This window comes from Xenorhabdus griffiniae, from assembly GCF_037265215.1.
Lineage (GTDB): Bacteria > Pseudomonadota > Gammaproteobacteria > Enterobacterales > Enterobacteriaceae > Xenorhabdus > Xenorhabdus griffiniae.
The window spans coordinates 1094123-1209465 of record NZ_CP147737.1; the positions used below are offsets into that span (position 1 = coordinate 1094123).

115 protein-coding genes and 1 pseudogene (2 of these 116 running past the window's edge) are annotated in these 115343 nt (G+C 45.9%); 32 read left to right on the top strand and 84 right to left on the bottom strand.

Annotated features, from left to right (window positions below):
* The 4 genes from WDV75_RS04865 to WDV75_RS04880 form a co-directional block, all read left to right on the top strand.
* Positions 1–151, top strand: the 3' portion of a protein-coding gene (locus WDV75_RS04865) for a hypothetical protein (RefSeq protein WP_273571968.1). Its footprint begins 65 nt before the window's first position; the window shows 151 of its 216 coding nt (coding positions 66–216); its start codon lies off the left edge, out of view; it ends in the stop codon at positions 149–151.
* 12 nt (positions 152–163) lie between these two features.
* The gene (locus WDV75_RS04870) at positions 164–556 is read left to right on the top strand and encodes a hypothetical protein (RefSeq protein ID WP_273571970.1); all 393 of its coding nucleotides are present in this window, start codon (positions 164–166) and stop codon (positions 554–556) included.
* A 13-nt stretch (positions 557–569) separates the two neighbouring features.
* On the top strand, positions 570–920 hold the full coding sequence (locus WDV75_RS04875) for a hypothetical protein (RefSeq protein ID WP_273571972.1): 351 nt from the start codon (positions 570–572) through the stop codon (positions 918–920).
* Between the two features lie 75 nt (positions 921–995).
* Positions 996–1238 (top strand): hypothetical protein, encoded by a 243-nt coding sequence (locus WDV75_RS04880; protein WP_273571973.1) that lies wholly within the window; start codon positions 996–998, stop codon positions 1236–1238.
* 248 nt (positions 1239–1486) lie between these two features.
* Here WDV75_RS04880 and WDV75_RS04885 read toward each other — a convergent pair whose 3' ends face one another.
* The 8 genes from WDV75_RS04885 to WDV75_RS04920 are packed head-to-tail and all read right to left on the bottom strand — an operon-like array spanning position 1487 to position 8146.
* Complete coding sequence (locus tag WDV75_RS04885; RefSeq protein ID WP_273571974.1) at positions 1487–2251, bottom strand: TIGR03747 family integrating conjugative element membrane protein; 765 nt, start codon at positions 2249–2251, stop codon at positions 1487–1489.
* The gene (gene traD / locus WDV75_RS04890) at positions 2223–4382 is read right to left on the bottom strand and encodes a type IV conjugative transfer system coupling protein TraD (RefSeq protein WP_273571975.1); all 2160 of its coding nucleotides are present in this window, start codon (positions 4380–4382) and stop codon (positions 2223–2225) included. The genes WDV75_RS04885 and traD (WDV75_RS04890) overlap by 29 nt, the downstream gene beginning before the upstream one ends.
* Positions 4379–4960 (bottom strand): restriction endonuclease, encoded by a 582-nt coding sequence (locus WDV75_RS04895; RefSeq protein WP_273571977.1) that lies wholly within the window; start codon positions 4958–4960, stop codon positions 4379–4381. The genes traD (WDV75_RS04890) and WDV75_RS04895 overlap by 4 nt, the downstream gene beginning before the upstream one ends.
* The gene (locus WDV75_RS04900; protein ID WP_273571979.1) at positions 4960–5478 is read right to left on the bottom strand and encodes an integrating conjugative element protein; all 519 of its coding nucleotides are present in this window, start codon (positions 5476–5478) and stop codon (positions 4960–4962) included. Before WDV75_RS04900 ends, WDV75_RS04895 begins: the two co-directional genes overlap by 1 nt.
* Positions 5475–6062, bottom strand: a complete 588-nt coding sequence (locus WDV75_RS04905; RefSeq protein ID WP_273571981.1) for a transglycosylase SLT domain-containing protein — start codon at positions 6060–6062, stop codon at positions 5475–5477. Before WDV75_RS04905 ends, WDV75_RS04900 begins: the two co-directional genes overlap by 4 nt.
* A 12-nt stretch (positions 6063–6074) precedes the next feature.
* Positions 6075–6797: a TIGR03759 family integrating conjugative element protein gene (locus tag WDV75_RS04910; protein ID WP_273571982.1), complete on the bottom strand. Its 723-nt coding sequence runs from the start codon at positions 6795–6797 to the stop codon at positions 6075–6077.
* A 9-nt stretch (positions 6798–6806) separates the two neighbouring features.
* Entirely contained in the window at positions 6807–7499 is a 693-nt protein-coding gene (locus WDV75_RS04915) for a hypothetical protein (protein WP_273571983.1), read from the bottom strand.
* Positions 7496–8146 carry a PilL N-terminal domain-containing protein gene (locus WDV75_RS04920; RefSeq protein WP_273571985.1) on the bottom strand — a complete coding sequence of 217 codons (651 nt, stop codon included), beginning with the start codon at positions 8144–8146 and terminating at the stop codon, positions 7496–7498. The genes WDV75_RS04915 and WDV75_RS04920 overlap by 4 nt, the downstream gene beginning before the upstream one ends.
* Positions 8147–8517: 371 nt before the next feature.
* On the opposite strand from WDV75_RS04920, the gene WDV75_RS04925 reads away from it, so the two are divergent.
* The gene (locus WDV75_RS04925; protein WP_273571986.1) at positions 8518–8859 is read left to right on the top strand and encodes a hypothetical protein; all 342 of its coding nucleotides are present in this window, start codon (positions 8518–8520) and stop codon (positions 8857–8859) included.
* Positions 8860–8969: 110 nt separating this feature from the next.
* Here the strand turns inward: WDV75_RS04925 and WDV75_RS04930 are convergent, their stop codons facing one another.
* The 36 genes from WDV75_RS04930 to WDV75_RS05100 form a co-directional block, all read right to left on the bottom strand.
* Entirely contained in the window at positions 8970–9185 is a 216-nt protein-coding gene (locus tag WDV75_RS04930; protein WP_338860769.1) for a hypothetical protein, read from the bottom strand.
* Positions 9186–9222: 37 nt separating this feature from the next.
* Complete coding sequence (locus tag WDV75_RS04935) at positions 9223–10260, bottom strand: IS630 family transposase (protein WP_338860671.1); 1038 nt, start codon at positions 10258–10260, stop codon at positions 9223–9225.
* An 89-nt stretch (positions 10261–10349) separates the two neighbouring features.
* Positions 10350–10676 (bottom strand): hypothetical protein, encoded by a 327-nt coding sequence (locus tag WDV75_RS04940; RefSeq protein ID WP_273571792.1) that lies wholly within the window; start codon positions 10674–10676, stop codon positions 10350–10352.
* Entirely contained in the window at positions 10673–11143 is a 471-nt protein-coding gene (locus WDV75_RS04945; protein ID WP_273571791.1) for a hypothetical protein, read from the bottom strand. Before WDV75_RS04945 ends, WDV75_RS04940 begins: the two co-directional genes overlap by 4 nt.
* A gap of 97 nt (positions 11144–11240) precedes the next feature.
* Positions 11241–12311, bottom strand: coding sequence for a DGQHR domain-containing protein (locus WDV75_RS04950; protein WP_273571790.1), 1071 nt, complete (start codon positions 12309–12311; stop codon positions 11241–11243).
* Positions 12312–12401: 90 nt separating this feature from the next.
* Entirely contained in the window at positions 12402–12698 is a 297-nt protein-coding gene (locus tag WDV75_RS04955) for a hypothetical protein (protein ID WP_273571789.1), read from the bottom strand.
* A gap of 230 nt (positions 12699–12928) precedes the next feature.
* Positions 12929–13417 carry a single-stranded DNA-binding protein gene (locus tag WDV75_RS04960; protein ID WP_273571796.1) on the bottom strand — a complete coding sequence of 163 codons (489 nt, stop codon included), beginning with the start codon at positions 13415–13417 and terminating at the stop codon, positions 12929–12931.
* A gap of 11 nt (positions 13418–13428) precedes the next feature.
* Positions 13429–13629, bottom strand: a complete 201-nt coding sequence (locus tag WDV75_RS04965) for a hypothetical protein (RefSeq protein ID WP_273571795.1) — start codon at positions 13627–13629, stop codon at positions 13429–13431.
* Positions 13630–13713: 84 nt separating this feature from the next.
* A complete protein-coding gene (locus WDV75_RS04970) occupies positions 13714–14169 on the bottom strand; it encodes an STY4534 family ICE replication protein (protein WP_273571794.1) in 456 nt (151 codons plus the stop codon).
* Positions 14170–14594: 425 nt separating this feature from the next.
* Positions 14595–14903, bottom strand: a complete 309-nt coding sequence (locus tag WDV75_RS04975) for a hypothetical protein (protein WP_273571788.1) — start codon at positions 14901–14903, stop codon at positions 14595–14597.
* 94 nt (positions 14904–14997) lie between these two features.
* Positions 14998–15318, bottom strand: a complete 321-nt coding sequence (locus WDV75_RS04980; protein WP_273571787.1) for a hypothetical protein — start codon at positions 15316–15318, stop codon at positions 14998–15000.
* 638 nt (positions 15319–15956) lie between these two features.
* Positions 15957–17990 carry a DNA topoisomerase III gene (locus WDV75_RS04985; protein WP_273571786.1) on the bottom strand — a complete coding sequence of 678 codons (2034 nt, stop codon included), beginning with the start codon at positions 17988–17990 and terminating at the stop codon, positions 15957–15959.
* 24 nt (positions 17991–18014) lie between these two features.
* The gene (locus tag WDV75_RS04990; RefSeq protein ID WP_273571785.1) at positions 18015–18566 is read right to left on the bottom strand and encodes a hypothetical protein; all 552 of its coding nucleotides are present in this window, start codon (positions 18564–18566) and stop codon (positions 18015–18017) included.
* Between the two features lie 37 nt (positions 18567–18603).
* A complete protein-coding gene (locus WDV75_RS04995; protein WP_273571784.1) occupies positions 18604–19299 on the bottom strand; it encodes a PFL_4669 family integrating conjugative element protein in 696 nt (231 codons plus the stop codon).
* A gap of 99 nt (positions 19300–19398) precedes the next feature.
* On the bottom strand, positions 19399–20649 hold the full coding sequence (locus WDV75_RS05000; protein ID WP_273571783.1) for an STY4528 family pathogenicity island replication protein: 1251 nt from the start codon (positions 20647–20649) through the stop codon (positions 19399–19401).
* Between the two features lie 88 nt (positions 20650–20737).
* Entirely contained in the window at positions 20738–20983 is a 246-nt protein-coding gene (locus WDV75_RS22090; protein WP_273571793.1) for a hypothetical protein, read from the bottom strand.
* A 2-nt stretch (positions 20984–20985) separates the two neighbouring features.
* A complete protein-coding gene (locus WDV75_RS05005) occupies positions 20986–21588 on the bottom strand; it encodes a DUF2857 domain-containing protein (protein WP_273571782.1) in 603 nt (200 codons plus the stop codon).
* A complete protein-coding gene (locus tag WDV75_RS05010; protein ID WP_273571781.1) occupies positions 21560–22198 on the bottom strand; it encodes a DUF7168 domain-containing protein in 639 nt (212 codons plus the stop codon). The genes WDV75_RS05005 and WDV75_RS05010 overlap by 29 nt, the downstream gene beginning before the upstream one ends.
* Positions 22188–23825 (bottom strand): ParB family protein, encoded by a 1638-nt coding sequence (locus tag WDV75_RS05015; RefSeq protein WP_273571780.1) that lies wholly within the window; start codon positions 23823–23825, stop codon positions 22188–22190. Before WDV75_RS05015 ends, WDV75_RS05010 begins: the two co-directional genes overlap by 11 nt.
* Positions 23826–23828: 3 nt before the next feature.
* The gene (dnaB-PI, locus tag WDV75_RS05020; protein ID WP_273571779.1) at positions 23829–25205 is read right to left on the bottom strand and encodes an SPI-7-type island replicative DNA helicase; all 1377 of its coding nucleotides are present in this window, start codon (positions 25203–25205) and stop codon (positions 23829–23831) included.
* Positions 25205–26128, bottom strand: coding sequence for a ParA family protein (locus tag WDV75_RS05025; RefSeq protein WP_273571778.1), 924 nt, complete (start codon positions 26126–26128; stop codon positions 25205–25207). The genes dnaB-PI (WDV75_RS05020) and WDV75_RS05025 overlap by 1 nt, the downstream gene beginning before the upstream one ends.
* A 467-nt stretch (positions 26129–26595) precedes the next feature.
* Positions 26596–27624, bottom strand: coding sequence for a site-specific integrase (locus WDV75_RS05030; RefSeq protein ID WP_338861198.1), 1029 nt, complete (start codon positions 27622–27624; stop codon positions 26596–26598).
* Positions 27625–27703: 79 nt separating this feature from the next.
* Entirely contained in the window at positions 27704–28717 is a 1014-nt protein-coding gene (locus WDV75_RS05035) for a TraI domain-containing protein (RefSeq protein WP_273571797.1), read from the bottom strand.
* Positions 28718–28954: 237 nt separating this feature from the next.
* Positions 28955–29644 carry an N-6 DNA methylase gene (locus WDV75_RS05040; protein ID WP_273571798.1) on the bottom strand — a complete coding sequence of 230 codons (690 nt, stop codon included), beginning with the start codon at positions 29642–29644 and terminating at the stop codon, positions 28955–28957.
* 114 nt (positions 29645–29758) lie between these two features.
* Positions 29759–30682 (bottom strand): DUF1281 domain-containing protein, encoded by a 924-nt coding sequence (locus WDV75_RS05045; RefSeq protein ID WP_273571799.1) that lies wholly within the window; start codon positions 30680–30682, stop codon positions 29759–29761.
* 89 nt (positions 30683–30771) lie between these two features.
* On the bottom strand, positions 30772–31080 hold the full coding sequence (locus WDV75_RS05050; protein ID WP_273571800.1) for a TA system toxin CbtA family protein: 309 nt from the start codon (positions 31078–31080) through the stop codon (positions 30772–30774).
* 16 nt (positions 31081–31096) lie between these two features.
* Complete coding sequence (locus WDV75_RS05055; protein ID WP_273571801.1) at positions 31097–31639, bottom strand: hypothetical protein; 543 nt, start codon at positions 31637–31639, stop codon at positions 31097–31099.
* Between the two features lie 124 nt (positions 31640–31763).
* Positions 31764–32390, bottom strand: a complete 627-nt coding sequence (locus WDV75_RS05060; protein WP_273571802.1) for an antirestriction protein — start codon at positions 32388–32390, stop codon at positions 31764–31766.
* Positions 32391–32543: 153 nt separating this feature from the next.
* Positions 32544–33461 carry an integrase domain-containing protein gene (locus WDV75_RS05065; RefSeq protein ID WP_273571803.1) on the bottom strand — a complete coding sequence of 306 codons (918 nt, stop codon included), beginning with the start codon at positions 33459–33461 and terminating at the stop codon, positions 32544–32546.
* A 192-nt stretch (positions 33462–33653) separates the two neighbouring features.
* Positions 33654–33905, bottom strand: coding sequence for a hypothetical protein (locus tag WDV75_RS05070; RefSeq protein WP_273571804.1), 252 nt, complete (start codon positions 33903–33905; stop codon positions 33654–33656).
* 28 nt (positions 33906–33933) lie between these two features.
* Positions 33934–34122, bottom strand: a complete 189-nt coding sequence (locus tag WDV75_RS05075) for a hypothetical protein (protein WP_273571805.1) — start codon at positions 34120–34122, stop codon at positions 33934–33936.
* Between the two features lie 315 nt (positions 34123–34437).
* Positions 34438–35967, bottom strand: a complete 1530-nt coding sequence (locus WDV75_RS05080; RefSeq protein ID WP_273571806.1) for an MFS transporter — start codon at positions 35965–35967, stop codon at positions 34438–34440.
* A 141-nt stretch (positions 35968–36108) separates the two neighbouring features.
* A complete protein-coding gene (locus tag WDV75_RS05085; RefSeq protein ID WP_273571807.1) occupies positions 36109–37137 on the bottom strand; it encodes a Gfo/Idh/MocA family protein in 1029 nt (342 codons plus the stop codon).
* A 270-nt stretch (positions 37138–37407) separates the two neighbouring features.
* A complete protein-coding gene (locus WDV75_RS05090) occupies positions 37408–37605 on the bottom strand; it encodes a hypothetical protein (RefSeq protein ID WP_273571808.1) in 198 nt (65 codons plus the stop codon).
* Between the two features lie 690 nt (positions 37606–38295).
* Entirely contained in the window at positions 38296–39387 is a 1092-nt protein-coding gene (locus WDV75_RS05095) for an inositol-3-phosphate synthase (RefSeq protein ID WP_273571809.1), read from the bottom strand.
* Between the two features lie 201 nt (positions 39388–39588).
* Positions 39589–40437: an NAD-dependent epimerase/dehydratase family protein gene (locus WDV75_RS05100; RefSeq protein ID WP_273571810.1), complete on the bottom strand. Its 849-nt coding sequence runs from the start codon at positions 40435–40437 to the stop codon at positions 39589–39591.
* A 656-nt stretch (positions 40438–41093) separates the two neighbouring features.
* Here WDV75_RS05100 and WDV75_RS05105 point away from each other — a divergent pair.
* From WDV75_RS05105 to WDV75_RS05160, 12 genes and pseudogenes are all read left to right on the top strand, one after another.
* Positions 41094–41993, top strand: coding sequence for an IS982 family transposase (locus WDV75_RS05105; RefSeq protein WP_273571811.1), 900 nt, complete (start codon positions 41094–41096; stop codon positions 41991–41993).
* Positions 41994–42280: 287 nt separating this feature from the next.
* On the top strand, positions 42281–43429 hold the full coding sequence (locus WDV75_RS05110; protein ID WP_273571812.1) for a Gfo/Idh/MocA family protein: 1149 nt from the start codon (positions 42281–42283) through the stop codon (positions 43427–43429).
* 152 nt (positions 43430–43581) lie between these two features.
* Positions 43582–44601, top strand: coding sequence for an IS110 family transposase (locus tag WDV75_RS05115; RefSeq protein WP_273572382.1), 1020 nt, complete (start codon positions 43582–43584; stop codon positions 44599–44601).
* A 186-nt stretch (positions 44602–44787) separates the two neighbouring features.
* The gene (locus WDV75_RS05120; RefSeq protein ID WP_338860782.1) at positions 44788–46224 is read left to right on the top strand and encodes an aspartate aminotransferase family protein; all 1437 of its coding nucleotides are present in this window, start codon (positions 44788–44790) and stop codon (positions 46222–46224) included.
* 5 nt (positions 46225–46229) lie between these two features.
* The gene (locus WDV75_RS05125; protein ID WP_273571887.1) at positions 46230–47000 is read left to right on the top strand and encodes a TIM barrel protein; all 771 of its coding nucleotides are present in this window, start codon (positions 46230–46232) and stop codon (positions 46998–47000) included.
* The gene (locus WDV75_RS05130) at positions 46997–48175 is read left to right on the top strand and encodes an ABC transporter substrate-binding protein (RefSeq protein WP_273571889.1); all 1179 of its coding nucleotides are present in this window, start codon (positions 46997–46999) and stop codon (positions 48173–48175) included. The genes WDV75_RS05125 and WDV75_RS05130 overlap by 4 nt, the downstream gene beginning before the upstream one ends.
* 15 nt (positions 48176–48190) lie before the next feature.
* Positions 48191–49468 (top strand): DegT/DnrJ/EryC1/StrS family aminotransferase, encoded by a 1278-nt coding sequence (locus tag WDV75_RS05135; RefSeq protein WP_273571891.1) that lies wholly within the window; start codon positions 48191–48193, stop codon positions 49466–49468.
* Complete coding sequence (locus WDV75_RS05140) at positions 49468–50373, top strand: radical SAM protein (RefSeq protein WP_273571893.1); 906 nt, start codon at positions 49468–49470, stop codon at positions 50371–50373. Before WDV75_RS05135 ends, WDV75_RS05140 begins: the two co-directional genes overlap by 1 nt.
* A 3-nt stretch (positions 50374–50376) precedes the next feature.
* Positions 50377–51168, top strand: a complete 792-nt coding sequence (locus tag WDV75_RS05145) for a glycosyltransferase family 2 protein (RefSeq protein WP_273571894.1) — start codon at positions 50377–50379, stop codon at positions 51166–51168.
* 25 nt (positions 51169–51193) lie between these two features.
* Positions 51194–51973 carry a DNA-methyltransferase gene (locus WDV75_RS05150; protein ID WP_273571895.1) on the top strand — a complete coding sequence of 260 codons (780 nt, stop codon included), beginning with the start codon at positions 51194–51196 and terminating at the stop codon, positions 51971–51973.
* Between the two features lie 331 nt (positions 51974–52304).
* The gene (locus WDV75_RS05155; protein ID WP_273571896.1) at positions 52305–53084 is read left to right on the top strand and encodes an inositol monophosphatase family protein; all 780 of its coding nucleotides are present in this window, start codon (positions 52305–52307) and stop codon (positions 53082–53084) included.
* Between the two features lie 354 nt (positions 53085–53438).
* Positions 53439–54209 (top strand): annotated as a pseudogene (locus tag WDV75_RS05160) (IS110 family transposase); the annotation flags it as partial.
* A gap of 265 nt (positions 54210–54474) precedes the next feature.
* Here WDV75_RS05160 and WDV75_RS05165 read toward each other — a convergent pair.
* From WDV75_RS05165 to WDV75_RS05185, 5 genes are read right to left on the bottom strand one after another with little or no spacing between them, the layout of a single operon-like run.
* Positions 54475–55989, bottom strand: coding sequence for a conjugal transfer protein TraG N-terminal domain-containing protein (locus WDV75_RS05165; RefSeq protein WP_273571897.1), 1515 nt, complete (start codon positions 55987–55989; stop codon positions 54475–54477).
* Positions 55986–56312, bottom strand: coding sequence for a hypothetical protein (locus tag WDV75_RS05170; protein WP_338860788.1), 327 nt, complete (start codon positions 56310–56312; stop codon positions 55986–55988). Before WDV75_RS05170 ends, WDV75_RS05165 begins: the two co-directional genes overlap by 4 nt.
* A 15-nt stretch (positions 56313–56327) precedes the next feature.
* Complete coding sequence (locus WDV75_RS05175; protein WP_420497564.1) at positions 56328–57767, bottom strand: integrating conjugative element protein; 1440 nt, start codon at positions 57765–57767, stop codon at positions 56328–56330.
* A 12-nt stretch (positions 57768–57779) separates the two neighbouring features.
* The gene (locus WDV75_RS05180) at positions 57780–58748 is read right to left on the bottom strand and encodes a TIGR03756 family integrating conjugative element protein (RefSeq protein ID WP_273571900.1); all 969 of its coding nucleotides are present in this window, start codon (positions 58746–58748) and stop codon (positions 57780–57782) included.
* Positions 58745–59143, bottom strand: coding sequence for a TIGR03757 family integrating conjugative element protein (locus WDV75_RS05185; protein ID WP_273571901.1), 399 nt, complete (start codon positions 59141–59143; stop codon positions 58745–58747). Before WDV75_RS05185 ends, WDV75_RS05180 begins: the two co-directional genes overlap by 4 nt.
* Positions 59144–59564: 421 nt before the next feature.
* On the opposite strand from WDV75_RS05185, the gene WDV75_RS05190 reads away from it, so the two are divergent.
* From WDV75_RS05190 to WDV75_RS05210, 5 genes are read left to right on the top strand one after another with little or no spacing between them, the layout of a single operon-like run.
* Entirely contained in the window at positions 59565–61301 is a 1737-nt protein-coding gene (locus WDV75_RS05190; RefSeq protein ID WP_338860790.1) for a type VI secretion system baseplate subunit TssF, read from the top strand.
* 18 nt (positions 61302–61319) lie between these two features.
* A complete protein-coding gene (gene tssI, locus WDV75_RS05195) occupies positions 61320–63491 on the top strand; it encodes a type VI secretion system Vgr family protein (protein ID WP_338860792.1) in 2172 nt (723 codons plus the stop codon).
* A 2-nt stretch (positions 63492–63493) separates the two neighbouring features.
* Positions 63494–65017, top strand: a complete 1524-nt coding sequence (locus tag WDV75_RS05200) for a VRR-NUC domain-containing protein (protein ID WP_273571724.1) — start codon at positions 63494–63496, stop codon at positions 65015–65017.
* Positions 65018–65031: 14 nt separating this feature from the next.
* Positions 65032–66222, top strand: coding sequence for a type VI immunity family protein (locus WDV75_RS05205; RefSeq protein ID WP_273571725.1), 1191 nt, complete (start codon positions 65032–65034; stop codon positions 66220–66222).
* Positions 66206–66475: a PAAR domain-containing protein gene (locus WDV75_RS05210; protein WP_187650394.1), complete on the top strand. Its 270-nt coding sequence runs from the start codon at positions 66206–66208 to the stop codon at positions 66473–66475. The genes WDV75_RS05205 and WDV75_RS05210 overlap by 17 nt, the downstream gene beginning before the upstream one ends.
* A gap of 101 nt (positions 66476–66576) precedes the next feature.
* Here WDV75_RS05210 and WDV75_RS05215 read toward each other — a convergent pair whose 3' ends face one another.
* The 12 genes from WDV75_RS05215 to WDV75_RS05270 form a co-directional block, all read right to left on the bottom strand.
* Positions 66577–69822, bottom strand: a complete 3246-nt coding sequence (locus WDV75_RS05215; protein ID WP_273571726.1) for an Ig-like domain-containing protein — start codon at positions 69820–69822, stop codon at positions 66577–66579.
* Positions 69823–69923: 101 nt separating this feature from the next.
* Complete coding sequence (locus WDV75_RS05220; protein WP_273571727.1) at positions 69924–70397, bottom strand: hypothetical protein; 474 nt, start codon at positions 70395–70397, stop codon at positions 69924–69926.
* Between the two features lie 73 nt (positions 70398–70470).
* Positions 70471–73218, bottom strand: a complete 2748-nt coding sequence (locus tag WDV75_RS05225; RefSeq protein WP_273571728.1) for a conjugative transfer ATPase — start codon at positions 73216–73218, stop codon at positions 70471–70473.
* Positions 73218–73619, bottom strand: a complete 402-nt coding sequence (locus WDV75_RS05230; protein WP_273571729.1) for a TIGR03751 family conjugal transfer lipoprotein — start codon at positions 73617–73619, stop codon at positions 73218–73220. The genes WDV75_RS05225 and WDV75_RS05230 overlap by 1 nt, the downstream gene beginning before the upstream one ends.
* Complete coding sequence (locus WDV75_RS05235; protein ID WP_273571730.1) at positions 73607–73963, bottom strand: hypothetical protein; 357 nt, start codon at positions 73961–73963, stop codon at positions 73607–73609. The genes WDV75_RS05230 and WDV75_RS05235 overlap by 13 nt, the downstream gene beginning before the upstream one ends.
* Positions 73963–75363 carry a TIGR03752 family integrating conjugative element protein gene (locus tag WDV75_RS05240; RefSeq protein ID WP_273571731.1) on the bottom strand — a complete coding sequence of 467 codons (1401 nt, stop codon included), beginning with the start codon at positions 75361–75363 and terminating at the stop codon, positions 73963–73965. The genes WDV75_RS05235 and WDV75_RS05240 overlap by 1 nt, the downstream gene beginning before the upstream one ends.
* Positions 75353–76096, bottom strand: a complete 744-nt coding sequence (locus WDV75_RS05245) for a TIGR03749 family integrating conjugative element protein (protein ID WP_420497556.1) — start codon at positions 76094–76096, stop codon at positions 75353–75355. The genes WDV75_RS05240 and WDV75_RS05245 overlap by 11 nt, the downstream gene beginning before the upstream one ends.
* An 86-nt stretch (positions 76097–76182) precedes the next feature.
* The gene (locus tag WDV75_RS05250) at positions 76183–76839 is read right to left on the bottom strand and encodes a PFL_4703 family integrating conjugative element protein (RefSeq protein ID WP_273571733.1); all 657 of its coding nucleotides are present in this window, start codon (positions 76837–76839) and stop codon (positions 76183–76185) included.
* Positions 76836–77192, bottom strand: a complete 357-nt coding sequence (locus WDV75_RS05255; RefSeq protein ID WP_273571734.1) for a TIGR03750 family conjugal transfer protein — start codon at positions 77190–77192, stop codon at positions 76836–76838. The genes WDV75_RS05250 and WDV75_RS05255 overlap by 4 nt, the downstream gene beginning before the upstream one ends.
* 10 nt (positions 77193–77202) lie before the next feature.
* Positions 77203–77535, bottom strand: coding sequence for a TIGR03745 family integrating conjugative element membrane protein (locus tag WDV75_RS05260; RefSeq protein WP_273571740.1), 333 nt, complete (start codon positions 77533–77535; stop codon positions 77203–77205).
* Between the two features lie 79 nt (positions 77536–77614).
* Positions 77615–77851: a TIGR03758 family integrating conjugative element protein gene (locus WDV75_RS05265; protein WP_273571735.1), complete on the bottom strand. Its 237-nt coding sequence runs from the start codon at positions 77849–77851 to the stop codon at positions 77615–77617.
* Complete coding sequence (locus WDV75_RS05270; protein ID WP_273571736.1) at positions 77848–78177, bottom strand: RAQPRD family integrative conjugative element protein; 330 nt, start codon at positions 78175–78177, stop codon at positions 77848–77850. Before WDV75_RS05270 ends, WDV75_RS05265 begins: the two co-directional genes overlap by 4 nt.
* A gap of 149 nt (positions 78178–78326) precedes the next feature.
* Here WDV75_RS05270 and WDV75_RS05275 point away from each other — a divergent pair, with 149 nt between their 5' ends.
* Positions 78327–79019, top strand: coding sequence for a DUF5710 domain-containing protein (locus WDV75_RS05275; protein WP_273571737.1), 693 nt, complete (start codon positions 78327–78329; stop codon positions 79017–79019).
* Positions 79020–79108: 89 nt separating this feature from the next.
* Here WDV75_RS05275 and WDV75_RS05280 read toward each other — a convergent pair whose 3' ends face one another.
* The 6 genes from WDV75_RS05280 to WDV75_RS05305 form a co-directional block, all read right to left on the bottom strand.
* Positions 79109–79867, bottom strand: a complete 759-nt coding sequence (locus WDV75_RS05280) for a TIGR03747 family integrating conjugative element membrane protein (protein WP_273571738.1) — start codon at positions 79865–79867, stop codon at positions 79109–79111.
* A 9-nt stretch (positions 79868–79876) separates the two neighbouring features.
* Positions 79877–81940: a type IV conjugative transfer system coupling protein TraD gene (gene traD / locus WDV75_RS05285; protein WP_338860806.1), complete on the bottom strand. Its 2064-nt coding sequence runs from the start codon at positions 81938–81940 to the stop codon at positions 79877–79879.
* An 8-nt stretch (positions 81941–81948) separates the two neighbouring features.
* A complete protein-coding gene (locus tag WDV75_RS05290; RefSeq protein WP_273572397.1) occupies positions 81949–82476 on the bottom strand; it encodes an integrating conjugative element protein in 528 nt (175 codons plus the stop codon).
* Positions 82452–83150 (bottom strand): TIGR03759 family integrating conjugative element protein, encoded by a 699-nt coding sequence (locus tag WDV75_RS05295; protein WP_338860808.1) that lies wholly within the window; start codon positions 83148–83150, stop codon positions 82452–82454. Before WDV75_RS05295 ends, WDV75_RS05290 begins: the two co-directional genes overlap by 25 nt.
* The gene (locus tag WDV75_RS05300) at positions 83150–83692 is read right to left on the bottom strand and encodes a PilL N-terminal domain-containing protein (RefSeq protein WP_273572289.1); all 543 of its coding nucleotides are present in this window, start codon (positions 83690–83692) and stop codon (positions 83150–83152) included. Before WDV75_RS05300 ends, WDV75_RS05295 begins: the two co-directional genes overlap by 1 nt.
* Before the next feature lie 175 nt (positions 83693–83867).
* Positions 83868–84131, bottom strand: a complete 264-nt coding sequence (locus WDV75_RS05305; RefSeq protein ID WP_273572291.1) for a helix-turn-helix domain-containing protein — start codon at positions 84129–84131, stop codon at positions 83868–83870.
* Positions 84132–84652: 521 nt separating this feature from the next.
* Between WDV75_RS05305 and WDV75_RS05310 the strand changes: the two genes are divergently transcribed.
* Positions 84653–85759, top strand: a complete 1107-nt coding sequence (locus WDV75_RS05310; protein WP_273572293.1) for an AAA family ATPase — start codon at positions 84653–84655, stop codon at positions 85757–85759.
* A complete protein-coding gene (locus tag WDV75_RS05315) occupies positions 85752–86432 on the top strand; it encodes a DUF4276 family protein (RefSeq protein WP_273572295.1) in 681 nt (226 codons plus the stop codon). The genes WDV75_RS05310 and WDV75_RS05315 overlap by 8 nt, the downstream gene beginning before the upstream one ends.
* Positions 86433–86612: 180 nt before the next feature.
* On the opposite strand, the gene ltrA is transcribed toward WDV75_RS05315, so the two are convergent.
* From ltrA to WDV75_RS05400, 17 genes are all read right to left on the bottom strand, one after another.
* Entirely contained in the window at positions 86613–87950 is a 1338-nt protein-coding gene (gene ltrA / locus WDV75_RS05320) for a group II intron reverse transcriptase/maturase (RefSeq protein ID WP_338803455.1), read from the bottom strand.
* Between the two features lie 561 nt (positions 87951–88511).
* Entirely contained in the window at positions 88512–89027 is a 516-nt protein-coding gene (ssb, locus tag WDV75_RS05325; protein ID WP_338860811.1) for a single-stranded DNA-binding protein, read from the bottom strand.
* Positions 89028–89044: 17 nt separating this feature from the next.
* Positions 89045–89254, bottom strand: coding sequence for a hypothetical protein (locus WDV75_RS05330; protein WP_273572250.1), 210 nt, complete (start codon positions 89252–89254; stop codon positions 89045–89047).
* A gap of 75 nt (positions 89255–89329) precedes the next feature.
* A complete protein-coding gene (locus WDV75_RS05335; protein WP_074025449.1) occupies positions 89330–89794 on the bottom strand; it encodes an STY4534 family ICE replication protein in 465 nt (154 codons plus the stop codon).
* Positions 89795–90108: 314 nt separating this feature from the next.
* Entirely contained in the window at positions 90109–92115 is a 2007-nt protein-coding gene (locus tag WDV75_RS05340) for a DNA topoisomerase III (protein ID WP_273572247.1), read from the bottom strand.
* A 12-nt stretch (positions 92116–92127) separates the two neighbouring features.
* Positions 92128–92841 carry a PFL_4669 family integrating conjugative element protein gene (locus tag WDV75_RS05345; RefSeq protein WP_273572245.1) on the bottom strand — a complete coding sequence of 238 codons (714 nt, stop codon included), beginning with the start codon at positions 92839–92841 and terminating at the stop codon, positions 92128–92130.
* A 172-nt stretch (positions 92842–93013) separates the two neighbouring features.
* Entirely contained in the window at positions 93014–93211 is a 198-nt protein-coding gene (locus WDV75_RS05350; protein WP_338860813.1) for a hypothetical protein, read from the bottom strand.
* On the bottom strand, positions 93211–93387 hold the full coding sequence (locus WDV75_RS05355; protein ID WP_338860814.1) for a hypothetical protein: 177 nt from the start codon (positions 93385–93387) through the stop codon (positions 93211–93213). Before WDV75_RS05355 ends, WDV75_RS05350 begins: the two co-directional genes overlap by 1 nt.
* Positions 93384–93560 carry a hypothetical protein gene (locus WDV75_RS05360; RefSeq protein ID WP_338860816.1) on the bottom strand — a complete coding sequence of 59 codons (177 nt, stop codon included), beginning with the start codon at positions 93558–93560 and terminating at the stop codon, positions 93384–93386. Before WDV75_RS05360 ends, WDV75_RS05355 begins: the two co-directional genes overlap by 4 nt.
* Positions 93557–93733: a hypothetical protein gene (locus tag WDV75_RS05365; RefSeq protein ID WP_338860818.1), complete on the bottom strand. Its 177-nt coding sequence runs from the start codon at positions 93731–93733 to the stop codon at positions 93557–93559. Before WDV75_RS05365 ends, WDV75_RS05360 begins: the two co-directional genes overlap by 4 nt.
* Positions 93734–93877: 144 nt before the next feature.
* On the bottom strand, positions 93878–95101 hold the full coding sequence (locus WDV75_RS05370; protein WP_273571082.1) for an STY4528 family pathogenicity island replication protein: 1224 nt from the start codon (positions 95099–95101) through the stop codon (positions 93878–93880).
* 91 nt (positions 95102–95192) lie between these two features.
* Entirely contained in the window at positions 95193–95450 is a 258-nt protein-coding gene (locus tag WDV75_RS05375; RefSeq protein WP_273571081.1) for a hypothetical protein, read from the bottom strand.
* Between the two features lie 20 nt (positions 95451–95470).
* Positions 95471–96046, bottom strand: coding sequence for a DUF2857 domain-containing protein (locus tag WDV75_RS05380; protein ID WP_273571080.1), 576 nt, complete (start codon positions 96044–96046; stop codon positions 95471–95473).
* A 79-nt stretch (positions 96047–96125) separates the two neighbouring features.
* Entirely contained in the window at positions 96126–97718 is a 1593-nt protein-coding gene (locus tag WDV75_RS05385; RefSeq protein WP_273571079.1) for a ParB family protein, read from the bottom strand.
* Positions 97719–97721: 3 nt separating this feature from the next.
* A complete protein-coding gene (dnaB-PI, locus tag WDV75_RS05390; protein WP_273571078.1) occupies positions 97722–99086 on the bottom strand; it encodes an SPI-7-type island replicative DNA helicase in 1365 nt (454 codons plus the stop codon).
* Positions 99070–99465: a hypothetical protein gene (locus tag WDV75_RS05395; RefSeq protein WP_273571077.1), complete on the bottom strand. Its 396-nt coding sequence runs from the start codon at positions 99463–99465 to the stop codon at positions 99070–99072. The genes dnaB-PI (WDV75_RS05390) and WDV75_RS05395 overlap by 17 nt, the downstream gene beginning before the upstream one ends.
* Positions 99462–100349, bottom strand: a complete 888-nt coding sequence (locus WDV75_RS05400) for a ParA family protein (RefSeq protein ID WP_273571076.1) — start codon at positions 100347–100349, stop codon at positions 99462–99464. The genes WDV75_RS05395 and WDV75_RS05400 overlap by 4 nt, the downstream gene beginning before the upstream one ends.
* A gap of 289 nt (positions 100350–100638) precedes the next feature.
* Here WDV75_RS05400 and WDV75_RS05405 point away from each other — a divergent pair, with 289 nt between their 5' ends.
* The 7 genes from WDV75_RS05405 to WDV75_RS05435 all read left to right on the top strand — a co-directional run.
* Positions 100639–101910 (top strand): tyrosine-type recombinase/integrase, encoded by a 1272-nt coding sequence (locus WDV75_RS05405; RefSeq protein ID WP_273571075.1) that lies wholly within the window; start codon positions 100639–100641, stop codon positions 101908–101910.
* Positions 101911–102049: 139 nt separating this feature from the next.
* A complete protein-coding gene (locus WDV75_RS05410; RefSeq protein WP_273571074.1) occupies positions 102050–102256 on the top strand; it encodes a helix-turn-helix transcriptional regulator in 207 nt (68 codons plus the stop codon).
* A gap of 109 nt (positions 102257–102365) precedes the next feature.
* On the top strand, positions 102366–104471 hold the full coding sequence (locus WDV75_RS05415; protein WP_273571073.1) for an AAA family ATPase: 2106 nt from the start codon (positions 102366–102368) through the stop codon (positions 104469–104471).
* A gap of 793 nt (positions 104472–105264) precedes the next feature.
* Positions 105265–107400, top strand: coding sequence for a type I secretion system permease/ATPase (locus WDV75_RS05420; protein WP_273571072.1), 2136 nt, complete (start codon positions 105265–105267; stop codon positions 107398–107400).
* Positions 107401–107489: 89 nt separating this feature from the next.
* Positions 107490–108905 (top strand): HlyD family type I secretion periplasmic adaptor subunit, encoded by a 1416-nt coding sequence (locus WDV75_RS05425; RefSeq protein ID WP_273571071.1) that lies wholly within the window; start codon positions 107490–107492, stop codon positions 108903–108905.
* A gap of 275 nt (positions 108906–109180) precedes the next feature.
* Positions 109181–109765 (top strand): DUF5625 family protein, encoded by a 585-nt coding sequence (locus tag WDV75_RS05430; protein WP_047683964.1) that lies wholly within the window; start codon positions 109181–109183, stop codon positions 109763–109765.
* A 51-nt stretch (positions 109766–109816) separates the two neighbouring features.
* On the top strand, positions 109817–115343 hold the 5' portion of the coding sequence (locus WDV75_RS05435) for a S8 family serine peptidase (RefSeq protein ID WP_273571070.1). Its footprint extends 917 nt past the window's final position; only the first 5527 of its 6444 coding nucleotides appear in the window; its start codon is at positions 109817–109819; the stop codon falls past the right edge of the window.

The window sequence follows — 115343 nt, forward strand, 5'->3', positions numbered from 1 at the left end:
GGTAAAAATAATTCGACACTCATCAGACCATTTTAATTTTGATGGAGAATATTTAGATAACACTAAGACTTGGGACACCATTAAAACAACTCAAGAGAAGATAGCATATTGTAACCAATGTAATTACAAAATAGGTGTAGCTAGAACTTAATAAGAGGTAAAAATGAATACTAAAGAACCCCAAAAGGAATACACTAATATATATGAGTTGCTTAAATTTTCGCGTGAAATGAAGCAGCGTTTAACGACTATAGTTGAGGAAACTATAAAGTCTGAGTATAACAATTCAAATGAATATGATCTCAGGTCGGCATGGAAAGAAATTAATTCAATGCTATCGATATGTAGGTTAATAGAAATCTGCAATGCCATAGAAAATTTAGCTGAACTTCAAAAAACCAAACCTATAGCTTACATGGTATTTGATGAAACATACAACGAAGTTATTACATATAAAGGAAATGAACAGTTAGCAAATAAAGTAGCTGAAAATTATAATTCATCATCAGAATATTGCTGCAAAGTTATCCCATTATATAGCCATCCAGAAAAATAAATAGGACAAAAAAATGATGAACGCCACATTTAATATGAATAAAAACAAAGTTGAAGAATACCTTAGAGTAAAACCCGGATTTTTTAATATTGAACAATTAAACGATTGGGTAACAGATATTGTTGTATTAAATTTTCAAAAAGTTAATTTCCCAGAAGCAGAGATTACAGTAAACATCACTGAACAGTGTCGAAATCAAAATGAAATTGATGTAACCAGAGAAGAAGCCGAAAAATACCTAGAAATAAAACCTAATTTTTTTAGCGTTGAACAACTAAAAGATTGGGTAACAGATAGCATCGTATTAGTTCTTCAAAAGGTAAAATTTCCAGAATCAGAAATTACAGTAAACATCATTGAGTAATACTTAGGAAAATAAACGGCGGGGAAGCCCCCCCGCCGTAATGACAAAGCCATATTTTGTTATGGAGACTAAAAAATGCCACATAGTTATTATGTCAACAAAAAAGCATATCACCAACAACCAACTAGTATAAATAATCCGCGGTTATCTGATTTACCATTATTAAGTGTTGAGCAATACGAGGAAATCATTTTTAAAAGGCCAACGATGATTGATGGTATAGCCAAGATGATGAATCTAGCCATGGTACACCAAAAATGCAATGACCATTTTATCATCAGTGATGATTTTGTTTCGGGGGGAAACACGAGGTTATAAAAAGGAAATATTCAAAATTAGTGATTATTTACATTCATAAACATAAATAAGTTAAGGAAATAGTAGTATGGCAAAAGAAATCTCGAATTTCTAATGTTAGCCAAGGGGAATTGATCCAATGGCTAACGGAATGGCAACCAAAAATCTATCAATACTACTGATTAAAAGCACTGACGCGCCTAACGGCTTGTCTGCTGACTCAGGCAGGCAAAAGCAAGTTTTACCTGCCTGAGTCCAGCCTGATCTAACTACAAATACTTTTTAAATGATGCCATCATCACTGTAACAGCCGCCCCTAACAAAATTGCGGCTGGTAACAACAATAAGTTGGGATATACCGCAGAAGGCCACGACAAATAAACCATACATGGCACATAAAAAGCAGGTTTCACAAAACGTTTAGCGTGGTGATAAACAAAACTGGATTCATAGCCTGCTCCATATCTTCGCAGATCTCGTCGCCCTAATCCTTCAACCATAGCAACTAAAAGCACCAGAACAAACAGAGGAATAGACAAAACTAAGATGGTGACTCTAATCAGAAAAGTGACAGTAACAAAAATTGATGCAAGGAGATAAGATTTAAGTACTTCAAATATCTTTTGGCTCCAATCAGTTAGCTCCCTAACTACTACATTATTGCTTGTCGCTTGTTCCTGATAAACGCTTTGGAACCAAGTCATAATCCCACTATCTACAAATAGCCATGTATAAACAGACTCAATACCGTAACTAAGAGTCTGCGAAGGGGAAGACATAAATAAACTACGAGTGAATTCTGATGATAAATACCCGCCTTCAGTCAACATAACTTGTCGACTATGTTCAGCGCCTTGTTCTGACCAAAAAAAAGCGATCCCGATCCATTCAATAATGCAACTAAAGAGTAGTGATGCTAGTAACATGCCAATCAGATTCAGAGGGAAATGCCATAGCATTTTAGCAAATACACCAGGTTCCTTTACTGGACGGGAAGATTCTGAACTACTCCTTACCTGTTGATGTTGAGCCATTACCCTCTCCTGCATCTTCTTCTGATAACTGAATGGTTATTTCTTCCTGCATATCCATATCATTAGATATTTCACTTGCAGACCACCAAGAATCACCTGTGCGATAATTCTTACGCATATACTCTTCTATCTTTTTCAGGTTTTCCGGCATCAATACATCATCTTTACCATCAGGAAGAGGCATTCTAATTTTCCATAATTTTCCCCCTTCTAATAACGCAAATGCTTGCCCTTTCGGTAACTTGATAATATCGGCTGGAGTTAATACGGGTTTAGCTACCATGCTCACTCTATCTTGCGTATTAGATGTAAAATCGCTTCCTTGCCCTGGATTAGAAATATCAGTAATACCTGACACCAATGTCTTAGTGTATACATCAACTTCTGATAACTGCTCAGTAAGCAATTCAGCCGTTGCCTTTTCCCTGACTCTCAACATGATTAGCGTATTAAAGTTCCCAGTTACCTGAGCTGATTTTGCTGCATTCCCAAGGCGAGCTTCTATATCAGACCATGTTTGTGTATATGCTGTAACCTCAATACCAGCACCACCGCTTTTATTCAATAATGGGATAAACTCATCGCCCATTAATTCGTTGAATTCGTCACAATGTAAGCTAATAGGTAATTTTTTTATCTTATCGCCGTCGGGTAAACCGTCATGTACCCCAAATTTATATATATGCCCAGCATATGAGACAAGATCCGCAAACATTGAATTGCCTACTGCTGCCGCTACTTCAGCATCAGACAAAGCATCAAGCCCGATATAAACGATCCCTTGTTTTCTGATAACCTGTTGCCAATCAAACATTGGACGAGGATCATTCATATCATCATAATCTGGTGATAAAAGTGCAGCAATTTTTCCCGTTGTTAGCTTTTCTAACAACGGCAAAAGAGAAGCTACAATTTTATCAAAATAGGTGCGGTCATAGCGTATAGCACTGCGTAAACCATCCAGAATGGGATCATATAATTTTTTTCCCTCTTCTGAAGTTAAGGCCAATTCAATAGCCCAGATAGCTACACCATTTGGATCACTCTGCATGTGACGAGGAACATCATTTTCTGTTAATACATTCTTCGCATTTCCTATCTGTGCAAACAAAGCAGGCAATCTTTCTTCAATGATTTTTAATGAATAAGTTTGATAGAGTTCGCCAATGTTAGTAACGTAGCGCAAAATCAGTCCGTAATCAGGACGTTGCCCCAATGCAACCACTGCCCTGGCGACAATATTTACAAATCTCCATGCAAACGCACGAAATGCTGCACTATTACCTTCCCCTGATAACTGCCCTGCAACCCTACTTGCTACCTCTGAAACACGCCCAAAACGCCCTACAGCATTGTAACGAGCGCTTATATCAGGCCAGCCCAGATGAAAAATATAGAGTTCTTCACTACGCCCCGCTCTGTGCGCTTCAGCCCATACACGTTTTAAAAGATCTGCATCTCCTTTTGGATCGAATACAATAGTAATATTGCCGCGCCTAATATCTTGTGTAATCAACAACTCTGCTAATCTTGTTTTACCAACACGAGTCGTCCCCAATACCAAGGCATGACCTACACGTTCGCGTAAATCCATAGAAACATTAGTTTCATCTGGTTCTATACCGTGTAAAGCCGAATTACCACCAACTGGCGGTAGTGGGCGAACAGGGTTAAGTATGCTATCCGATTGTAATAAGCGGCAAATACGCGGATAACGGAATTCGAAACGTTGTTCAAATTTTCGTGCTAATTGGTAATGTTTCGGCGGTTGAATATAATGTTCAACTTCAGAGCGTTGTGTTTCCAATAGCCTCTGTGTATGTTTTTGTAGCCATAAAAAGCCCTTACCTAAAAACAACCTTTGATTACTAATTGGAATTTGGTTTGATGACATAATATATAGCGGTAATTTTCGTAAGTTACGCCTATAGCGTAAAACTCGCCACCCTTGATGGGCACGGATAGTAGCAAAACAGGCAAATGCTCCTGCTGCTACATAACTAACTGACGGAGCCAGTGCTACAGCCCAAGGAGCAACTATACAAACATAAGCGGCCCCCGCCGCTGTAATAGCTGAATTAAATTCGACGGCCGGACGTAATAGTGCCTCAATAACATAGCGATCACTCATCCCTTTTCTCCTTTAAAAATGAAATCCCCATACAGTAAATTTAACAACCGCTTTCCACTGATAATATAGATTGGATAATTAATGCTGTAATAAATACTTTTTCCTCCAGTTCTTCCTGTATGAATAAATAAGCCTTCACAGTTCATTTGTTGCAAAATTTCGCCGAACTCTTCAATGTGTTTAGGATTAATCGCCTGACTATATCTTTTAGCTTGAATAAGAAAGCACTTGCCTTTTATCCAAACTTTCCCATCTATTTCTCCATCTCCGCTATAGCATTTATTACGCTTAATTTTAAAACCCTGCTTCTTAAATGCCAGTAATAACAACTCTTCAAATACATAAGGATTAATTTGTCGTAAATACTTTAATCGACTTCCGTCATTTCTAAGACTTGGTAGCTTTTTAAAAACCTTCTCTGCTGTTTTATAATAGCTACGATGTCTGGTTGATTTTTTAGAAAAAAAATGTTCAGTAACATGGTTAATAACCAAAACAACACAAATAAATAAAATACCCAATAATAAGAAAAACAACGAGTTTTCAGCCACCGCCGCATGTAAAGGAGTAGGAGTCATTATGGAACCTGCTGAGTTAGCCCCGTTTCAGTGATCAATACAGGGTAATGTGTTAGTTGCAATCGAATGGCTAAATCACTACCGGATATAGGGGAAATTACGCCTTCTTTATAAAGGTGTTTTAACTTATAAAAAGAATCAGCGTCATCAACGTTGACTACCATTCCCACCGCATTTAACGCCTTTAATTTATCAGCATTCTGGCTCAACCAAGTTAAGGATAATTCATCATCACCAACCAGAAATAATGCTCCTATTCCTGGTAAGTTTAAAAGCTGATTTTGTACTATTCCAGGAACCATTTCAGGTGTTTTTATTGGCAAAACCATCTCAAAGGACAGCAATTCTGGAGCAGCTTTACCAAGAGGTGACTCGCTCCATTCATTTGGTTCGTTATTTATTGCATCAAAATAATAAGAAGTGCTTTCCCCCCCAAAATCAGCAACTATTTCTAACTCTGCTAAGGTTGCAAAACTGATTACGTACAGCGATAAGGCAGAAATTAATTTCAGTTTCATTGTGTTTTTACCTTTGGTTCGATCCACATCACTTCGGTCATTGCTTTAGAAACTCCTGCAACCGGAGCTAATGAAGCTAATTTTTTCTTTACCACAGATTTATACCTATCAGCAGGGGCGCCACCTTTAGGGTTGTGATAACAACCAGCCGCTGCTATCCAGCTTCCTGGGTTAAGTTCATAGCAAAAACGTAATATACGGGCTGCTACATGGAGGTTAATATAAGGATCAAATGCTTCCCATGTAGAAGAAAAATAATGACCATTCCAACCCAAATTGACTTGTGCAATTCCAATATCAATTCGTTTCATAGGGTATGTTTTAGAAAAGACTTGTAGTGCTTGCCATGCTGCTAAACGGGTTTCATAGCGATATCCCTTACCTGCTACGTTAATCGTCCATGGCCATGGCCTGATTCCTTGAGGTAATTTATACTGCGACTCAGCTAAAGCCAGTGAATACAACATTTCAGGCGGTACTCCTTCAGCCTGGGCTACTTGATGATAGCCCAGAGGTACTTCCTGCTGATTTGCCATGCAGCACGAGGATACAAACAACACCCCATAGAACCATAGGTGTTTCATAATATTCCCTCACTAAAATGCTGCAACTTGCCAGCCACCATTAAAATTTTGTTGCAAGACAATCGGCATTCGCATTTCACCGTATTTCAGCCAGCGCCCTTCATCATGGTTCAATGTGATTTCTTTTGTTTTCACTCGTTCAATAGGAATTTTTTTTGCGTTCGCCCATTCTCGAATGCGGCTATCGTCACCTCTGCTATCAACAACGTAGATATCAACAGGGCGCTTCTCTGCTAAAATCGCAGCTAACCGAGCATCACATTGTGTGCAATCATCTATCCGGACAAATAACGCTAATCTCCCTTGTGTATCATTCGCAATACCCGCAGGGTTTCCTAAATTAACAGGAAGAGTGTTAGGGTATAAACGCTTCCAAGCAGCATCCACCTCATGTTGAAAGCGCAGTTCCTTTTCAACACGCAAATATTCTTGCTGGACCCACAATTCAGCTAAACGCTTACGTTCTACATCGCTTTGGGTTTCAATGCCTAAAACAGTTATCGGATCTAACCCTGGTGATTGAATTCCTCTACGGCCCTTCATTATTTCCTGATAACGAGTGTAATCTTCTATGCTGAGTCCCCAATCTTTTCCGACGTTCTGTAATTTTGATTGACCCAGCACACCTTTCTGGACGTTCTCCGTAAGCGTTGATACAGGATCATTTTTCTCTGCCACTGCATAAGGAACAACCCCTAATAGAAAAACCGTTAGTGCAATATTTTTCATTTTCATGTGGTTACCTTATTTAACAGATAGTGTTAGTGAGCGCCCTTTCGAAGTAAACTTCGCGCTTCCACCAGACATATGAGTCAATTTCCAGCCTTGAACTTCTTCACCAACATCAATTAACTGAAGTTGTGACAGGGACGTGACATTATTAGGAACAACAACAGCAAATGCTTTTCCACCTCTGTACTCAATACCGGAAAAGGTAAATGGCACCTGTAACTGAGGTGACTGAGATAATTGGCGGGGTTTATCATTGGTATTTTTATAAACTGGTCTTAGTGTTTTTTTGGTTTCTGAAATACCAGATAATTTCGCCTTCAAAACCTCTAATTGTTTTTCATGTTGTTTCTGGCTACTCTCCAATAAAGACAGAAAATTTTCCAGCCCCTGAAAACGAGCCTCCCAATTTTTAGATTGAGAATTAACCTTTTCTATTTTTTCGCTTAAAAATGAGAGTGTTTCGCCTTGTTTATTAATACCTTGCTCCAAAATTGAAAGTTGATTCCCCCACTGTTTCTTAAACTGAGAAAACTCATCTTCATTGATCAATTGCTGCTGATTCGTCTCTAAAGATTTAAGGCGAACATCAACTTCAGACATTTTTCCATTCATATTTGAGTCTTTTTTAACAAACATCAACACAATAAAAGCAACGAATAAAACCAACACCAAACATAAAATGGCTTTCTTTATTGGAATACTCATTTTTCTAACCACCTTCCTTTATTTTCTTTATTTTCAAGAGTTGGTTTCATCTCAGTTAAAGGAATAGAAACAGATTTAGGTTTTACAGGTAATTTTTTCGATTGAAATTTATTGTTCTCATTAGATGGGGAAATATCGGTTGCTTTATACCATTGGTATTCGGGTCTTAAATTGTGGCATACAACACGCTGAACATCATCCACTTCTAATTTCCAAGCAGATCCAGCCAACAGTTGCAATGCTACATTTAATTGCACTGGCCCCAATTGGTAATGGGGAGCTGGCAGAGGTTGTTGATAAAGAGTGTTAACTTGCCCACTTACACTACACAAACGATACCCTGATTGCCGTAGCGCATAACGCATCGCCTCACCAACAGTCGGTTTTAGTGAGTTTGGCATTTTCAATTGAATCACTTGTTTTAGTGGGTAACGTTGTGCTATTTCTGGGGAGGTATCAACTAACAAGTAGCGATCATAGCGAACTACTTCAACTACTTCGGGAGAGGATTGGTAAATATCAGGAAATTCAGAGGATACGTTATCTAAGGAAGTAGCCGGAGGTGCCACGGCCACGGTAGCAGTTTGTTGCTTTACACAAGCCGTCAGAGTAAACGGAATTAATAACATTAGGTATAGTTTTTTCATGATCCTTTATCCTGTTCCTATATAAAATATGCCTAACTTTGCTTAGGAATGGGATTAAATTCAACAAACAACTCTATCTGAAAAAAATAAAAAAAATCACACAAAAAAAATTAATTTCAAATTGTTCGCCAGAACCTTCCAATAAAATATTTAGCTCATACTCCATTTTTGCTAGCATCATTGTTAATCTATTTCTTTGTGAATATTGCTACCATAACAGGACATGATAGAAATATTTGGTACTGATTGCTCACTTTTAAAGTTTTGCCATGTGTCCAGATCCTCGTTTTTGTCCGTTCTAACCAGTACAACGGAAGCTGTTTTTTGTTGTAACATCATTGCTTAATTTATTTTTAATAGGGTCATAGTTCATGAGCAAAGTACCAGGATATTTTTATGGATATCGAAGATTTGCCGTAGACAGAGACTGGTTGCGTGAGCAGGAAGAACTGCGTTATCAGAAACGTCAGCAACGGTTTGAAGCATGGTCAAAAAAATGGATCACTATCACCCGACTTAAACAAGATCGTTTGTGGACTGACGGCGCGATTAAGCGTTGGCTGGGTCAGCCTCAAAAACAGGGTAAATACAAGGTGTTCTCGGTTGAGGCGGTGATAGCAGCAGAGAAATTAAAAGAATTTCAGGAATGGCGACAGCCTCGGATTGAAAAGATGATCGCCCGTTTCAACCACTACATGATCCCGTTTATGTAAGATTCGGCGCACCTCAATACTACTGGGGACATCGTTGTCAATCCGCCGATCCCCCCTTCACCCTTCACCTTGCTAAGCCGTCTTTTAGCAGGCTGTCTTCTATTTTTTTACTATTCTGTTTTGTCACCTCTATAAACAAAATAAAGAAATTTTTGCAAAATATCACAAAGCTTACTATGGTCATCAAAATGTGTTTGTGTTTGTGAGCATAGTTTAAACGCAATTTTATTCCATAGAGTAAATATTCCTGTAGCTATGAGATAATGCTCTTCGGCAGATTTTTTATTAGCTTTAGCTTTGGCTTTTGTAAATTGTTCCTTTAACAATTGCTCAGTGATTATTGTAAAATTAGTATATACCAATCTAACTTGAAGATGCAGGTTTTAAAGTCTGAAAATTATCAGTCAGTCGAGTCGTGAGCTCTTTCGCTTTTTCTGGCAAAGTGACATGAAAAAAGTGACGAAGGGTTTCACGGAAGGTCTTCGCATCCGGAAAATAGATATTGTTACGCACTTGCTCATTCATATACTTCCACAATCGCTCTATCGGATTGAGGTTTGGGCTGTAAGGCGGGAGATAATGCAATTCAATATTCAGGACATATGCAATATCTTTCACCAACTCGGCTCGGTGGTAACCCGCTCCATCCAGAATGAGGTGGATTTTTTGCGACAGCGGGTAAGTTTCTCGGAGCGCACCGAAGAAATAGGCGATATTTTCAGCATTAATGCTTGGATATTCACGGATCACGGTGTCTTCAATCCGTTGTAAATTCAGCGCACCCAGAATATTGAGACGGGTACGACTGCCGGTGGTTTCAACCTCTTTTACCTGATTTTTCCCTGCTTTCATCCAGCCATAACTGAGCTTTGTGGACTGTGAAGGATGCACCGCATCAATAAATAGGATCGGCTCATTCTGAGCCGCCCTGTCTTTCAGCATCTTGTAGTCATCAATAAATTGTTGCTGTTTATCCGCATCGAATTTATGAGGCACTCCCTTTGGCTTTTTATAGCTGAAACCCTGGCGGTGAAGCCATTTCGTCATCCCCCCCACGCTGAAAGACACCTGCCAACGTGCTTGGACATAGGCCACAATTTGGGTCGTGGTATGCATCAAATTGGCGGTCAAATATTCAATCAGGTCAGCGGCTTGTTCGGCAGAGAGATGGCTTTCAGAGCCCCCATTTTCCGGCGTCAGCTTTTCCTGAGCGATGAAGTCTTTTAGGTGACGGCTGACCGTACTTTCATGAATACGCAAGGCCTGGGCTATCATCTGAGCTGTCCAGCCTTCGGAGGCCAAAAGCACGGCCTTGATGCGATCACAGACTCGACTGTCACGCGTGGTATCATGCATCAATTCGAGGGCACGTTTTTGTTCTGGTGTCAGATGAATTTTCATGGTTGCAAGCATGATCTGATTTGGATAAGAAATCAAGCATCTTCAATGGCGATTGGTATAATCAGATTCTTTCATATTCATTCACCTATTCAATATCTTTTAAACAAAAGGAGAACATCTTCCGATAATTGATAATTTGATTTGGTATTTAAACGGCTTTTTCTCTCATGATATATAGTTCCATCCGGCGTTATATGCTTAGTCATTAAAATACCAACTTTACTTAAACGACTACATAAACTTGACAAGTTTTCCTTTGTAACTTTAGTTGCATTGGCTAATTCATCAATGCTAACCAAGTTCACACCACCATCATCATCACATTTATCAAGCATATAAAAAAGTACCGCTATAGCAGTTCCCTTTCTGCCCGTGTGGGAAAAAATTTCACCAATCTCTGAAAAACTAAATCTCATGCAAACTTACCTAATTTCTTCTCATACCATTTGACAACGTTAAAACGTTCCATTTCCTCAATTGCAGCACATAACCACCCTGTAACCGCAACATGAGAAGCAAGACGCTGAGGCAGCAGCATAAGTAAGTCTGCTAGCTGTGTTGATTTATTCATTGTTAAAAATAGAGTTGCGAAACCTGCCCATTCTTCATCGTTTGAAGGCATCCATTCGGACTCAAGTAACATTGACAATGCTGCTTTAGCCGCCCATAATGGAGTTTCGACTTTTCCTATATTCCATGATGTTAGAGTTGTACCCAATACTGATTTATCACGTCTGATAAAACCATTTGTAACAGCAACTTCAGTTAATCGCATAGCTCCCTGGGCAGCAGATAAGTCCGTCCCCATAATCCAAATTTTAACAACCTTAGCCCGAAACGATCTGGACATTGTAATTAGTGGAGTTTGAGTTTGATTTATCATAATTCAACCTTGTTTTTTAACTGTCGACTAGTCTTCTTACCCAGGTTCTGACTGGTAGGCACATTTACGTTCCTGCCAGTCATATGAACTTAGTTAATCAGCAACCAATATTGCAATTGATAAAACTTAATAAATGACTCCCCGCTGCACGTTGCGACTTTAGATCAGCTCTGATTGTTCCACGCTCAGGGTCAACACAAATACCTTTCCAATTTTCAATACGAAAGAATGCATCACGTTTAGTCTCATTCATTATACATGCGACCTCATTGATTTTAACAATAACATCTTCAATACACTTCTCCTCCTTCAACAGCTCACATACAGCAAAGGAAAACGCATTAACTAATACACCATGAAATGTTATGTGTCCTTTTCGGTAATCTAAGCTGTGAATTTTACTATGTCCTTCAGTCAAACCAGTCAGGTAGGCCCAAGAACTCCATATTGCAACAGCTTGAGTTTTAGTAGTTTCTGATAAAATGTCTTCAGTAAGTGCACCAAATATACGTTTAGTAGCATCATATAATGCTTTGAAGCTAACTAGCATATTGCTTTTGCTAGGAATAACGTTATGTTCATAATCAACCCACTCAGAAACAGTTTTAATTTCTTTTATCCAATATCGGGTTAAATGGCTGCAATCCTCACGATTATTATACGCAAGATTAATTGCAGCTGAAGGTTTTGACGCATTACTATTAATATCTGAAAAAAATTGTTGTCGTGTTTCAAGATCTAAATTTTCAGTAAGTGTTATTGAAATATAATCATTAACATCTCTCTGTTTGCAAAACTCAATAATTCCATACGCCCTATGTTGCCCATCAAATAGAGTAATATCGGCATCCATTGGAATTTTTAAAATCCCAATACGTGTATCACTTCCCACTTCGTCAAATTCAATATCACTATCAATATTACCAACAAGAGGAGGAATAATATAAGAGATTTTATTATCAAAAGATTCAATCAAATACTGAGATATTTTTTTAGCTCGATTTTTATTTAATTCTCTTTGAGAACGTGACATTACGTGCTGACTATTATCAAAAGCAAGCAAACGTTTTAGTTGCCTCATAGGAATAACTAATGAATATTGTATTTCACCAGCCTGAAATGAACGAATGGCAGGAATATTCCAAGTATATTTTTTATTTTCCAACATAATATGTTTCTCCTGTGAGAAGTGCTGACGCGAAATATGTTGCAGTGGCCTTCCACTGCAACAAGACGTTATCAAAATTACTTAATTTTTTTATGACCACTCATTATATACTACTTTGAAATCTATACAGTTTGGCGTTAATTGCAAAATCTGCTGAACACTAACAACATTATGGCAGAAATAGTTTGCACTCATAATATCCTCAATGGCCCTAAAAAGATCACAGTGACCAACCGCCCTAAACAGATCCATAGGATTAGCGCTATAACTACCTACAGGAACCCATAAGTCGCTATTAGCTCCACTTAACACAGAATGATTACAGAAATGGATTGAAGGTATCTCATTTTGTACAGCCAAATTAACTATAATAGATTTACGGGACATAATTTACTCCTATGAGAATGGCTTTTGCCAGGTGATCAAAAACGGCCTTCCGTTCTTGATTGTTTAAGTATACAACAACATGAATTAACAAATCAATATTGATTATATAAAACAATAATAAAAAATGCATAAAAATTTCCCCCGAATTAACAGGGGAAATTATTATTCTATCGTGAGTCCGCAAGTAACAATAGCGCACCCACAGTCCACTGAGCAGCTTAGCGAACCGCTCAAAATGGAATATCATCATCGAAATCCATTGGCGGCTCATTGTTCTGTGGCATAGGTGATTGAGCCGAACGAGATGGAACACTACCACTGAATTGCTGAGAAACTTGTGGCTGCCCCCAACTCTCCTGTGCCCCACTACGATTGCCCAACATCTGCATCTTACCACCATTACTTACCACAATTTCGGTAGTGTAACGATCTTGACCGCTTTGATCTTGCCATTTTCGTGTTTGCAAAGACCCTTCTATATAAACTTGTGAACCTTTTCTGAGATACTCACCTGCAACTTCAGCCAGCTTTCCAAAGATCACCACACGGTGCCATTCCGTTTTCTCTCTCATTTCACCAGATTGTTTATCTCGCCAACTTTCAGATGTCGCCAGAGTAATGTTTGCCACTGCTCCGTTATTATTTGGCATATAACGGATTTCTGGATTTGCCCCCAGATTTCCTACCAAAATAACTTTGTTAACGCCTCTTGAAGCCATCATATTTCTCCTCAGAAGTATTCGCGTTGCGTCCAATTGCCTTGTTTTAGAGCCTTAGATGCAATCTTATCCGATTTGAAATATTCGACGGACTCACGAGATACAGGCCCTTCTTCATTCACCGTTCCAATATAATAACCAACACGGCTATATAGAACCTGTAACGGTAAACTTTGCCCTGCAAGTTTTGCAGCAAGTACACCAGTCTTCATCATAGTATGTTCCTTTATTGATAAGGCAGAAACATACTTCCCTGAAAAAAATATGTTTCTCCCAGGGAAGTAAAATTATGTGATTTAGAATGAGTCTTCCGCGTACTGTTTTGCAGGAGCCTTTTCTTCACTAGGTGGTGCTAATTGAGATTTTTCGGCTTTATATACCATCTCTTTTCCAACTTTGATCCAGTCAATATTAATTAACCGAGCGCGCAGGCTAACACGCTGTTCTCCGGCATGTTCCCCACTATTGAGTGTAAAAATCTCAGTAGAAGGATTACTTAAGACGAATCCAATCAACACTTTTTGATCTTCATCCACGGCTTTCTGACAGCGGTTTATAAGCTTAATAGCGCTCTCTCCAGCAACAGTAGTATCAAAACGAACATATGCCGGACTATCAGTAGGACCACTTAAAGCGTTAATCACAACCGACAAGAAGCGTCCATTGGATCCGTTTATATGGCGAATATTGCTTAAATACCCGATGCCATTGATATGAAGATTGAAGTATCTGTTTTCATTTTTGCTATTCATCATGATGTTTCTCCTAGGAAATAAGGTAGAAAAATGAGAAACATCACCCCCAATGGGATAATTGTTTCCCATTGGGAAGTCAGCCATCAGACTGACTTAATATCGCGATATGATATATGTGAGAAGTTTCTTAATCGCTTTAGCGATCCCCGTTTTCAAAGAATAAACGGGTTTACCCAGAGTATTTACTGTCTGCCTTTTCAGGTATAGCAGATGGCGCAGTCACCCGAAGGCACTTCTTTCAGACTACTGAAGCATTGGTAGGTTGCTAAGCAACATAAAATCTTCTATATAATTAAACCAATACAAAACAAAGTCAAGAGATTAATATTACTCTTTAACAGATTATATTATTAAAGCGAGAGCATGATTAACACTTCATGCTCTAGTTTAAAACTAAACATAGGAATAATACCAAAATGCTATTATTTTACCCATTTACCATTATATTCGGCAGCATAATATGTTCTACCGCCTTTTGGCAGATCAGCCGTGAGTTGGCATTCCAAAATTATTCCTGTAAAATTCCATTTTCTATCAAACTTTACAAATGAATTAGAAAAAACTCTTTCTGAATGAACAACCCACATACTAAGATACTTCCCAGGGAGCTGATCATAGACAGTGGTGTAAGCACCCCCGCAATTGTATTCTGTTCCCCACGCCAGTGCCGTTCCAATCCCTCCAAATAATGTTACGACTAATGTTCCAACTGTTAATAATTTTCTGAACATACCCCCCCCCCTCTTATAATAATAATATTTATACCAAATTCATTACATTTAAGTTTTCCAGTACATTTAAAATCATTGCCAAATAATGAAACTATCAATGAGGTTTATTTACCCACTCACCTTTGTACTCGGCAGCGTAATATTTTGGCCCCCAATCTTTATTATCATAGCCACGATCGAGGTAACATTCCCAAATTTCTCCTGTGAAATACCATTTTCTATCAAATTTCACAAATGAACTCGAAAAAATCCTTTCTGGATGAACAACCCACATCTGAAGACCTTTCCCCGGAGCCTGATCCCTAACACGATTCTCCCCTGGACAAAAATATTGTGATCCCCATGCAGATGCAGTTCCAATTCCTCCGATTAATGTTACTGCTACTATCCCAACTGTTAATAATTTCCTGAACACAGGCATTCTCCTATAATAACTTTAACTTTTAAATGAATCTTAAATTTAAATTAAAATCATATAGTGCTACAATTTTAAAATTTATAAACCCTCTATATATTTAATTATAATTTAAAAATGTTCCATCTATTATTATTCATGATAAATAACCACACCTGACATTATTTACACAAATAAAATAATTGTTTTAATTTTCAATCTAACAATATAATTCATCGTAACGACATAGGATAAAAATAATTTCTTGACATTCCATATACCATATTTATTGTTTATTGTTTATTGTTTATAAGAATTTAATATATGCGATAATATACACAAACATCTTAAAATTAATTTACTACAGATATAGCTGCTGAATGTCGGGTTACATCATAAAAATTAGAGGCGTTACCTTTGGTAACGCCTCTAGCAGTTGTACCAATTCTGCGAGGTCAGAATGAAACTCCGAGGCCATTCAACAAACCCGGCGTGTTTTTCACGGAGTTGGATACGCCTTGAAAATCTACTGTGTCGAAGCAGTAATTTTCTGAACTGTTAGGGTTAAGACGCTTTTCAGCGTTTCCCCTCCGCAGCTACGGGGTACTATTTCCTAACTGGAAAACATTACCAATAACGTAGGTAACTGTAAACCTAAGTTACGAAAAAAGTGTTTTCAATGTATTACTTTTTTTCTTCTTACCAGGTTGGAGTTTAGCACCTTTCGCCTTATTCAGTGTATCCAAAACAACAATACCATTACATTCAGGGTAACGCTGGCAGCTCCAAAAACGCCCTTTTTTGCCTTCACGTAATACCATTTTCCCCTGGCATTTTGGGCAAGAGGGCATAGTAGGTAGGTTCAGCTTTAATGGTATATTTTGCGCCTTCTCCAACAAATGGCGAACCCAAGCTTCTTGCTTTTGCATGAACGAAGCCAAGGACATTTTACCCTCAGCAACTTCTTCCAGAGCCTGTTCCCATAATGCTGTCATGCCTGGGTCAGTTACCACAAATGGTAGTGCATCAATAAGCTGAGAACCAATATCCGTAGCTAACAGAAACTTCTTCTGACGAGACAAAAAGTTTCTTTCCTCCAATTTAGCAATAATTCCAGCTCGTGTAGCCTCCGTTCCTAACCCTGCATTATCTTTTAAGACTTTCTTTAAAGCTGGATCAGTGATAAATGCAGAAGCATTTTTCATGGCAGCAATTAATGTACCATCAGTGTAGTGTTGGGGAGGTTTAGTTTCCAATTGCTTAAGCTCCCCGCTTTTAACTTCGCACATTTCACCTTGAGATAAAGCGGGGAGCTTTTCTGTGGGTTCTGTATCATCTTCATTCTCTTCTTCTGAGTTTGAGAATAACAGTTTCCACCCTTTAATAACTTCAACGTTGCCTTTAGAAATAAACAACTGGCCCCCTATGTCAAAAAAAAGAGTCGTTACATCAATTTCTTGTGCAGGTAAAAATTGAGCCAAATAGTGAGTACGAATCAATTCATACAACTTTCTTTCTACTGCATTCATATCTGACAACACTGGAGGATGTTTAGTTGGGATAATCCCGTGGTGCGCCGTTATTTTCTTATCATTCCAAACACGTGAAACTAATTTGATATCCAGTTTATTTAATAATGGAGATATCGAGGGATCACTTACTGCTAGTGCCTTTAAGACTTCAGGAATTTCCGATTGCATGGAGGTAGGCAAATAGCCACAATCAGTTCTTGGATAAGTGGTAGCTTTGTGTTTTTCATATAAGTTCTGAGCTATTTCTAGTACCTGGTTAGCACTGAACCCCCAACGTTTTGATGCAACTTGCTGTAACGTCCCTAAATCAAAAGTAAGAGGTGGTGAATGTTTTGCACGCTGTTGTTGAGCCTCACATACTCGCGCCTGCTTATTTTGATTACATAACTGAGTTACAGCTTTCGCTATTGGTAATTGATTACAACGTTTTTCATCATCACAGTATTGCTCAGCCGCTACCCACCTAGCCGTAAAGAGTATCCCTTGGTGTTGTAATAACGCATTCACTTGCCAGTATGGTTTAGGTGTAAATTGGGCTATCTCACGATCTCTTTTTACTAGCAACGCTAATGTAGGTGTCTGAACCCGCCCAATTGAGAACAAGCCCCCATACCCGTGTTCTCGTGCCGATACCGTAAAAAAACGAGTCATATTCATACCAATCAACCAATCTGCGCGAGAGCGTCCTAGTCCCGCCTGATAAAGCGGTTCTGTTTTTTCACCTGGCAGCATTGAGCGGAGCGCTTGCCTAATACTTGCATCATCCAATGCAGATAACCAAAGCCGTTGAATGGGGCCTGTATAGCGGCACATATCCAATATTTCTCTCGCAATGACTTCCCCTTCTCTATCAGCATCAGTGGCAATGACTACTTCAGAAGCATGTTTCAGTAACTGTGAAATAGTTTTAAACATTGATGATACGTCTTTTTTTACAACCATTTTCCATTGGGATGGAATGATAGGTAAGACTTCTTTACGCCAAGGCATACCAAATCGTTCATCATAAGCATCAGGGGAAGCATTTTCTAATAAATGCCCTCTGGCCCATGTAACAACCAGATCTTTCCCTTCATAAAAACCATCTTTTTTGGTACTGGCCCCTAAAACCTTTGCAATATCTTTACCTTGAGATGGTTTTTCACATAAAAAAAGACGCATAGTCATTCCTTGTTGTGATTAAAATTATTGAACTTTACCTACTGACACGTCATTAATTTGTTTAAATAAACGTTTTAGATAGTTATCAGTTAGATGTGCCGGGTTAGCTGAACTATAAGTAATAAACATCAGCGTACCTTTACCTTTTTTCTGCAATTTAATATTCAAATGATCGTTATCGTTCCAATTTTTTCCCATACTATAATAACTGCCTGGGCTTGCTCCCCATGTGTATCCGGCAGCTTTTATAGCACTTACTGTCCATTCATCTTGTTTATTACCACTATTCTTCAATGAATCTATTTCGTCTTTAGATACAAACTTATAGAAACGTCTGACTCTTGCTGCTGCTGTATCTACATCAACCGAAACAGTTACTTCCTGCTGGCGACTATTGCGCTTTTTTCCTACATCAGCATTTAGTCTAGGCATTCCATCATCAGCGTCAGAAACCGGACCTTTTGTTATAGATAACCCAAAATCACTAATTTTTTTATTAATTTCAGAAAGTTCTGTTCCAACACAACCCGAAAGCAGCACAAAAAAGAAAGGAACAGTAAATTTATAAAAAGACATAAGTACTCCTCATATAGTTAACAACTGTTAAGTGCTACTACTTTAAGGAAGCTAATGGCGGAGAAAAAGACGAACGCTTCTTTCCAGTTAAAATATCGTGATCCAAATCACCCATTAGTTTTACGGCAGCTTGATACTCTTCACTTTCTTTAACCAAATTTGCTCGTGAAATGGGCAGCCTACGGTAAAGATTCACGATCCCAAAGGCCCTACGAACTTGATGACCAGCAATAGCAAGTACATCGGTCTTTTTTTTTCTGGAAATTAATCCATAGTGATATGCTTGATATGTACGCATAGCTAATTGGTCAACTCCCACCAATAACCAAACACATTTATAACCCAAAGGGGTTCGACTAAAGACTCCCAGATCTAGCGGTTCAGAAGATGCAACTTCAGATATATGTATTTGTGCAGGAATTTGCGTTAACCACTTCCCAGCTTTATCTAACTCAGATTGCAACAACTCAATACTTTCATCCAATGATTCTTCTATACGATACAAAAACATATCAGCAAATGGATTATTCTCCAGTGCGTCATAATGAATTCGCGTTACTCTTCCGATGAAAACGGGCATACTAATGATGTCCCACCTTTCTTTCTTATTAACATCATTTCTATGCCGACCTTCCCATATTTTCATAGCAAAATGTGTATGAAGTTCAAATGAAAATTCAGATCTCAATGCTCCCGCTGTTTTCTTTTCAGCACTTACATCTTTAGCAGTCATAAAAAATCACTCCATTATTGAGCATATTTAAACAATAGTAACTAAATACATTCCTCATCAATGAAAAACTCTTATTTAGGAAAAAGTAATTTCTAAAAACTAATTATGTTTCGGGGGGAAACACAATTTTTTTCGAATATCATAAATATGTTCTTTAATTTGCTTGGTGTTGGCAGCTGGGTGCTTTTTCCTTTCGATTTTTTTTCCTTTTTCTATTATTTGTTTTTTATTTCCTTCCAAGTTTGCGCTTTCTGTTACTTTATGGTTCTTATAATTAGCGTTATGTGAATAACGTCCCTCTCTAGCTGATTTCAACAGCGTCAGAGCATATCCTACTGGATTCCTAACAGAACCAGATTCAAAACCAGACTCTAGCTGATTTAAGATTAACTTAGCTTGTTCAGTAGGTAAATCACACAACTGTTCTAACAGCATATTACTGTCCTGTTTACCCAACCGTTCTTTCAGTTTATCCGAAAAAATTAATATTGATGTTTCAGATACGTACGTTTCTTTTACACCATGTGTAAAATTACGTACGTAGTGGTTCGAATTTCGAACTCCATTGTAACCATCTGATTTTACGCTTAGTTCGATTTTCGAACTTGGTTCCAATGTAGGCTGTGATTGGCTTAGTTCGATTTCCGAACTAAGTGATTTTGACTGTTTTGACTGAGTTCGATTTTTATTTTTTGGTGAAATATTACTACCTAGTATAGCCTCTTGCTCCGCTGCCACCTGTTGTGGTGTCTGTGCTGTTCCTAAACGATTTTCGATTATTTTTATTCTAGAATGTTGATGTTTCATAAGAGGATCATCTTTTACTTCCTGTAAAATAGCCCTAGCTGTAAAACGGACACTCTTATTTTCATGGGAACAGCTTTTTTCTAATATATCTAACCAACGAGGATCTAGTATTTCAGCATCCAATGCGCTAATCGGCTCGTCATGTTGCATATAAATATTGCCACGTATACACCCAGAATTATCCCGAACCCGTCTACACAAACTTAACCATCCGGTAACTCGTAACACTAATAACGCCCTGCTTATTGTTTCTCTTGATGCTTTTTTATTGTTAGGAGAAGCTAATTGTAATTGCAATTCATCATACGTAGGAAAAGTCGCACCATCATTTTGTTGTGCATATAAACGTATCATCATCCATGTTAGTTTATCGAAAGGTGAAAGACGGTTATCCAGTAGTAGCTGGCGAGGTATAGAGTCATGGATATTTCCAGCATAAATTAAACCACTACGTATCGTTCCCGTAGGTTCTGATATGCACGCTAATTTTTGCTGCATTTTTTCTAATGTAAAACTAATTAGACTCTCTTTTGAAATAGCCATATGTCATCCATACTACTTTATGATTCATAAATTAAATCGTTTTTTTACTGCGCCCAGTGAGCAGGCGCAGAGAAAAACGACTCACTCACTATTTGAGTATTTCCTTGTTATAACGTTCGTGCGTCATTAGTTCCCAGTTTCTTCCGTTGTCTCGACTTAACAAACGCCAAAATGTACCTACATTAATTTTCAATATCCCTCCCTGTTTCCCCGCACATTTCATTTTTATAGAAATTCGCTCCCCCTGCTTAAAACGAATTAGTTGTTTTGTAGCTTTATTGATAATTTTTTCAGGAATCCTGGTTCGATACATTAATCTGTGGTGCTCACTCATCTTCACACTAGGTTCCTTATTTTACGTTTAAGACTCCTTTTTTTAGTATTTACAGGTGAAACTTCTAGCAAATCTTGAAGATTATTCCAAACAGCCGTTAGTGATAATGCTAATTCTTCTGCCAGCAACATCATCATTTCAAATCCTTCTGCACTGTTTATATTTTGAATATCGGATTTTTTCCAACGACTCCAAAGAGCTTCTCTAGCTTGCTCACTCAAATTAGAAGAACGTCCAACAGATACTCTTAAATTCGCTAATCGTCTGCGAGTGCTGACGTCTACAGGAGAGAGTCCAAAATAGTGATGCATCATTTCTATAGATGCACCTAATGCTAATGCCCTATCAATACACTCGTTTCTTTTTTGTTCTAACCGCGATTGCTCTAAAATTAAGTATAGGTTTTCATGATGTATATGATATGTAATAACAGACACTTGACTTTTGGAAAGATAATATAAATCCTCAAGTGTCAGATTATTCAACATCCGAATTTCGTCTGGACTTAATCCTAATGAATCACAACGCCTTAAGTTGCCAGACTTAATTTCCATAATAAGATTAGTTAATAAATTATTACCTGACATTGATAATTGCTTTGTCATTGTTTTGATCCCCAATATGAAAACCAACAACAGAATGACCATAAAATTCAACTTTCCAATCATTCATATGATGGATTTCATTGCAATGTAGCTTTAAAGGTGACATTTCAATCCACAATTGCCCAACCCACTGCACACAAAATTTATGCTTCATTTGTTTCCTAAGCAGAGAAAAAGGCGTTGATTGACAACGTTCAACTTCTAAATTTTTTCTTAAATAACGATATGTTGCCAACCTCAGCCTATCTTTCAACTCAATAAACAATATCTTAGCTATTTCAGAACGGTGACCTAATCCATAAAAAATAACATCAAATGACCGTTCAGATAATTCACTTTTTTGAAGCAAAACACCCGAACCTGTAACTTCTGAGCAGAGCATTAACAAAAGATTCCAATCTATTTCATGTTTAGCCAATTCCACTAATTGAGTTGAAAAAATTTCTTTTTGTGTATTTTTCATAGCAACAGTCTGAAATTCACGTATCAGAAAGATAAGTTTTTTCAACTCTTTTTCATCATGATCTTTTTTATGCCGCCCTGTATTGAAAAAGGGAGGCATAGTATTAATTAGACGTTTGAGATATTGTAAATTATCTTCACACATCATTAAGATTCGTGACTCCATCTAGCAAATATATTGATTGCAATTCACGTAACCTTCTTAGCAAACGCACGATTTTTATGAACTGTAAAATCGATTCATCATCAAAATCTGGACTTTTTATTTTATCAGCAGTACATGAGCCAACTAACACTTCACAAAGATAACCATGATTAAGTACCTCTCCATCATGACCAGATAACAATTTCAATAAAGTTAGAACAGGTGCATTACCTTCATTAACTCTAAACCCAGAGGATCTCATTTCAGAATTATCTTGGCTAATAAACTCAGACATACCTAATCCATCAACAAGAGAAAAAACAGAGCGGAATATTTCTACTTGTAGATGTTCAATATCGTCCTGCAATGGCGAAATAGGGTATAATGCGCTTAACGTTACCGGTTGACTTTCTTTACCTTGACTTGGCAAACTTTCAAAATATGGTGATATTAATGTCTCTATTGGTTCGTTTTCTGATTCACCATTAGGAGTATTATTTTTTTTCGTGCTATAAAATTCCTCCTCACTTGAGTTATTAACGTCAACAAAATCAACTTGCTCATCTTCAATTGTTGCTTTTATCTGTTTTACGTTTGCCGCAACTTTTGATTCTGATGACTCATTGTCTGGAAAAGATATATCGTCATGATGTTCTTTAGTTGTAGATTTATCTTTTACTTCACCTTCAGCATTATTTTTCGTTTGGTTTGCATCTACATTATCAAAAATTCCTTTAGATTGCGTTTTAGGATTTAATTCAAATAACCATCTATCATAATTTAATAATGAATGAGGGCAATTTTTAATTAACTCTCCAATTAGCTCATCTCGAAATACATCTAATGAAAATAATTCTGGGGAATCAAGATGAGCGCAAACATTAGAAAAAACATCAACAGGTAAGTTTTTGTCATCGCTATCTGAAAGAAATTCTTTTCCCACACGTTTAGCATTAGAACGCAGTAAAAGTAGTGATTCAATTTGACCTCTACCCATACCGTTTTCTAATAAGGTCGGCATATATGGGTACAAATAATTTAATGCATCTTCCATTTTACTGATACTGGAATAATGGACAGGAAACCCTTCTTTATCTAGTAACTTAGAAAGTTCACGTAATGTTACTTTTTTACTCAATTTATCTTCAAACAATGTCCTGGCTTTATGAACTCCTTGCGCTTTTTCTATGAAGGTTAAATCGCCACGCATATCATTTTCTGCCAAATGGCCTATTATACAATGTAAACGACCAGGCCACGGTTTGAATAAACAGTGAATTCGAAAAAAACGCTCATCACCTGTTTCTTGCCATAGTTCTGAAAGAATTTGATAGCGGGTATTACCACCATCACTAAATATATATGTATCGTCACCATCAGGATCTCGAGTCACTTTAGGTACTGTATCCAGTCCACGGGCTTTGATCGATGCCTTAATATCATCATAACGGGGATTCCTCACCTTTCTAGGGTTATCTGGGTTTGGGTTAAGCTGATCTAGCGTTAATACCATAGGCATTTCACTCACTGGTATAACTAGATTTTCAGGAACATTAGAAATATTCGCATTCGGTGAAAAGCTTCCAAGTAATAAAGCATCACCTAATTTTTTATTTTTTTGCTTTTTCATATATTACCCCCTCATCCCAAAATCATATCCTTGTGGAAAATCAGAAAAACGAGTGTATCTTCCATCAAACTGAACTTTAATTACTCCTAGCGGCCCTTGTCGTTGCTTACTAATAATAATTTCTGCTATTCCTTTATCTAAAGAATTGGGGTCGTAAAGCTCATCACGATACAAAAACAATATAAGATCCGCGTCTTGCTCAAGGGAACCAGAATCACGAAGATCACCATTAACAGGATGTTTATCTTTACGTTGTTCTAGTTGACGATTTAATTGAGATAAAGCAAGCACAGGGCAACGTAATTCTTTTGCTAATGCCTTCAAGCTACGGGAAATTTCACCAATTTCTAGCGTACGATTTTCTTGATCTGGACTACGCATAAGTTGCAAGTAGTCAATGACAATAAGATTAGGTTTACCAAATTTACGCGCATTACGACGAGCGCGAGCACGTAGTAGAGCAGGTGTCATATTACTACTATCATCAATGACTAATCTGTCTTTCCAATCTGATATCACCTTTAAGGCTTCGGTGATTTTATCCCAATCTCTATCATCTAAATTTCCACTGCGTATTTCCTCAAGTGGCACTGAAGCTAATTCGCTAACCAATCTCTGAATTAACTGTTCCGCTGGCATTTCGATGCTATAAAACTGCACAACCCCTTCTGTACCATTAAGGGAACCTTGAGACATTGCCATTGCTAGTGCGGTTTTTCCCATAGATGGGCGCGCACCCAATAAGATTAAATCCCCAGGCTGAAACCCACAGGTTTTTTTATCGAGATCAGCAAACCCTGTTGGAGTTCCTGTTATTCCATTGCTCTGAATAGCGTTTTCAAGATAATCGATAACATTCGATACGACATCCATTAGTGAGTGTTGTTCAGCAACTGCCCCTTTTTCCGATAAAAGGAATAGTTGCTTTTCAGCCTGTTCGCAAAGCTGAAGTGCATCTGTCCTAAGATCTGCGCTCTGAATTACCAATGTTTTTCCAAGGTTCATTAGTCCTTTTGCACGACTTCGTTTAGACACTATTTCAGCGTAATGAACTATATTAGCTGCACTTGGTGTATATTTTGATATCGTAGCTAAATACGCAAAACCTCCTGCGTGTTCAAGTTGACCAGATTTTTCCAGCGCATCCTGTAGTGTTATTAAATCAATGGGAAAATTAGCGTGGCATAACTCAGCCATTTTTTGCCAGATAATACGGTGCGCATGTGAAAAAAAGTCTTCAGGTTGCAATAGTGGAGCCACTTCGTCCCAGCGATCATTTTCTAACATTAAACCGCCTAATACAGACTGCTCAGCTTCTTCGGCATAAAACGCCAATGGGTCTATATTTTTAGGTATTCCTAATATTTCTAAATTATCCATCACGCGTCCCCCATTCCCACTGGTTGTTCAATCAAAACGGTTTTAAATTTACTTGTCCATTCGGGGAACAATTCACATGCGAGACTATACATAGTTTGGGCAGCCGCAGGACTTTTTCGGGTAGTTTTATATTCAAGGCGGTGAACAGGCTGAGCGCGGACATGACCCAGTTTGTAGATATCCAGCAGGTCGATACGGGTGTTCAGCAACTGATAAACCTTTCTGCCACCCAACGCTGACTTATCGTAGCGTTGCTGTTCGATAATATCGGTCAGTTCATTAAGCGTGTCGCGGTCCAAATTCGTGCCTTCAATTCCATTGACCAATATCTGGATCAATGGAAGTTGAATACCGTAATTTTCAAAGGATTGCAGTCGGGTCAACATTCGCAACGTGCCACGCAGGAACTCCCGCACATCCGGTAGTATCGGTTTAATTATCCCCAGCACATTGTGCGTGGCGGCCAACACCACCAGTTCCGTCATCACTCCCGCCGCGCCTTTGGAGTCAATAATAATGACATCGTATTGATGAAAAATAGGATGTTGAAAAATATTGCGCAAGCGAAGACGCCCGTCAGGTGCGTGCAGCATCGCGGTCGGCAGGAGTTCGTCGGGATCATTGGAGATAATGATATCGAGATTATTGATCGCAGAACGGGAAATAAACTGATCTGGCTGATTTAGATCCACCGTTTGCATTAACAGCTCATACAGCCCTGCGGGCGCTTCATATTTCAGATGAAAAATACTGCTGGACGTGGGTTGCGAATAATCGCCGTCAAACAGGAGGGTGCATAAACCGGCATCGGCCAAAAATCCGGCCAAATTAGCCGCTTTTGTTGACTTACCTTCACCACCTTTGGGGGAAACAATAGGAAGAACTATAGGCCTTTTAGAAAGGGCAGAGAAAACTTGTTCCATTTTGCACGCTCGACATATAAAAATTCTAGCGCGCAACTAGCCAACGAAGAAAGTGATTTACTTCACACTAATAAACAACAGGATGAAAATCCCCGTGTCGGTGGTTCGATTCCGCCTCCGGGCACCAAGTTTCCATGCGGGTTTGTCCTAGGTTGTTAAATTTCCTGACAAAAGCGCGAAAAAGAATCAATCGTTAATTAAATGTTAAGGCCTAATCAGTTCAGTTTGTACTGTTTAGTTGATAAGAACATTTAAGACAAGATGACAGGGTGGCTGTTTTATCAGTTACCCTTTTCTTGTTTAAGGTAATGATTTCAGTAATTGATTCTGATGTCAAGTCAGGTATAAACTTCACGGGATGCCGGAACGGTATCAATTATCTTTTCATACCCACCATTATTGATGCAGGGCGGTTCAATCAATCCCCTCCTCCTGACTGAAACCCGCCCTGTTCTTTTTAATCCGTTTTATTCTTTCTCACCGGCAGGCTCATCAGAACGATCGGTATACAACCCCAGCTCCCGCGCCAGTGTTTTCCCCGTCACTTCCATATCGAGATCAATGTATTCCATCGTGGTCGCGACATTACGATGCCCCAGTAATCTTTTCACCAACGGCAGGTTCCGATCCGGCGCTTTCATCAGCGTCGTTGCCACGGTATGGCGAAAACGGTGAGGCGAGACAGCAAAATCACACTCCCTGGACAGCCGACGAAAGAAAGAACGGAGCTGTTGTTTTTCCCGATTGATATCATATTGGTAACGGGAAAGCCGGCTGGGGTGCGGCACACTTAACCGGCTGAGATCGAAAATCGGATCGTTACCTTCCGCACCGGCAGCCATCGCCCTTGCCACGAGTTGTGCCAGCCGGGGTTTGAGTTGCGGAATAATCGGTATCTCCCATTCGCTGTGGTTTTTACTGCCTTCCAGCCCCAGTTCAATATAATTGCTTTCCAGGTTAATATCCCGCAGCCGCAGGTGCAGTAACTGGTTCTGGCGCATCCCCGTAAAGCGCAATGTCGCCAGCACGGTTGACCAATACCAGGTTGGGTACAGGGCACACCGCCCTCCCCGTGGCATCACGTCGGTTCTTTCTTCTTCCGCAAACTTCCCCATCAACAGGTTAATACGGGTTATCTGCGGCTGACTCAAAATCTTCTTCTTTTTCTTCTCTTTTTTAACCACGGCGTGGTTAAACGGGTTTTCGGTGTGGGGCAGCAGTTTTTGCGCCATACCGAAATTAAAAATCGCCCGCAGGTGGGCCACCTTATTGTTCCAGGTATGGCTCGACTGCTTTTTTTCCACCAGAAGATGGCGCCGCCACCGCAACACATCCCGATGAGTGATCTGCGCCGGTGATACCGCTTCCCCCATAAACCGGATAAAACCCCGTGCGACCTTACGATAACTCCATTCGGTATCCGGTCTCAGGATATGTGAAAAAAAGTACTCTTCTAATAGCGCTTCCCAACTGAAGGTTTCTGCTGTGTGCAACATATTATTTTTTCCTCGGTTCATCCTGCCGTTTCCTGTCCAAAAACAATTCGCGGCAATAAAATAAAAATAACTGTTTGAATTATTTATCTTTAAATGATGAATGAAGGTGACTGTCAGGGGCAATACTTTCTTTCTCCCGTTTTGACCGTTTGGTCAGTTTCGAGGCGGGGTGGTGACTTTTCCCCTGATTTTGCGGCGAAGACCCATCAGGTGACTGAAATAAGGATAATAACGTCAGGGTATCATCAGACACGGATAGCGGTGGGGTTGTGATTTCACTGACGGGAGGCGGGGATGCGGTTTCCGGCACCGGAGTGCCTTCGGCAGAGGATGTCACCTCCTTCACCGGTTTTACCTGCAAAGGGGAATGAACCTGCCCGGCAGCGTCCTGAAGCAATGTATCTATCAGCGGAACAGTAGAGGGACGCCCATTGAGGTGCTGCATCAGACAATGCCAGACTTCCGGTACGCTCACCAGCCACATCATGGCTTTTTCTGGTAACAGACAGGCAGCCAGCAACACTTCCTGCGGAACCGACGGTATGTTCTCCGGCGCGCGAAAACGGAAACGAAACGGTTTATCGGGGATACCCATGCCCGGTTGCCAGACATGCCCGTCCTCCAGTTCCCCTTCCAGTTGTCGCAATAACGGCAGGTGGTAAAACAACGCCGCCCAGAATACCACCGCCTGCCACAACAGGCTCTGTGCCGCCTGCGTTTCGGGTGCCGCCCCCGGTGGTAACAGATGACCCTTCGCCAGCCGCACGGCACAGGTGGTAAATTGCAGCGTCAGGTCGGCAAATCCCCCAGCCCCTGACCAGTCACCTTCCGGTGTGGCGGGTACTTGCTGGACACTGCCCAGTAATTGCTTCACCGGTGCAAGATAGAAACGCTGATACAGCCCTTCCGGCAAGGCACTGTTTTGCCATAATTGCTGAAGACACTGACGGCGCAGGGGCGTTGCCAGTAACTCATCAGCCGATTGCGGCCGAAAATAGCCCCGGCTGTCACGAATGGCGGCCGGTTGTTGCTCGGGGGATTTTTGCGGTGTGGCAGACTGGCGGGCAAAATGCGATTTAAAACGCGCAAACATGGTCTTTCCTCTTTCGGTTCAAATTGGGCTCAGTGTCGGTGAATCCCAGTCGGAAACAAGGAGAAACTCTTTTTGCAGAAATGAAAATTAAACTGACCCGATTTATCCATGGATTCACTTATCGGCTCACCTTAATTTTTACTATAAATCAATGCATTAATACTACTCAAAAATAAGAAAGCGCCCCGAAAGGCGCATGAGAGTAATAGAATATATAGAATAGATGCTGAAAAAAATTCAGGCTGCCTGTGGCTGTTGATGCTCCCGTAAACGGTTCGGCCAGTTACCCAGATAATGTGCGGGTGTATAGCGGGTTCGCTGACTGCCGCCATTATGCAGGGCATTGCCAATGGTGACCGCGGCCGGGATGCCGGTCAGGGCAAGCTGGATGTAGGCCATCACCGCGGCCAGCGGATCAATATCAATCGCTGATACCCACAAACTGCATAACGGATCATGCCCCTGCGCTCTCAGGACGTCGGCAGCGGCCAGCGTCATACAACCCGCCCCACAAGCCGGCTCGTACAGGGTGACAAAGGGTTTCTCCTGCAAGCGTGCAGAGACATCCTGCAACTGCATCTCTGCCATCATTCTGGCCACGCACCAGGGAGTAAAAAACTGATTAAGTTCTTTATTACCTAAATCAAGCGCCATAAACACACTGCCCAGAAAATCACCGGGTTCCTGCGCCAGCCCCAGCACGGTACAGGAAAAAAGTTCTACAATCCGGTCAACATCCTCCCGTTCGTATTTGTTGATGGTTTTCAGGTAATACTGCTCCAGTTCCTCACAATAATGGTATTTATTGTGAATGGCGGCCATCGCACAATTGCAAAAATCCTGAAAAACCTGATAACGACGGTGGTCACGTGCCGTCTGGTTAAACAGTGCGATAAATGCTTTTTGGTGATTCAGTTGTGATGACATCACGTGTTTTCCTTGCAAAAAATAACGGGAAAACACATCCCGAAAAGGGAAAATGTTTCCCCTTTCGGTTGAAGTGAAGATAAAAAATAAATTAATGATGGGTTAAATAACGCGTTACTGCCCAACGGCAATGGCCGGCACAGGCAGGTTCACCGCCCGTTTGTCATCGTTGACCCGATAAAGCGCCGGCCGGCTCTCCCGTCCTGACGGCCCGTTGCCGCTGTCCACATGCTCGCCCTGGTCATAGCAATCATAGCCTTTGAGGCTTCCTGACGGTTCGCTGTACCCGTGGCGGATTTCACAGTCAAACACCGAGGACAGCTCGCCCATCAGTTCGGCCGACGGGGGTGCCCAGGGGGAATCAAAGCGCACGGTCAGGCTGCTGACATGCCGGCGCTCCCAGCGGACATGGTGACCCAACGGCCATTCCATACCGTATTGCGCATCGTAAAACTGCGCCGGCGTCGCGATGCCTTTGAGCAAGCCACTGTTGCCATTAATCTCGGTGGCAAGGCGGGTCGGCATTATCATCAGCATATCGCAGGGCTGCGCCGATTCCGGATAGACACTCAGTTTATCCCAGCACGCGCCGATATCGATAGTTTCAGACCAGCCCACCATGCCAAACCAGTCGGTATACTGGCGGGTCAGGAGACGGGTGATAATGTCACGCGCCGATGCCGGTACGCTTTCCCAACGCAACAGGCTGAGACAGGACTGGCGGTACAGGTTATCGGTCCGTTTAATGTTGTCGCTGTTTAACGGCACATTATCCTGCAACAACTTAAGCCACTGTTCAAAAGCCAGGTTCTGTGCCGTCGGCGCCGCCGTGCCGTACACCAGTGCCGGGTAAGGCGCATAGGTTTGCGGTTTAGTCGGTTTCAGTATCCCCGCACAGCCGGCCAGAAACAGCCGCAGGCTTTGCTGCACCGCCTGGCGGTAACGGGGAGGTTCTTCCCCGCAGACCCATTGTTGCATTACGTCAATACACACCGACTTACCGGTGATGTCCAGTTGATTAGTATACCATTCTGCCATGGTCAGGTTCCTCATTGGATGAATCAGCATAAACCGGAGGAACCGCGCCATCAGGGCACCGCTCCCCCGATGGGTGATTGAAAAATAGGTTATTCGGACGGTGACCCGGTGTCCTGACTGAGCAGCGTTTCGGTAATACCGCTGTCGAAAATCACCCTCAGTTCATCATGAATACCCAGATACGGTGTACTGCTCTGGATACCCTGGGCATTCAGCCGGGTTAAATCGTATTTATCCACCAACGCATTGATGGCTTCAAAGGGCGGGACGCCACTGGCCATCAGTTCAGCCACGGTGTCAGCATCACACAGGGCCGTATCATTCAGGTTCAGGCCAAAATGCCGTTTCAGCAGCGTGCCGGCAATCACCTGCCAGACGGTTAAACGTAAAGGTGCCATGGTGATACCTCACACATTAAACGCTGACTGTCGTGCTGTGCCGGAGAATATCCTGCACTTCACGGCACGCGTGATAACGGGGTGAAATCCCATGCAACGACAGTAAATGCGCCTCATGCCACAAGACCCGGGCGGCCGGGATATTCTGCCAGCCCTGCTCAAGTACCGCCAGCTGACACAACTGCTGCTGTCGCTTTTCCAGTGACAGGCACTCTGAGGCCAGCGTCACCGGCTGCGCCCAGACAATCTCGTCATAAAACCGGCCACCGAGCACTTTTCTGTCCCCGGCGTCATAAATCATGACGGTTAACGGAAAAAACACACACACCGCCTGACCGGATGGCGTCTCCGGCACCGGCCAGTCCCCCAGCAAATGGATAACTTTCAGCCGCTGCACCACTTCCATAACCGAGAAAGCTTCGCACACCGTCAGGGTTTCTTCCCGCAGAGACGGGGGCATTTGTGGGGGTTGCATCAGGCCGGTGACCTGGGCAGTAAAAATATCTTCACGTAAGGCCGGGTTGGTTTCAGCCGGCACGGGTAAAAAAATCGGGTTCATCGGTATTTCCTTGATGGAAGGTCAAATAAAGAAAACACCCGCCCGATGCCGGGCAGGTGTTTTCGGCTCCCTGGTCAGGCGCTTAAGAAAAGAGCAGGGTTAACAGCAACATAGGCTGATAACCTCAATGATGATGATGATGATGATTTTGATTTTCGATTAATGACGGGCTGATAAAGTCCTCGTGGCGTCTCAATGTCATGACTGACTCTATCAGGCCGTTTTCCGGATGTTGCTTCGCATATTCCCGCAATTCGCGAAACCGACAGGCATCCGCATTCAGCTCATTCAGCGCGGCGATACGGGCAAGCACGATTGACGTCACCGCCAGCCCGAAGGCATCGGCAGAAAGCGTGATGGTTAACGCACTGTCCGGCAAATAAACAGAATACGTGGCGGTGGATGTCGGCACCAGATAAGTCAGCTGTTCAGAGACATCCCGCTTATCCCAATATTCATACTGATATTCACCACATAACTGTGAGGCGGTATTGGCAATCAGAAATCCCAGAAACAACCGTTCCAGTGGTTTTTTGCCGGGAAACGCCGCAGACAGCGCGGGACTGTCCAGCATGATGAGTTCACTTTTTTGCATCATGTTCTCCTGTAAAAATAGAAAAGACGGAGAACCTCTGCCCGACGGGAAGACATTCCCCGCCCGGGTGACTGGCATCGTGCCAGGGTGGATTAAATAACCTTCATCATCGATAACGATGATATCTGCTTCCAAAGGTGGGCAGATGTACCACACAGTGTGTACTCCCTTGCAGGCTACGGGAGTGTGGGGGTCGCTGCCCGAAGGTGATCCTCACAAGCGACCGGATCATATGTAAGCCTTATCACGCTAATAAACGGAAGTCATAAGGTCAATGCGTAATTCATTTTCTCTCGGCGGAAAATAACGCTATTCCGTTTCCCCGTTCTGATAATAGATCTGTTTGATATAACGCCCGCGCCCGTCACCGTGCCCCAAATCCATCGCGACCAGCGCCAGCACCTCTCGAGTGCTGAATCCCTGCGCTTTGTAATGTTCGCCGGATTGCTGGGCAAAATGGTAGCGCATACTGTGTGGCGCTTTATTGCCCGTCAGCCCGGCACTGCGGACAACGTACCGGTAACGATCTATAGCCTGCGTGATCGTCGGTTTATCAATCAGTTTGCCGCTGCGTGGATGCATTTCGCGCTCAGCGTAGGCAATGGCGTGTTGCAGTGCTGCCCGATCCAGTATCACCGTTGGCCTCGGATGCCCACCTTTGGTGCCAAACACCACTCGTACAGACTCATGACCATTTGCCAGCACTTTTTTCCAGGTGGCTAAGGACTTATAGGCTTCCACCGCTTCTTTGGTCCGCAGTCCTAGCACATAGGCCAGTTGCATCACCGCCGCCACGCTCCGATCTTTTTGTTCGACCTGCTGAAAGATTTCTCTGAATTCTACCGGAGTCAGTGCTATTTTCGTTCCCTTACGGCTGCTACCCGCAATGCTTAGCGCCCGGTTATTCAGACGCGCATTGTCGGTGGAGGCCAGCTTGTGTTTTCCGGCCTGCACTAGAATCATGCGCAGTGCCGACATCTCATTTTGCAAAGTTCGGTGACTGATATGACGGGTTTTACGTTCAGCAATATAGCGCTCAATATGCTGAGTTTTCAGGCTGTCCATCTGCCGGAGCCTGATGCCATTGTCTTTCAGAAAGCCAAGAAACTGTCGGGCAATCCGCTCACGATCGGCCACCGTGGCAAAACTCCCGCCCGCTTTCCGGGCGTGGGTAATAAATTCTTTTCTGAACCGTTCAATTTTCGAACGTGCTGATTTCTGCGCCATGCCCGCCTCTCCTGCTAATTTGCCTTGTTTTTATTCATTTTTTAAACAAATCCCTGCGTGTCGGTTCAGGTTCACCGTTCCGTGGTGCGTCAGACAATGTGTAGCAGAGCGAGGGTTATGTTAAGTTTTTGCAGGAGTTCGCTACGTGCTCAGCACGGCGGTGGAATACTCCCCGTTCAGTGCCTGATTCACTCAGGATGAACGCCTCATTATCTTGACGTGTGTCATATCTCCTTTTTTTATTGCATCAGCCTGTTGCCAGGCAGCGGGTTGAAAAACAGACCTGACGATCGTTGGCAAATCAAACAAAATGGCGGTTAATGGTCTGTTTTGCGTGGTTTCACTGAGTAATGCGGGGTTCAAATCGGCCGTAAAGTCAGGCTCTACGTGCTCTGGACGTTGGCCGCTTCGCGGCGTCACTTGGTAAACGCTGCGCTTTAACACAAGTGACGCCGCGCCGTTTTCGGGACGTTTATTGTGATAAATGCAAAATGCAGGTGAATGTTGTACCGGTTAAAACGATCTCATTCAGCGTAAGACAGGGTTCGTTTAGCCCCGCTGTGTGAATAGCCGGTGAACAACACCGGGAAACTTTCACCGTCAGATCGTGGGTTATTGGTCTGATGGTATCTGCTTCCAAAAGTGCGCAGATGTACCGCATGGTATGCACTCCCTTGCAGGCTACGGGAGTTTTAATGTCGCCGCTTCACGCTGATCCTTGCAGGCGGTGGATCTTGAATAATTACAGTTAAACACTGTATCGGTTGAGTTGAAAAGAGTCAAATTTGTATTTAATTCACCGTGTGAGGAGAACCATTGCCATGGTAAATGGTTTTCCTCCTTATATTAACCCTGCGACAATAAACGTCATCAGTCATGGTTCCAGCTCTCAACTAATCCAGAGTTAATACCATTAATAATCTTGTGAGGTGTTAAAAGTTCTTGTACCGCAATACCTTTCGATTTGGAGACTAACTTAAGCCGTCTTTCGAAGAAAAATAAAAGATACTATGGATAAAAATATAGCAAGTATTACAGTAGAGCCCGCGACTACGGCAAGGCCCGATGCAAAGGCATCACTTGCTTGTTCTCTGAGATATGCTCCTTTAACTCCACCCAACGAGGAGGCTTCTGCTATAGCAATAGAAAATGAATTCGCAGCATGTTCTACAATAGAACTATTAATATCTCCACTAGCAAGACCTCCAGTCAAAATTCGTTGGTAAACAGCTGTCCCTAGTGTACCGAAAAGGGCTATACCTAGTCCCATACCAAGTTCAGTTGCTGTCTCCGCAGCTGCGCCTGCTGAAGCACTCTTACCTTCGGGAGCTGAGGAAATTACAATATCAGTACCTAGTGCATCGAAAGGACCAGACCCTAAATACACCACAACAATACCTGCTACCACCCACATAGGACCTAATTGAACTCCAAACGCTATAGTAACAAGACCTACTGACATCACGAGAAATCCTGTCCCAATAACTGCTCCACTGCTTTTCATTTTCCTTGAAAGAGTGGGAGATATAAGCGCACCTATAAGCAGTCCAAGTGATGCAGGTGCAATTAACGCGCCTGCAACAACAGGGCTTAATCCGTAAGCAAGCTGGAGGTATTGAGGTACAAAAAGGGTTAAACCTCCTATTATAGAAGGCCCCAATAAAAGTATCATCAAGGCAGTCGCTAGCCCAGCATTGGATAGAATCATTTTAAGATCCAAAAGAGGATTGCTGACTTTAAATTGACGAATGACAAATACTCCTCCGGCAACAAATCCCCACGTTAAAATCAAAGTAGTACTTAGCTTTGTTTCAGTACTGACAAGTTCTTTAAGCCCATAAACAAGCGGAAGTATAGTGGCAAGAAAAAGTATACTACTAATCCAATCGTATTGTTTTTGGTTTTCACTCTTAAATCCTTTAGGAAAAATTATAGGACCAGCTATTAGCAAGGGGAGTATTACAGGAACGGCTAAGAGAAAAATCGCTTCCCATCCAAAAAATTCCAATAAAGCTCCACCTATTATTGGTCCAAGAGCAAATCCAGCCATAAAAGCAGCAGTCCATATAGCAATTGCTCGCCTACGCTGTTGTGGATTTTGGAATAGCTCACTTATCAGCCCAAGGGTCGCTGGCATAAGTGTTGCTCCAGCAATACCAAGTGCTGCTCTTACGATAATTAGTATAGAGGAAGTCGGTGATATGGAAGCTACAGATGAAAGCACTGCGAAAGCAGCACTTCCAATTAATAAGACGCGACGATTCCCCCAGCGATCACTCATTCCTCCCATTGGCATCAGAAATCCAGCGATCATAAGTGGGTAAATGTCTAAAATCCACAGTTCTTCTACTGACGTAGTGTCAAGAGAGGCAGCTATGTGTGCTAAAGCCAAGTATAATGCACTCATATCTAGAGCAAGCACAGCGGTTGGTAAACAAAGCAGACAAAGTGCCAACCAAGATTGTGATTCGTTCAAAGTTATTCGCTGACCTGTTTTTATTGACATTAAAGCTCTCCTATTCGCTCTAGAATCATATCTTTTGTAAGTTTTGATAAATCTAGCTGCCTCTAAAGTAGCAAAGTATAATCACTCACGGAACTACCCAAAGATAAGTTCTCATTATTATTTTAAACTTAAATTCACAATTCAAACTGCAGGGTATTTAGGAACATCCAAATCAATCCATTTTCCTGATTGACAACTGGAATCATATGCTGCGTCTATAGTAGCCGATGTCACGAGTGACTCAATGATTAGTGGAGCACAACGTATTGGATTCCTAACTAAATCCTCAAAATCAAGAAACATATCTCGAAACCAATTCTTATGTGTAGGATCATTGAATTCAGAATTGATTGTCTTTTTAATAACTTTTCCATCCGATGCATAGGTTAGTTCATCATCATTAACTATTATTGAGCCTCGAGTTCCTGATATGCTATAGCAGGTGCTTCTATGGTCAGCCGACCATGATAACGTAAAACTTACTTCTACATCATTCGTGCACTGCATACGCACGAAAGCTGTGTCTTCAGTTTCTGGGAATCCATCACCAAACCGTCCTGAGATACATGAAACTGATAGGGGGATTGAATTAGTTAGGTGCATTGCTGCGTATATACTATGCGATCCATGATCGCGAAGAATTCCTCCTTTTGATATGCTCGATTTTCTCCTCCAGTTTGGATTCCAATCTTTTACGCCTAAGGCGTGACCTAAGCGTAAAGTTTTAAAATCTGCACGCACAATTTTTCCTAACTTCCCTGCCTGCACGATTTTTCGCACTTCTGCAAGTACGGGAGAAAATTTGTATACGTGACAAGGATAAAACAGTTTATCGCTTGAAGTTATTTTGGATATTTGGTCTTTATATCCCGATAGATCAGGCAAAAAGACAGGTTTTTCACATAACGTGTGGAATCCACTATCTAGTGCTTGAGCACTATATATAGCGTGAGTGTCAGGAGGAGTACACACATCGACAAAATCAAGATCTTCATCCTGAACAAGTTGCTCAAATGTAGAATACGTTGTGAGGCCAAAATTTTCTTCCGCTATACGCCGTCTCTCTGGTGACACATCGACAATGGAGGTTACTGAAAGTCCATTACACTGCCGATATCCTGCGAGATGTCCAGTTGCTATTACTCCAAAGCCTATAATTGCACCTTTCATATTGGTTACCTCATTATGTTATGGAACTCATATTGTGTTATTACCTCGATGATATTTCGATTGGAGTTTATGTAGATATAAACATAATGAATGCTTAAACTATATCTATCTAAACTGCCATCCAATTAATAGGGTCAACTCATGAACGTTTTTTACGCTAAATAAATAATTAGTTGATAATAAATAATATTTTATCTTCTCGCTCTGTAGGAGTCATGAGAATTTAATCACTGATAAAAATCATTTCTTTAATGAAAATTCATATCAATTCTATCTATGATATGGAGTAATAAATCTATTATAACCATTTATTTTTTTATTTTCGTTATAAGATTTAAAGGCTCCCCCTACTTTATTTATCACTTCCAATCCATTATAATCAATAAGATAATCCAACACCAATACTGACACAAAAATAGCTATGCTTACAGTAAGTATTTTAATTATTTTTTTAAAAAAATTATCCATAATATTCCTCGACGAATATATGGTAGAGTAAATTTATAATATCTTATGAATTTATGCAGGCAACAGAAGAATGTAAATAATATTTACTCATTCTAATGGCACTGGTCTTACTTTTTTATCCAATTACTATTTTATCTCTAATGCTGTGATTTCCGCTAAAAAAATTTTTTATGCCGTGTTATTTTTTTGTTATATTAAAATTTTCAACTCCATACTTAATTACCTAAAATTCCAAATTATTTCATTGCATTATCCATTCAAAAAAATGATATGCATCTAAATTTATACAAAGGAGATAATAATATTAATTTCACAGAAATCATTCAAGTGACGGTACAATAACTTATTAACCTGGTGGTTGGTTGATGTCGCCGTAGTTAAAAGTTTAGAACTATCTGAAAAATCATTAAGGCTAACAAAAATCACCACAAGATTAATTTTTAGATACAGCACTTAATGCTATTTCCGGTGAAATATCTATCTATCTATCTATCTATCAATTAATTAATCTATGTATTCACTGCATTATATCTGAACACATTCGTTTAAAAAACATACCGATTTCAACTGAAAATTAAATTTCAGTTTGTTACAGTAAACTGCGTGCTCTGGAGATAATATTATTATTTCTCCCATGTTCAATAAGCAACTGATACTGAATTAGATCAATCAATAAATATAGTCGAATTTTTATCTCTCTATATCGCCCCTTATAAAGGCTTCGACTTTTTCATGAGCCACCTCGTCGGAAAATTGTTCTGGTGGAGATTTCATGAAGTAACTGGAAGCGGAAATTAACGGCCCACCTATCCCACGGTCTAAACCAATTTTTGCTGCCCGCACTGCGTCAATGATCACTCCAGCTGAATTAGGAGAATCCCAAACTTCAAGCTTATACTCTATTGAAACAGGAACATCACCAAAATTGCGTCCTTCCAAACGAATAAATGCCCACTTCCGATCATCTAACCACTGGACATAATCAGAAGGTCCTATGTGTATATCTCTCTTCGATAACATAGCCGAGGTATTTGAAGTAACCGCTTGGGTCTTAGAAATTTTCTTAGATTCTAGACGCTCCCGTTCTAACATATTTTTGAAGTCCATATTGCCACCTACGTTCAATTGATATGTGCGGTCAAGAGTGACTCCTCTTTTCTCAAAAAGCTTCACCAACTCACGGTGAGTTATCGTTGCACCAATTTGGGATTTAATATCATCACCTATAATTGGAATGCCTGACTCCTCAAACTTCTTAGCCAATTCGGGTTCACTCGCGATAAACACGGGTAATGCATTCACAAAAGCAACACCAGCATCAATTGCAGCTTGTGCATAGAAACGAGCCGCCTTTTCAGAGCCTACTGGAAGGTAACAAACCAAAACATCAACATTAGCGCTTATTAATGAAGAAACCACATCAACTGGAAGTTCGTTAGACTCTTGAATAAGTTGCCGATAATAGTATCCTAATCCGTCCAACGTTGGACCACGAAGTACCTTTACACCAATTACAGGAACATCAGAAATTTTAATAGTGTTGTTCTCTGATGCATTAATTGCCTCGGATAAATCGAGACCAACTTTGGCTGCATCAACATCAAAAGCCATGACAAACTCAATATCAGAAACGTGATACTTTCCAAAACGGACATGCATTAGACCAGGAATATTCTGATCATCCGGTGCATTTTTATAATACTCAACACCTTGAATTAACGAAGATGCACAGTTACCAACACCAACAATTGCTACCCGAATAGGATTTTTTGAACTGACCATATTTTTTCCTTACAATTACCTATGAATAATAACCTTTTAAACACTATCACACTTTTAAAGTGTATCAGGGTGATTCATTCAGCTTCTTAAGATGAAGAATACAATTACTAGATTTTTATGAACCAAATAATTTAAGGATTAATTTATTATATCTTTTTATTTATCCATTTCTACACTATTAAAATAGTGGGTATGTTAAGCTTATTTTTTAGATGCAAAAGCAGCTTCTAAAACACCTTTTATTCCTACTTCGAGTGAAATTTTAGGCTGCCAATTAAACAATTCTTTTGCCAAAGCAATGTCTATTGAAACAGATCTTGCATCAAATGCTCTGGCAGATTTTTTGATTACCTTAATTGGTTGATCAGCGACTTTCAAAAAAATTTCATAAAGATCGCTAAGAGTTACTGTATCTCCAGAGCCAATATTGACAGTTAATCCTGCATAACATGATTGATAGCCGTTCATAATTTTTAATGTGATTTCTGCTAAATCAAAGATGCTGAGATAATCTCGCCCTGAATTTCCCATCATTTCTATTGATTCGTTACTACATATCTTTTGTGCCCAATGGGCTATAACTCCAAAGCCTGGTTTGGGTTTTTGGTTGGGTCCATAGATGTTCGATAATCTTAAAATAAGAGATTCGACCCAGTCAGATTGTCGTACTACTGACTCTTGAGCTAACTTGCTACATCCATAAAGATTTACAGGTGATAATAATGAAGACTCTCTATAAGGCTGAATACCTGAAGAGTCATATACTGTTCCCGCAGAAGAAGCAAATACGAATAAAGGGTGTGTATTAATATTTTTTAATCTATTTAAAAATTGGATAAGACTATGCAAATCAAAATCTACGTGTTCAGTATCACCCTTTGCGTTGTGCGGTGTGGTTGATCCTGCTAAATAGAATATGATATCTGTATCATAATTTTCAATTTTACTATTTCGAGTGACAGTGACTGGGTTATAGCCGTTTTTTCGAAGTATTTTGACCACTGCACTCCCGATAAATCCATCAGATCCAACCACTGTGACACTTTTCATTCGATTCTCCCTTAATTTCATTTCATGAAAGTTTTGCTGTTTAAGAATGCTTTCGAATCTGCCTTGTAGCTGATTGTTTGTGGTTGATGACTGCCTAGCTTTCATACTAAATCTTTTTTCATAATAGTGAAAATTTCATGTTTTTATATTTATATCAATATATTATATGTCAAGTGTTTTAGAGAAATATTCACATATCTGATAAATTGCTACGTATACTGTAGTTTGTAGTAAAGATTCACAAAAAACAGGGCAGAAATTCAGTTAGTTGATTATCATTTTGAAAAGTTATTTAGGCTTACACATCAACTATCCATGCTCGAAATTTAGAGCTGCAGAGATACTACAGTCAAAAAAAAACAAAAAATACAACAATATTTAACAATTAACTAACAAAAAATGCTATAGCGAAAAGTTCTCAATGGATTATATTAAACCATCTACTAAATGGGTAATGCTGGATTAATACAATAAGAGCAACAGGTGCATAATTGAAAGGCGAGTCAACTGTCAGTATATTTCGAGAATTTAACGATATAAAAACCATTTTTATGAAGATAACGCGATGCTCAACTTTTATGATGAGTTGAAATGACATAGCCGCTCCTTTATAACTTTAAGTCGTCAAAAATAGAGAAATAAAGGAACAAAAGGCTATGTCACAGCAAGATTTTATCATTTGGGTGTTTTGTTGGGTAGATGACAATTTAACGCAGTTACAGCAAGGTATGCGATTCAGAAGCCGGGGATATCCGCCTAAACTGAGCGATGCCGAAGCCATCACGATGGAAGTGGTGGGTGAATTTTTAGGTTTTTCAATAGATAAAGGCATTTGGACGTACTTTAATGACCACTGGCGCGAGTGGTTCCCGGGGCTGGGTTCACGCGCCAATTTCGCGAAACAGATTTCGAATCTTTGGGTTGTTAAACAACAACTGCAAGAAAAGCTGGCGAGGTTATTGGGCGCGCTCGACAGACCGGTCCATATTATCGACGGATTTCCGCTGCCCGTCTGTGGATTCAAAAGAGCAAAAGGCAGTGCCAACTTCAAAGGACAAGCCGATTATAGGTACTGCGCCGCCAAAAACGAAACTTACTACGGCTTCAAAGGGCATCTCATGATAGACGAAATCGGCGTGGTAACCGGGTTTACACTGACGCCCGCCAATGTCAGTGAGCGTGAAGCAACCTGGGATGTGATCGGCTCGATAAAAGGCTATTTGCTGGGTGATAAAGGCTATTTAGGCATTGAATTTAAACAGGAAATGAAGGCAGAAGGTATTGAAATGATTACCCCGGTGCGTGCCAATATGGGTGATCCCATTCCCAGAAAAACGAGAAGGGTCATTAACGCCAAACGCCGTTTAATTGAAACCGTGATTGGTCAACTCGCCGGACAATTTGCTATCGAGAAGTGCTGGGCACGGGATTTATGGCATTTGAGTAATCGAATTGCCAGAAAACTTCTTTCTCACACGTTGGGTATTTTTGCCAATTTTAAACAAGGAAAAAATCAACGCGACTGGCTCCAACAAGCCAACGTGATAGGATGTTAAAGTCGAGCATCGCGTGAAGATAATTATTGTTATTTAACCACCATATGGATTTTATTATAATTGAAATATATTTGTCATACCATGATGTGGTGATTTATTTTTCCATATGAAAGGTTAAAACCACCGTCTTTAGACGGTGACCTTGAACTTAAATATTTTGACGTATGCGCGTTTAGACAGGACGGTTTGACGACTTTCAGTCGTCAGTCCTGGCTGCGCTAACCCACCGACTTTAGTCGGTGGTAGTTGAGTTCGAGTATTCCCTTGATTGAAGCGGAGAGAGAAAAATGTCAGAAACATTTCGTATAAAAGTAGGAGTAGTTGGATGTGGTTCAATTTCTCAAATCATGCATTTACCAAATCTAAAAGAACTCAATGAACTTTTTGAAATTAAAGCAATATGCGATTTTTCTATTCGCCTTTTAAACAAGATAGGGCAGAAATATAACATTGATGATAAATATAGATATACTGATTATGCTGAGTTTCTTGATTCAGATATCGATGCTGTATTTGTCCTAACGGAAGGTTCTCATGCTCCGCTTGTTTCACAAGCTTTAAAGACAGGAAAGCATGTTTTTTGCGAAAAACCGCTTTGTTTTACGGTGAAGGAAGCTGAAGAAATTGAAACAATCTTAAAGGAAATTGATAAAATCGTGATGGTTGGTTATATGAAACGTTACGATCCTGGATTTAAACGCGCTCTTGATCTCATTAAACAGATGGAAAACCCTCGTTATACCCAAGTAACAGTTCTCCATCCGAGTGAACAGCAATATTTCGATATGCATGAAGTTCTTCGATTCAATGATATACCCGAAGATATAAAAGAAGCGAAAATTCAAGAACAAAATAATATTTTAACTAACGCAGTAGGGGATATTGAGGAAAATATTAAATATATTTATCACGATGCTATGCTCAGTAGTATGATTCACAATATTAATCTAATTCGTACCATGTTTGGTGAACCAATTGGAGTTCTATCAACGCAAATATGGCCTATACACTCTTATTATCCTACTATAAACACAGTCTTAAATTATGGTGAAAACCACCACATAATACTAACTTGGTCTTATTTGTCTGAAGTTAGAAACTATATTGAAGAACTCTCAGTGTATTCGGATTCTGAACGTATAAAAGCAAAATTTAGCTCTCCATTTTTGAAAAATATACCAACGATAGTTTCTCAGGAATATATGCAAGATGGGAAATTAATCACTAGTGAAGTAGAGGTTTCTTATGATAATGCATTCAAAGAAGAACTACGAGTTTTCTATCAGTGTGTTATCAATAATAATAATGTAATTACTGATGTTCTTGATGCTAAAGAAGACATAAAATTACTCCAATCAATATTAGCAGCGAATCATCCCAAAGGCCTTGGTGGAGAAGTCTTGCAACGATTAATTGCTTCTAAAAATCATGAGTAACACTCTAGGAGAATGTAATGAACGCATCCCAACCACTTGGCCTTTGGTACCGTGCTGGAATTGAGAGATGAGGCGTGGATCCTCACAGATTTCCGGCCTTATAGTGCCTAAAGCGGGAGCCTGTTGCTCCCTGATGACTGGAGGATCCACTCATGAAACATACACCTTTTGGCGTCGATATTGCAAAACATTTGATGCAGATTCATTTTGTTGATGAATACACCGGTGAACTCATTGATAAGCAACTGAGGCGAAATGACTTTTTAACGTTCTTCAGTAACCGTGAGCCTTGCCTGATTGGCATGGAAGCCTGTGGCGGTGCGCATTATTGGGCACGGGAGCTAAGAAAGCTGGGGCATGAAGTCCGTTTGCTTCAGGCTAAATTTGTCAAAGCGTTTCGGATGGGAAACAAAAACGATGTTCAGGATGCCCGGGCTATTTGGCTGGCCGTTCAGCAACCCGGTAAATCGGTCGCTGTCAAAAACGAAGAACAACAGGCCATTTTGTCGTTACACCGGATGCGCTACCAGCTAGTGAAATTCAGAACCTCGCAAATCAATGCGTTGCATGGCTTACTGCTGGAATTTGGTGAAACCGTGCATAAGGGAAGAGCCTCACTGGATAAAGCGATGCCGGAGGTGCTTGAGCGGCTAAGGGAAAAACTCGCCCCATTCCTGCTTGGACTCCTTGAAGAACAATACCGTCGTTTGGACGAAATCGATGAACAAATTGACCTGGTGGAAAAACAACTGACGGCGTGGGCAAAGCAGAATGCTGATTGTCAGCGAATTATGAAAATTCCCGGAGTCGGTGTCTTAATTGCCACAGCCGCCATCGCGACGATGGGCGAGCCCAGCGGGTTTCGGTCGGGCAGGGAATTTTCGGCCTATTTGGGCCTGGTGCCGAAACAAACGGGAACGGGAGGCAGGGTCAAATTACTGGGCATCAGCAAACGGGGAGATACCTACTTGAGAACCCTGTTTATTCACGGTGCTAGAGCGGCCACCTTACTCACGAAAACCCCGTCGCCGTGGGTGACAGAACTGAAAGAACGACGCCCAACCTGTGTAGCGATAGTAGGCATGGCTAATAAGCTGGCTCGTACCGTTTGGGCACTGGTTGCCCATCAACGGGACTACCAAAAAGATTACGTCAGTGTGAGGCCTTACTAAGGCGCTTCACTGGTCAACTTTAACTTGTAACACAACAAGGATGAATGCAGAAAGATTGCTGAGGCAAGGGTAACGATGACAAAGACAGGTAAGACCGTGACTTGCTAAACCTGAATAGTTCCTTGAGCATAAAGCTCGTCAGGAGAATGAGGAGCAAGCCAGCGGATTACATCGAGGCCCGCAGTTTTGGCTGCAATAAGGCCGGATATAGAGCTGCAACCTACCGTCGATGTCAGCGTGGTTTTTGTCTTGCAAACGGGATGCGTTCATATAGGAAATATGATAAATAGAAAGAATAAGCTTCCATCTCCTATCACTGAGAAAGTAATTTCGAAATTTTCAGAATACTCATTACCTGGTGGGCCTATAATTACCGAGTATGCGAACATTGTAGTAGATTACGCAAAAAATGCACATATTTGGGATTCCGATGGAAATCGGTATATCGATTTTTTCACCGGGGTTGGTGTTTGTAATATTGGGCATTCTCATCCGAAATTTCAAGAACGTATGATGGGACAACTTTCTAGATGTACTGTTGGTAGTTTCTATACAGACGTTCGTGCCCAACTTTATGAAAGTATAGCAGATTTTTTACCATCAAACCTGCAACATATACATATGTTTTCAACAGGAAGTGAAGCAGTCGAAGCTGCTATTCGATTTGCACGGGCAGCAAGTGGGCGAGAAGAAGTAATTAGTTTCTGGGGCGGTTTTCATGGTAAAACTCAAGGCGCTATCAGTCTCCATGCCGGGCCAAGAAAAAAAGATGTTGGCCCCTTGCCAACAGGCACTCATCATATTCCCTATGCCTATTGTTTTCGATGTCCTTTAAAACTCAAATTCCCTGACTGTCAATATGCCTGTGTTGAACTTGCAAAAAATACAATAAAAGAGAGTACAACAGAAAATATCGCAGCCATAATTATAGAGCCTGTTCAGGGTACTAATGGAAATATCGTTCCTCCTCCAGGATATCTAAAAAAAATACGTAAACTAGCCGACGATTTTGGAGCATTATTGATTTTTGATGAGGTAATCACAGGATTTGGAAGAACTGGACAGTTTTTCGCTTATGAACACGAAAATGTAACGCCCGATATTTTGGTTCTTGGTAAGGCCATGGGTTCTGGTATACCTGTAAGTGCCATAATTAGCGATTCTAATTTGGTTAAAGATACATCATTTTCTTCTCCGAGTGCAGCTTCTTCAACATTTAGTGGCAACCCTTTAGCTAGTGCAGCAGCCTTAGCTACAGTTGAAATCATTCGAGATGAACATCTAGTTGAACGAAGTTGTGAATTAGGCAAACTAGCAGAAAGCATCATTGAATCATGGCCTAATGATATATCTGTAGTTGGAAATGTTGGAATACTAGGACTCATGATTGGCTTAGAACTAGTCTGTCCAGGCACAAACCATCCATTACCTACTGAGTTAACTCGCCATTTTTTTCATTCTTTGCTTCGGCGTGGCATTATCGCTATGGCATATGGAAGTCGGATTAGATTATATCCACCATTATCTATTAATGATTTTGACCTTCGAGAAGGATTGCTGGTTATACAAAGTGAACTACAAATGCTTTCTAAGATTATCAAAAATTATCCTTTTGAGGAGTGATTATTATGCGTATTGGATGTGTTATTTCTAATAATCAACAACTAGCATGGGCTCAAGAATACGATTTTGATTACCTCGAAATAAAAGGTGATTTTCTTCTTCAACTTTTTAGAGACGGAGATTTTGATAATTTACTAAAAGTTGAAAATATATCTTTCGAAGCCATGACATCTCCATTACCACGAGAACTTGGTGCTAAAATTGTTGGCGATAATTCGGATCATACATATGCGCTTAAAATTTTCACACAACTGATTGATCTATCCGTAATACTTGGAATAAAAAAAGTTACACTAGGTAGTGGTCAAGCACGTTCTGTACCTGAACATTTTAAACGTATCTGTGCATACAAACAATTTATAGATTTTATAAATAAAGCCAAGGATGAGTGTACAAGTAGAAAACAAATACTTAGTATTGAGCCACTGCATAGTGGTGAAACAAATTTCATAAATTCATGTATTGAGGCACAGAGAGTAATAAATGATATTCCTGATATTTCAATAACGGCTGACTGCTACCATATTTTCACTGAACAACTGAGTCTCAGTGATGAGCTATATAAAAGCAAAATAATGCATGCTCATACTTCATTTATTCCTCGTGGTTCAGGTGTATTCAGAGAAGAGTATCAGCTGTCATTTCTAAAAAAACTACACGTGATTGGCTGCAATGAAATATCTATAGAGGAAAATTTTAATAGCAAGAAGAATATGCATGAAATGTTATTAAAATTGCGAAAATTAAGTGAACATATTACAGGAGATATAAAGTGACTATTTCATTTATAACAGATCAAATTACACCTGTAACAAAATTTTTTATAGAGCAGGTAGTAGATTGTTGGAATACGAATCAACCGAATAGGCCAGTTAATCTCACTTTCATAGATCATGAGGAACTTAGAGACTCACTTGAGAATTATCTTACTCAAACAAATCCACCTGATGTTTTGACTTGGTTTGCTGGAAATCGTATGAAATCTTTTATTGAGCGTAAACTCATGCTTAATACTGAATCAATTAAGGGAATTGAGACGTTCTATGAATCACTTCAACCTAGATTTCAAAAAATGTTTGATAAAGGAGATGCGCAATATTTTATTCCAACTTCTTATTTTTGGTGGGCAATATATTATCGTCCATCAGTTTTTAGACAAGCAGGGATCAATATGCCAATCAATAGTTGGCATGAACTTACCGTTGCGGCTGAAAAGCTACGTTCAATAGGTATTGTACCTTTTTCGTTAGGTTCACGTTATCGGTGTCCAGCAGTAGCATGGTTCGACTATTTAAATATGAGATTAAACGGTCCAGAGTTTCATCAACAACTTATGGATTTAAAAATACCATATACAGATGCAAGAATTAAAACTGTGCTTTCATTTTTCAGAAAATTGCAAAGAAACGATTGGTTTCTCGGTAAAGCAAATTCTTATGATGAAGAAGAAGCTGTAGCCGCAGTGTTGAATGGTAAAGCTGGAATGACTTTGATTGGAAGCTATGTCCAAGATGAGTATTTGCCTCCAGATTGTATCGAAGAACTAGACTTTTTTAGATTTCCAATAATAAATGAAAATGTTGCTATTGGAGAAGATACTCCTATAGATGGATTTTTTGCTGCAGGACATTCAATTAATCTGCAAGATTCTGGTGATTTTTTGCTTCACTTAGGTTCAATAAACGTTCAAACATTAGCGACAAAATCAATTACAGCTTTACCTACCCGTTCAGATATTAATATTGGAAATAGAAGCGATTTAGCTAAGGGGAAAGAAATAATAGATCGAGCAGATAATCTTTTTCAATTTTACGATCTTGATACGCCGTGGGAAGTTGCTGATGTGGGCATGGCTTTGATAAATAATTTCGCTAATTATGAAGCCGATGAGTCAACAGTTCAGCATTGTATTGAAGATGCTCGTCTAAGATTTTTAGGTAATTTTAATTAAAATGGAGAAATTATTATGAGTACCTCTGAACTTGCAATTATTGGGGGAAACCCAGTTCGTACTTCACCATGGACAGCATGGCCGTACGCTACGAAACAAACTATGGCTAACCTTGAAGATGCCATGCTCTCGGGACGATGGGCTATTAGCGGAGCCTACACTGGTGCTACAGGCTATGAAAAAAGGTTCTGCCAAGCATTTGCTGACTATCAAGGCTCTTCTTATGCTATTGCAACTACGAACGGGTCTGCTGCAATTAAAATTGCAATGCAAGAAGTTGGTGTAGGTCCAGGGACTGAAGTTATCGTACCAGGCTTGACTTGGGTAGCTTGTGCATCAACAGTTGTTGAACTGGGAGCCGTACCAGTACTAGCAGATATAGATCCTAACTCGCTCAGCATTTCTGTACAAGCAGCAGAAGCAGCACTTAGCGATAAAACCATTGCAATCCTTTTGGTACACGCATACTGCTCTGCTGCTGACATCGATGGCTTTATAGATCTTGCTAATCGTACCGGTATAGCTTTAATCGAAGATTGTTCACAAGCCCATGGTGCAGAATGGCGAGGAAAAAAACTAGGTTCATTTGGACAACTAGGGGTTTTTAGCCTACAACAAACGAAAGTATTAACTTGTGGAGAAGGAGGAATTGTTACATGTAACTCATTAGATGCTTATAATCGCCTCCAACAATATCGAGGAAATGGTCGAATATATTCCAGCTCCCCTGTAGCAGGACAATTGGAACTTGTTGAAATGGGAGAAGTATATGGGGCTAATCACTGTTTATCAGAAATTCACTCTGCAATTGCACTAGCTCAACTTGAATTACTGAATGAACAAAATGCAGTTCGTGAAACTAATGCTTCCTATTTAGCGAATGCCTTAGAAAAAATACCTGGTGTGAATACCATTACCCCACCAGCCGGATTAACCCGCAGAACATATTATGACTATGTGATTCAATTAAGTGCCGACATTGTAGGCCCTTTCTCTATACATCGAGTGGTCGAAGCAATGGCTGCAGAGCTTGGTACTTTCGTTGAAACACTAGATGCACCAATGAATTCAAACATTCTTTATAACCCTCTACTATCTAAAATTGCCAATACAAAGGAATTGATTTCCCAATTAGATCCAAAGAGATTTGAATTACCATTTGCACATAAAGCTTATAATAGTAGTTTTGCATTCCTTCATCACCTCCTACTAGGCACCACTAAAGATATGGATGATATTATAGCTGCCATATTAAAAATACTGCGAAATTTGGAAAATCTTCGGGGGAAATAATGAAAAATGTCCAATTTCGAAATGGAAAAGTATTTAATCCTGAAGGAATTGAGATTAATGCAACCTTACATTGCAATATGAATTGCAAGTCTTGTGCACATTTATCACCTCTATTTAGGAAAAAAAATACTGATCCAGGCACAATGTATCGCTATTTAGAAGTTCTTAGTCATTCGTATCACGCGTCCTATGCGAAAATCATGGGAGGCGAGCCGCTTTTAAATCCCAATTTACTTGAATTAATCAAAGCTGTTGTTAATTCCGGTATTGCAGATGAAATATTGTTAACCACAAACGCAACACTTCTTCATAAAGCACCAGATGAATTATGGGAAGCAATAGATAGTCTTGAGCTTTCTCTTTATCCTAGTAAATTACCTAATGAGGAAAAGATAGAATCTTTCAAATATAAGGCTGCATTACATAAAGTAAAATTAAGAATTAACTATTATGATAACTTCCGCTTCAGTTATTCAGAAGAAAAAAATGAAGATTTTTCTCTGACTCAAGATGTTTACGATACATGTAAGATGGCTCATTTTTGGCATTCTCACACGGTTATCGATGGCTGGTTTTTCCGTTGTCCTCAGAGCATTTTTATCCCTCAGCAAGGTGTAGCAGGGGGATGGAATAATGAAGTAGATGGACTCCGTATTAGCAGTGCACCAGAGTTCGCAGAATCTCTATATAAGTTTCTTACACGCTCACAACCACTTAAAGCTTGTGAATACTGTTTAGGAAGTGTTGGAAAACTTCATCCACATCAGGAATTACGAAAAGCAGACTGGAGGACTTTAGGAAAATATGAAGATTTAGTTAGCCGAGATTTTTTAACAGTTTGTAGAAAAGATATAACGGCCGATGATAGTTGTCTGCGATTATCTGAAATTTATCCGGTGGAGTAAACTATGTCTGGAATTTCCGTAATTACACTGACACGTTATAGACCAGTAGAAGTTAAAAGAGCAATTATGAGTGTTCAACAGCAGACTGAGCCTGCTGCGGAACATATTGTGTTGGTCGATGGAGATCATCAGATTGAGCAAAGTGTAAAAGAATTTATTGATTTTAGTGGCATTGAACGATGTAAAGTCCATTTGATACCTCGGAAATTAAGTGATGTATCTGGTCCTGGTCGTTCATCTGTTTTGAGAAACATCGGGGTACAGATGGCAGAGAACCCTTGGATAGCCTTTCTCGATGATGATAACGAGTGGTTACCCAATCACTTATCATCACTTATGGCACTCGCTCATCAGAGCAATTCTCCCGCAGTATATTCCGAAGTTGCTATTTTCACTGCAGAAGGAGAACCATATTTGGAACACAGATGGCCTTGGGCACACACACAGGAGGAAGGTGAAAACAAATATAGGGACTATGTGGAGCGAGGTATTTTAATACCAGGATCCAATGTGATCCACGACCGTTCTGAAGTTCGAGACGTCCCAGTTGATACAAGTGCTTGGCTTTTAGACCGAAATTTACTCTTGTCCGTACCGTTTCAAGAAGCATTTAGCATAGATGACGCTCAAACACTTACAAGTGAAGACGATAAATTATTCTACACGCTCCTCAAACGCGGTGTACGCCTTGCATGTACCTTTAAGCCTACCTTGGTTTATTACTTGGGAGGATATTCTAACAGTAGGGCGACAGTACGGACGGATGAAGTAATTGAATGGTCAAATTTAAAATAATAGATCTCAGTCGGAGAAATATATAATGAATAGAAATATATGTATTGAGACGGATTTAGGAATATATTTATGGGGTGATAGTTTATCAGTTATGCGGGATATCCCTGATGGAAGTATAGATGTAGTGATATGTTCTCCTCCCTTTGAAGGTGATTTGAATATTAGCGATGCAGATAGAATGGGAGAAAGATTTGTCGACTGGTTTGCAAATTTTTTCAACGAATTTGAACGACTGTTGCCCACTCATGGAGTAGTTGCATTCGAGCTTGGCGGTATGTGGCTTGCTGATGCTTCAGGAAAATCTATACAGCAGTCTTCTTTTTTACGGTATCTAACTTCCCGTGGTTGGAAGCTAATTCAAGAGCTTTTTTACTTTAATCCCCAACTCCTTCGTTCCCAACCTAATGTTGGGTTACCTCGATTGCCTGATTCGATTACTCCAATTTGGGTGGTGAGCAGGAGCTATACTGGGCATTATCAAATACCGGTTTCTGAGCGGGAGCCGTATGCGCAGTATATTCGTGGAAACTTACTTGAATTCGACACCTCGAATAAATATGACCAACAGTATGAGTCCTTTCTTGCGAAAAGAGGAGAAAGTGCCTATTTAGATCGCTGGCCAAGTATTCTCCCAGCTTTCTTGATTGAACTACTGACTGTGCCCGGTCAAACCATTTTAGACCCTTTTGCAGGCAGCGGCGCTACTTGTCATGCAGCGAATCGACTTGAACGCCATTGGATTGGCATTGAGCGCAACAAATCTCTTTCTCTGCATGTAGATGCAATGTTCTCTGATCTTACTTAGGCTATAACTCTACTAAAAGTAGCTCATGTTGCTTAGGTCAAGATAAAAGGTGACAGATCTACGAATCTTATTTGTTGATAGTTGATTCAGGCTGGTAGGTTGAATAAGTATGAACGAATATACCGAACCTACCACCACCGGAGATGGATCTACTTCATCCAAATAATGAAAATTTAATCGCTTATTTTCTCTGCAATCTACATAACCTTTGCAGTCAATAATAACCATGGCCTACATCAAATTTGAAGAATCCTCCAGCGAAACAATATGTTCAACAGAATTTAGGAATTCAAGTTGTCATCACGCCTCGAAATATATGCAAAAGGAAAACATGGATACTTACCTTACAAAAAAAATCATTACAAACTTAATTACGCGCAGTGTTACAGCTGCACATGAAGCAGCTAAATATCTTCCTAGAACTACTAGTCAAGAGTTTTTGACTGTAACCAGTAAAGGACCATATCGAGAAACTGTAACAATATACGATAAGGTACTTGAGAAAAAAATTCTGGAAAATTTAACATTGCTAAACAAAGATGACAGCTATTTAGGAGAAGAAACCGGCCACTATAATGGAAACTCCAAAGTTAAATGGGTAATAGATCCAATTGACGGAACATTAAATTTTGCTCGTCGAATCCCTGCTTACACTATTTCAATAGCTGCTGAAGTCGATGGAAAAGTTGTTGCAGGAACAGTATATGATCCATCTCATCAAGATACCTTTACTGCCGGACTCGGTTTAGGTGCTAGGTGTAACGGTTATAAAATTAAATCTAGTAGCACTTTCAATCTATCAGACGCTGTTGTATCAACTGGTTTTTCGAAAAATCCTGAAATTCGCCGAAAGCAAGCTCAAATAATATCTAAACTTCTGACCGAAGTGCGAGATATTCGAAGTTATGGTTCAGCGGCCTTAGATCTTTGTTGGCTCGCTGCGGGGAAATTAGATGCTTACTATGAGCATGACCTATGTTATTGGGATTTAGCAGCAGGATCGTTAATAGCTAGTGAAGCCGGAGCAGATATAATAATCCAAGGTGATTTCGTTATTGGAGCAGCTCCAGCGATATCCAAAAAGTTCAATATTCTATTGAATCGTTTATGAGTGTGTAGCTACTGGAAGAAATTTATGGCCTAACATGATGTGACTAACAAAAATTGGTCACATCCTCAATATCATAACCTAGACTGATTTTTAATCAGTCAATTACACAAATTTATAGACAACATTTTATTTTTATATGTACTATTTTCCTTTCGGCATCATCTTCTGCATCACAATCTGCCCGAACATGCCCGCAGATTGCCTGACCTGCCCCACGCCCTGACTCATCATGCCCGCCATATCGCCCATCCGCACCCCGGCCCACGCTAATGCGCCCAGCCAGACCATCGGCAGGACGATACCGTCAGGTTAGTCCCGACTCAACACGTCAAGGCCTTCAGCCATCATCAAAAAAACGATGCCAATGATGCGCTGGCTATTGGTGAAACTGCCTGTCGTCCCGGTCTTCATTTTGTTCCCGTCAAGACCGTGGAACAGCAAGATATCAAGGCACTGCGCAGTGCCCGGCAACTCATGGTGGAACAGCGTACCACACTTGCTAACCAAATGCGGGCTTTTCTGGCTGAATCGGGACGAATTGTGTCTGCTGGCATTCAAAAACTTCAACAGCATCTCCCTGATATTCTGGAAGATGACAGCAATCACCTGTCTTGTGTGCTGCGTCGTTTATTGCATACCTTATGGGAAGAGATGCAGCATTTGAACACCGGCATTCATGACATGGATAACGAAATAGCGGCACTTTCCCGTCAGCAAACGGGTTATGAGCATCTGCTCACTATTCCCGGCGTTGGTCCCCTTATTGCGGCCGCCTTCGTGAGTGACGTCAGTGCATCCCCATTTGCCAATGGCCGACAACTGTCTGCCTGGTGTGGACTGGTTCCCCGGCAACACAGTTCAGGAGGAAAAAGCCGTCTGTGTTCCCTGAACAAACATGGCCATCGTCATCTGCGAACGTTAATCATTCACGGTGCCCGTTCCGTGATGCGTTGCGTTCAAAAACGGGATGATTATCTGGGAGAGTGGCTGAGAAAACTGATTGACCGGTGCGGGTTCATGAAAGCCACGGTGGCTTTAGCCAACAAACTGACCCGGATTATTTGGCGTGTTCTGCGGGATGATGTGGATTTTAATATGCAAAAAGCTTTTCTGTCCGTTAATTGAGTCACCTAAAACGGGTATGTTATTGAATTTGCAAACACTGATGAGAAAACGGCTCCCGTCCCTGTCAGAGCCTGCTCTTGACCAAGGTAGTGAGATACCGGTGTTGTGATAAGGAAACAGGGTGCGGATGACATCATGGCGCGGACAAATGAGTCCATAATGACGCCGGATATATGGTCGCAAACCGTATCAATTTAGTGCTTGCACAACCGGGGCGTCCATATATGGTCAAGAACTACCGGACACATTTTTAGCCTTTTCCCCACTATTTTCCTTTCGACAACATCTTCTGCATTACCATTTGCCCGAACAGGCCGGCAGACTGCCTGACCTGCCCCACGCCCTGGCTCATCATGCCCGCCATATCGCCTATCCGCACCCCGGCCCAGGCCAGTGCCCCCAGCCAGACCATTGGCAGCACAATAAACAACGTGCCCATCACCAGCCCCATAATCAAATCATCTGAAGTATTCTGAATACCGGCCAGATTCAACAGGCTGTGGGTGTCTGAGCCATACAGGGCATCCAGTAAATAACTGTCCAGCCAACGGGCAGTTTCCCACCAGAAGGTCAGGAAATTCAACGCAAACAGGGCGAACGTCAGTGTGAGTACCGTCTTAAATTCATAGGCAGCAAACAGCAGGATCAACGGGATTAAGATATACAACGCCATCAGGATCACCGCCTGTATCATCGGCAACGCCTGACGCACCGCATCAAACGCCGGCATGCTGAGGAATCCCCCCAGCAGAGTCCCCGCAGAAGACCCCACTCGATTTGATCTGTCCCAGACCGCAAAATCGGCATTACCGCCATACCCCGCATACACATAGCCGTCCTGAGACATTGTCAAGTTAACCGGACTGACTAAACGGCGGATCACCGCTTCTTGATATTCGCGGGTTTCTTTGCCCAGCATTTTGAGGGCTGCCGACAGACGCAACCACAATCCCGGATCAGCCTCGGCCAATACCCTGGCCTTCAGTCCGGTTTTAGGGGTTGACCACCAGGCCTGACAGGTGGGATAACCGCCCTGCCCGGTATTGGGCCGGCCACTGTCCCGGCTTTCATTCCACGGAAATAGTCCCCTGGGCATTCGGGATTGCAGCGTCCGGTAATCGCCGGATAAGAAGGTGCGACTGCCCAGCCAGTCAATATCATGCAGGGTGGCCGGATCGGGGGTTTGCCCCTGATCCCGTTGTTTCCACTGATACAACGCTAAGGCATAACAGTCATTAGTGAAATCCTGCAATTCCGCCGCCAGTGCCGGGCTATTGATACGGGTGTGCTGTACCTCAAAACGCAGCTGCCTTAAATCCGGCCGGCAGGGAATGGAAGCGACCGCCGCTTGCGTTAATCCCTTTGACAACCGATGCACCACGGCCCACCAGAGGGGCACCGCCGCCGTCTGATTATTCAGGCTGGAGATCACCGGCGCATAACCACTTTTATCCGGCGCTTGCGGTGTCCAGGTGCCGCAACTTTTGGCGCGGGACTGATCGTACTGGAGGGTACTGAGGCTGACATTGACCAGTGGCACACAACACACCACCATGACGAAAAAGGTGCCATACAACGTATTTTCGAGACGGGCAAGCGACTGCAACCCGCCATGACCGTCCTCTTCGTCACCTTCCCGCACTTTCAGCCAGACCGCGATGACCTTTATCACTAAAGGGGTTGTAAACAGTCCGGTGGCAATCAGTATTTGCCATAACCCGTTATTGACCACCCAACCCAGCAGGGTCAGAAAGTATTCCAGATAGCTGTTGGTGGTCATAACATCCCCCCAATATTTCCTGACAGGGCATATTCACCCAGCAGGATAAACAACAGGCTGGACACTCTCATCCGGATCAACACTGCACGGTGTGCCGGCTGATGTGTTATCTTTTGCCCGATTTTCCAGCTACCCCAGCCCAGTACGGCATACAGGCCTAACCGCCAGACTAACCAGTATCCCCCGGTTTCGGTCACCCAATGGTGCATCCTGGTGAGTTTTTCCGCCTGATGCAGCCCGGCCCAGCCTGCCGCCAAACTGATAACCATCACCAAAGCGATAAGCAGTAATCGCATAATCCCTTTTCTCAATATGGAAATCATCGCGGCCATCCCTCCTTACTGCCGTTCACGGTGGGGCATTTCCAGCTGATAAAAACGCGCATCAGTGCTGTCCGGCACCTGCTTTTGCGGATGGGTCTGGATACGGTGTGTGTCCCGTTCAATAATGGTCAGGATAGCGTTACGGGACAGCTCCCGTTTCAGCCACATCTCATTTTTCAGCGCATTGATTTCCCTGTCCAGCGCCTCAATCCGGCGTTCCCCTTCGGCCAGGGCTTCCGGTTGGGCGGCCGCATTGGGCTCTGACATGCCGGTAATCAGCATGCGCCGCATCAGCAATGCGGTCTCGGTGGTCTCAGCCATCGCCAGCTCGCCCGCCAGACGCGCGGTCAACGCCGCACTGTCCGGGTCTCGCTGCAATGCCTGAATGACACCTTTGGTGACGGCCAGGCTACCGGTTTTCAGTTTGGCCAGATTGGCGGCGGTGGGTTTTTCCGTACCATTGACCAGCTTCACCAGCTGTTCAGTATTGGTTTTGGTGCCCTCTTCCAGCATCGGCGCAAAGCCGGTGCCGGCCACCGTCGCGCCCGGCTGCTGCGTTTCCCCACCGCTGGTGCATTCTGCGGCATTGGCACAGGTACGGATAGCCCGGTCGCCCAGCACTTTTACCACCGCCTCCGCCGCTTCTCTGGCATTCTGAAATTGGGTACAGGCACCGCCATCACACTGTTTGGTACTGATTGAAGCCTGGCTCAGTACCGGCAGCTGATTCATCATATTAAATCCCGCGCTGGCTAAATCACGGGTGGGCCGGATGGCATTTTGTCCCTTGCCCCCCTGCTTCTTCCCGCCAATCCACGGGTGCCCGCTGGTGCCTGTGGCTTTGCTGCCGGCATTATTGACTCTTACCGCATCGGCATCCCCGCTGTTCACCTGTGTCTTATATTCCTGTAGGGCAGCCGATTGCGTCCATTTACTGTTTTGCGCAAAATCCATCATTCGCCGGGCCATGTTCTGGCAATTAAACTGAGCCTTGTCGTACGCCACATTGGCCTGCAACACACCGTTGGTCAGCATGTCATACAGCCCCGGGTTGGCACGCTGAATGACCATGGCGGGTAAGCTGGCGACAGCGCCGGTGGCCCCCTGGATAACTTCACTCATCAGGTTTTTAAACCCGGCTGTAATACCGTTTAACTGATTACCGACGGTAGTTTTTAAGTCAAAATTGCCGCACATCAAATCGGAACTCCAGCCCAGCTCCAGTCCGCCCAGCGTGGTCAGGGAACGGCGGGTGGCCGGCTGTGAAATCACTGAGCCGCCCCCTAAGGTATAAAACAGCGTATCGGAGACCGCACCGGAGACATCGGCACCATAACCCAGCACACTGTTATTTACCTGTGGTAATGAGAGGGATACAACCGGTGTATTACCCTGCACAGACGCAGTTGCCAGCCCACTCAATACCAGCAATAATGCGTTTATTCTCGTCATCATTCCTCCCTTATTTCAGATATCGGTACTGCCAAGAAAACGCTGCCCGCGACGCTGGCAACAGCTGTAGGGCTGCCACAGGGCATACGCCTGGTTGCCATTGACCGCAGCCGCATGTTCGCCGTCAGGAAACACTGCGCAAGATTGACTTAACCGGGGTGATAATCGCTGCCATTGGTGATTTTGGGTGCCGGTATTTTCTGTCACTGGTTCGGGTGGCCAATAACCGTCAGCGCGTTGACCTTTTAAGGTCTGATAAACATGGGGTTGCCCGGTACGGGTGATAATATCCGCCACCCGCTGCGCCACCACGGCAGACGCTTTGTCATCATCGGTCTGATTGATGAAACCTGAGCGCGGATAAATAGTGCCCCACAGATTGGCGGCCATTTGTCTGCCCAGCTCCCGCTGGCCGGGAATAAGCGCTTCCGGGTAGAACGATTCCGGCAAACCGGTGCGCCACGCAACGGTATCTAATGTGCTGAGAAAATAAGGCACCAACGGGGTGGCCGCACTGCGGCAGGAATAGCCGGGAATTTGCCCGCCAATCAGACGGGTGGCGGGGTGCCCGATGGCATCGGCATATTTAAAACGCAGACTGGTCCGGCGCTGGCCTGCCATCTGGCTATTATGGTGGCCACCGCCCGCAGTCAGGTGGGATAACGCCCCGGTGACAGCATTTTCCAGTCCGCCGGATAACCGGCTGACTTGCGCCATGTCTGCCCACGGATTGCCGCCGGGGGCGTGATAGGTGGATACCACCGCTTCGGGGAGGTAGTGAGTGACTTTAACCGACGTTTTTACCGTACAGCCATGCCAGGAACAAAACAGCCAGTAACAAATACCGCTGACCCGCCACTGGATACAGGATGGCGAGAGACTGCTGGCCACAATCTGGGCGGTGTTGAGGGAAGCCTGCACAAAGGGAACAAACGCCGCTATCAGCGTGATGACCACAGGAAAAGCAAGGCGGGGTGTCTTCATGGCTGGCGCTGCTCCCTGAGGGCGCTTGCTTTTGCCACATCCACCGTACCATACACCACATCCCGGTCATCAAATACCACCGCAGGGTATTTACGCACACCTGATTGCCAGGCTTCAACAATGGCTCGATAAGCATTGATCAATTGGTGTTCCTGCTTATACCATTGGGGAGAATGCAGCATAGCTTGTGCCTGTCTCGCCGCTTGCTGAGGGTCGGCAGACAAGTGAGCGAAGATTTGTCTCTGATGTTGTTCAGCCGCATCCAGCCAGACAATTTGTGTCTCCGGGGAAAGATTGACGGGAGGATGCTGACTGTCGGTATAGATAACTACTTTCGCATTGGCCGATAATGAGGCCAGCAATCCCGCCCAAAGCAATAAAGTCGACTTCCACATAGCACATTTCCCGTTTTATCAAACACCGGGATAGCCTGAAGAAATGCATTATTGGTGTCAGTAATTAATTAGTTTTTGCAAAAGTAAAAAAAGTAAATGCACTTCAGACTAAGATCTTTCTTATTTGGGTTTTGGCTTGGAACTCTGATAACCATTTATCAAGACGCGTCCCCAATCACAAAAACAACCTTCCATAAAGTAAATTTAACAGATAATGCCGTAAAATACGCCATTAACCGTTATCAATGCCCAAATATGTATAAATTTTTCCAATAGAACACCGATGAGTAATTCATCAAAACATACATACGAGGATAAAAATAAAAGGCATAGTGAATATCCGTGCCTGGTAAGAGGGATTTAAACAAGTTGTGCCATTGTGAACCGGCCGAGTTTATTGAATATCGATAAGGAAAACGGTGTGAAAACATTTGAACAACACTTTCAACACGAGATCGAGTATCTCCGCGCATTACAAAAACTGGTGCGGGAGGAAAAACCACATCTGGCGGATATCCTCAGTGGACACGATCCGGATGTGGAAAGAGTCAATGAAGGCTTGGCCTTTTTGACTGCCCGTCTGCGCCAAAAAATTGACGATGGATTGCCTGAATACACCCAACCATTACTGCAACGCTTACACTCGCAGACAATAAAAGGTCTACCGGCAACCAGTGTGATGCAACTGGATAGCGTTCAGGGGACAGATAATGCTTACTCCGTACCGGCAGGCAGTAAAATCACCACAGAAAATGACACACCATTCATGAGCTGTCGCCCCTGTGATATCGAGCCACTGACACTGATTCGGCGGGAACTCCATCATCAGGCACAGGAGACCCAGATTACCCTGACATTCCGGTATACGGGCAAAGATGCCCGTTGGGCAATCAAACCCATCAGCCTGTTTCTCAGTGCTGATGAAACCGTCGCAGATACCCTGATGCTGGCACTGACACAAGAGGCTTATAACATTCAGTTATACCGAGAAAATTCCCCTTACCCAATGGAAGGTTTGCGTTTGGAACCCTTGCAGGGCACTTCCGGGCTTATTTTGTCCCGGCCACAGCGGGCGGGAAACTGGGCGCCACAAATGCTAATAGAGTCACTTTATTTTCCCCATGTTCATCACTTCATCACATTGGTTTTGCCGACGACGATGCGAAGCCACTTATTCATGACAGAAACCCGTGAATTTACTGTTGTAATCAAACTCAGGTATGAATTGGCCGTGTCTGAAGCACAAATAGCGGCAGCGTTTCACCTGCATTGTGTGCCCGTGGTCAATCGACAAATAACACAATTAACCGTGCCGTTTAATTTAGGGACTGAGCGTTATCGCTTACCCTTATCACCCTCTCAGGGTGTACTGGATGTGCACGGCATTGCACTGGAACAAGAACCGGATGAAGAGTATGACCGGGGTGAATCTTTCCGTTTCTATCCAGATCGCTTGTTAACCGGTATGGATCGCTATTTGGATGACGAACACATCTGGTTTTATTCATTGGAAATGGGGGAAGATGCGTTAGGTCGGTTGCAATACGATCTGGTCTTCCGGGACAGTCGGGGACAATTCATGACCCAGCCTCCGGCGCGAAAATTTATCTGTCAGGTGGCAACATTTGGGCTTCAGCCGGAGCCATTAATGGCTGGTGAGATGTGTGATGCGGACGAAACCCTCCCTGATAATGTACAAATCAAAAACCTGACTCCCCCTTCGCCGCCCTATCCGCCGCTCACCGACAGTCACCGCTACTGGACGTTATTGTCACATTATTCGGTCAGCCCATTTTTGCTGCATTCTGCTGACATGCTCAAAGAGCTATTGCTAGGCTATGACTTTTATACAGAAACAAACCGAAACCGGAGCCGGGCACTGCGCCGCAGGATTAATGGCATTGTTTCCGTGCATTCGAAAACGAGCGACTGGCTGATTAAGGGCGTCCCCCACCGCTGCCTGTTTATTGAACTGATGCTGGATGACAGCGCCTACACTCATGAAGGGGAGGCTTTCATGTTTGCCCATGGTGTGTCTCAATTTCTGCCATTTTGCCTGACGCAGGATATGCACATGTTAGTGACCTGCCGTACCACGGCGGGAAAATTCTATAAGCTAATGCCCCGTCCCGTACTGGGGTATCGTCCGTTAATGTAACAATAAGGAAATACGGTTATGGATGGTTTGGTTTTTACCTGCCAAATCGGTCGACTCCCGCCAACGACCTTTCAGGTGGTTAACTTCACTCTGCGGGAGCATTTATCTCAGCTTTTTCAACTTAATCTGACGGTGGTCAGCGCCGTCAATAATATCCCTCTGGGTGAGCAGCTTAACCAGGAAGCCTCTCTGACCGTCAAGCGTAATGGCGTGGTGGAACGAACGGTCAATGGTATTGTGGCCGGTGCGACACAGGGCAATACCGATGGAAAGCAAACGTATTACACTTTTATTCTGCGACCGGAAATGTGGCGGATGACGCTCAATCAGGACAGCCGTATTTATCAGCATCTCTCCGTCCCTGATATTTTGAAGAAATTGCTGGGAGAGCACCGGGTAAAAGCTGACAGCAAGTTCTATGATAGCGCCGGTTATCATGCGCCCCGCGACTACATTACTCAGAAACGGGAATCAGCCTATGATTTCTGGTGCCGGTTAGCGGCGGAAGAAGGCATTATTTTCTGGTTTGAGGAAAACCAGATGTTTTACAGCAATTCTCACCTCGGTATGACGGCCGCCTTACCCTTGGTCTACAACGGTCAACCAAACACGGATGATACTGACTCAACCGTCTGGCAGTGGCAGTATGGCGAATATTTATGCCCTGATGAGTTTATCCATAAAGATTACAACTACCTGCGTCCTTCCCAACCGATGCAAACCAAAGCCAACGTAGAACCCAGCAGCGGGCATTCCGTTTTTGAAAGTTACGGGCGTTTCCAGTGGAGTAAAGAAGGACAACCCTTCAGTCAAATTCGTCTTAACCAGTTGAACAGCGAAAGTAAACTGGGCTCCGCACAGTCTAACTGTATCAAATTACGGCCGGGTAAAATCTTTACCCTCAGTGCACACCCGTCTGACGCGATGAATGACCGCTGGCAGGTGGTCAGCATCACGCATCATGGCACTCAGCCGCAAGCAGCAGGAATAGGCGGTGAAGGCACCACATTAACCAGCGATATGACTTTTATCCCCGGCTTTGATGACTGGCGGCCACCGTATCACTATAAGCCACTGGCAGACGGTGATGAGCTGGCCACAGTTGTCGGGCCTGAAGGCGAAGAGATATTCACCAATGAACTCGGTGCCATTAAAGTGCATTTTCACTGGAACCGCTATGATAAACTTGGTGACAGTTCGTCCTGTTGGGTGCGGGTTGCCCAGGGCTGGAATGGCAATAACTTTGGCTTTATGGCAATCCCCCGTATCGGTCAGGAAGTGATTATTTCTTACCTGAACGGGGATATAGACCGTCCGATCGTGACCGGTTGCAACTACAATGGCCGCAATAGCCCGCCGCTGGATTTACCGGGCCAAAAAACCCGAACTACCTTTAAAACCAAAACGCACAAAGGTGACGGATTTAACGAACTGCGCTTTGAGGATGCCAAAGGCAGCGAGGAAGTGTATATCCATGCCCAAAAGGATATGAACACCAAGGTGCTGAATAACCGCACTATTCAGGTGGATGTTGATCATGAGGAGCGTATTGGCCGCGACCAGAAGTTAACGGTGGTACGGGATCAATTTGAGGAAATTCAACGCAGCCGTCAGACTGTCATTAAACAGGATGATGATGAATCAGTTTCCGGTCACCAGACCTTGCGGGTTGAGAAAAATCAGTCCAGCACCATTACCGGGCAGCAAAGCACCAACATCGGTAAAAGCCAGTTACTGGAAATCAACGATAATCAGGAAGTGCGTGTTGGTAAACACATTGTGCTGCAATCCCAAAGCGGCCAGATCACCATTGGCAATTCAGGCGGTCAAATCATCATCGATCCAACAGGAGCAATTACAATTTCGGGTACGTCCATATCCATGACCGAACACGCAGCAGGAAAGGCTGGCAGCCAGCCACTGTTTGATTATTCGGGGCGTTATATTCTGACCAACAGCAAAAATAATAACCAACCGCTGACAAACACCCTGTACCAGATAAAAACCCCATCAGGCATCGTGTCCGGCCGTACTGATGCTGCGGGACGTACCGTCATCGTGCAGACCCAGCAAGCGGATACATTGGAATTCAGTATCCCAGAAGAGCAGAAAAAGAAAAAAAACCAAACGCTGTACCACGTTGGTAATAATCAACCCGTGGATTATGTGATGGAATTTAAGGAGGAATAAAAATGACTCAGCAATTACAACCCGGTGGAATGTGTCCAGCCATTACATCAGTGAGATGTAGAATGGAGCGAGTCGCATTTCCCAAAGATGAGGATCAATGTTATTTAGCCAAGAAAGCAGCTTTCGCCATTTGGGCACCAAAGGCAGGAATAAATAAAAATGGAGCCGCATTCTCGCTAAAACAGGCAGTGATGAGTGGTCTCATCAGAGTTGAGGAAAGAATTCACGATTGGTTATGGCAATATAAAGCAGAAGTAGTTTTTTTTATGAGGGGCGTATATAAAAATCCATTACCTATGTTAGCAAACAGTGAGGCAAGAAAAACCAAATATGCGGGAAATCTCCCCCATTCAGAAAGCCCATTCTCACACTTGACGAATGCTGACAAGAGCAAATTTGGTGTTACGGGTATCCGACGACCGGATATTATTTTGGTCAAAAACAAGCAACTCCGCTGGCCTGGTCGTGAAGGGCAATATTTTGATGGTTCTGTTCACCCTGATAATCTTAAGATGCTCATTGAAGTCAAATTTCCAGGTGATACCCTGAAAGAAGGACAGGAAAAAGATTATAAACTTATTGCCACTAAGGAGCGATTTGGTGTTTTCATTGTTGAGGATAACCGTGATTCAAAGGAGTGGGAAACACTTTCGGCAGAAGCTAAAGCCGCCGAGCGGGAAAACATTAAGCAACATCTGTCTCAATTCAGCCGTTCTATTATCCCCCCTGCAATAGAAGGATTAGCCTCTTCTTTACCAGTGCCAATACCAGGCTATACAGGTATTGAGCAGTTGTTACTAAAAAATATCCCCTTAGTCAGCGAGAGGCAATGGCAATACGAACCTATATTTAGCCTGTGGTTAGCCGTGCGTCATACGGCCATTCCAGCGATGATAGCGCTTTCTTCCGAGAAGGAACCATCATTTTTAGAGCGCGTAGAGCAATATTACGATCAGAGTGCCAGATTTGTATCAGAAAGTGTGACTTATGCCCAAAATGCCATTGTCCGAAGTTGGGAATGGACATGGGATTTAACGGCCAGTGGTTTTAATTACCTGAGTGATAAAACCCGTGCAGCATTAGCTGCCTGTGGTGCCTGGTTTCGTGAATCAGGTCAGTGGATAGCGGATGAAATTATCGATCCGGTGACAAAAAAGCTGAGTTATGCCATTCATTGGGTCAGTGAAAAAACAGGAGAAATCGTTCGTCTCACCGAAGCTAAAATCAAGGAAGCCGTGGAAACGGTATACAAATATACCGATTTGACGATAGACGCATTGAAACAGGTCGATTGGTATCAGATAGCCGCTGACCTGGGTAATGGAACAATTCAGTTAATGGTAAAAATAGGAGAAGAAATCATTACCATTATTGAAAAAATTATCGTTGTCGCAGCGATAGTTTTGCTGGCAGGACTAATTATCTGGGTAGGTAGCGTTGCCGGTGGCATCGCAGCCACGATATGGGCGACCCTGACAGCAGCAGTAGCGGGTATTACCGCCTTAACAGCGGCAACCGCATCATAAGGAAAATGATTATTATGAATAAAGAAGCCTATTTTGAGCATATCAAGACACAATTAACGGGATTTACCCTGCAAAGTGAACGAGATATTACCGTCACCCGTTTAGGGTTGGCTATCACGTTGTTTTTTAAACAAGGTTATACCCGTGAAAAGAAAGAACGTATTTTAGCCTGTTATCGCCGTTTTCGGGAAATGTACGGGGGGAGGTTAAAATTTCATACCCATGAATTTGATGGATTGAAAAAATATTCAGCCGAAAATATCGAAAAAGTAGAACAGTTAATTTTAAACTCAGATGGTAACCAAACGTGTGGTTGGTATGTTAGTGATGCTAAAAATACAAGTGAAGCACCTAATTATTTGATGCGTTATCTTGATTCCTATGAAATTGATGGAATTCAGGGAACATCTTATTTATGTCTGGTATTGCCTTGGAATACACTGGAAACAGAAAAAGGAAATTCAGAATTTTATGAGTGGCTAAACTTTCTTTGTACACAATTAAACCCAGATCACGGCGAATGTGGTTATATGTTGGTACTACCTCGGAATTACCATGAGTATATGCCCCAAGAATATCAGCTCGCTATCCGCTATCCAGCGATACAAGTTAATTCCACTGTACATATGGATGCTGGTGATTACTTTAATTCGATACGCAGTATAAACTGGCTTACCTTGCTGTCACATCGCTTTATCAAACGATTAGGTGGAGAACAATGGGTAAAGAAAAAGTTGTCCGCTTGTACTGATATTACCATTACTGAATATAGTAGTGGATTGATTATCCGTGTTGGCGAATACCCCGACTTAACCCCACTACCTGCCAGTGTGCCTGAAAGTTATTTTGTCATTAATGAATTAATCCGACCAATTCGCTATGTCATGAAAGAGGGGGATTCCCTCCATTTTTATGGTGAAGGCCATTTTACAGGAAAAACCAGTGCCCTCTGGTATGCCCGTTATGACCGTGGCCCCCTACAGGTTGACCTGTTAATAACTGGCGAACCCGCCAGAGTCGATGGTTACTGGACAACCAAAGGACGTGAAGGACTGGAAAACATCATTCTGCAAGGTGATATCGCCCCGGATGTAGAGGGTAATGCCCCCGGCACCACTGTATGGCGTTTGGTGCGTCAGATTGAACATGACGACATTAAAGATCTGAAAGAACTTGAGGCACAGCAAAATGCGGGCAACCATTGATGGAAAAAAAATTATCCTGAAAGGCGATACCACAAACACAAGTGGCACCGTACTAACAGGTTCAGGTCTAACCAAACAGGGGGAGCCCGTTGCTTGTGTTGGTGACAGCGTGTTTTGCCCGGCTTGTAAAAGCACGGGAGCTATTGCTGAAGGTTCTCCACTGACGGTGATACAGGGTAAAGCGGTTGCACTGGAGGGGCACAAAGTAAATTGTAGTTGCCCATCTGGATGTACACTTGTTGCTACGGGTTAATAAAACAAGAAATCACACACTAGCCTGACCGATTGAAATTCTCTTAAGTGGCTGTTTTAACAGCCACTGACTTTATTTAGCCGGTAAATTGGGCAACATTGCTATCTGCCACACGCAAATCCGGTCATCGGCCAGCCATTTCGCATCCACCGGTCTGTTTCTGCCCAAAACGCCCATTTTGCCTGATGCTCTGCGGAACCTGAACTGGCAGCCAGATAATCCGTTGATGTCACGTAAAATTCCCGCGCCCAACCATCATAAAGATAAAAGTTCCCCCATTCCTCATAGAGCCGTTCCAGGGCATATTTGGAGGCAATCCGGCTGCCGAGTGATTGGCAAAGCTGTTTCGCATGAGAATAAAAATCTTTCGTCAGGCCGGAGCGCTCAAACCAGGTGTGAACCGTCAAGGTCAGTGCGACCTGTTGCCCTGTCTCATCAGTGCCGGTGAGCCTGACTCCGTCAGGATTTTGTTGCACCGTCACCCCATCCCCCGATACCGTCACCGAGGATGAATCACTCTGCCAGTTCACCCGGCCTGTATTGCCGGCCGTGATAAGGCGAAATTTTGCGCCACGCCAGAGTACGGAAGGCCCCCTGAGACCAAACGATTTCTGGTTGACATTGCCACCCTGACGGTCAATGGCAACGGTATCAACCAGGCGTAACGGCAGGATAAATTCCACAGAAGAGGAGACTTGCTGCGCACCCACTTCAGCAGTGACCAAAGCCTGTCCAACATGACGACTGACAAGGGTTGCCGTTGCATTTCCCTGACGGTCTGTCCTGTCTGCTGCAAAAATCATCTCGCCAAGGTTGCCAGACCAGTCAACCGCTTTATCCGCAAGCCCCTGCCCATGAATATCCGTGACCGTGACAGTAAAAGTCACCCGATCTTCGCCATCCGCCGCAGCACGGGTTTTATTGACCCTGACGGTGGATAACAGCACTTCATCAAACGCCACCATGGGGGCGGCCACTTTATGATCTTCAACCTGGATTTGCACCTGATGCAGCCCAGCAAACGTGCTGTTCAATCGAACTTGCGTTTGTCCCTGATGGTCAGTTTGTGTGCGTTCTGAAGACAACACACCGTGATCTGCTTGCCAACTCACCGGCTGATTTGCCACAGGTGATCCCAATGAATCTCGCACTATAGCCGTTAACATAATCGTATCCTGCCCATCACCTTTAGCCCTGACTTTGTCCACCGTGATCGCGGGTTTCAGCCGGCGTTCAAACATCACCGGAGCAGCATCAAGGGTTTTTCCCGCCACCTCGGCTTTCACCGTTGCCCGCCCTGCGATGCGGCTGATTAACCGGGCTGTCGCTTCTCCCTGACTGTTTGTCTGTTCCTGCCTGTCCAGCAGTTGCCCGTTATCCGCAGACCACTGCACTTTACTGTGGGCAACGGGGTGATCTGCTGCATCGCGCACGTTCACCGTATAAAGAATGCTGTCCTGACCATCGGCCATCGCGGTTTGTTTGTCCGCCTGAAGCGTATGCGTTAGCGAGGCAATAAAGCGGATCGGAGAAGCCATCACCGTTTCACTGCCAACCGCTACCGTCACTTCGGCATTTCCTGATACTTTGCTGGTTAAATAGGCGGTGGCCTGCCCTTTCGCATCAGTCATTAATGAAAATAAGGAGAGCTGTCCAAGACTGCTCTGCCAGCCAACAGCCTGATTGGGCACAGGTTGACCACCGGCGTCTTTAACCGTGACCGTCAAGGTTACCCTTGCTTTTCCATCCGCCTTAACGCTGTGCTTATCAATGGTGATTTCGGGTATCAGCACCGCATCAAACTGGACTGAAGGTGCAACAGCAACCTCTTCATCCACGGAAACACGTACTGTGTGCAGCCCCTGCTGACGACTGTGCAGCACGACCGATGCCTGCCCCTGCGCATCCGTATCCTGCCGGGTTTGGGATAATTCGCCTTTATCACTTGACCAGATAACAGCCTGATTGGAAACAGGAGCGCCTTCCTGATCGGTGACAAGGATGGTATAGAGCACACTGTCATGACCATCGGCTTTGGCCTGCGTTTTATTCGCTGTCACCTGTAATTGTTTTTCGGTCGGCAGACTCACCATCATGATTTCTGCCCGGTTGGAACGATTACCCCGATTATCAACGGCAACCCCCGAAAGCCGGACGGGTTTTCCCGTGGTTTTCGGCAACCGTAATGTCACTTTCTCCGGCCGTTGATCAAGTACTTTCCCGCCTGCCTGCTGTAATTCAGCCGTATCCAGCGCTAAACGTGCCAACGGATATTTGGTGTGGATAACGGGAAAAAAGGTCACTTCCTTGCCTTCATAGCCTTTAACCAAGGTCGGAAAGGCCAGCGTCAGCAGCGTTTGCTTCTGATAATCCAGTACCATATCACTGCGCCGGTTCACAAAATCCCACTGACTGGATCTCAGGCTGCGCAGGGGGGCGACGGCGTTCGGGTCAAGCTGATGGCTGAACGGGACACCCAACCGATAATTGAGGTTCAGGGTAAAACGGTTCTCACTGGTCCCTTGCTTACCCTGCCGAAAATCGGCACCCAGTGTGACTAAGGGGACTGGCGTGTAAGTCAGCCCGGCGATGACGCTGTACGGATTTTTCTGGCGTTCGGATCCACCGAATAAGGCGACCTGCTGCCCATCATAGTGTTCATACTTCAACTGTCCGCCCCAGTGAGGAAAAGCCGGCAAATACGCTTCGGCCTGAATATCCCAGCCATTGGCGGGTCTTGCATCGAAATCGGTAAGCCGTGAGGGCTTCCAGTGAGATAAGCGCTGGTAAAGATTGGCAGACAATTTGACGTTATCGTGCCAGGCTTCTAACCCAAGACTGTAACGGTGGTGCTGCTCCGGCCACAACGCATCCCAGAAGACATTGGCACCCCAGAGCCAGTCATCGGCGACATAGCGATAGCCGAATCCGACAGCCGTTGTTGTCTGACCATGGTGGGTTTTTACCCCGAACTGACTGAATGCCGTACCCGAAACCGATTGATAAAAAGGCAGTAACCCATCAAATGCAACGTCTTTTAACGCAAAATGGCTGTCGAAAGGGAGTGTGAGGCGGGCATGGCCGTATTGGTTCAACCACGGTGTCAGTGTTGATGTGACCGCAGACGATAATTGCTGGGCAGCCAGTGTTTTTGCCGCTTCGCTGGGTGACTGCGATTGAGTCAGTTGCCCCCACTGGGTGGTGATTTCGGCCAGTTTTGGTGCCGGCAGATCTTGGTTTTGATCTTCTGGCCTGGCCTGATCGGGAAAACTCAGCGCCAGACTTAACCCGCTAATAATCAGCAATTTTGTTCTATTGTGCCAGGTGGATTGGTTTTTTTGCACCACGGATTATGACCCTTTTCATTCATACTGAAAGGGGTAACATGCAGAAAAAGGGCGTTAAATACTGCGGTTAATTCTTTTTCTCATGGTGAAAATTACCTGGATCAGCGATGAACAGGAACCCCGTTAAATGTATGCGTACAGCACTGACACTGGACAGGAATATCATTTACTGACAGATTTGGATTCACCTTCCTTAAAAAACCGGATCCATCGACGAACAACCCGTTGTAATAACTGGATTCACCACAGCGGATATACTCTCTTTGTTCATGCGCCTGTAACGCCACTAGCCAAAATAAAGGTTCTGGACTGTCCAGTCGCTGAATGGCTTCACTGTGAACCGCATCCCATTTTTCGCCGACTTTACTCAATAAAAACATAAAAAGTGGCGTGTAATCTAAGCCGCGTCTTTGTTTGCCTTTCATAGACAGAAAGCAGGGCATATCTTCCCTGATTAATTTTTGTCTGTCTCGTTCCCATCGATATTCACCGCCATGATGAAAAACGAAATGGGCTGTCGTATTGACCCGACGATAAAGTTTCTTTTTTCCATGATTGGATTGATTTTTTTTCATTCTTATATTCATCTCAATTTTTTAGGCAAGAGAGGTAACGTCAGTCAATATACCCGATAATAAGATTAAATCGTTATGTCAGTTTTAACCCCCGCGCAACATCCATCTTTCTGGCCACTAACACCGCCGCTTCCAGTTCACTGCACTGATGCTCGCGCATTAACGCCCGTCGTTCCGCTTTTTCTTCTTTTTCCGTCATCCCCAGTGCCAGATAGAGGCTTGGGGGCACGACCCGGAACAGGGCTTCGATTTTTTTCGCCAGCACCACGCCTTCGGTATAACAGCGAGGGAGTTTACTGGTGGAGAGCAAGACAGCTTTCTGTTCTTCGTTAAGTTTTTTGAAGCGTGCGATTTGTTCGACTTCATCCGGGGGCATGGTCAGGCACAGCCACCATTCGGCCATATTCAGCATTTTCTCAGCCGTATCCGGGTAATCGGCGAGGTTTTGCGTCGCCAGCCACAGCCAGGCCCCCAGTTTACGCCACATTTTCACCACTTTGGTCATATAGGGCGACAGCAGCGGGTTGGTGGTAGTGATATGCCCTTCATCAATCACCAGTTGCAGTTCCCTGTCCTGATACTGATCGCGTTCGGCCAGGTTATTGACGGTATTAATCAGTGAGACCATCGCCAGTGCCATCTGCGCTGAGTAGTTTTCCCGTGCCAGTGTGCCCAAATCAATCAGGGTGACATCCACTTCCGGCCACGGGGTGCCGGGACGGTTAAACAGCTCCCCTTCAAAACCCTGGGTAAACATCGACATGGCACCGGCCATTTCATCCGCCCGTGCCCGACGGTGCGCGGTGATTAACGGCTGGCCATGCTCGTCCTGCCGGTGATTGCGGGCGATAGCATAGAGGGCATTCTGTAAGTCTGAGGCCACCATCTGGCGTCCCTCAGCATGGCTGGTGTGGGCCGCCATCATAATGGCTTCGCGGATCAAACCCCGGTCGGAACGGGTTAAACGCTCTTCCTCTTTTTTCTCACCGCCGGTGATCATCAGCCGGGCCGCGATTTCCATCTCGCCCAGAATATCGCGCTGTTCATCGCCTTCATCTTGCCCTTCCTCTGTATCCGGAATATCGGCTTCATTAATGCGCAATTGTTGGGGGCTGAGTTGCAATAGTTGATGGGCATCGGCAAACAGCGCCAGACTCACCCCACAACCGGGCTTGATACCGATTTTATTGACCGTCAGCCCCAGGCTAGCGTAGTAATCGGCCAGTAAACCAAAGCTGTTCCCCGCTTCGACAATAAACAAGCGCGGTCGGTGGATAGCCATCAGTTGCACCAGAGAGGCACACAACGTGGCGGATTTACCTGCACCGGTTGGGCCAAACAACAATAAGTGCGCATTCTGGGTGCGATCCTGTTTATTCATCGGATCAAAAGTCAGCGGCGCGCCACCGCGATTAAAGAAGCTGAACCCCGGGTGCCCGGTGCCGGTTGAACGGCCGGTCACCGGCAAGAGTCCGGCCAGATGCTGCACCCAAGTCAGGCGGCTGTACCAGTGTTGCTTATCTTTCTGCGGGTTAAACCCCATCGGCAAAGCGCGCAGATAGGCATTCAACGGGGACACACTGAATTCCGGTCGCACCGGCTGTAATCCGGCGGTCAGTAACGTTGATGATAACTGGTGCGCCCGCTGGTTCAGGTCAGTGATATCGTTGCCCCGCACCAGAAAGATCAGCGCGCTGCGGTACAGTTTATGGCGTCGTCCCAGTAAGGCTTTGACTTCCTGCACATCCTGCCGGACACGCGCCGATTCGGTATTTTCCCCCACCGCATTTTTTGCCAGCCGGGTAAAATCCGCTTCCAGCGTATCCTGTGCCTGTGCCACAATGGTCAAAGAAACTACGGTGCCTTCCGGCATCATATCCATCAGGGCATTGATATTATCCCCCCGTTTCACTTCCCCCGTCAGCGTGCCCGGCTCTGGCGGGCGGCGCAAACGTTCAACTGGAATGGCCTTATGTGGCAGGCCATCAAACCACCAGATGCCATTGTCAGGATCAGACACCGGCGGGGTAAACCACAGGCTTTCGGCAAAGTCATTATTGACGGGAAGATCCGATGATGTGGCTGTTTCGTAACTTACGGTACGATAAAAATCGGCTTTTGCCATGCCCCAATCCGGGGCCGGATTAAAATGACGCAGCAACCAGCTGTGGATCTGCCCGCCATTTTGCCGAACAGCCACCATACCCGCGCCCACCAATGAGGAGACCAGTCGCTCGCAGATCTGATTAAGTGCCGCTACTGATGATTCCGTTTGGTGGTGAGTCTTCGATTTATAAGCAGGCAACCAGCGGTAGATTACCATGCGCGTCTGGCGCTGCTGCCCCCGCCACGGTTGCCCGGTGATTAAGCTATCCTGAAATATCCCGTCAGGCCGGGCAATGCTTGTCAGGTGGCGTTCGGACTCGGCCAGAAAGGCATTCGTAAAAGTCGTACCCTGTGCCCACGGTTTGACGTAATCCCGTAATGTATTGAGATAGCTGGTCGGATCATCGTCGTCCTGACAAAAAAATTGCACCACCCACGGCGAAATATCGTCCTCGTCCAGACTGTCCTGGATCGCATCTTCCAGCTGATCCCGGATTTCAACCAATCGTTCAAGCGGACGCCCTTCGGTCGCCACCGGTTCGATGCGATAGACCGCCCCGACAGAGACACCATCATCCAGCAACAGGCATTGACCGTCTTCCAGATATTCCACCCAGGGCAGATAATCGATAATGGAAGGGTTGGCCCGGTAAATCGCGGCTTCATCGGCTTCACGCAGTTGGCCGGGGCGGTGCAGCGGTTTGGGGATTTCCATCACAGGGCCTCCGTGCGTTCACCCGGCAGGGCGTATTGTACTTGCTGATAAAACGGGAATACGGTGCTGTAGCCCGGTATCGGCGTATTGCCGGCCGCCAGATGCGGAAACACATACATCACCATATCGGGGTTGGGGAGACGGGGAAATTGCTGGCTGATCTCCTGCGCCGCCGAACGGCTGTAGCTGTCAGGCTCATTCAGTGCCCGACTCCGTTCGGCTGGGGTTAACGCCCGGCGCAAGGTTTGCCTTGCTGGGATTGCACTATGACCTGCTTTGTTTCCCTGCCACATCGCCAGCACCGTCTGTTCTCCGGCCGGAAGCAACGTGTCTTTCGAGGTTGAACAACCGGCCATCAGCCCTGACAGACACAACACGACAACCGCGTTTATTTTTCGCATCGCTGAATCTCCATAGTGCCAATGGCAGTAAAGGTGGCAAACTCAGGATGGACGGCCAGTTCCGATACCGTAAACGCCAGGCGCTCCCACTGTTCCGGTTCAGCCTCGCTGTTGCCTGCCACCACGGATTGCCACTGTGTGTCTGACAGACGAAAAACAGTAAAATCACCGTCACCCAGCGGTTGACACGCCTTGCCGATGGCAAGACAGAGCCGGGATGTTTTTTTATCGGCAGGCCGCCAGCAGAGCTGAACCGGTACAGGCTCAGCATGTGGGGGGCGGTTAATTTGCAGGCAATAGGGTTGACTGGCACTGAACAGCCATTGAAAGACAGGCTTTTCCATTAATCTAAGGCTTCCTGAGTCGTATCATATTGAGCAGGTTCACTCACGCCGTAGTGCACCTTACGGCCTTTCGTTTCGTAATCCATCGCCAGACTTTGGGTGATATGCACCACAACGCCGGCACCGGGCGGGACGTAAACCGCATCAAACGTCTGGCTGTAACGTTGTTTGAGCCATTCGCCCATCTCCTTCATCCCCCCGGATATCGCTTTGCCTAATGCCGCCTGTCCGGCATTGCCGGTTAACGCGGATGTGATGCCGCCGGTGCCGTGGGTTTGGGCGGTGCGCTGACTTTCGTTCAAGGCGTCCCCGGCTGAATTCATGGCCGAGAGGGCAAACAACGTTGGCAGATAGGTGCTGGCATTGGATTTACGCTCACCGCTGATACAGGGAATGCCGTTTTCATCCGACAACCAGCCGATACCCTGCGGGTTTTGCCCTTTGCCCGGCAGGGTACGCACGGTGCCATCCTGAAACACAAACGTGATGGAATTGACCTGTCCCCGTACGCAAGACAGTGTCCAGTCGCCACTGGCCGAGCCGGACACCACGGCCCCTTCCACTTCCGGCAGTTCGATACCGTTGGCGGTCAGGTTATCTTTACCAATCAGGATCTTGAACGGGTAAGGGTCGGTCACGGTGCCATTGACCGGCACCCGACCGAGCAACGCAGTCATCGCCTGACTGCCTGCCAGCGTGGCATTTTCCGGCAGGGTATAGACCGGTTTTTGGTTTTCTTCCTTCGGCAAAGGGATCGGTGGGGTATTTTGCCCCGTTGCCGGTTGTTCACTTAAAAAAGTGGTCGGGAATTTAGCGGCGGGTTTGCCGTCAGCCCCGTTTTGGGGATCAACCGGTTTTTCATCGGCCGGTGTCACCCAGATAAATTCCTCCTGCCCACTGACCCGGTTGGCGGTATACGGATTGCCTAATGCGCTTTGGCTTTCCGGCACAGATAAAGGGGTTGAACTTAACTGTTCCGTCAGCAAATCAACCTGTGCCAGTAATCCCTGCTGCTCATCCTGCAACGTGCGCTGACGCTGTTCATCGTCCCGACGAATAGCCGCAACCGCCGCATCGATTTGGCCGACAACATCAAGGCGCTGCTGCTTTAACTGGTTATTTTCTTTTAAAATATCGGTATTCTGCTGGCTTAAACGTTTCTGCTCTGCCCGCACTTTATTGAGGGCACCTACCAGGGTACGCAGGGTATCTTCCGGCGTATCGCCCCCGACACCCAGCGCCTGCAACTCTTCCGGTGACAGCGTAGCCAGCACATGATTCGCCGTCGTACCGGGCGCGGCACTTTCCGTTGAACGGCAGCTTTTGATGCCAATAACCCCGCCGATAAGCAATACCACCGGCACCAGTATTTTCACCAACGCATTAGACTTAACTTCCATGGCGGCCTCCCGGTTTCACCGAGACCGGCTCAGGGATAAAGGTATTATCCGGCTGCCCTTTTGTGACCAGGTACAATACCGTCGTATCCTCCGGCGTCCCCGTTTCAGCCAGCCAGCGATGCTGGAACGTGGCGGTTACAAACTGCCCCTGTAATTCTCGCGGGTCGAGGGTGACAGTGCGTTTGGCCGTATTGCGCAGTTTCAGTGCTACCACAGTGTGATGGTGCAGCCTCCAGCCGGCCAGCGGGGTAATGTCAATCGGCTCTGACGGGTAAAGCGTCGTGATAAACTCAGGTAAATGCAGATTCACCGGCTGGATGCCGGTCACCGGCTCGACGGTACGTAATGGGGCATACAGTTGCTGCGCGGCATAGCGGATTAAGGCCACCGGAACGGGCGCTGACAATTGGGGTTTACTCTGGTGTTGTGATTTTTCGGTTGAAGCAGGTTGTTTTTCATTCGGGTAAATAATGCGTACCGGTTCAGTGGCATCGGTTTTTCCTGCGGTCACATCCAGTAAAATGATTTCGCCATTTTCGCTGTCCTGCAATTGCAGGCGGGTTGACGGGAAAGCATGGCTGGCTTTCAGGTACACCGCCCCGCCGGCACTTTGTACCCGCAATTTATCACTGAGTGACGGCGGCAAACCAATGCGAACATTTCGCTCAGCAAAAATAATCCGTTCCTGCCCGACCTTGAGCGAGAGGGATAAGGGAATACGTTCCCATTTCATTAATTCATCAGCTTTTGCGCCCACGCTGAACAGCAAGATGCTGACCAGTCCTAACCCAATACGACGGCAGCCAGGTAGATATCCTCTCATTGAAACACACCCTTTTTCTCTTCCGACAGTTGTGGTATCGCTGCCAGCCGCTGTGGCATCCTGTCATAACAATCCAGTGCCAATCCGAAGGGATTACGCTCGGCATCGCCCTCCCAACGCACCACTTTCAGCGGATAGCGCACCAGTGCCCGTTTGACCGGTTCGGCGTGATAATATTCATCGGCCACCAAATCCAGCCGGACCACCCAGTTATCCCGGTCACGCACCGTCACGCTGCGCGTCCCATAGCCGCGGCCGGGAATCTCATACACCACGCGCACCCGGTCGAGCAGCTCGCCACTGTCAGCCCGGGTTTTGGCATCTTCCCGCAGAAAATCCTGACAGGCCGGCGTCAGATAAGGAGAAAGTGCCTCAATTTTGGCCGGATAGTCCTGGGCGCCATTTTTCGGCCAGGCATTCAGTTGCTGGAAGATATAAAAGGCAAAGCTATAGACGCTGGGTGTCGGCACTTCCCACCACGCCCGGGTGCTGCCGGTGCGTAAGTCCGGCGGATGATGGATGGTGAGATTACGCGGTGACGCCATCCAACCCGTCAGACTCAGCAACAATACCAACACCAGAATGCCGCACGCCACTCGCAGGGTCAGAATATGTTGATCCCGGTTTTTCACCGCATGACGAAACCGGCTCATCGCGCGCTCCGGCTACGGCGTAGTGACCAGCCCTGTGCCGCGATAATCAAGGCCGGATCACCGAGACCCAGCCGGCGTTTTTTCTCTTCCAGCTTCAGCCAGAGATAATGTTCCGGCTTACCCCGCTTGAGGTGTGCAAGCCAACGCCCGCCAAAGCTTATCAGTAACAAGGGTATCACCAACATGCCGGTCGGAAGCATGACCCAACCGGCTAAGGGGATCAGGGGAAGACTGACGGCCAGTCCGAGCACAATCCCCGCCAGGGCGGCCAGTCCCAGCTCCGGCGTGGTGAACCCGCGAAATACCACCGGTTCGGCGTTTAAACGGTCCGGTAAGAAAGCGATCGTCTGCATGGTGATTCCTTTAAAAGATAATGCTGGCCGACTTCGACAGCAGCCAAATCACGGCAACCAACAGCACCACGCCGACCACGACGATGGCACCAAACTGGGTCCAGGTCGATTTGCCATCCCGCACTTCGGAAAAGGTTTCGACGGCAGCCGAAGCAACCTTAAAGAAGGCCACCGCTGAGAGGATCAACCCGCCAATCACAATGCCATCCTGCGCATACCCTTTCGCCTGTCCCAGCAATCCGCCCCCGCCCCCACTTTTCGGCGGTTCGATAGCCGGCAAATCAGCCCGGGCGGATTCACAGGACAGGCAGCACAATAAAAGAAAAGCGTTTATTCTGGTCATCAGGCTCGTACCGATACGCCGGCAGACGGTAAAAATGGGCTTCATAGTGACTCTGTTCCTTTTCATTGTGTTCATTGCCTCAGCTCGCAAACATCCAGACAGACACGACCAGCAATACCGCGGTTCGGATGGCAAACTGGCTGAGGGTCTGATTACGCACTTTTTCATTTGCCCAGCCGTTCCAGACATCCACCGCCGCCCAGGCCGCCCAGAAAAATAAGGTGGCTAAGAAAAATCCGACACACACCAGATACAAAAAAGTGATATCAAAGTGCCCGGAGGCCACTTCAAAGGCATGGCGTTGCGCCGGCGTCATTGCGGGTTTTCCTGACGGTAATGGCCGGATAACAAGCCGGATTCATGGGGCTGGTCACGGGAAGGCATAAGGTAGTGATCGATACCGGCTTTAATGGTGTTGAGATCGGCTTTGATGCGCGGATAATCAAAGTCATAACGAGGGCGTTTTGCAGTGTCAGAGTGCTTTTCTGCGAGACTTGCGCGCGCCAGGGCCAGTTGTACCTGCTCAATCAGGCGCTTTGCACTGGCCAGTTCATCTTTCTCGGCCGCCTGAGCCAGCGGCATACACCACACCGCCAACCCCAGCAGGCCGGCAAAACAGGATATGGAAAAGCCACCGCGCATAGATAATTACCTTATAATGGATGCCAACATGCCGAGGATGCGGGGTTTTTTCGCGGCAGTCAGCAATAAACTCTTTATGCTTTGGTGAAAATTAGCTAAATAGTCTGACTAATTTATTGCGTTAACGGTTTAATAATGAAGGAAGACATATGCTGCGAATTGATTTAAACGTCCCCGACGATGAATACGAGAAAGTACGGAAGCTGGGCGCTCACTGGGATGCGGCCGCCCAAACCTGGTATATCGACCACAGTTTTGACCCGACCCCGTTTATGCACTGGTTACCGTTCTACAATGTCCATGCGGAATTCTGGTATCTGGCCCAAACCCGGACGTCATGCCCACACTGTCATCAACCCACCACCGTGACGGCATTTATGCTGCCGGCCGGACACCAGCGACTGGAAGCGGATAACGATGATGAGCCCGGCACGGAAGTGGGCTATACCGAGCAGGACAGCCCGGCGTTTCTGTTTTATCTCGCTGATATTCCTACTCTTGTGCGTAGTGTGCTGCCCGGTTTTCACCACACCCTGCGCAAAGCAGTCAACCAACGGTTGCGCAGGCAGCACTGGATAAATCACTGCGAACACTGTGGCGCACAGCAGGATGATACCGACCTGTTTGCCGAAGCCGGTGGGGCATTTTTCCCGACGTCCAAAGAGCAAGCGGCCGCTATTCAGCTTCACCGTATAGATCAGCCCTTTGTCGGGTATTGTGAAGATATCTCACATCATCACTATCATTTTGATCCGAAGGGGGGGAGCCATATCGGTAAAGCCTGTGACGGGTTTGAATGGATGACACAGGTGGTGAATACGCCATCAAAGTATCCGCATTAACAAGAAAGACTGACGCACCGCTACGCGGCTTGTCTGCTGACGATGGAATACAAAACAAAAACCCGTTTTGCATTCCATCGTCCAGCCATTTAAATGTATTTTTTAAACATCGCAGCCGTAATCATCACCGCCATACCCAGTAATAATGCCGCAGGCAGCAATATCATCGTGGGATAGACCACATCCGGCCAGGATAAATACAGCACACAGGGAATGGTGCAGGCCGGTTTAATGCCCCGTTTGGCATGATGATAGACAAAACTGGATTCATAGCCTGCGCCATAACGGCGTAAATCCCGCCGTCCCAGCCCGTCAACCAGAGCGACTAAAATCACCATCACAAACAAAGGAATGGATAACACCAGGATAGCTAACCGGATTAACGTCACCATGGTGATAAACACCGTCGCCAGACAATATTCCCGCAAATGCTCCGATATGCCATGCAATACCGCATTGAATTCACGCAGAAAATCATTGCGGCTATTGAGCTGATAGTGCCGTTGTCCCTGTATCCAGGGCATAAAACCACTGTCGACAAAAATCCATTGATATGCCTGCGTCAGCCAGTCAGAGACCGTTTGTGCGGGATTTGACAACAACAGGCTCTGGGTCAATTCCGTGGATAAAAATTGCAGCTCGGTTTTCATCATCGTCTGGCTGTGGGAGGCACCTTGTTCCGGCCAGAAAAAAGTCATACCGAGATATTCCAGCAACAGACTGAATAGCCACGACATCACAATAAACCCAATGAGTTGCCACGGCCATGCCCATAACACACGATACAGCAGGCCATGCTGGCGGGGCGGTTGGGAAGATGGACGGGATTGATTTTCTGACTGTGCCATGACCTGAAATTACCCTTTCTCTTCCCACCAGGCTTCACGGGTACGGTAATGCCGTCGCATCTGTTCGGCGATGTTCTGCAAATTCGCCGGCATCAGGGCATCGTCGTCATCCCCCGTTGGCAGTGGCATCCGAATTTTCCACAACTGCCCGCCCTCCAGTAAGGCGAATGCCTGCCCTTTCGGCAAGTTAATCATCTCAGCCGGCGTCACCAGCGGTGTTTTGACCGTACCTACCCGGTCCTGCGTGGACGAGGTAAAATCCTGCCCCTGTTCGACATCGGCAATATCAGAGTGCCCTGAGACCAGTGTTTTGCTGTAGATTTCCACTTCCGGCAACTGGCTGGTCAGTAACTCGGCTGTCCGGTTATCCCGCACCCGCAGCATAATCAGGGTATTGAAGTTACCGATCACCTGCGCGGTTTTGGCCGGGCTGCCGAGACGGGCTTCGATATCGGAGGAGGTCTGGGTATAGGCGGTGACCTGCATGCCCGCACCGCCGCCTTTATTGATAAGTGGAATAAATTCATCGCCCATTAGCTCATTAAATTCATCACAATGCAGGTTAATCGCGAGCTTCCCATCATGGCGAACCGGCAACCCGGCATTCATACCATATTTGTAGATTTGCCCCGCGACACTGACCAAATCGGCAAACATACTGTTGCCCACCGCCGAGGCCACATCACTGTCAGACAGTGCATCCAAGCCGATATAGACAATCCCGTTCTTACGGATCACCTGTTCCCAGTCGAAGATGGGGCGCAGATCCGTCATATTGAGATAATCCGGTGATAACAGTTCAGCGATTTTGCCCGTGGTCAGTTTTTCCAATAGCGGCAATAAAGAAGCGACAATTTTATCAAAATAGGTACGATCATAACGCACGGCAGAGCGTAACCCGTCCAGAATCGGATCGTAGAGTTGCTTACCCGCTTCTGAACTCAGCGTGACTTCCATCGCCCAGAGTCTGAGCGCATCCGGCTGCCCCTGCATATTACGCGGGATATCTTTTTCTTTCAGCTTGCCGAGGTAATGGTTGATGTGTTCCAGCAGGGCGGGCTGCCTTTCTGCCAGCATTTTAGTGGCATAGAGCTGATACAGTTCACTGATATTATTAACGTAACGTGTGATCAAGGTGTAATCCGGCCGGTGTCCCAGCGCGACTAAAGCCCGGGCGACAATATTGACAAAGCGCCAGGCAAACTCACGGAAAGCGGCACTGTTCCCTTCCCCACTGAGTTGTCCGGCCAGACGGGAGGCGACTTCCGATACCCGGCCAAACCGTCCGACCGCGTTATAACGCGCCGAAATTTCCGGCCAGCCCAGATGAAAGAGGGAAAGGGCATTGCCTCGACCCGCCCGGTGCGCTTCTGCCCAAATCCGCCTTAACAGGTCAGCATCGCCTTTGGGATCAAAGACAATCACCACCTCGCCTCGCCGGATATCCTGGGTTATCAGCAATTCGGCCAGCCGGGTTTTCCCTACGCGCGTTGTACCCATTATCAGCGTATGCCCGACCCGCTCACGCAAATCCATAAACACGTCGGCTTCCCGTGGCTCAATACCGTGGATCATGGGATTGCCGCCAACCGGGGGCAAAGGCCGCACCGGATTAAAAAGGGAATCGTTGCGTAACAGCGCTGATAACTTAGGCCAACAGTATTCCGTTCGGTGCGCCAGCAAACGGGCAAGCTGATAAACCTGAGAGGGTTGCACAAAGCGTTCGACTTCCGGCCGCCGCGTATCCTGCAAACGCTGGGTATGCTTCTGCTGCCAGCGAAATCCCCTGCCCAGAAACAGGCGCTGATGGCTGACGGGGATCTGTTTTGTGCCCATCTGATAACGCGGCAAGCGACGCAGGTTTCGGCGATAGCGGAGTACCTGAATACCCTGCCATGTGCGTATCATCGCCAATACCGCAAAACCGCCGGCCATGACATAACTGACTGAGGGGGCCAGTGCGATAGCCCAGGGTGCCCGGATGCAGATAAACGCAGCAACGGCGGAGACCACCGCGGTATTCAGCTCGACGGCAGGACGTAACAGGGCTTCAACAACGTAACGGCGGCTCATGATGATAACTATTGAGAGAGCGCCGTTTCGGTGATCAACACCGGATAATGTTGCAGTTGCAACCGGCGAGCCAATTCCGAACCGGCAGCCGGCGATAACAAGACATCCGGCGCTAATGCCCGCAGTGACTGTAAACCGGCTATCTCACTGACATTGACAACCAGCCCCACAGCGTGCAATTGCTTGAATCGGGTGGCATTCTGGCTTAACCACTGGCGTGAGTCAGGATCATCGCCAATCAGAAATAACGCCCCAATGCCCGGCAATTGCAGTGATCGACTTATCACCTGCCCCGGTGTCAGTTCCGGTGTTTTAACGGGCAACATCGCGGCTTCGCCAACCATTTCTGGTAAGGAATACGGGGGTCGTGCAGGAATATCCCCCGGTTGGGCATGAATACTTTCATAAAAAGGCGAGGCATCCTGGCCGCCTAAATCAGCAATGACATTCAGTTCGGCCTGGCAGGTATTAATCCATAACAGGCCGATAATGGGGAATACGCTCAACCGTTTCATTGTAATGACGTGACCTGCCATCCTTGATCTCCTTGTCGCAGCAATACCGGCATCAGCCCTTTACCAAACCGGAACCAGTAACCCGCATCATGATTCAGTGTGATTTGCCGGTTGCGTACCCGTTCAACGGGGATATGATGGTCTTTGGCCCACAGCCGTAAGGTGTCATCATTACGTTGGCTGTCTACCAAATAAATATCGACGGGCTGGTTAGCCGCCAGGACTTCGCTCAAACGGGTTTCGCATTGTGGACAATCTTTGGCTCTGACAAACAGTGCCAGCCGGCCATTTGTCTCGCGCGATGTTGTCATATTGACTGGCAACACACCCGGAAACAGCCGCTGCCAGGCCGCATCCACTTCCCGCTGGAAACGTAGCTCTTTTTCGGTACGGGCAAATTCTGATTTAACCCACTGTTCAGCATAACGACGGCGCTCGGTATCGTTTTCGGCTTCAATGCCTAATGTGGTCAGCGGATCAAGCCCCGGTGACTGGATACCCCGTGGTCCCTTCATCAGCTGCTCATAACGCTGGTATTCATCGGCACTTAGCTTCCACTGTTCAGCCTGGCTTTTCAGGGATTGCGGCTGGCTTGCTGTCGATGGTGTTTGCTGCGAAGCTAACGGTGCCGGTGTGGCTGCCCACACTGAACTGCTCAGCAACCAGACCAATAAACCGAAACGATGCCATTTCATCAATACCCTCCCTGCTGCGTTTGTTTAACCGAAGCCGGTAGCCGATAGCCTTGTCGTAAATGATGACAAACCCCTCGCTGCACCTCGTCCACGTCCAGTTGCCAGGCCGGGCCTGCCATGATTTGCAATGCGGTGCGTAACCGGATTGGGCCTAACTGATAGTGCACCGAGGGCAATGGCTGGCGATATAAGATGTCATGGGTTTTATCCGGTGCACATAACGAGTAACCTGATTGACGCAACACATAACGCATCGCATCAGCAACCGTGGGATTCTGGGACGCAGGGATATGGATATCAACCAATTGGGAAAGCGGGTCACGTTGTGCTTCTGTCGGGTCGGTACTGACCAGCAAATAACGGCCATAACGAACAACTTCAGGTTGTTGTCCATAAATATCCGGTGAAACAGGCTGAATGTTGCGTGTCAGCGTGACGGAAGGAAAACGACTTTGGGAAGGCTGGGATAGCGGTTGTTTTACGGGAGTCGTGCATCCCGTCAGTATGACCGCCATTAAGCCGATTAACGCGTTTATTTTCATGCCAGATAGGTTCCTGCTCAGTCGTAAAATAATCCTGACTATGCAAGGAACCCGGTGATGTATTCAATGAACAACTCAACTGTGTTTGCTGAAAATAAAGAGGTCGTAATAGGAAATAACGGATAAACCCTGAACCGGTATTATCGTATTACGTGGCATGGGTCATAACGGCACATTATTCAGCCACCGATTGACGTCTTCTCCGCTCAATCAAATGACCGTTGCGGTCAAAATAACGGCTGGGCCAGATTTCAGACGGCGCCAGCTCCAGACAGGTAGCGATGATAAACTCCCCTTTGGGCCATGGGCGGGATAAGGTATTTGCCAGTGTAGAAGAACTGAGTCCCGATTCACGGGATAAAGCGGCGAGTGTCGTACCACGTTTGCGTAATGCACAAATAATTTCGGCTGGGTGCCAGTCTTGTTGAGTGTGAGTCATACCTGCTTCCCCTTCTGTTGATTATTGGTGGTAGTTCAGACAGGGTTTCCAATACCGGGAGTAACCGTCCGGTGAGACCGAAGCCTCCCCTGCCTGAACCGCCATTGAAGGTGCGATAGCAGGCACACTGGCAGAAAATTTCTACCAGTGGGTTACTCTTTAACAGGGTTGGAAATCCCTGACTATCGGATTTTGCCGATAGCATTTTCACTTTAACCGATTGTGTTATCGAATTCAATAATCGAACATGTAAGTTTAACAAGTAAATTAAGTTATTAGCACTCATCAATTCAGTTTCCCAGCCTACTGGATACCTAACTTTATTCAACACCGTTAAAACCGAAATCGAAGCCATTAAACTCTAACGATAAGCATAACCAAAGAAACGCTTGATTCAGAGAATAGTCCCCAGTCATCAGCGGGTTATGTTAACATTGAATATAACTGTCTTGATGCATGCTCTGCCATCGATAGTTATCCCCTTATCTGATACTGAAGTAAAGCATTTCAAAGGAGGCGATATGACCACGTCTTTAGACAAGCTCACGATTAAAGGGTTTAAATCAATCCATGAACTCAATGAGTTTGAACTTAAAAACTTAAACGTGATTGTTGGCGCTAACGGCGCAGGTAAAAGTAATTTGATCTCCTTTTTTAAAATGCTGCGGGCATTAATAGACGGCACATTAAATCGCTATATCCGCGATAATGGGGGGGCAAACGATTTACTCTTTAATGGCAATAAGGTCACGCAGAAAATGGAGTTTGAAACACGCTTCGGAGAACGCGGGTTTCGTTTTAAATTAGTGCCCACGCCAGCAGACAGTTGTGCCATTGAAGATGAAGCTCGCTATTACGCCAAAAGTGCTACCAGATGGTGGTTGCTGGGGGATAGCGACGATGGCAGATCCAGAATGGTTGCTGAAATTGAGAACAATTCCTCTGACGCACCGTATTCAAAACCCGTCTATGAGGCCATCGCTTCCTGGCAGATTTATCATTTTCACGATACCAGCGCCACGGCTGGCATGCGAAAATATGAAATCATCCAGGATAACAAAACATTACGCACAGATGCTTCTAACATTGGCGCGTTCTTATTAAAACTCAAAAATGAAGCCCCAAATGAATACAAATCGATTGTGAGCGCCATCAGGTTAGTCACCCCTTTCTTTGATAGCTTCATTCTGGAACCTCGTCAGAGCGGCCAGAAAGAAGAAGTTAACATGAGCTGGACGCAAAAAGGCTCAGATTATCCGATGCAGCCTTATCATTTATCCGATGGTTCAATACGCTTTATTTGTCTGGCAACCGCATTACTACAACCCAACCCGCCATCGACCATTATTATTGATGAACCTGAGTTGGGCCTGCACCCTGCGGCTATTGTGATCCTTGCCGAGCTAATCCAGCAAGCAGCTCAACGTACCCAGGTTATTATTGCCACTCAATCCCCTATTTTAATCGATCAATTTTCTGCCGAAGAGATTGTCATCGTAAATCGTAAACAGGGAGCTTCAAGCTTTGAACGTTTAAATGAGAAAGATTTCTCTCAATGGCTCGAAAACTATTCACTCGGTGAATTATGGGCTAAAAACGTCATCGCCGGAGGGCCAACTTATGAGTAATTACGTCGAAGTTATGGCTATCGTTGAAGGTAAAACAGAACAGATATTTATTGAAAAAATGCTTCAACCTTATTTGGCTGAGAAAATGATTTTCATCTCTGCAACCCAGGTTTCCAAACCCGGCCAAAAAGGCGGCGATGTACGTTTTTCGAGAGTCAAGAAAGACATTGAGATACACTTGAAACAACGCCCAGATACCTATGTCACAACATTTATTGATTATTATGGCACCTATGAATGGCCAGGATTAGAAACGTTAAATAGACAATGGGAACCGAGACAAATCGCTGAACATCTGCATCTGTCAACACAGAATGAAATCCGTCAATGCCTATTAGCACAGAGAGCTGATGAACGCTTTATTCCGTACATCGTTATGCATGAGTTTGAAGCTTTACTTTTTAGTGACAAAGACATACTTGCCAATGAATTAAATATTCATGTACAAGAAGTAGAGCAAGTTCTTCGAGAATGCAGGGAACCGGAATCAATTAACAATAGCCCACAAACGGCGCCGTCAAAGAGATTGGAAAAATGGTCGGCAAATGGAACCTTTGCCAAGACTACAACAGGGATAACTATTGCCGAGAAAATAGGCATTCCTAAAATGAGAGAAAAATGTCCTTTATTCAACGAGTGGCTATGTCAGCTTGAGCGATTGATAACAGCTTAAATATGCAGATGGCATTTTGAATATATTTAAGATGAATAAGCCCTGTGATAACAGGGCAAATAAGTTTAACCACTTGTAGAGTAGGCCTCAAGTTTGATGTCATCTCCCCAGCGGCCCCTCGTCAAACCGTGCGTGCGGTTTTCCCGCACACGGCTTTCCGACTGTCTTCTTCCTGCTGCATTACGACGTTACAAGGCGAGCATACCGACTGACTTCGTTTCCGTTTATCGACAGACTATACAACTTAAATAACCCGTGATACTTGTAGAACCAGCTCGGCGGATGGTCCCTCCATCCTTTAGTTCGCTTCTTGTGCTTCTTCCTCAACATAATACAGAGTGTCCATATCGTGTAATTTGCGATGCTTTTGAAATGCATCCGGGAGTTGCACGTCTTGAAATAATTACCCCACCCTCTAAGGATTGGGTTTATTTCTGTTCTGATTAGCTCCGGAAGATCCCGATGCTGACCTTTTCGTGTCACTTCACGAATCTTTCGCTTTACTCTTTTCATCGCTTCTGGTGAGGGGTAGTAATAGGTTCTCAATTTTCCATCCCTTTTGGACGGCTGCACTGCAAACCTGTGCCCCAGAAAGTCAAACGGTGACTTTATTGCATGAACGACTTTCGTCTTTTCGGTATTTAGCGTCAATCCAAGCCGATCAAGTACCTTACAGGCTTGAGCCAGATAAAACCTCGGTGCTTTCTTACACAAAATGACAAAGTCATCGGCATAACGAACAAGATGAGCGTCATGCTCACGCTGATTGAATCCCTCTTTTTCCCAGATATGATCCAGCCAGTGCAGGTAAAGATTAGCCAGTAGTGGAGATATCACGCCTCCTTGTGGAGTTCCTGCTATCCCCGCTTTCAGGTTTCCCTCTTCCATTACTCCAGCTTTCAGCCACATTTCAATCAGTTTCACAACTGAGCGATCTATGACTCTGGTTCTCACCGATAACAACAATTTATCATGGGGGATAGTGTCAAAATAAGACTTCAAATCAGCATCTACCACCCAGTAACATTTAAAATTTAGCCACTTATAGATTTCTCTCAGCGCCTGCTGCGCATTTCTGCGAGGCCGAAAGCCATATGAAAAATCTTTAAAACTCGCTTCGAAAAGCGGTTCTATGACTATCTTTACTGCTGCCTGAACTACACGATCTTCAATAACAGGTATGCCCAGTGGTCTTTCCTTTCCATCCGGTTTAGGAATGTAAACCCTACGCACCGGTTGAGGAGAGTACTTCTTTTGAACTAGCTTCTTCTGGATGTCTTGCAGAAAGTTACCTACACCAATTTCAGTTTCAATCTTATCGATTGTTAACCTGTCAATTCCTGAAGAACCTTTATTGGCTTTAACCTGCGTCCATGCCATAACAAGCACACGACCACTACATACCTTGTCATACAGAACACCAAATTTACGTTTTGGATCCGCCTTGGCTGCCAGGTATAGCTTGCGTTGCAGTACTCGTACCTTTTCAAATGCCGTGTTTAGAGCTTTCGCAATCACGTAGTACCTCCTGTAACAACAGGCATGACAGAAGTAGAGGTCCTTCCCTACGGTCAGGTTATGTTGTCCCTACCATCAACAGTACTATGACCTCCTCCGACTCCTCTATCCTGCATCTCTCAGAATTTCAGCGGTTACCTTATATCTTTGATTACGCAGTGGGTTAGACTACGACAGGGAGAGGTCTCGTTCGTTCCACTCAGTGCTATACATGCATCCCATCCTCAATACCCCGGATCCCTGTCATGACTTCATATGGTTGTTAATCCATCATGATTCACTGGCCTTCGCCCCCATTCTAAAGGCTCGGCAGGATCACCCTACACCACACTCTCCCAGCATAACGGTATGGCTGAAATTTACGAGGCTTGTTCAGGTTCACTTGCGTTACGGGCTGCATACTTGCGCGCACCCACAGTCTGGGTCAGGGGTCACGTTTATCCGGCGTTGCTCCCGTGTTTCAGTCACCATCCACACGTACGCCATAGCTACGCAGTCAAATCAACCAACTACTGCGGCAGGACTTTCACCTGCAAGACACTGAGCAGCTTAGCGAACCGCTCAAAACGGGATCTCATCCCCCCAGTCCACTTCTTCCTCTTCCGGTAACACAGCAGGTTGTACTGCCGGAGTCGCCTTTCTTTCCTTATTATTGGCGGGTTTAGATGATTGTGGCTTCGGTGCTGGCTTATGCCCAGTCGGCTGAACCGCCGTCTGTTTTGCCTCGCCACGGCTGCCCAGCATCTGCATCGTGCCATTCACATTCACCACCACTTCGGTTGAATAGCGATCCTGCCCCTGTTGGTCCTGCCATTTGCGCGTTTGCAACTGGCCTTCAATGTAAACCTGAGCGCCTTTTTGCAGGTACTCTGCCGCAATTTCGGCTAGTTTGCCGAAGATCACCACCTGGTGCCATTCGGTTTTCTCCCGCATCTCGCCGGTTTGTTTATCCCGCCAGCTTTCTGATGTTGCCATTGACAGCGTTGCCACGGTACCACCCGTTGGCAGATAACGGATTTCCGGATCTTGTCCCAAATTTCCGACTAAAATCACCTTGTTAATTCCACGCGAAGACATACCCCATTTCCTCCTGGTTACAGTGACTGACGTTGTGTCCAGCGCCCCTGTTTCAGGGCCAATTCCGCCTGCTCACGGCGGGCAAAATACTCTGTTGATTCACGAGAGCACGGGACGCCCTCATCCATCGTGCCGATATAAAAACCTGCACGGGTTTGTAAAACCGTTAACGGTAATTGCTTATAGCAATATTGCAGTGCCAGAACGCCAATGGGGGGGATAGTCATCTCTGTACCCTATTTATTTGTTAGCAAAGAGACTGCCCTGAAACATCAGGGCAAGTCAGTGGAGTAGAATAAATATCAGAATGAATTTTCTGCATATTCGGTTTGTGCGACACCGTTTTGTGGCGGCGTCGAATCGGATTGTTCGGCCTGATACACTTTGTCCTGCCCGATCTTAATCCAGTCCACTTTAATCAGGCGGGCTTTCAGGCTGACACGCTGTTCACCGGCATGATCGCCGCGTTTCAGGGTAAAAATATCGGTGGACGGGTTACTTAAGGTAAAGCCCAGCAACACTTTTTTATCCTCGTCAACGGCTTTCTGGCAACGACCGACCAGGCTGGTCGCCTCCTTGCCGACCACGGTAATATCAAAACGGACATAGACCGGATTATCACTGGGACCATTTAACGCATTAATCACACAGCTCAGGAACGTGCCACTGGCGGTACTGACATGGCGGATATGATTCAAATAGCCGAGTCCCTTGATATTCAGGTTGAAATAGTCGTTTTTGGTTAATGCTGTTGCGTTCTCAGACATACGATGTTCTCCATGGAGGTAAACAATAAGGGGTAACGGAGAAAATCCTGTCCCCTGACGGGAAGATTTTTCCCCGCCGGGTGTCAGACAGATACGTTACTGACGCGCTGATAAAGAATAATGAACCTTCATTGCCGTTGGGCTGGCAATATCTGCTTCCAAAGGTGGGCAGATGTACCGCGTTGAGGCGCTCCCTTTCAGGCTACGGGAGTTTTTCAGCCACCCGGAGGCGATCGTTGCAGGCTCACCGATCATTTAAGAAACAGGTTAATTCTTAAAGCATCCTGTCAGGGCGTCAATTAACAACCAGATCTTCATGTCCGTTGATTTGCCCGCCGGGCTTTGCGCGATTGGGTGGCCGCTTTGTCATTCAGCATGCCTTTACAGGCCGGATAGTTCACGCAGCCCCAGAACGGCGTGGTTTTTCCTTGCCGTTGCCGCATCCGGCCGCCACAGTTCGGGCATTCGGGGGTTTTCGGCAACGTCAGAAGCAGCGGCTGGGCTTTGCCCCGCTCGACTAAATGCACAAGCCACTGCGCCTGTTTTTGCATAAAAACCGCCAGCGACGCTTTGCCCTGTGCAATATCTTCCAGCGATTGTTCCCATAACGCGGTCATACCCGGATCGGTCAGTACCGCCGGCAGCCCGGCAATCAGTTCCTGCGCCAGCGGTGTTGCGTGGATCGCTTTCTTTTTCCGCTCAATCAGCTGGCGTTTAAACAACGTATCCAGAATGCCGGCCCGGGTCGCTTCCGTACCCAGCCCGGCACTTTCACGCAAGACCTGCTTTAATTGCGGATCACTGACCAGGCTGGCGGCATTTTTCATCGCGGCAATCAGAGTACCTTCAGTAAACGGGGCTGGCGGTTTGGTGTACAGTGACTGAATTTTTGCCTCAATCACCTGACAGCGATCGCCCTGGTTAAGGGCTGGCAGGGGTAAACAGGCTTCCTGCTCGTCTTCCTTTTCATGCTCTCTCATTCCATCGGCAAACAGTGCCTTCCAGCCTGTGATCACATTCACCCGGCCTTTCACCCGGAATAACTGCCCGCCGATATCCAGTGTTACCGCAGTCACATCGGTTTCCTGCGCCGGCAGAAATTGCGCCAGATAATACTGACGGATAAGCTGGTAGATCTTTAACTCGTCGGTTGTTAACCGGGTGAGATCAAAAGCATGACGCGTGGGAATAATGGCATGGTGTGCCGTGATCTTGTTGTCATTCCAGACCCGGGAAACACCTTGTTTATCCAGCTGGCTGATAAGGGTCTCCATAGCCGGGTCGGTGCGCGCCAGTGCTGTCAACACGACAGGAATATCTGCCTGCATGGACGCTGGCAAATAGCCGCAATCCGTACGCGGATAGGTAGTCGCTTTATGGGTTTCATACAGGGACTGGGCAATCGCCAGCACCTGGCTCGCCCCCATGCCCCAGTGACGGGAAGCGGTCTGCTGCAATGTCCCCAAATCAAAACACAGTGGCGGGGGCGTTTTCTCCCGTTTTTTGCTGACATCCATGACGGTGGCGTGTGTTGCCTGCTGACAACGTTGCTGAGCGGCCTGAACAATATCCGGCTGAATACAACGGTTTTCTTCATCACACTCATCCGTTACCGGCTGCCATTTGGCCCGAAAACGCATGCTGTCTTTTTCCAGTTTAGCCACCAATTGCCAGTAAGGTTTTGGCTCAAACCGGGCGATGGTCTTATCCCGGTTCACCACCAATGCCAGTGTCGGGGTCTGCACCCGCCCGATGGACAGCACATCGCCAAAACCCAGGGCCTGCGCTTTCAGGGTATACAAACGGGTCAGGTTGATGCCCGTTAACCAGTCGGCCCGTGCCCGTCCCAGTCCGGCCTGATAAAGTGCTGCCGTCTGCTCACCCGGCAATATCGCCGCCAGTGCCTGCCGGATGCTGGTTTCATCCAGGGCCGACAACCAAAGACGCCTGACCGTACCGGTGAAATGGCAATACTCCAGCAACTCCCGCGCGATAACTTCCCCTTCGCGGTCGGCATCAGTGGCGATAATCACTTCCTCCGTCCGTTTCAATAATTGCTGGATCACCGCAAACTGTCCGGCGGTCTCTTTTTTGACTGTCCATTGCCATTGAGCGGGCAGCACCGGCAGCACCGCCATCCGCCACGGCGGACCAAATTGCTCGCCATAGTGTTCAGGCGCAGCCACCTCCAGCAAATGCCCGATGGCCCAGGTGACAATCACACCGGAACCGAAGAGAAATCCCTGCCCGCGCTGTTTCACCCCCAGGACTTTGGCAATGTCTTTGGCCTGGGAGGGTTTTTCACACAGATAAAGTGGCATAGTTTCCCTCCCTCAGCCTTGCGCAGCCGGGCGCAATGGCGGCGAGAAAACCGACCGCAACTTGCCTGACAAAATGTCGGGGTGGGGTTCACCCAGCCACTTAATCGCCTCAAGCCCGGCCGGCGTTTTTTCCGCAATATCCTGCCGGGTGACCGCCAGTGAACGGTAAGAGCGTACAATGCCATAAATCTGGCGAATGGCACGGCTGCCATTGTGCAGAAAGGCATCACGCTCTGCCCGTGAAATCAGCCCGTAATGAAAAACCTGAAACGTTTTCATCGCCAGCTGGTCGTAACCTACCAGCAACCAGACACAGCGATAGCCTAATGGTGAATGGCTGTAAACCCCGATATTCAGCGGTTCAACAGAGGAAACGGCGGATAAGGTGATCTGCTGGGGTACCGCGTTCAACGTATCCTGCAACGTGGCAAGACTCTGCTGGAGATTGGCGGAAGCCTTATCCAGCGCTTGTTCCAGCTTCACCAGCCAGGTATCGGCATACGGATTATCGGCAGCGGCATCCACACTGATCGTGCCCGCGCATTTAATCACCTGCGGCATCCCGAGAATGCCTGAAAATTTTCGGGGATTGCTGATCTCTTCCCGTCTGCGCCCTGCCCACAGACGGATGGCATAGTGGGTATGCAGTTCAATCGTTAATGAGGAGGTTAATACCCCGGCGCGTAAACGCGGCTGGGATGATGATTTGTCTTCTGAATCAGACATGCACAAAGACTCCTGTTTGGCCTTGATAAGTCAGCCAAACTATCAGGGCAAAGGAGGCGGTGACTCAATGGATAACCAGTTATGGAATAAGAGGAAAAATCGATGGGACTGACTTGATGTTAAAATAGATTATTTTCCAGGCAATGCTGGCCGTGCCAGCAGTGTATGATATTTATACAACAATAAAAACAGAAGCGTCATACTTCCTGATTTGACTGGACATCATCGGGAATAAAGAAAAAGCAAAGTGCCATCCTGACCCGGCTGTCGTTCCTCTGTAAGTCTGCTCATCGTAAAGAGGCGATTTTTTAGTCAGTGCTGGCACTGCCAGCAGTGTATGATATTTATACAACAATAAAAACAGAAGCATCATATCTCCTGATTTGACCGGAACATCATCGGGAATAAAGAAAAAGCAAAGTGCCATCCTGACCCGGCTGTCGTTCCTCTGTAAGTCTGCTCATCGTAAAGAGGCGATTTTTTAGTCAGTGCTGGCAGTGCCAGCAGTGTATGATATTCATACAACAATAAAAACAGAAGCGTCATACTTCCTGATTTGACCGGACATCATCGGGAATATAAGGAAAAGCAAAGTGCCATCCTGACCCGGCTGTCGTTCCTCTGTAAGTCTGCTCATCGTAAAGAGGCGATTTTTTAGTCAGTGCTGGTACTGCCAGCAGTGTATGATATTCATACAACAATAAAAACAGAAGCGTCATACCTCCTGATTTGACCGGAACATCATCGGGAATAAAGAAAAAGCAAAGTGCCATCCTGACCCGGCTGTCGTTCCTCTGTAAGTCTGCTCATCGTAAAGAGGCGATTTTTTAGTCAGTGCTGGCAGTGCCAGCAGTGTATGATATTCATACAACAATAAAAACAGAAGCGCCATACCTCCTGATTTGACCAGAACATCATCGGGAATATAAGGAAAAGCAAAGTGTCATCCTGACCCGGCTGTCGTTCCACAGAAGTCTGCCCCCCGTAAAAAGGCGATTTTTTAGTTAACGCTGGTACTGCCAGTGGTATGCATTTTTTAATCAATAATATCACGGTGATATTTTGCCAACGTCAGCCTTTGACGGATGTCTTTCACTATGTTGCGGACATGGGCTTGTGAGGAAGGTAAAGCGGGACGCTCAACATTTTGAATGAATGCAACCGGCCTCTTCGCAGTGACAGGCGCGGTAACCGCGGTTTCAGGTTGCCCATATAATTTCCCCTCCCGTGCCCGTTTCATCATTGCCAGCAACCAGCCGACCGGATTGCCGATTTTTCCTGCCTGTAACGCCTTATCCAGGCAATTCAGCACGATCTGCGCCTGTTCAGCAGGCAACGCTTGCAGCTGGCTGTTCAGCATCGTCACCGCTTCCGGTTCCAGTTGTCGGCAAAGTCCTTCTGGCAGAAAAAGAGCGGACTGCGATTCTACGTATGTTTTTTTATTCACATGCTGTGTGAAAGAACGTACATAACGGTTCGGTTTAGCTGGATCACTATAAGACGTTGGTTTCAGGCTGAGTTCGGATACCGAATTCAGCACAGTTTGTCCCTTTGGTTGGCTTAGTTCGGTTTCCGAACCCGGCTTTATATGACTGAGTTCGGTTAGATGTTTTCCTTGCTGATAGTTTTGGTGCATCACCCTTTGCTGCGGGGTCTGAACAACACTCAGCCTTTCTTCCAGCAAACGGATATGACTGTGACGATGGCGCATCAGCGGATCGTCTTTGATGTCGGTCAGGACGTCCCGGGCCGTCTGGCTGATGGTGCGGTTTTTACTGCGGCAGGCTTCCGCCACCGTATCCAGCCAGTGGGGATCTAAAATCTCGGCATCACGGCAGGTCAGCGGCTCATCGTGCTGCGCATAGATATTGCCCCGCACCCGTCCGTGTTCATCCCGGATACGCTTGCACAAACTCAGCCAGCCGGTGATCCGCAGCATCAGTAATACCCGGCTGACCGTTTCACGGGAGGCCTTACCTTTATAAGGCGAGGCCAGCAGAACTTGCAATTCATCATAGCTGGGGAAAACAGCGCCTTCATTTTGCTGCGCGTACAGGCGGATCATCATCCAGCCCGTTTTATCCAGTGGCGACAGGCGATCATCCAGCAACAGACGGCGGGGATAGGCATCCTGAATATTGCCCATAAACAGCAGACCACTGCGCAGTTGTGAGACGTCATTGTCCGCCTGTTTTTCCAGGCGCATTTTCATTTTGGCAATGGTGTGTGCAATTATGCTGTCGGCGGACAGGTTCATCATGTTCCCTTTTCTACGGCGTTAGCCCTAAAAAATAATGTCAGGGCTGCACCCTGTTGCAACAGGGTGCAGAATGACACAACTTCAATCACATTCAGGATTTACGAATTTCATTGTTGTAGCGTTCATGGAGCATCAGCTCCCACGATTGCCCGTTATCACGGCTTAACAGTCGCCAGAACAATCCCACATTGATTTTCAGATACCCCTTGCCTTTTTCTTTCAGCCGGACGTAATTGCGTTCGCCCCGCTGGTAGCATCGTACCTGATGTTGTGCCTTGCGGCGAAATGACAGCGGTGCCGTCAAGGGGACATGCAGGCCGGGCATCATTTCCGTTAATTTTCCTGACATCGTTTCCTTCATTCCCTGTTTTATGCCTGTTTTTTTACCGGCATCGCTTCACCCCTCTGCTGCCAATCCTTCACGGCACGCCAGACGGACGTCAGCGAAACCGCATGGTGTTCAGCCATCGCCATCATGATATCCAGCCCTTCGGCACTGTCCACATCGGTAACCGTTGCCGCCTGCCAGCGCTGCCACAGGTCACGGTTTTCATCTTCCGTCAGGGGCGAGCCGCGCCCCGGCCGGACTGCCATGCCGGCAATACGTCGGCGGGCGGCGATTTCCAGACTGGACAGGCCAAAAAAATAGTGCATCAGCTCAATAGAACCACCTAATTCCAGTGCCCGGTCAATCCGTTTCATCCGCTGTTGCTCGATACGTGCCTGTTGTAAGAGGCGCACCAGATTCGTGTGATGAATATGAACACTCAGCACGGACACCGGACTGTTGCCTAAGTAATGCAGATCTTCAATCGTCAGGCGCTGCAACATCAGCATCTCTGCGGGGTTCAGCCCTAATACCTCACAACGGCGGATATAGCCGTTCTTCAAATCCATCACCAGCTGCAACAGCAGGCTGTTGGTTGATTGCGATAAATGATTCATACACTTCCTCCACTATCAGGCTAGTCAAAACGCAATGAATGAACAACACACTGAAAAGCAGGCACCCCGACCGGCATCGCTACATCGTCAACGTCTCCGGTACCACCTCACGCTGAAGCTCACGCAAGCGGCGAATAACCCGGATAAGCCGCAGAAATTTCACGGTCTGGGTATCATCCAGCAGAGGCGATCCTTCCCGCCTGGCGGTGCCAAGCAGAACAGCCGTCAGCGTCAGTTCACTGCTGTCAGCCGAGGCTTCTCCGGTCAGTGTGTGCAATAAACGCGAAAAAGGATGGGCATTTTGCGTATTGGCCAGACAAAATCCCGCCGCCCCCTCTTCCGGCTGTGACAGCAAATCGCTGTCACAGCCCACCACTTCCGCCAGTTCGAAAGCCAGCCGAAATGCCATGTTTTGCAGGTGTTCAATATCATCCTGCATCGGGGAAATCGCCCAGACCGAACTGACCGGCTCCAGCCCGGTTTGGGCAAAATGCAGACATTCACCTTCAGGAACAGGCAAGGCCGGTTCAGACAGGTTATTCGTGCTATCTGGCTGATAAGGGGGAATAACCGGATTTTTTCGAGGAGACGTGGCGGACACTTGTGCATTATCGACCGGAGCGTGTTCGGGTTCAGGTGCCTTCACCTTATCAGTGGTGGGTTGAGAAATTATTCGTGGATTCGATTCCCTGTTTTGCACTCGAATCTGCGCCGTGTTATCCGTCTCAGATTCTTCCGGCACTGGCACACTATCAAACGCCGTAGCCTGCTCGCCGAAGAGCTGCCGACGGTTACTTTCCTTCGGATCTAATTCCAATACCCAACGGTCGTAATTGAGCAGCGGGTGCGGCAGTGCCTGCAATAAATCGCCAATCAGTTCATCCCGGAACATTTCCGGCGACCAGACTTCCGGTGAATCAAATTTGCGGCAGCAGGCACCAAAGACCTCATCAAAGGTGACGGCCGGTTCCGGGTTTATACTGGTCACATGCTGTTGCCAGATCGCCTCGGCATCCAGCCGCAAGGCCAGTAGAGGTCTTATCTGTGACGAACCCAGCCCGGATTCCAGCAGGTTAGGCATCCACGGGTACAGGTATTTCACAGTATGCTCCATCCGGCTAATGTGACCATCGCTGACAGGGAAACCCGCCTGACGCAACAGCGCTGACAATTCCCGCAGGGAGATTTTTTTTTGTTGCTGCGCTTCATAAATTGCCCTTGCCTTGCGGATACCCTGCGCTTTTTCAATAAAGCTGAGTTCACCCCGCAGCTCATTTTCGGTCAGGTGCCCGATAACACACTGTAAACGCCCCGGCCACGGTTTAAACAGGCAATGAACCCGATAAAAATGTTCATCCCCGGTCTCCTGCCACAATTCGGACAGAATTTGATAGCGCGTATTCCCGCCATCACTGAAGATATAGACCTCATCGCCATCCGGGTCACGCGTGACTTTCGGCACTGTATCCAGTCCACGGGCTTTTATGGATGCCTTGATATCGTCATAACGCGGGTTGCGGCGGGTTCGGGGGTTATCCGGATTCGGGCGAAGCTGATCTAATGTCAGGACCATTGGCATTTCCGCCATCGGCGGGCTGTCATTGCGGGTAGCCACGGCCTGCCGTCCCTGCTGTAACAAAGCATGGCCTAAATTCAACGTATTGCGTCCCATCCTTTACCTCCCGTCGCTGCCGATATCCGAAAAACGCGTATACCGGCCGTCAAACCGCACGCGAACTGTGCCTGTCGGTCCCTGACGCTGCTTACCAATAATGATTTCGGCAATCCCGCTATCCGGAGTGTCTTCGTGATAGACTTCATCGCGGTAAAGGTGCAGGATCAAATCGGCGTCCTGCTCCAGTGAGCCGGAATCCCGCAGATCGCCGTTGTTGGGGCGTTTATCCGGGCGGATTTCGACCTGCCGGTTAAGCTGGGACAACGCCAGCACCGGACACTCCAGCTCTTTGCCCAACGCTTTCAGGCTGCGGGAGATGTCGGCAATTTCCTGAGTGCGGTTTTCCTGCCCGGGGGCGCACATCAACTGGAGGTAATCCACCATAATCAGAGCCGGTTTACCGTATTGGCGGGTATAACGGCGGGCACGGGCACGTAATAGCGCAGGGGTCTGGTAACTGCAATCATCGATAATCAGCCGTTGATCCCATTGGGCAAACTGATCGAGACTCTGGCTGATGCGTCCCCACTGTTCATCATCCAGCAGACCGCTGCGCAGCGCACTTAATGCTACGCTGCCTTCCATCGCCGACAAACGCAGCATCAGTTGTGAGGCCGGCATTTCCAGGCTGAAAACCTGTACCACCGCATCGTCCCGCTGCCGCAGCGCACCGAGGCAACAGGCCAGCCCCAGTGCGGTTTTGCCCATGGAAGGACGGGCAGCCAGCAGAATGAGATCGCCAGCCTGCAAGCCACAGGTCATGTCATCCAGCGCCTGAAAACCTGTCGGTGTACCGGTGATCCCATTGCTGCCCTGTATGCGCTCCAAATGGGCAATCAGGGCATCCGCCCCTTGCAGCAGGGTCACGGCCCGATGTTGCCGTGCCGCCCCTTTTTCTGCCAGATTAAACAATTGACTTTCTGCCTGCTCAATCAGGGCATCTGACAAAATATTGGGCTGAAAAACTTCCGCGCTGAGGGACTTACCCAGTGCCAGTAACTGACGTAACCGGCTTTTTTCTGCCACAATGCGGGCATATTCCTCAATATTGGCTGCACTGGGTGTGTTTTTACACACTTCCGCCACATAGGCAAAACCGCCGGCGCTGTCTATTTGCCCCCGCTGTGTCAGCCTGTCGGTCAGGGTGATCAGATCAAACGGACAGTTTTTTTCGCTCAGTTCCGCAATAGCCTGATAAATTATCCGGTGTGCCGGGAAGAAGAAATCGTCGGCCGCCAGCAGCTGAACAACGCTGTCCCAACGATCATTCTCCAGTACCAGCCCGCCAATCACGCCCACCTCGGCATAAGCGTAGCTGGGTTCCGCTTCACTGATGGCCTGTAAAGCATTATGATCCAGATTCATGGGTCACCTCCCTGTTGACGGCGTTCAATGCCCTCACTAAACGCAGTGGCAGATGCGGGGAAGAAACCCAGAACAGCCCCTCTTTTGCGATTAAATACTGTGGCTTACCCTTTCCCCAACCACATTCCAGCAGGACTAAATCACCCGGTGTACCCTGCATCAGTGACCGTTCACGCAATTCCTCTTCATGGCGGGGGCTGAAATACTCCACCTGCTCAGGCGGAACAGCCCAGATAACGGGTAATAATGTCCAGAGCTTTGCCAGTGCGGCTTTACGGTCAGGTGCATCAATGAATATAACCCCATCATCCTGCGTATCCGTGAAGGGTAATTCCGGATTGTCATAACAAAAACAGACGGCTTGCCAGATAACATTCATTGCACGTCCCCCGTCGGTTGGTTGACCAGCACGGTATCAAACCTGGCTGTCCACTCGGGGAACAGTTCACAGGCCAGACTGTGCATGGTCTGGGCGGCAGCCGGGCTTTTGCGTTTAGTTTTATATTCCAGGCGATGAACAGGCTGGGCACGAACGTGACCCAATTTGTAGATATCCAGCAGATCTATCCGGGTTTTCAATAACTGGTAAACACACCGGCCTCCTAACGCGGACGTATCGTACCGTTGGTGTTCGATAATATCGGTCAGTTCATTGAGCGTATCCCGATCCAGCCGGGTACCTTCAATCCCATTAGCCAGTATCTGAATAAGCGGAAGCTGAATGCCGTAATTTTCGAATGACTTAAGGCGAGTCAACATCCGCAACGTGCCACGCAGAAACTCCCGCACATCCGGCAGGATCGGTTTAATTATCCCCAGCACATGATGTGTGGCAGCCAACACGACCAGTTCTGTCATTACCCCGGTTGCGCCTTTGGAGTCAATAATAATGACATCGTATTGATGAAAAAGTGGATGTTGCAAAATATTGCGCAGACGAAGACGCCCGTCAGGGGCGTGCAGCATCGCGGTTGGCAAGAGTTCATCGGGATCGTTGGAGATAATGATATCGAGGTTGTTGATCACGGTGCGAGAAATGAACGGGTCTGGCTGATTCAGATCCACCGTCTGCATCAACAATTCATACAGCCCCGCCGGGGCTTCATACTTCAGGTTAAAAATACTGCTGGACGTGGGTTGCGAATAATCGCCATCAACCAGGAGAGAACGTAAACCGGCATCGGCCAAGAATCCGGCCAGATTAGCCGCTTTTGTGGACTTACCTTCACCGCCTTTAGGGGAAATTATCGGAAGTATTTTCATTTTGTACACTTATTCAATTGGTTAAGCGTACAAACTGTACAAATTAGGGCATTTTACATTGAATTAACTTACGATGGGATTGAAAATCCCCGTATCGGTGGTTCGATTCCGCCTCCGGGCACCACTTCAACTTCCAGTGAAGTCCAGCCCAGTCAAACAATTCCTACTAAATCCAGCAAAATCAACATCCATTCTTATTTTTAGGTCTAGTTTCGTCTGTTGCAATCAAGAGGCAGCGAAGGGCATAATTCGGGGCACTTACCGTTCGATTACAAGGATGCCCTTAATAATGAAACTAAACGCCCGGCAAATCGAAACTGCAAAGCCCAAAGAAAAAACCTACAAACTCGCCGATGGCGGCGGTCTCTATTTAGAAGTCTCGTCACGCGGCTCGAAATACTGGCGGATGAAGTATTACCGCCCCACCGATAAGAAAGAAGACCGTCTGGCGTTCGGCGTTTATCCAACGGTGTCGTTAGCCGATGCCCGCGCTAAACGGGATGAAGCCAAAAAACTGATGGCACAAGGCATCGATCCCAAAGCCGAAAAGAAAGGCACCCCAACGCCCGCCAAAGTCAATTCGTTTGAAGAAGTCGCCCGTGCATGGCATGCCAGCAACAAACGCTGGAGTGACAGCCACCGTCAGAAAGTACTGCGCAGCCTTGAACAGTACATCTTCCCCCATATCGGCGCCCGCGATATTACCACACTGCGCACCAGCCAGTTGTTAGCGCCGGTCAAAGCCATTGATGAGCAGGGCAAACATGATATTGCTCAACGTCTACGGCAGCGCACCACAGCTATCATGCGCTATGCAGTTCAGAATGATATTCTGGAGTCCAACCCGGCTAATGATATGGCCGGAGCACTCACCACCACAAAATCCCGTCACCACCCTGCCCTGCCTCATGAAGATTTACCGGATTTCCTGAACCGATTGTCTGTTTATCGCGGGCGCCTGCTGACCAAAATCGCGGTAGAACTGGCACTGCTGACGTTTGTCCGTTCCAGTGAGCTGAGATTTGCCCGCTGGCAGGAAATCGACCTTGAAAATGCGGTGTGGAAAATTCCCGCCACAAGGCAACCGATCAAAGGCGTTCGCTTTTCTGAACGTGGCATGAAAATGAAAACGGATCACCTTGTCCCGTTGAGCCGTCAAGCTGTCTCGTTATTCAAAGAGTTGAGCGTACTGAGCGGCAACTGCGAAGTGGTATTCCCCAGTGATCATGATGCTGCGAAAGTTATGAGTGAAAACACCGTCAATAAGGCGCTACGGGCGATGGGCTATGACACCCAAACCGATGTCTGCGGGCATGGCTTCCGCACAATGGCGCGCGGTGCAATGGGTGAATCCGGTCTGTGGAGCGATGACGCCATCGAACGCCAGCTCAGCCATATCGAACGAAACAACGTCCGGGCGGCGTATATTCACACCTCTAAACATCTGGATGAACGGCGGCTGATGGTGCAATGGTGGGCGGACTATCTGGATGCGAACCGGGAAAAGTCAATCACACCCTATGACTTCGCCAAACCACTGCGCGACAGAAAAAACCGCTAGTACAATTTGCAACCCGTTAATTTTCATCGGGAGAAAAACAATTAACGCTGTTCATTAAGTCTTGCTTTTTAAATAATCCGCCTGTCATCAAACAACGTCCACGATGATATTTCAGGGACTGGGTAACAGGAGAAGTGACATGACAGTGGCTGCATTGAAAACAAGCCTGATTCGTTTGCCGGAAGTACAACGCAGGACGGGTTACAGCAAAGCGTGGATCTACAAGCTGATTAGCGATGGAGAATTCCCGAAACAGGTCAAAATTGGTCCGCGTTCCGTGGCTTTTATTGAAGCAGAAATTGATAACTGGATCGCCCAGCGGATTGCAGAATCGCGGGCGGCATAACACAGAAAAGAAGATGACATAAGACACGTAACATAAAAACACAACGCCCCGAAGTGCGGCAAACACTGACAGGGCGTTTAACCAATAACCATTCGTAAGGTAAAAAATTATGGCTGATACACAGCATACCCAAACTCGTCCCAAATTTACAGTTCAAAAAACATCAGGCAGCCAAAAACCGCTTGATCTGATCCAAACCGTCAAAACCTCGGCTATGTATTCCTGGCAAAATCTGCTACCTGCCTGTGGTATTGATATTCCCACAAAAGGTAAACATGGCGCTTGTCCCATCTGCGGTGGTACTGACCGTTTTCATTTTATCGATGATCACCATCATGGCAACTGGCATTGCCGTCAGTGTGACGCCCCAAACTATGGCGATGGACTGGATTTAGTGGCAAGAATCAAGGGGATCTCTGTTACTGAGGCGGCAAAAGTTGTCGCTAATGTACTGGCGCTACCTTTGCCAGCCTCCAAGCCAGCCAAAGAAACCCATTATCCAACACTACCGATTACCGAAAGAGTGGCGGTACTGATGGCGCAAACTGTCGCCGGGCAATCGCCCTATCTGACTGCAAAGGGTCTGCAACATATTGATCAGCGGCTACTGTTTGATAATTCGACAGTGCTGACACTGACAACACTGGATAAAAAAATCACCGGTGCGCAGATTATCAAACCCAATGGCGAGAAAAAATTACTGTCTGGCAGCCAGAAGAAAGGCGCGTTTATTGCTTTGTCAGAACTGGAAGCATCCTCCGATACGGTGATCATTACCGAAGGTTACGCCACAGCCCTGACCATTACCCAGTTACATCAAGGTGCCGTTCTGGCGGCACTGGATGCAGGCAACTTATTTTCTGTCACCAAAGCTGTTCGGGAACGCTGGCCGGACGTAAAAATCATTATTGCGGCAGATAATAACTGGCATAGCCCTGGCGAACTGGACAAGCACGGCAAACCCAAAGTAAATATCGGCAGGATCTCAGCAGAGAAAGCAGCGCTGACGGTGAATGGCTGGATCTCGTTGCCACCAACAGAGTACAAAGCCGACTGGGATGATTATCGCCAACAACATGGCACGGAGACAGCACAACAGGCATTCAGTCAGGCGTTATATCAGGTGAGGGAACCGATAAACAGTGATGCAATAGAAACCCGTCGTTATGACAATGTTGAAAGCCTCTATCCAAATCGTAAAACAAAATTACCCCTGTCAGTTGGCTCTGAGGGCTTTGATGCTCAGTTAGACTACGTGGTTAAGGGCATTATTCCGGCGCATTCCCTGTGCAGCATTTACGGGGCGAGCGGATCATACAAAAGTTTTCTGGCGGGAGCGTGGGGTTGTCATATTGCCACAGGTAAGGCATGGGCAGGAAAACAGGTTGCTCAGGGTGCTGTACTGTACGTGGTTGGTGAAGGTGGGATTGGTGTGCCCCGGCGCATCAAAGCATGGGAAATCGTTAATGGTCAGACGGTTAAAAATATGTATCTGATCAATACGCCAGTCTTTCCGGCTTCGCCTGCCGAAGTGCATGAACTGGTGGTCGCTGCCCAGCAGGTTGAATCTGAAACAGGCGAACCGGTACGCCTGATTATTCTGGACACCTTAGCCCGCTGTTTTGGTGGCGCTGATGAAAATGATTCAAAAGATATGGGCGCGTTTGTCCGGGGTTGTGACGAGCTGAAAGCTAAAACAGGCGCAAGCATTCTCGTGGTTCACCATTCCGGCAAAGACGAAAGCAAGGGTGCAAGGGGTTCCAGTGCCTTTCGTGCGGCGCTGGATGTTGAATATCGGATCAACCGGGAAGGGAAAAAAGGCGGTGCGCTGGTTATCACCTGCACCAAAATGAAAGATGCCGAAGAACCGGAAACCAAAGCTTATGACATGCGCGTAGTTGAACTTTTTACCGATAAAGACGGTGAGGATATTACCTCACTGGTCTTGGTTGACAAGCCACGTGATCCGGTTGAAGAGAAAGAAATTGAACGCATCCCCAATAAAACAGATAACCACACGGCATTATGGCAATGTATCCGGTCGCGCACTGCCCTGAAAGAGCCTTGTTCCATTGCTCTTATACGCGATGATTTAAAGTCGATGGGCATGAATGTGAAGAATTTCAGCCGTTGGTTGACCAAGTTAGAGCAAGACGGACTGATTACCCGCAACGGGCAGGAAATAACCATTATCAACCAAAACAATGTAGACTAAATAGTGAGTAAAAAATGAGGAATTACGAGAAAATAGATTGTGATACTCACTGTATTCCTCATTTCTCACGCATATATGCAGAAAAAGCGAGGAACACTAATCACATTGATTTTTAAAGATAAATTAATCTCCATTCCTCACCTGTTTTTACCCTGATGCAAATAAAAAACGAGTAGAAAATTGAGGAGCAGGTGAGGAATAAAATGTTTTCTGGCAGGTGTTTTTTTAGCTCTCCGTGTTACCGGGCTAATGCATTAGCCCGGTAACACGGAGAAGACAAGCGCAGCGCGTCAGTTGAAGCAAAACGTAGGGATGACCAGACAATCAGTCTGTCTTCTCTGGCAGATTATGATACAAAGGGGATTGCTGAAATGAAAATAATCTTTTATTGAATGCGCTGTGGAACAGACCAATGCACCTTGTTCCATTCAGAAAAACAGACATCAATACCGCTCAATCCTCCCACCTCCACTAAAGATAAATTTAATTTATATTGTTAATTTTGAATTTCCTTGCCAATATTCCATATATTGATGATTTTATTGTATTTTATTCAATTTCAGACGAATATGCTAAGTGATGATATTAATACGTTTATTAAAAGTCAATTAATTATCATTTAGTCACAGTAGACAGTTAAACCTACTGAATATTTTAATTTTCATTCGATACACATAAGTTTTATTGAATATATATGTAACGCTAATTAATAATACCCAATCTGCAACCACTGCATAACTTAATATTTTTAGTTTGCAAGATAGTCACATACGCAATACGGAAAAAAGAATAAATGAGCACTGAGTCGCCGAATTTTTCCCCGGAACTGGATACCGGACTGATTTGTCTGGCCATGTTGGCCAGGTTTCACAACATAGCCATCTCAATCGAACAACTATCACATGAATTCTCTGCCGCTAATCAAGGTGTGACCCAGCAGGAGCTGCTGCTGGCTGCACGGAAATCGGGGCTGAAAGCCAAGGCTGTGCGCACCACACCTGCCAGACTTGAACACACACCATTACCTGCTATTGCTATTGACCGGGAGGGGAAGTTTTTCATTTTAGCCAAAGTCGATCAGGAACAAGCGTTGATTCAGGATCCGCGTTCAGCTCGCGCTGAAGTTATCAGCTTCGAGGGACTTGAGCAACGTTGGACTGGGCAACTGATACTCGTGCGCTCTGGAAATAGTGTATCTGGTGAATCTTCACGTTTTGATTTCACCTGGTTTATCCCGGCTATCGTCAAATACCGCAAGTTGCTGGGCGAAGTTTTGTTGGGATCTTTTGCCTTGCAGTTGTTTGCCCTGGTGACACCGTTGTTCTTTCAGGTGGTCATGGACAAAGTGCTGGTACACCACGGCCTGACGACATTGGATGTTGTCGCGGCAGGGCTGTTAGGCATTATGCTGTTTGAGTCGGCCTTGAGTGGTCTGCGTAGCTATGTGTTTGCGCATACGACCAGCCGGATTGATGTAGAGTTGGGGTCGGGTCTGTTTCGGCATTTAATCAATTTACCACTGGCGTACTTTCAAGCCAGGCGCGTCGGTGACTCTGTTGCACGTGTACGCGAACTGGAAAACATTCGTAGTTTCCTCACCGGCAATGCCATTACGCTGATGATTGATGTCTTTTTTTCCTTAGTCTTTATTTTGGTCATGCTCTTTTACAGTGGCTGGCTGACCCTCATTGTGTTGGTGTCCTTGCCGCTCTATGCCCTGGTTTCGGCTTTAATAACCCCGCTTTTGCGTAAGCGGTTACAGGACAGCTTCACACGCAACGCTGAAAATCAGGCATTTCTTGTTGAAACAGTAAACGGCATTGATACCCTGAAATCAATGTCGGTTGAACCGCAAATCATCCGTAAATGGGATAACCAGATGGCGGCTTATGTGGCAGCGGGTTTCAAAACCCAGACTTTATCGACGCTCGCTAACGAAAGTGTTTCGCTTATCGGCAAACTTGTCACGGTTGCTACCCTCTGGCTGGGTGCCCGCCTTGTGATAGAAGGGCAACTATCGGTGGGAGAACTGATCGCATTTAATATGCTGGCTGGCCGTGTCAGCGGTCCTATTATGCGTCTGGCTCAGCTATGGACCAGCTTCCAGCAAACCGGCGTCTCGGTGCAGCGTCTGGGAGACATCCTCAATTCCCATACTGAATTGTCTCAGTCTACACGCAGTACAGTACCGCCGCTTAAAGGGCAGGTTACATTCGAACAGGTGCATTTTCGCTATCGTCCCGATGGCTCTGAGGTGCTGAGTGGCGTCAACCTGAGCATGGGTGCCGGAGAAATTATTGGTGTGGTTGGCCGTTCAGGCTCAGGCAAAAGTACCCTGACTCGCCTGTTGCAGCGGCTCTATGTACCGGAGCGCGGGCGGGTACTGGTCGATGGCATGGATTTGGCATTGGCTGATGTTTCCTCGTTGCGCCGGCAGATTGGCGTCGTGTTGCAGGACAATATGCTATTTAACCGCAGCATTCGTGAAAATATTGCCTTGAGCGACCCGGGGACGCCACTCGAAGTGGTTATGCATGCTGCAAAAATGGCAGGAGCCCATGAGTTCATCCTTGAGCTGCCGGAAGGTTACGACACGATAGTGGGTGAACACGGTGCGTCACTTTCGGGCGGTCAACGGCAACGGGTGGCTATTGCCCGCGCTTTGATCGGTGATCCCCGTATTTTGATTTTCGACGAAGCGACCAGTGCATTGGATTACGAATCTGAACGAGTGGTTCAGCAGAACATGCAGAGCATTTGCAAGGGACGTACAGTCATCATTATCGCCCATCGATTGTCAGCGGTGCGCGACGCCCATCGTATCATTGTGATGGAGCGTGGGCAGATCGTTGAACAGGGCGCCCATGCCGAATTACTGGTGCGTCAGGACGGCCACTATTCACGGCTGTACCAAATGCAGCAAGGCTGAAGATTTCGTCGATGATACTGGCTAATAACGTCACCAGGGGCAGACGTGATCAAGACAAATACACCCCGACTCAAGGAAAATAATTTCGTATGAGCGCCACTCTTTCTTTATTGCAGCGCTATCGCAGCATATGGCGTCAGGCCTGGCACCAGCGCAAAAACATGGATACGCCGCCGCGTCTCCCTCATGAATTGCAGTTTTTACCGACGGCGTTGGAGTTGCAGGAGACACCGGTTCACCCTGCACCAAGAATTTTCATCTGGAGCATCATGGGCTTCGCTTTATTGGCATTGCTCTGGGCCTGCATCGGTAAAATCGAGGTGGTAGCGGTCGCGCCGGGCAAGGTCGTTCCCAATGGCAAAACCAAGCTGATTCAACCCAGCGAAACGGCGGTAGTCAGAGCGATCCATGTCAATGACGGTCAGGCGGTGAAAGTGGGCGAGTTGTTGATCGAACTCGACCCAACGGCAGCGAATGCCGATGTCAGCCGGATCCAGAGCGAATTACTGGCCGCCCGTATAGACAGTGCGCGCAGCACAGCCATGCTTGATGCGATCAATCAGCAACAGCCGCCAACGTCGCTGGCAGGAACGATTACCAACGCTAACCCAGAGCAAATGCTCAGTGCCCAGAATTGGCTTCAAGGACAATATCAGGAATACCGTAGCAATCTGGAGTTGGTCGATGCAGAGATCCGTCAACGCAGCGCCGAAATCCAGTCTGCCCAGGCTCAGGTGGCCAGCCTGCAAAAAACGCTGCCGATCGCTACACGATTGGCCGAGGACTACCAACAGTTATTGGCGAAACAGTATGTGTCGCGGCATGCGTATCTGGAAAAAGAGCAAGCCCGGCTGGATCTGCAACGTCAGTTAAGCGTGCAGCAAGCCAGTGTCTTACAGAACACCGCTGCCCAGGAGGAGGCGCGGCGCCGGCGTGAAGCGGTGGTTGCGCAAAATCGCCGCGCCATGCTCGACTTACAGCAGGAAGCCAACCAGAAAGCGGCGATCCTGAATCAGGAACTGGCAAAAGCCCGCCATCAGGAAAACCTGACCAGCCTCAAGGCACCGGTGGCCGGCACCGTTCAACAACTGGCTATCCATACCGTCGGTGGTGTGGTGACACCGGCTCAGCCGCTAATGGTCATCGTCCCCGCAAACCAACCGATAGAAGTGGAAGCCATGCTGGAAAACAAGGATGTGGGGTTCGTACATATTGGTCAATCGGTCACTGTTAAGGTGGAAACCTTTAATTTCACCAAGTATGGCACCGTTGACGGTGAAGTGCTGAGCGTGTCGAACGATGCCATTGAAGACGAAAAGCGGGGACTCATCTATAGCACCCGTATTCGTCTGAAGTCAGATCACTTGCTGGTCAATGGTCAGCGAGTCGCACTATCTCCGGGCATGTCGATAACAGCAGAAATAAAAACCGACCAGCGACGGGTGATCGATTACTTCCTGAGTCCGCTGCGGCAGCATATTGATGAAAGTTTGCGGGAGCGATAAAAAACCGAAGGCGAGTGAGTAATACCGCTCGCTTAAGCACTTTTTTGCATAGTTATTCACAAAAATGCTTAATAAGAAAATTTGAATAGCCCGTCATTACTGGTTTCTTCAAATTGAGAAAATGATAGTTGGTACTTTTATTTCTCTTAAGCGAGCAGTATTAAGGCGAGTGAGAGGCTTTCTGTTGGATTTAACGCGTTATTTTTTACCGTTTTTCCGGGGGGATAAGTGATTATTGAGACTTTTTGTCATCTTACTTTATTGGGAGCAACAAAATGAAGGTATTACCTCGGCACTGGGGCTATCTCCTTATCTTTTTAGTTTGTGGCTGGTTAATCCTCTTTTTTTTAGGCTTTACCGGACTGGTGCGTTGTAACGGGTTCGTCTCGGGGTTAAGCGGTTGCCATCAGTATGCAGAAGCAATACACAAACCCATTGATGTCACCAAGGCCGGTCAGTCAGTGACTTTTGATTTTGAAATTCCTCAGGAGGGGGGGTATCAGTTTGCTTTGCTGTTTGATAAAGGGAATGACTATGACGAAATGTTAAGACGACTTCGATTATTTGGGAGTAAATTTTACGGAAGTATTGATGATGACGGCGTAATAACTCCAGTTTCACTCCATCTCGTTAAAGATGAAAAGATTTTTTTTGACGAGAAAATAAATGCAGGAGGAAATGATGGAGGGCTGGGTTTCTATTATGAAGAAAAATCTGTAAATGCGGCCATACGGAATATTAAGTCATTTTCATTACCCCCAGGACATTACTTTGCGGTTATTACTACTCTGGAAAATGTCCCTGCATTTGATGGCATTGAGAGTTTTGTACTGTTCACTTATTACGATCCGAAGATTTGATTTATGCAGGAAAAAAACAAAGAGAAATAACAACTAGAGGAAATAATAAGTATGGAAAAGAAATACTCTGTAACCTATAAAGTTGCTCCGAGGGGGGCTGAGTATGTTTATCAGGAAAATAAGGGAAAGAACAAAGCGGGAGATGTACATCCTTCATCCGCCGGTCATATGTGGTATGTGATAAATGACGGGAACGGAAATGAACAAAGTTACGGTTTTGAGTCAGAGCTTGGTGAACCGTGGGGCAAAGGGCGGGTCACGCGGCATGATAATGTCGCCTATAAACAAACGGTGTATGAAGTTTCCGTCGCGTTGACTGAGACTCAGGGCAAGAGGTTAATCGACTTTTCAGAAAATCCGGATAAAGTTGGGGGATTCAGGAAAGCAGAATACCATGTTGTGACCAACAGTTGCGTCGATTTCGTGTTTTTTTCATTAACATCTATTGGATACAATACGCATGGCATGCAAGGAAATCTGGTTCCCGTGAATAACATTATTCCTTTGAATAATATGTTAAAATTTAATGGGGCTGAAATCATTAGTAACCATCTGGTTCGTGATGGTCAATATTATGAGTATCATGATGCAAGAGATGTCACTAAAACTTTATGGTTAACCCCGGATGAAAGTAAGCGTGTCCCTGGACCGTCAACAAACTTGATTAACATTGATATTAATTCCTCCCCACAGCCCCAAAAACATATTCAGGGCGAAAATAAGGCGCAGCAGGATGTTGCCAACGGTTATATCCAAAATGCGGCGACACACAAAATATCTGTCATCGGAGATATTCTCAACAAAACAGACTTTACCTCTACCCAGATGGCCGGCCTTGCCACCGGAGGCATTCGTCCTGGTGAAATGCAGCTTGACCCCAATGTGCGGCCCAACACCTATCTGTCGGAGTTCTACAAACCCTTCTACCAGCCCGGAGACACGAGCAAACTGGACTTTGGCCTACGCAACGCCGTGACGTTGAACGGTTTATCAGCGATGACAACGTTCAACACGTATGTTGACCCGCTATTATTGGATCTGAGCGGTAATGGTGTACACATGACTGATATCCGTGATGGCGTATTGTTCGACATGGATAACAGTGGCACGCTCAAGCGTACCGGCTGGACAGGTAGCAATACCGGAATACTGGTGATTAATGATGGTAGTGGGCAAATAAAAAATGCCAGTCAAATGTTCTCCGAATACTACAGTGGCAAAACCGGAATTAATGGTGCCGCTGGCGAGAAGAAATTCAAGGATGGCTTCGGGGCTTTAGCCAGTGAAGATGCCAATAAAGATGGAGTGATTGATGAACACGATCCGATCTGGAGCCAGTTACGGGTTTGGATTGATGGTTCACATGATGCGAAAGTCGATGCAGGCGAGCTAAAGACATTGGCTGAACTGGGTATTACTCAGATTAACGTTCTCTCCTCAGATAAAGCCGAGGTGCGTGATGGGAACAAAGTTGTTGCCAGTGGATCTTTCACCATCAATGGCGAAACCCGGGAAATGCTGGCGGTTGATTTTCTCGGTGACCCTGTCAGCAACATACTGAGCACTCAGGGGACGGGTACGCGGGTGACTTCTACGTACAACGATATCACGACCACGGCTTACGCCAGCCAGAGTGAAACAGGTGAAACTCTGGATGCAGAACAGCTAGGTGTGAGTCATCTGTATGGTGGTAGCGGTAATGATACCCTGATTGCAGCAAAAACCGGCAGCTGGCTGGTCGGAGGTGCGGGGAGCAATACCTATGTGGGTGGTGCCGGCGATGACGTTTTTGTTATCAGCGCTTCTGACGATACAAAAAACATTCATGGCAATGGCGGATACGATACAGCGCTCATTGTTGGTAACAAAGGCGTCGAGCTGAACATGGCTGAGGCTGGTTTAACCGTCGCTCAAGGTGGAAGTGGTAGTGATGTTATCAGGAGCGGAGGAGCCAATGGTGTCTTTATCAAGGGAGGCTCCGGTGATTCTGTTCTGGTTGGTGGGATGGGTAACGACGTTTTAGTCGGTGGTAGTGGGCATAACACCATTATTGGTGGTAGTGGAAAGTCAGTCATCTATGCAGGTTCTCAAGGCGATATAATTTACGCTTCTGAGGGAGGCAGCATCATTCATGCCGGTGGCGGAGACGATAAGATTTTCGGCGGTGTAGGTGATGACATTATTGAGGTAGGACACGGTAATGCCACCATTGATGGCGATGGGGGCGTTAACATCGTTAGCCTGCACGGTAACCACGGCGACTACCAAATCACCCGTACCGACAGTGGATATATCGTGACCGACAAGGTTGCCGGGCGTGATGGCACAGTGACGCTGAAAAATATCCAGAAACTCAATTTTGCGGATATTTCAGCGGTGGATTTACAAATACCCAATGCGATGCCTGTTGAGGATGTCCTCACCCACGACAAGGATGGCAAAGTCTTTTCTCGTACCCAACCTCATCTGATTTCCGCAGAGAGCCTGTTGGCCAATGATCAACACCTCAACAGCCAGGGGGCACTGCGTATTGCCAATGTTGGAGATGCGATAGGCGGTACGGTCAGTCTCACCGCCCAGGGCGATGTCTTGTTTACGCCGGATGCAGATTACACTGGTGTCATTAGCTTCAAATATGGTGTAACTGATGCAGCCGGTAATCCTTCAGCCTCAGTAGTGGATCTGAGCAGCGGGGAAACCGCACCAATGCGTGCCGTTGCTACCTTACTGACCCCCGAAGTCCCGCTCGATCCACTGGCTGCTCAGCAATGGTATCTGAGCGATGCCAACATCCTGCCGGTTTGGAAAGACTATACCGGCAAAGGCGTGCGTATCGGTCAGTTCGAACCGGGCGGCAAGTTCGCCACCGGGCCAGAAATCTTTGATATCGCTCATCCCGATCTTGCAGCAAATGTTGATAAAGCCTGGCTGCAAACTCAACAAGCCAATAGTACCTTGCCAAACGTGGTTTCCAACCATGCGACGATGGTGGCGGGTGTGATGGTTGCCACGAAGAATAATATTGGTGGCGTAGGGGTTGCCCATGGCGCTACATTGGGTGGCTATTATCTGGCTAATGACGGAGCCGACCTTGCGGGACTTGGGCATATGGTCAGCTTTGACATTGCCAACAATAGCTGGGGATTCACCAATGATTTCGCGCTCAGCAATCTTCAGGATGGTTCCATTAATACTGCCGCATCGCTGAGCCTGAATGCGCAGTACGCAGCGGCTAATGGCCGTGGCGGATTGGGTACCGTCATCGTGGCGGCGGGTGGTAACAATCGAGAAGCCGGCGGCAATGCCCAGGGGTCACTGACCAGTAACAACCGTTTTTCTGTACAAGTCGGTGCGATCAACGCACAAAGCGACTTATCGACTTTGCAGATTGGTTCTTCACCCTTCTCGAACCCGGGTGCCAGCCTGCTGGTTTCTGCACCGGGCAGTAATGTGGTATCGACCAGCCATATGCTGAAAACTGACCGTGGTTCGACCTTCGGCAATGACTACACCAGTATGCAAGGCACCAGCTTTGCCGCACCGATCGTCTCTGGCATTGTTGCACTGATGCTTGAGGCCAACCCTAACCTGGGCTATCGTGACGTGCAGCAGATCCTTGCACTATCTGCTCTCAAGGTCAATGACCCATCCACCGAATGGAGCGACAATAGCGCCCATCACTGGAATGGCGGCGGCATGCACACCAGTAATGATTATGGATTTGGCGCCGTTGATGCACGAGCCGCTGTTCGCTTGGCCGAGTCCTGGATGACGCAAAGCACAGCAGCCAACGAGTATGTTTATAGCGCATCCAGCGGTGCTCTTGGCAAAACCCTGGCTGCGGGTGAAACGCTGACATCCTCCATTGCGATGAATGCCGGTCTGAATATCGAACATATTGAAATTGATTTTGACGCCGAAGTGGGTCGTCTTGGCGATTTGACGCTCAAACTGATCTCTCCTGATGGCACTCAAAGTATATTACTCAATCGTCAGGGCAAGGTTCCAGATGGTGTGTCGGGCGCGAGTGATACCGATATGGGTAGCAGCCAGTCGGGAACGTTCAAGTACAGCTTTATGTCGACCCATGATTTTGGTGAAAACTCGGCGGGTAACTGGACGCTGCAAGTCACCAGTGCAAATTCGGGCCTGCCAACCACACTAAATGCCTGGTCACTCCGTTTGTACGGCAGCAAGAGTACACCGGATAATACTTACTTTTACACCGACGAATATATCCAGTCGGTGGTCGGGCAAGCCAACCGTACGGTACTGGATGATGCAGTTAATGGCGTGGCGGGTGGGCGTAATACCCTCAATGCGGCGGCGGTTTCACGCGATACCTCGGTCAACTTGCAGACCGGTGTTGCCAGCATTGGCGGTGCCGCGTTAACTATCAAGGAGCCGTCGGGCATTCATAACATTGTCACCGGTGATGGCAACGATACACTGGTTGCAGGTAATACTAATGCCTTGCTAGATGGCGGGCGTGGAAACAACACGCTGATTGGCGGTGCGGGTAAGGACTTCTTTGTGGTTCACCGCCGTGAAGCTGGCAGCGATATTATCAGTAATTTCGAGGCCGCCCGTGGCGAAATCATCGATCTGGTCGGATTTCGTGGAAAAACCTTTGCTGACTTGCTACTGACTCAACAAGGGGACGATGTTAAGGTTGATCTGGGTAATAATCAGAGTATTACCCTAAAAAATCAGCAAGTGACTGGAATCAGTGCTGAGAATTTCAAGTTCCAAGATTCCTTTATCGCGCCAATGACCTACACCAGTAGTGACACCTCTACGCACCAACCACAAGAAGGCCTGGGAACAGTGATCCTTAATGGCGGAGGCAATTGGGTTTCGCTCAGTACCGATGCTCAGGGTCAGATGAAATTTAGCCTGGATGGAACTATTTATAGCCATGATAGTGCAACATCAGATACTTTTGTTATAGCAGCTCAACCCGGTGCTAGTAATTACAGAAACGCATTACGTGGATTCCGCCACGGTATCGATAAGATCGATCTGCGTCAAGTTGGCGTCACTGACTTTAGTCAACTTTCTATCACTAAAAGCAATCGTGGTACGATCAATGGGTTGTCACAAATTCATGGCGTTAACGTCACATTTAATGGGGCAAACGCCGCTGATTCAAAAGTGGAACTGCTTTATCTCGATACTCTGGATGTTTCACAGCTCGATGCAGCCGATTTCATTTTTGCGGAACATGCACCAGACTTGGTACCCACGGTCAAACCAGTCGTACCGCAATCTCCTGATACATCAACTATTACAGTGCCGGACTCATTGACACCTAACATACCTTCTATTGATATTGATCGGAAGCCAATTACTATTCCTGATTGGAAACCGATTACTATTCCACCTATTGACTGGGAAGCAATTATGATTCCTCTTGTTGATCGGGAACCAATTACTATTCCGAAAATTGATCCAGTAGTAGAACCGACACCAATAACCACTGATCCCAATACTGTTATAGTTAAAAATACTTTTGCCGAGGTTACGTTGGGAGATGAGAGTAAAACAATCATTGTGGAAGCTGACCTTAATAAAGTTG

Excerpts from the sequence above, each read along its gene's own strand:
- WDV75_RS05395 (WP_273571077.1), bottom strand. The coding sequence starts at position 99,465 with ATGAATGTTATCTGGCAAGCCGTCTGTTTTTGTTATGACAATCCGGAA.
- WDV75_RS05180 (WP_273571900.1), bottom strand. The coding sequence starts at position 58,748 with ATGAAGACACCCCGCCTTGCTTTTCCTGTGGTCATCACGCTGATAGCG.
- WDV75_RS05365 (WP_338860818.1), bottom strand. The coding sequence starts at position 93,733 with ATGGCGCTTCTGTTTTTATTGTTGTATGAATATCATACACTGCTGGCA.
- WDV75_RS04900 (WP_273571979.1), bottom strand. The coding sequence starts at position 5,478 with ATGAAACTGAAATTAATTTCTGCCTTATCGCTGTACGTAATCAGTTTT.
- WDV75_RS05355 (WP_338860814.1), bottom strand. The coding sequence starts at position 93,387 with ATGACGCTTCTGTTTTTATTGTTGTATGAATATCATACACTGCTGGCA.
- WDV75_RS05030 (WP_338861198.1), bottom strand. The coding sequence starts at position 27,624 with ATGTTGCACACAGCAGAAACCTTCAGTTGGGAAGCGCTATTAGAAGAG.
- WDV75_RS04910 (WP_273571982.1), bottom strand. The coding sequence starts at position 6,797 with ATGAAAATGAAAAATATTGCACTAACGGTTTTTCTATTAGGGGTTGTT.
- WDV75_RS05005 (WP_273571782.1), bottom strand. The coding sequence starts at position 21,588 with ATGACAAAGCAATTATCAATGTCAGGTAATAATTTATTAACTAATCTT.
- WDV75_RS05040 (WP_273571798.1), bottom strand. The coding sequence starts at position 29,644 with ATGTCATCACAACTGAATCACCAAAAAGCATTTATCGCACTGTTTAAC.
- WDV75_RS05290 (WP_273572397.1), bottom strand. The coding sequence starts at position 82,476 with ATGGCAGGTCACGTCATTACAATGAAACGGTTGAGCGTATTCCCCATT.
- WDV75_RS05260 (WP_273571740.1), bottom strand. The coding sequence starts at position 77,535 with ATGACCAGAATAAACGCTTTTCTTTTATTGTGCTGCCTGTCCTGTGAA.
- WDV75_RS05095 (WP_273571809.1), bottom strand. The coding sequence starts at position 39,387 with ATGGTCAGTTCAAAAAATCCTATTCGGGTAGCAATTGTTGGTGTTGGT.
- WDV75_RS05125 (WP_273571887.1), top strand. The coding sequence starts at position 46,230 with ATGCGTATTGGATGTGTTATTTCTAATAATCAACAACTAGCATGGGCT.
- WDV75_RS05110 (WP_273571812.1), top strand. The coding sequence starts at position 42,281 with ATGTCAGAAACATTTCGTATAAAAGTAGGAGTAGTTGGATGTGGTTCA.
- WDV75_RS04955 (WP_273571789.1), bottom strand. The coding sequence starts at position 12,698 with ATGTCCCGTAAATCTATTATAGTTAATTTGGCTGTACAAAATGAGATA.
- WDV75_RS05385 (WP_273571079.1), bottom strand. The coding sequence starts at position 97,718 with ATGGGACGCAATACGTTGAATTTAGGCCATGCTTTGTTACAGCAGGGA.
- WDV75_RS04970 (WP_273571794.1), bottom strand. The coding sequence starts at position 14,169 with ATGAATAGCAAAAATGAAAACAGATACTTCAATCTTCATATCAATGGC.
- WDV75_RS05000 (WP_273571783.1), bottom strand. The coding sequence starts at position 20,649 with ATGGCTATTTCAAAAGAGAGTCTAATTAGTTTTACATTAGAAAAAATG.
- WDV75_RS05430 (WP_047683964.1), top strand. The coding sequence starts at position 109,181 with ATGAAGGTATTACCTCGGCACTGGGGCTATCTCCTTATCTTTTTAGTT.
- WDV75_RS05295 (WP_338860808.1), bottom strand. The coding sequence starts at position 83,150 with ATGAAATGGCATCGTTTCGGTTTATTGGTCTGGTTGCTGAGCAGTTCA.
- traD (WP_273571975.1), bottom strand. The coding sequence starts at position 4,382 with ATGAGTGATCGCTATGTTATTGAGGCACTATTACGTCCGGCCGTCGAA.
- WDV75_RS05380 (WP_273571080.1), bottom strand. The coding sequence starts at position 96,046 with ATGAATCATTTATCGCAATCAACCAACAGCCTGCTGTTGCAGCTGGTG.
- WDV75_RS05090 (WP_273571808.1), bottom strand. The coding sequence starts at position 37,605 with ATGGATAATTTTTTTAAAAAAATAATTAAAATACTTACTGTAAGCATA.
- WDV75_RS05340 (WP_273572247.1), bottom strand. The coding sequence starts at position 92,115 with ATGCCACTTTATCTGTGTGAAAAACCCTCCCAGGCCAAAGACATTGCC.
- dnaB-PI (WP_273571779.1), bottom strand. The coding sequence starts at position 25,205 with ATGGATAATTTAGAAATATTAGGAATACCTAAAAATATAGACCCATTG.
- WDV75_RS05050 (WP_273571800.1), bottom strand. The coding sequence starts at position 31,080 with ATGGCACCTTTACGTTTAACCGTCTGGCAGGTGATTGCCGGCACGCTG.
- WDV75_RS04880 (WP_273571973.1), top strand. The coding sequence starts at position 996 with ATGCCACATAGTTATTATGTCAACAAAAAAGCATATCACCAACAACCA.
- WDV75_RS05170 (WP_338860788.1), bottom strand. The coding sequence starts at position 56,312 with ATGATTTCCATATTGAGAAAAGGGATTATGCGATTACTGCTTATCGCT.
- WDV75_RS04945 (WP_273571791.1), bottom strand. The coding sequence starts at position 11,143 with ATGATAAATCAAACTCAAACTCCACTAATTACAATGTCCAGATCGTTT.
- WDV75_RS04875 (WP_273571972.1), top strand. The coding sequence starts at position 570 with ATGATGAACGCCACATTTAATATGAATAAAAACAAAGTTGAAGAATAC.
- ssb (WP_338860811.1), bottom strand. The coding sequence starts at position 89,027 with ATGTCTTCGCGTGGAATTAACAAGGTGATTTTAGTCGGAAATTTGGGA.
- WDV75_RS05075 (WP_273571805.1), bottom strand. The coding sequence starts at position 34,122 with ATGCGGTACATCTGCGCACTTTTGGAAGCAGATACCATCAGACCAATA.
- WDV75_RS05410 (WP_273571074.1), top strand. The coding sequence starts at position 102,050 with ATGACAGTGGCTGCATTGAAAACAAGCCTGATTCGTTTGCCGGAAGTA.
- WDV75_RS04940 (WP_273571792.1), bottom strand. The coding sequence starts at position 10,676 with ATGAGATTTAGTTTTTCAGAGATTGGTGAAATTTTTTCCCACACGGGC.
- WDV75_RS05065 (WP_273571803.1), bottom strand. The coding sequence starts at position 33,461 with ATGGCGCAGAAATCAGCACGTTCGAAAATTGAACGGTTCAGAAAAGAA.
- WDV75_RS04985 (WP_273571786.1), bottom strand. The coding sequence starts at position 17,990 with ATGCGTCTTTTTTTATGTGAAAAACCATCTCAAGGTAAAGATATTGCA.
- WDV75_RS04885 (WP_273571974.1), bottom strand. The coding sequence starts at position 2,251 with ATGGCTCAACATCAACAGGTAAGGAGTAGTTCAGAATCTTCCCGTCCA.
- WDV75_RS05375 (WP_273571081.1), bottom strand. The coding sequence starts at position 95,450 with ATGTCAGGAAAATTAACGGAAATGATGCCCGGCCTGCATGTCCCCTTG.
- WDV75_RS05145 (WP_273571894.1), top strand. The coding sequence starts at position 50,377 with ATGTCTGGAATTTCCGTAATTACACTGACACGTTATAGACCAGTAGAA.
- WDV75_RS05275 (WP_273571737.1), top strand. The coding sequence starts at position 78,327 with ATGCTGCGAATTGATTTAAACGTCCCCGACGATGAATACGAGAAAGTA.
- WDV75_RS05330 (WP_273572250.1), bottom strand. The coding sequence starts at position 89,254 with ATGACTATCCCCCCCATTGGCGTTCTGGCACTGCAATATTGCTATAAG.
- WDV75_RS04905 (WP_273571981.1), bottom strand. The coding sequence starts at position 6,062 with ATGAAACACCTATGGTTCTATGGGGTGTTGTTTGTATCCTCGTGCTGC.
- WDV75_RS04935 (WP_338860671.1), bottom strand. The coding sequence starts at position 10,260 with ATGAAAATTCATCTGACACCAGAACAAAAACGTGCCCTCGAATTGATG.
- WDV75_RS05175 (WP_420497564.1), bottom strand. The coding sequence starts at position 57,767 with ATGATGACGAGAATAAACGCATTATTGCTGGTATTGAGTGGGCTGGCA.
- WDV75_RS05165 (WP_273571897.1), bottom strand. The coding sequence starts at position 55,989 with ATGACCACCAACAGCTATCTGGAATACTTTCTGACCCTGCTGGGTTGG.
- WDV75_RS05105 (WP_273571811.1), top strand. The coding sequence starts at position 41,094 with ATGTCACAGCAAGATTTTATCATTTGGGTGTTTTGTTGGGTAGATGAC.
- WDV75_RS05085 (WP_273571807.1), bottom strand. The coding sequence starts at position 37,137 with ATGAAAGGTGCAATTATAGGCTTTGGAGTAATAGCAACTGGACATCTC.
- WDV75_RS05265 (WP_273571735.1), bottom strand. The coding sequence starts at position 77,851 with ATGACGCCGGCGCAACGCCATGCCTTTGAAGTGGCCTCCGGGCACTTT.
- WDV75_RS05185 (WP_273571901.1), bottom strand. The coding sequence starts at position 59,143 with ATGTGGAAGTCGACTTTATTGCTTTGGGCGGGATTGCTGGCCTCATTA.
- WDV75_RS05400 (WP_273571076.1), bottom strand. The coding sequence starts at position 100,349 with ATGAAAATACTTCCGATAATTTCCCCTAAAGGCGGTGAAGGTAAGTCC.
- WDV75_RS05200 (WP_273571724.1), top strand. The coding sequence starts at position 63,494 with ATGACTCAGCAATTACAACCCGGTGGAATGTGTCCAGCCATTACATCA.
- traD (WP_338860806.1), bottom strand. The coding sequence starts at position 81,940 with ATGAGCCGCCGTTACGTTGTTGAAGCCCTGTTACGTCCTGCCGTCGAG.
- WDV75_RS05230 (WP_273571729.1), bottom strand. The coding sequence starts at position 73,619 with ATGCGAAAAATAAACGCGGTTGTCGTGTTGTGTCTGTCAGGGCTGATG.
- WDV75_RS05080 (WP_273571806.1), bottom strand. The coding sequence starts at position 35,967 with ATGTCAATAAAAACAGGTCAGCGAATAACTTTGAACGAATCACAATCT.
- WDV75_RS05205 (WP_273571725.1), top strand. The coding sequence starts at position 65,032 with ATGAATAAAGAAGCCTATTTTGAGCATATCAAGACACAATTAACGGGA.
- WDV75_RS05240 (WP_273571731.1), bottom strand. The coding sequence starts at position 75,363 with ATGGAAGTTAAGTCTAATGCGTTGGTGAAAATACTGGTGCCGGTGGTA.
- WDV75_RS05270 (WP_273571736.1), bottom strand. The coding sequence starts at position 78,177 with ATGCGCGGTGGCTTTTCCATATCCTGTTTTGCCGGCCTGCTGGGGTTG.
- WDV75_RS05300 (WP_273572289.1), bottom strand. The coding sequence starts at position 83,692 with ATGAAAATAAACGCGTTAATCGGCTTAATGGCGGTCATACTGACGGGA.
- dnaB-PI (WP_273571078.1), bottom strand. The coding sequence starts at position 99,086 with ATGAATCTGGATCATAATGCTTTACAGGCCATCAGTGAAGCGGAACCC.
- WDV75_RS05220 (WP_273571727.1), bottom strand. The coding sequence starts at position 70,397 with ATGAAAAAAAATCAATCCAATCATGGAAAAAAGAAACTTTATCGTCGG.
- WDV75_RS05250 (WP_273571733.1), bottom strand. The coding sequence starts at position 76,839 with ATGAGCCGGTTTCGTCATGCGGTGAAAAACCGGGATCAACATATTCTG.
- WDV75_RS05335 (WP_074025449.1), bottom strand. The coding sequence starts at position 89,794 with ATGTCTGAGAACGCAACAGCATTAACCAAAAACGACTATTTCAACCTG.
- WDV75_RS05210 (WP_187650394.1), top strand. The coding sequence starts at position 66,206 with ATGCGGGCAACCATTGATGGAAAAAAAATTATCCTGAAAGGCGATACC.
- WDV75_RS05225 (WP_273571728.1), bottom strand. The coding sequence starts at position 73,218 with ATGGAAATCCCCAAACCGCTGCACCGCCCCGGCCAACTGCGTGAAGCC.
- WDV75_RS04925 (WP_273571986.1), top strand. The coding sequence starts at position 8,518 with ATGAGCAAAGTACCAGGATATTTTTATGGATATCGAAGATTTGCCGTA.
- WDV75_RS05055 (WP_273571801.1), bottom strand. The coding sequence starts at position 31,639 with ATGAACCCGATTTTTTTACCCGTGCCGGCTGAAACCAACCCGGCCTTA.
- WDV75_RS05255 (WP_273571734.1), bottom strand. The coding sequence starts at position 77,192 with ATGCAGACGATCGCTTTCTTACCGGACCGTTTAAACGCCGAACCGGTG.
- WDV75_RS04965 (WP_273571795.1), bottom strand. The coding sequence starts at position 13,629 with ATGAAGACTGGTGTACTTGCTGCAAAACTTGCAGGGCAAAGTTTACCG.
- WDV75_RS04915 (WP_273571983.1), bottom strand. The coding sequence starts at position 7,499 with ATGAGTATTCCAATAAAGAAAGCCATTTTATGTTTGGTGTTGGTTTTA.
- WDV75_RS05035 (WP_273571797.1), bottom strand. The coding sequence starts at position 28,717 with ATGTTTGCGCGTTTTAAATCGCATTTTGCCCGCCAGTCTGCCACACCG.
- WDV75_RS05155 (WP_273571896.1), top strand. The coding sequence starts at position 52,305 with ATGGATACTTACCTTACAAAAAAAATCATTACAAACTTAATTACGCGC.
- WDV75_RS04990 (WP_273571785.1), bottom strand. The coding sequence starts at position 18,566 with ATGTCTTTTTATAAATTTACTGTTCCTTTCTTTTTTGTGCTGCTTTCG.
- WDV75_RS04975 (WP_273571788.1), bottom strand. The coding sequence starts at position 14,903 with ATGTTCAGAAAATTATTAACAGTTGGAACATTAGTCGTAACATTATTT.
- WDV75_RS05345 (WP_273572245.1), bottom strand. The coding sequence starts at position 92,841 with ATGTCTGATTCAGAAGACAAATCATCATCCCAGCCGCGTTTACGCGCC.
- WDV75_RS05350 (WP_338860813.1), bottom strand. The coding sequence starts at position 93,211 with ATGCTTCTGTTTTTATTGTTGTATAAATATCATACACTGCTGGCAGTG.
- WDV75_RS05305 (WP_273572291.1), bottom strand. The coding sequence starts at position 84,131 with ATGACTCACACTCAACAAGACTGGCACCCAGCCGAAATTATTTGTGCA.
- WDV75_RS05245 (WP_420497556.1), bottom strand. The coding sequence starts at position 76,096 with ATGAAATGGGAACGTATTCCCTTATCCCTCTCGCTCAAGGTCGGGCAG.
- WDV75_RS04995 (WP_273571784.1), bottom strand. The coding sequence starts at position 19,299 with ATGACTGCTAAAGATGTAAGTGCTGAAAAGAAAACAGCGGGAGCATTG.
- WDV75_RS05425 (WP_273571071.1), top strand. The coding sequence starts at position 107,490 with ATGAGCGCCACTCTTTCTTTATTGCAGCGCTATCGCAGCATATGGCGT.
- WDV75_RS05360 (WP_338860816.1), bottom strand. The coding sequence starts at position 93,560 with ATGACGCTTCTGTTTTTATTGTTGTATGAATATCATACACTGCTGGCA.
- WDV75_RS05150 (WP_273571895.1), top strand. The coding sequence starts at position 51,194 with ATGAATAGAAATATATGTATTGAGACGGATTTAGGAATATATTTATGG.
- WDV75_RS05100 (WP_273571810.1), bottom strand. The coding sequence starts at position 40,437 with ATGAAAAGTGTCACAGTGGTTGGATCTGATGGATTTATCGGGAGTGCA.
- WDV75_RS05045 (WP_273571799.1), bottom strand. The coding sequence starts at position 30,682 with ATGGCAGAATGGTATACTAATCAACTGGACATCACCGGTAAGTCGGTG.
- WDV75_RS04895 (WP_273571977.1), bottom strand. The coding sequence starts at position 4,960 with ATGACTCCTACTCCTTTACATGCGGCGGTGGCTGAAAACTCGTTGTTT.
- WDV75_RS05025 (WP_273571778.1), bottom strand. The coding sequence starts at position 26,128 with ATGGAACAAGTTTTCTCTGCCCTTTCTAAAAGGCCTATAGTTCTTCCT.
- WDV75_RS05280 (WP_273571738.1), bottom strand. The coding sequence starts at position 79,867 with ATGGCACAGTCAGAAAATCAATCCCGTCCATCTTCCCAACCGCCCCGC.
- WDV75_RS05115 (WP_273572382.1), top strand. The coding sequence starts at position 43,582 with ATGAAACATACACCTTTTGGCGTCGATATTGCAAAACATTTGATGCAG.
- WDV75_RS05010 (WP_273571781.1), bottom strand. The coding sequence starts at position 22,198 with ATGATGTGTGAAGATAATTTACAATATCTCAAACGTCTAATTAATACT.
- WDV75_RS05235 (WP_273571730.1), bottom strand. The coding sequence starts at position 73,963 with ATGGAAAAGCCTGTCTTTCAATGGCTGTTCAGTGCCAGTCAACCCTAT.
- WDV75_RS05135 (WP_273571891.1), top strand. The coding sequence starts at position 48,191 with ATGAGTACCTCTGAACTTGCAATTATTGGGGGAAACCCAGTTCGTACT.
- WDV75_RS05140 (WP_273571893.1), top strand. The coding sequence starts at position 49,468 with ATGAAAAATGTCCAATTTCGAAATGGAAAAGTATTTAATCCTGAAGGA.
- WDV75_RS05405 (WP_273571075.1), top strand. The coding sequence starts at position 100,639 with ATGAAACTAAACGCCCGGCAAATCGAAACTGCAAAGCCCAAAGAAAAA.
- WDV75_RS05310 (WP_273572293.1), top strand. The coding sequence starts at position 84,653 with ATGACCACGTCTTTAGACAAGCTCACGATTAAAGGGTTTAAATCAATC.
- WDV75_RS05315 (WP_273572295.1), top strand. The coding sequence starts at position 85,752 with ATGAGTAATTACGTCGAAGTTATGGCTATCGTTGAAGGTAAAACAGAA.
- WDV75_RS04960 (WP_273571796.1), bottom strand. The coding sequence starts at position 13,417 with ATGGCTTCAAGAGGCGTTAACAAAGTTATTTTGGTAGGAAATCTGGGG.
- WDV75_RS04870 (WP_273571970.1), top strand. The coding sequence starts at position 164 with ATGAATACTAAAGAACCCCAAAAGGAATACACTAATATATATGAGTTG.
- tssI (WP_338860792.1), top strand. The coding sequence starts at position 61,320 with ATGGATGGTTTGGTTTTTACCTGCCAAATCGGTCGACTCCCGCCAACG.
- WDV75_RS04920 (WP_273571985.1), bottom strand. The coding sequence starts at position 8,146 with ATGAAAAAACTATACCTAATGTTATTAATTCCGTTTACTCTGACGGCT.
- WDV75_RS22090 (WP_273571793.1), bottom strand. The coding sequence starts at position 20,983 with ATGAGTGAGCACCACAGATTAATGTATCGAACCAGGATTCCTGAAAAA.
- WDV75_RS05415 (WP_273571073.1), top strand. The coding sequence starts at position 102,366 with ATGGCTGATACACAGCATACCCAAACTCGTCCCAAATTTACAGTTCAA.
- WDV75_RS05420 (WP_273571072.1), top strand. The coding sequence starts at position 105,265 with ATGAGCACTGAGTCGCCGAATTTTTCCCCGGAACTGGATACCGGACTG.
- WDV75_RS04950 (WP_273571790.1), bottom strand. The coding sequence starts at position 12,311 with ATGTTGGAAAATAAAAAATATACTTGGAATATTCCTGCCATTCGTTCA.
- WDV75_RS05370 (WP_273571082.1), bottom strand. The coding sequence starts at position 95,101 with ATGATGAACCTGTCCGCCGACAGCATAATTGCACACACCATTGCCAAA.
- WDV75_RS05015 (WP_273571780.1), bottom strand. The coding sequence starts at position 23,825 with ATGAAAAAGCAAAAAAATAAAAAATTAGGTGATGCTTTATTACTTGGA.